The organism is Streptomyces sp. Edi4 (genome assembly GCF_040253615.1).
Taxonomy (GTDB): Bacteria; Actinomycetota; Actinomycetes; order Streptomycetales; family Streptomycetaceae; genus Streptomyces.
The window spans coordinates 1,142,998-1,256,119 of the sequence record NZ_JBEJGY010000004.1 but is presented as its reverse complement, the minus strand read 5'-3'; the positions used below and the strand labels follow the sequence as shown (position 1 = coordinate 1,256,119).

The 113,122-nt window shown below is 72.0% G+C and carries 104 protein-coding genes and 1 riboswitch (2 of these 105 running past the window's edge); of the genes, 57 read left to right on the top strand and 47 right to left on the bottom strand.

From position 1 onward, the window contains the following. The 9 genes from ABR738_RS07720 to ABR738_RS07680 all read left to right on the top strand — a co-directional run. On the top strand, positions 1 to 635 hold the 3' end of the coding sequence (locus ABR738_RS07720) for a sugar phosphate nucleotidyltransferase (protein ID WP_350229231.1). Its footprint begins 1,861 nt before the window's first position; only the last 635 of its 2,496 coding nucleotides appear in the window; the start codon falls outside the window, past its left edge; its stop codon occupies positions 633 to 635. 97 nt (positions 636 to 732) lie between these two features. Next, complete coding sequence (locus ABR738_RS07715; protein WP_350229230.1) at positions 733 to 1,656, top strand: DUF881 domain-containing protein; 924 nt, start codon at positions 733 to 735, stop codon at positions 1,654 to 1,656. Beyond that, positions 1,653 to 1,985 carry a small basic family protein gene (locus ABR738_RS07710; protein WP_003970459.1) on the top strand — a complete coding sequence of 111 codons (333 nt, stop codon included), beginning with the start codon at positions 1,653 to 1,655 and terminating at the stop codon, positions 1,983 to 1,985. Before ABR738_RS07715 ends, ABR738_RS07710 begins: the two co-directional genes overlap by 4 nt. 5 nt (positions 1,986 to 1,990) lie before the next feature. Further along, positions 1,991 to 2,800: a DUF881 domain-containing protein gene (locus ABR738_RS07705; RefSeq protein WP_350229229.1), complete on the top strand. Its 810-nt coding sequence runs from the start codon at positions 1,991 to 1,993 to the stop codon at positions 2,798 to 2,800. A gap of 82 nt (positions 2,801 to 2,882) precedes the next feature. Beyond that, positions 2,883 to 3,827: a double zinc ribbon and FHA domain-containing protein gene (locus ABR738_RS07700; RefSeq protein WP_350234473.1), complete on the top strand. Its 945-nt coding sequence runs from the start codon at positions 2,883 to 2,885 to the stop codon at positions 3,825 to 3,827. Between the two features lie 20 nt (positions 3,828 to 3,847). Continuing rightward, entirely contained in the window at positions 3,848 to 4,591 is a 744-nt protein-coding gene (gene ftsR, locus ABR738_RS07695; protein ID WP_350229228.1) for a transcriptional regulator FtsR, read from the top strand. 53 nt (positions 4,592 to 4,644) lie between these two features. Next, on the top strand, positions 4,645 to 5,118 hold the full coding sequence (locus ABR738_RS07690) for a bifunctional nuclease family protein (RefSeq protein ID WP_006123076.1): 474 nt from the start codon (positions 4,645 to 4,647) through the stop codon (positions 5,116 to 5,118). 222 nt (positions 5,119 to 5,340) lie between these two features. After that, positions 5,341 to 5,928, top strand: a complete 588-nt coding sequence (locus ABR738_RS07685) for a MerR family transcriptional regulator (RefSeq protein WP_350234472.1) — start codon at positions 5,341 to 5,343, stop codon at positions 5,926 to 5,928. A gap of 90 nt (positions 5,929 to 6,018) precedes the next feature. Further along, on the top strand, positions 6,019 to 7,623 hold the full coding sequence (locus tag ABR738_RS07680) for a DNA polymerase IV (RefSeq protein ID WP_350229227.1): 1,605 nt from the start codon (positions 6,019 to 6,021) through the stop codon (positions 7,621 to 7,623). On the opposite strand, the gene ABR738_RS07675 is transcribed toward ABR738_RS07680, so the two are convergent. Beyond that, positions 7,533 to 7,916 carry a PRC-barrel domain-containing protein gene (locus ABR738_RS07675; protein ID WP_350229226.1) on the bottom strand — a complete coding sequence of 128 codons (384 nt, stop codon included), beginning with the start codon at positions 7,914 to 7,916 and terminating at the stop codon, positions 7,533 to 7,535. The two genes, ABR738_RS07680 and ABR738_RS07675, sit on opposite strands and share 91 nt — an antisense overlap. Positions 7,917 to 8,052: 136 nt before the next feature. Continuing rightward, positions 8,053 to 8,160: riboswitch (glycine riboswitch) on the top strand. A gap of 194 nt (positions 8,161 to 8,354) precedes the next feature. Between ABR738_RS07675 and gcvP the strand changes: the two genes are divergently transcribed. After that, positions 8,355 to 11,240, top strand: a complete 2,886-nt coding sequence (gene gcvP, locus ABR738_RS07670; protein ID WP_350229225.1) for an aminomethyl-transferring glycine dehydrogenase — start codon at positions 8,355 to 8,357, stop codon at positions 11,238 to 11,240. A 118-nt stretch (positions 11,241 to 11,358) separates the two neighbouring features. Here the strand turns inward: gcvP and ABR738_RS07665 are convergent, their stop codons facing one another. Then, positions 11,359 to 11,565: a DUF5999 family protein gene (locus ABR738_RS07665; protein ID WP_275901355.1), complete on the bottom strand. Its 207-nt coding sequence runs from the start codon at positions 11,563 to 11,565 to the stop codon at positions 11,359 to 11,361. Between the two features lie 330 nt (positions 11,566 to 11,895). After that, positions 11,896 to 12,483, bottom strand: a complete 588-nt coding sequence (locus ABR738_RS07660) for a hypothetical protein (RefSeq protein WP_350229224.1) — start codon at positions 12,481 to 12,483, stop codon at positions 11,896 to 11,898. A 490-nt stretch (positions 12,484 to 12,973) separates the two neighbouring features. On the opposite strand from ABR738_RS07660, the gene ABR738_RS07655 reads away from it, so the two are divergent. Continuing rightward, a complete protein-coding gene (locus ABR738_RS07655; RefSeq protein WP_350229223.1) occupies positions 12,974 to 14,503 on the top strand; it encodes a glutamate-cysteine ligase family protein in 1,530 nt (509 codons plus the stop codon). Here ABR738_RS07655 and ABR738_RS07650 read toward each other — a convergent pair. Beyond that, positions 14,485 to 15,729, bottom strand: a complete 1,245-nt coding sequence (locus ABR738_RS07650; protein WP_350229222.1) for a substrate-binding domain-containing protein — start codon at positions 15,727 to 15,729, stop codon at positions 14,485 to 14,487. The genes ABR738_RS07655 and ABR738_RS07650 overlap by 19 nt on opposite strands. 183 nt (positions 15,730 to 15,912) lie before the next feature. On the opposite strand from ABR738_RS07650, the gene ABR738_RS07645 reads away from it, so the two are divergent. Then, positions 15,913 to 16,695 carry a CPBP family intramembrane glutamic endopeptidase gene (locus ABR738_RS07645; RefSeq protein WP_350234471.1) on the top strand — a complete coding sequence of 261 codons (783 nt, stop codon included), beginning with the start codon at positions 15,913 to 15,915 and terminating at the stop codon, positions 16,693 to 16,695. Between the two features lie 67 nt (positions 16,696 to 16,762). On the opposite strand, the gene ABR738_RS07640 is transcribed toward ABR738_RS07645, so the two are convergent. Together ABR738_RS07640 and ABR738_RS07635 are read right to left on the bottom strand one after the other, a co-directional pair. Then, positions 16,763 to 17,578: a PhzF family phenazine biosynthesis protein gene (locus tag ABR738_RS07640; RefSeq protein ID WP_350229221.1), complete on the bottom strand. Its 816-nt coding sequence runs from the start codon at positions 17,576 to 17,578 to the stop codon at positions 16,763 to 16,765. A gap of 177 nt (positions 17,579 to 17,755) precedes the next feature. Beyond that, a complete protein-coding gene (locus tag ABR738_RS07635; protein WP_350229220.1) occupies positions 17,756 to 18,004 on the bottom strand; it encodes an SCO4226 family nickel-binding protein in 249 nt (82 codons plus the stop codon). 192 nt (positions 18,005 to 18,196) lie between these two features. Between ABR738_RS07635 and ABR738_RS07630 the strand changes: the two genes are divergently transcribed. The 3 genes from ABR738_RS07630 to ABR738_RS07620 all read left to right on the top strand — a co-directional run bounded on the left by ABR738_RS07630 (position 18,197) and on the right by ABR738_RS07620 (position 19,797). Beyond that, complete coding sequence (locus tag ABR738_RS07630) at positions 18,197 to 18,352, top strand: hypothetical protein (protein ID WP_350229219.1); 156 nt, start codon at positions 18,197 to 18,199, stop codon at positions 18,350 to 18,352. Positions 18,353 to 18,979: 627 nt separating this feature from the next. Next, positions 18,980 to 19,174 (top strand): hypothetical protein, encoded by a 195-nt coding sequence (locus ABR738_RS07625; RefSeq protein WP_350229218.1) that lies wholly within the window; start codon positions 18,980 to 18,982, stop codon positions 19,172 to 19,174. Between the two features lie 158 nt (positions 19,175 to 19,332). Next, positions 19,333 to 19,797, top strand: a complete 465-nt coding sequence (locus ABR738_RS07620; protein ID WP_350229217.1) for a hypothetical protein — start codon at positions 19,333 to 19,335, stop codon at positions 19,795 to 19,797. A gap of 1,115 nt (positions 19,798 to 20,912) precedes the next feature. Here the strand turns inward: ABR738_RS07620 and ABR738_RS07615 are convergent. Together ABR738_RS07615 and ABR738_RS07610 are read right to left on the bottom strand one after the other, a co-directional pair. Beyond that, on the bottom strand, positions 20,913 to 23,003 hold the full coding sequence (locus ABR738_RS07615; RefSeq protein ID WP_350229216.1) for a hypothetical protein: 2,091 nt from the start codon (positions 23,001 to 23,003) through the stop codon (positions 20,913 to 20,915). A 442-nt stretch (positions 23,004 to 23,445) separates the two neighbouring features. Then, positions 23,446 to 23,736, bottom strand: a complete 291-nt coding sequence (locus tag ABR738_RS07610; RefSeq protein WP_350229215.1) for a barstar family protein — start codon at positions 23,734 to 23,736, stop codon at positions 23,446 to 23,448. A gap of 191 nt (positions 23,737 to 23,927) precedes the next feature. On the opposite strand from ABR738_RS07610, the gene ABR738_RS07605 reads away from it, so the two are divergent. Further along, the gene (locus ABR738_RS07605; protein ID WP_350229214.1) at positions 23,928 to 24,533 is read left to right on the top strand and encodes a PadR family transcriptional regulator; all 606 of its coding nucleotides are present in this window, start codon (positions 23,928 to 23,930) and stop codon (positions 24,531 to 24,533) included. A gap of 103 nt (positions 24,534 to 24,636) precedes the next feature. Here ABR738_RS07605 and ABR738_RS07600 read toward each other — a convergent pair whose 3' ends face one another. Then, positions 24,637 to 25,065, bottom strand: coding sequence for a type II toxin-antitoxin system Rv0910 family toxin (locus ABR738_RS07600; protein WP_350229213.1), 429 nt, complete (start codon positions 25,063 to 25,065; stop codon positions 24,637 to 24,639). A 143-nt stretch (positions 25,066 to 25,208) separates the two neighbouring features. Next, the gene (locus ABR738_RS07595; protein ID WP_350229212.1) at positions 25,209 to 25,400 is read right to left on the bottom strand and encodes a hypothetical protein; all 192 of its coding nucleotides are present in this window, start codon (positions 25,398 to 25,400) and stop codon (positions 25,209 to 25,211) included. 256 nt (positions 25,401 to 25,656) lie between these two features. Here ABR738_RS07595 and ABR738_RS07590 point away from each other — a divergent pair, with 256 nt between their 5' ends. From ABR738_RS07590 to ABR738_RS07580, 3 genes are all read left to right on the top strand, one after another. Beyond that, entirely contained in the window at positions 25,657 to 26,175 is a 519-nt protein-coding gene (locus tag ABR738_RS07590) for a peptidase (protein WP_502964048.1), read from the top strand. A 134-nt stretch (positions 26,176 to 26,309) separates the two neighbouring features. Beyond that, a complete protein-coding gene (locus tag ABR738_RS07585) occupies positions 26,310 to 27,293 on the top strand; it encodes an EamA family transporter (protein ID WP_350229211.1) in 984 nt (327 codons plus the stop codon). 190 nt (positions 27,294 to 27,483) lie between these two features. Further along, the gene (locus ABR738_RS07580) at positions 27,484 to 28,500 is read left to right on the top strand and encodes a DMT family transporter (RefSeq protein WP_350234469.1); all 1,017 of its coding nucleotides are present in this window, start codon (positions 27,484 to 27,486) and stop codon (positions 28,498 to 28,500) included. Positions 28,501 to 28,539: 39 nt separating this feature from the next. Here the strand turns inward: ABR738_RS07580 and ABR738_RS07575 are convergent, their stop codons facing one another. Next, positions 28,540 to 29,211 (bottom strand): pyridoxamine 5'-phosphate oxidase family protein, encoded by a 672-nt coding sequence (locus ABR738_RS07575; protein WP_350229210.1) that lies wholly within the window; start codon positions 29,209 to 29,211, stop codon positions 28,540 to 28,542. Between the two features lie 35 nt (positions 29,212 to 29,246). Here ABR738_RS07575 and ABR738_RS07570 point away from each other — a divergent pair, with 35 nt between their 5' ends. After that, positions 29,247 to 30,587, top strand: coding sequence for an aminotransferase class I/II-fold pyridoxal phosphate-dependent enzyme (locus tag ABR738_RS07570; RefSeq protein WP_350229209.1), 1,341 nt, complete (start codon positions 29,247 to 29,249; stop codon positions 30,585 to 30,587). Here the strand turns inward: ABR738_RS07570 and ABR738_RS07565 are convergent. Further along, positions 30,581 to 31,600, bottom strand: a complete 1,020-nt coding sequence (locus ABR738_RS07565) for a DMT family transporter (RefSeq protein WP_502964047.1) — start codon at positions 31,598 to 31,600, stop codon at positions 30,581 to 30,583. The genes ABR738_RS07570 and ABR738_RS07565 overlap by 7 nt on opposite strands. A gap of 26 nt (positions 31,601 to 31,626) precedes the next feature. Between ABR738_RS07565 and ABR738_RS07560 the strand changes: the two genes are divergently transcribed. Beyond that, complete coding sequence (locus ABR738_RS07560) at positions 31,627 to 32,529, top strand: LysR family transcriptional regulator (protein WP_350229208.1); 903 nt, start codon at positions 31,627 to 31,629, stop codon at positions 32,527 to 32,529. Between the two features lie 15 nt (positions 32,530 to 32,544). Here ABR738_RS07560 and ABR738_RS07555 read toward each other — a convergent pair whose 3' ends face one another. Further along, complete coding sequence (locus tag ABR738_RS07555) at positions 32,545 to 33,021, bottom strand: pyridoxamine 5'-phosphate oxidase family protein (protein WP_350229207.1); 477 nt, start codon at positions 33,019 to 33,021, stop codon at positions 32,545 to 32,547. A 114-nt stretch (positions 33,022 to 33,135) separates the two neighbouring features. Here ABR738_RS07555 and ABR738_RS07550 point away from each other — a divergent pair, with 114 nt between their 5' ends. Further along, entirely contained in the window at positions 33,136 to 33,786 is a 651-nt protein-coding gene (locus ABR738_RS07550) for a cysteine hydrolase family protein (protein WP_350229206.1), read from the top strand. Here ABR738_RS07550 and ABR738_RS07545 read toward each other — a convergent pair. The 4 genes from ABR738_RS07545 to ABR738_RS07530 all read right to left on the bottom strand — a co-directional run bounded on the left by ABR738_RS07545 (position 33,773) and on the right by ABR738_RS07530 (position 36,981). Then, positions 33,773 to 34,237: a Rieske (2Fe-2S) protein gene (locus ABR738_RS07545; protein ID WP_350229205.1), complete on the bottom strand. Its 465-nt coding sequence runs from the start codon at positions 34,235 to 34,237 to the stop codon at positions 33,773 to 33,775. The two genes, ABR738_RS07550 and ABR738_RS07545, sit on opposite strands and share 14 nt — an antisense overlap. A gap of 162 nt (positions 34,238 to 34,399) precedes the next feature. Continuing rightward, positions 34,400 to 35,167, bottom strand: a complete 768-nt coding sequence (locus ABR738_RS07540; protein WP_350229204.1) for an FAD:protein FMN transferase — start codon at positions 35,165 to 35,167, stop codon at positions 34,400 to 34,402. Beyond that, positions 35,160 to 35,603: an FMN-binding protein gene (locus ABR738_RS07535; RefSeq protein WP_350229203.1), complete on the bottom strand. Its 444-nt coding sequence runs from the start codon at positions 35,601 to 35,603 to the stop codon at positions 35,160 to 35,162. Before ABR738_RS07535 ends, ABR738_RS07540 begins: the two co-directional genes overlap by 8 nt. 13 nt (positions 35,604 to 35,616) lie before the next feature. Then, on the bottom strand, positions 35,617 to 36,981 hold the full coding sequence (locus ABR738_RS07530; protein WP_350234467.1) for a ferredoxin reductase family protein: 1,365 nt from the start codon (positions 36,979 to 36,981) through the stop codon (positions 35,617 to 35,619). Between the two features lie 170 nt (positions 36,982 to 37,151). Here ABR738_RS07530 and ABR738_RS07525 point away from each other — a divergent pair, with 170 nt between their 5' ends. Beyond that, positions 37,152 to 37,886, top strand: a complete 735-nt coding sequence (locus tag ABR738_RS07525; RefSeq protein ID WP_350229202.1) for a response regulator transcription factor — start codon at positions 37,152 to 37,154, stop codon at positions 37,884 to 37,886. Next, a complete protein-coding gene (locus tag ABR738_RS07520) occupies positions 37,883 to 39,307 on the top strand; it encodes a sensor histidine kinase (RefSeq protein WP_350229201.1) in 1,425 nt (474 codons plus the stop codon). The genes ABR738_RS07525 and ABR738_RS07520 overlap by 4 nt, the downstream gene beginning before the upstream one ends. Positions 39,308 to 39,330: 23 nt before the next feature. Here ABR738_RS07520 and ABR738_RS07515 read toward each other — a convergent pair whose 3' ends face one another. Beyond that, positions 39,331 to 41,364 carry an ABC transporter ATP-binding protein gene (locus ABR738_RS07515; RefSeq protein ID WP_350229200.1) on the bottom strand — a complete coding sequence of 678 codons (2,034 nt, stop codon included), beginning with the start codon at positions 41,362 to 41,364 and terminating at the stop codon, positions 39,331 to 39,333. Positions 41,365 to 41,924: 560 nt separating this feature from the next. Here ABR738_RS07515 and ABR738_RS07510 point away from each other — a divergent pair. The 6 genes from ABR738_RS07510 to ABR738_RS07485 all read left to right on the top strand — a co-directional run bounded on the left by ABR738_RS07510 (position 41,925) and on the right by ABR738_RS07485 (position 46,491). Beyond that, complete coding sequence (locus ABR738_RS07510) at positions 41,925 to 42,839, top strand: HipA family kinase (protein WP_350229199.1); 915 nt, start codon at positions 41,925 to 41,927, stop codon at positions 42,837 to 42,839. Further along, positions 42,836 to 43,219, top strand: a complete 384-nt coding sequence (locus ABR738_RS07505) for a DUF3037 domain-containing protein (RefSeq protein ID WP_350229198.1) — start codon at positions 42,836 to 42,838, stop codon at positions 43,217 to 43,219. Before ABR738_RS07510 ends, ABR738_RS07505 begins: the two co-directional genes overlap by 4 nt. Positions 43,220 to 43,379: 160 nt before the next feature. After that, the gene (gene fabG / locus ABR738_RS07500) at positions 43,380 to 44,141 is read left to right on the top strand and encodes a 3-oxoacyl-ACP reductase FabG (protein ID WP_350229197.1); all 762 of its coding nucleotides are present in this window, start codon (positions 43,380 to 43,382) and stop codon (positions 44,139 to 44,141) included. Between the two features lie 17 nt (positions 44,142 to 44,158). Further along, positions 44,159 to 44,920, top strand: a complete 762-nt coding sequence (locus ABR738_RS07495; protein ID WP_350229196.1) for an SDR family oxidoreductase — start codon at positions 44,159 to 44,161, stop codon at positions 44,918 to 44,920. 139 nt (positions 44,921 to 45,059) lie between these two features. Continuing rightward, the gene (locus ABR738_RS07490; RefSeq protein WP_350229195.1) at positions 45,060 to 45,743 is read left to right on the top strand and encodes a uracil-DNA glycosylase; all 684 of its coding nucleotides are present in this window, start codon (positions 45,060 to 45,062) and stop codon (positions 45,741 to 45,743) included. 283 nt (positions 45,744 to 46,026) lie between these two features. Next, positions 46,027 to 46,491, top strand: coding sequence for a hypothetical protein (locus ABR738_RS07485; RefSeq protein ID WP_502964209.1), 465 nt, complete (start codon positions 46,027 to 46,029; stop codon positions 46,489 to 46,491). A gap of 77 nt (positions 46,492 to 46,568) precedes the next feature. Here the strand turns inward: ABR738_RS07485 and ABR738_RS07480 are convergent, their stop codons facing one another. Then, positions 46,569 to 47,015, bottom strand: a complete 447-nt coding sequence (locus ABR738_RS07480) for a hypothetical protein (RefSeq protein ID WP_350229193.1) — start codon at positions 47,013 to 47,015, stop codon at positions 46,569 to 46,571. A gap of 225 nt (positions 47,016 to 47,240) precedes the next feature. Further along, a complete protein-coding gene (locus ABR738_RS07475; RefSeq protein WP_350229192.1) occupies positions 47,241 to 47,768 on the bottom strand; it encodes a DinB family protein in 528 nt (175 codons plus the stop codon). A gap of 151 nt (positions 47,769 to 47,919) precedes the next feature. Between ABR738_RS07475 and ABR738_RS07470 the strand changes: the two genes are divergently transcribed. Then, positions 47,920 to 48,825, top strand: a complete 906-nt coding sequence (locus ABR738_RS07470) for a Gfo/Idh/MocA family protein (RefSeq protein WP_350229191.1) — start codon at positions 47,920 to 47,922, stop codon at positions 48,823 to 48,825. Here ABR738_RS07470 and lnt read toward each other — a convergent pair. Together lnt and ABR738_RS07460 are read right to left on the bottom strand one after the other, a co-directional pair. Beyond that, positions 48,749 to 50,320 (bottom strand): apolipoprotein N-acyltransferase, encoded by a 1,572-nt coding sequence (gene lnt, locus ABR738_RS07465; protein WP_350229190.1) that lies wholly within the window; start codon positions 50,318 to 50,320, stop codon positions 48,749 to 48,751. The two genes, ABR738_RS07470 and lnt, sit on opposite strands and share 77 nt — an antisense overlap. Before the next feature lie 114 nt (positions 50,321 to 50,434). Then, positions 50,435 to 50,914 (bottom strand): nuclear transport factor 2 family protein, encoded by a 480-nt coding sequence (locus tag ABR738_RS07460; RefSeq protein WP_350229189.1) that lies wholly within the window; start codon positions 50,912 to 50,914, stop codon positions 50,435 to 50,437. An 83-nt stretch (positions 50,915 to 50,997) separates the two neighbouring features. On the opposite strand from ABR738_RS07460, the gene ABR738_RS07455 reads away from it, so the two are divergent. Next, positions 50,998 to 51,783, top strand: a complete 786-nt coding sequence (locus ABR738_RS07455) for a crotonase/enoyl-CoA hydratase family protein (RefSeq protein WP_350229188.1) — start codon at positions 50,998 to 51,000, stop codon at positions 51,781 to 51,783. 99 nt (positions 51,784 to 51,882) lie between these two features. Here ABR738_RS07455 and ABR738_RS07450 read toward each other — a convergent pair whose 3' ends face one another. The 4 genes from ABR738_RS07450 to ABR738_RS07435 all read right to left on the bottom strand — a co-directional run bounded on the left by ABR738_RS07450 (position 51,883) and on the right by ABR738_RS07435 (position 54,405). Continuing rightward, the gene (locus ABR738_RS07450; RefSeq protein WP_350229187.1) at positions 51,883 to 52,974 is read right to left on the bottom strand and encodes an IS630 family transposase; all 1,092 of its coding nucleotides are present in this window, start codon (positions 52,972 to 52,974) and stop codon (positions 51,883 to 51,885) included. A gap of 43 nt (positions 52,975 to 53,017) precedes the next feature. Continuing rightward, positions 53,018 to 53,818 (bottom strand): GNAT family N-acetyltransferase, encoded by an 801-nt coding sequence (locus tag ABR738_RS07445; protein WP_350229186.1) that lies wholly within the window; start codon positions 53,816 to 53,818, stop codon positions 53,018 to 53,020. 52 nt (positions 53,819 to 53,870) lie between these two features. Then, the gene (locus tag ABR738_RS07440; RefSeq protein WP_350229185.1) at positions 53,871 to 54,071 is read right to left on the bottom strand and encodes a hypothetical protein; all 201 of its coding nucleotides are present in this window, start codon (positions 54,069 to 54,071) and stop codon (positions 53,871 to 53,873) included. Between the two features lie 157 nt (positions 54,072 to 54,228). Further along, complete coding sequence (locus ABR738_RS07435) at positions 54,229 to 54,405, bottom strand: hypothetical protein (RefSeq protein ID WP_350229184.1); 177 nt, start codon at positions 54,403 to 54,405, stop codon at positions 54,229 to 54,231. Between the two features lie 219 nt (positions 54,406 to 54,624). On the opposite strand from ABR738_RS07435, the gene ABR738_RS07430 reads away from it, so the two are divergent. Next, entirely contained in the window at positions 54,625 to 55,002 is a 378-nt protein-coding gene (locus tag ABR738_RS07430) for a hypothetical protein (protein ID WP_350229183.1), read from the top strand. Positions 55,003 to 55,031: 29 nt separating this feature from the next. Here the strand turns inward: ABR738_RS07430 and ABR738_RS07425 are convergent, their stop codons facing one another. Together ABR738_RS07425 and ABR738_RS07420 are read right to left on the bottom strand one after the other, a co-directional pair. After that, the gene (locus ABR738_RS07425; protein ID WP_350229182.1) at positions 55,032 to 55,904 is read right to left on the bottom strand and encodes an undecaprenyl-diphosphate phosphatase; all 873 of its coding nucleotides are present in this window, start codon (positions 55,902 to 55,904) and stop codon (positions 55,032 to 55,034) included. Between the two features lie 547 nt (positions 55,905 to 56,451). After that, the gene (locus tag ABR738_RS07420) at positions 56,452 to 57,165 is read right to left on the bottom strand and encodes a TVP38/TMEM64 family protein (RefSeq protein WP_350229181.1); all 714 of its coding nucleotides are present in this window, start codon (positions 57,163 to 57,165) and stop codon (positions 56,452 to 56,454) included. A gap of 432 nt (positions 57,166 to 57,597) precedes the next feature. On the opposite strand from ABR738_RS07420, the gene tuf reads away from it, so the two are divergent. From tuf to ABR738_RS07405, 3 genes are all read left to right on the top strand, one after another. After that, entirely contained in the window at positions 57,598 to 58,782 is a 1,185-nt protein-coding gene (gene tuf, locus ABR738_RS07415) for an elongation factor Tu (protein WP_350229180.1), read from the top strand. 68 nt (positions 58,783 to 58,850) lie between these two features. Beyond that, a complete protein-coding gene (locus ABR738_RS07410) occupies positions 58,851 to 59,690 on the top strand; it encodes a patatin-like phospholipase family protein (protein WP_350229179.1) in 840 nt (279 codons plus the stop codon). 118 nt (positions 59,691 to 59,808) lie between these two features. Continuing rightward, positions 59,809 to 60,600, top strand: a complete 792-nt coding sequence (locus ABR738_RS07405; protein WP_350234466.1) for a spermidine synthase — start codon at positions 59,809 to 59,811, stop codon at positions 60,598 to 60,600. Here ABR738_RS07405 and ABR738_RS07400 read toward each other — a convergent pair. Continuing rightward, complete coding sequence (locus ABR738_RS07400) at positions 60,562 to 61,866, bottom strand: MFS transporter (RefSeq protein ID WP_350229178.1); 1,305 nt, start codon at positions 61,864 to 61,866, stop codon at positions 60,562 to 60,564. The genes ABR738_RS07405 and ABR738_RS07400 overlap by 39 nt on opposite strands. A 59-nt stretch (positions 61,867 to 61,925) precedes the next feature. Continuing rightward, positions 61,926 to 62,957, bottom strand: coding sequence for a DUF8017 domain-containing protein (locus tag ABR738_RS07395; protein WP_350229177.1), 1,032 nt, complete (start codon positions 62,955 to 62,957; stop codon positions 61,926 to 61,928). 110 nt (positions 62,958 to 63,067) lie between these two features. Between ABR738_RS07395 and ABR738_RS07390 the strand changes: the two genes are divergently transcribed. From ABR738_RS07390 to ABR738_RS07380, 3 genes are all read left to right on the top strand, one after another. Next, positions 63,068 to 63,505 (top strand): DUF4442 domain-containing protein, encoded by a 438-nt coding sequence (locus ABR738_RS07390; RefSeq protein ID WP_350234465.1) that lies wholly within the window; start codon positions 63,068 to 63,070, stop codon positions 63,503 to 63,505. 247 nt (positions 63,506 to 63,752) lie between these two features. Continuing rightward, positions 63,753 to 66,251, top strand: coding sequence for a beta-glucosidase family protein (locus tag ABR738_RS07385; RefSeq protein ID WP_350229176.1), 2,499 nt, complete (start codon positions 63,753 to 63,755; stop codon positions 66,249 to 66,251). A gap of 74 nt (positions 66,252 to 66,325) precedes the next feature. Continuing rightward, positions 66,326 to 66,973, top strand: coding sequence for a DedA family protein (locus tag ABR738_RS07380; protein WP_350229175.1), 648 nt, complete (start codon positions 66,326 to 66,328; stop codon positions 66,971 to 66,973). Positions 66,974 to 67,007: 34 nt separating this feature from the next. Here the strand turns inward: ABR738_RS07380 and ABR738_RS07375 are convergent, their stop codons facing one another. Next, complete coding sequence (locus ABR738_RS07375) at positions 67,008 to 67,463, bottom strand: SRPBCC family protein (RefSeq protein WP_350229174.1); 456 nt, start codon at positions 67,461 to 67,463, stop codon at positions 67,008 to 67,010. A 148-nt stretch (positions 67,464 to 67,611) separates the two neighbouring features. Between ABR738_RS07375 and ABR738_RS07370 the strand changes: the two genes are divergently transcribed. The 7 genes from ABR738_RS07370 to fxsT all read left to right on the top strand — a co-directional run bounded on the left by ABR738_RS07370 (position 67,612) and on the right by fxsT (position 78,270). Beyond that, the gene (locus ABR738_RS07370; protein ID WP_350229173.1) at positions 67,612 to 68,142 is read left to right on the top strand and encodes a gamma carbonic anhydrase family protein; all 531 of its coding nucleotides are present in this window, start codon (positions 67,612 to 67,614) and stop codon (positions 68,140 to 68,142) included. 70 nt (positions 68,143 to 68,212) lie between these two features. Beyond that, positions 68,213 to 68,956 carry an acyltransferase gene (locus ABR738_RS07365; protein ID WP_350229172.1) on the top strand — a complete coding sequence of 248 codons (744 nt, stop codon included), beginning with the start codon at positions 68,213 to 68,215 and terminating at the stop codon, positions 68,954 to 68,956. A 123-nt stretch (positions 68,957 to 69,079) separates the two neighbouring features. Further along, positions 69,080 to 69,652, top strand: coding sequence for a helix-turn-helix domain-containing protein (locus ABR738_RS07360; RefSeq protein WP_350229171.1), 573 nt, complete (start codon positions 69,080 to 69,082; stop codon positions 69,650 to 69,652). 468 nt (positions 69,653 to 70,120) lie between these two features. Then, complete coding sequence (locus tag ABR738_RS07355; RefSeq protein WP_350229170.1) at positions 70,121 to 70,312, top strand: hypothetical protein; 192 nt, start codon at positions 70,121 to 70,123, stop codon at positions 70,310 to 70,312. 20 nt (positions 70,313 to 70,332) lie between these two features. Further along, a complete protein-coding gene (locus ABR738_RS07350; RefSeq protein ID WP_350229169.1) occupies positions 70,333 to 72,762 on the top strand; it encodes an FxsB family cyclophane-forming radical SAM/SPASM peptide maturase in 2,430 nt (809 codons plus the stop codon). 194 nt (positions 72,763 to 72,956) lie between these two features. Further along, the gene (locus ABR738_RS07345; protein WP_350229168.1) at positions 72,957 to 74,303 is read left to right on the top strand and encodes a TIR-like protein FxsC; all 1,347 of its coding nucleotides are present in this window, start codon (positions 72,957 to 72,959) and stop codon (positions 74,301 to 74,303) included. After that, positions 74,296 to 78,270, top strand: coding sequence for an FxSxx-COOH system tetratricopeptide repeat protein (gene fxsT, locus ABR738_RS07340; protein ID WP_350229167.1), 3,975 nt, complete (start codon positions 74,296 to 74,298; stop codon positions 78,268 to 78,270). Before ABR738_RS07345 ends, fxsT begins: the two co-directional genes overlap by 8 nt. Before the next feature lie 46 nt (positions 78,271 to 78,316). Here the strand turns inward: fxsT and ABR738_RS07335 are convergent, their stop codons facing one another. Next, a complete protein-coding gene (locus ABR738_RS07335) occupies positions 78,317 to 79,180 on the bottom strand; it encodes an alpha/beta fold hydrolase (RefSeq protein ID WP_350229166.1) in 864 nt (287 codons plus the stop codon). A 98-nt stretch (positions 79,181 to 79,278) separates the two neighbouring features. Then, positions 79,279 to 79,686 carry a CoA-binding protein gene (locus tag ABR738_RS07330; protein ID WP_350234464.1) on the bottom strand — a complete coding sequence of 136 codons (408 nt, stop codon included), beginning with the start codon at positions 79,684 to 79,686 and terminating at the stop codon, positions 79,279 to 79,281. A 147-nt stretch (positions 79,687 to 79,833) separates the two neighbouring features. On the opposite strand from ABR738_RS07330, the gene ABR738_RS07325 reads away from it, so the two are divergent. From ABR738_RS07325 to ABR738_RS07315, 3 genes are all read left to right on the top strand, one after another. Beyond that, positions 79,834 to 80,460 (top strand): YigZ family protein, encoded by a 627-nt coding sequence (locus ABR738_RS07325; RefSeq protein ID WP_350229165.1) that lies wholly within the window; start codon positions 79,834 to 79,836, stop codon positions 80,458 to 80,460. A gap of 221 nt (positions 80,461 to 80,681) precedes the next feature. After that, entirely contained in the window at positions 80,682 to 81,836 is a 1,155-nt protein-coding gene (locus ABR738_RS07320) for an exonuclease SbcCD subunit D (protein WP_350229164.1), read from the top strand. Beyond that, positions 81,833 to 84,850, top strand: coding sequence for an AAA family ATPase (locus tag ABR738_RS07315; protein WP_350229163.1), 3,018 nt, complete (start codon positions 81,833 to 81,835; stop codon positions 84,848 to 84,850). The genes ABR738_RS07320 and ABR738_RS07315 overlap by 4 nt, the downstream gene beginning before the upstream one ends. Positions 84,851 to 84,884: 34 nt before the next feature. Here the strand turns inward: ABR738_RS07315 and ABR738_RS07310 are convergent, their stop codons facing one another. The 4 genes from ABR738_RS07310 to ABR738_RS07295 all read right to left on the bottom strand — a co-directional run bounded on the left by ABR738_RS07310 (position 84,885) and on the right by ABR738_RS07295 (position 90,626). Beyond that, positions 84,885 to 85,679, bottom strand: a complete 795-nt coding sequence (locus ABR738_RS07310) for a hypothetical protein (protein ID WP_350229162.1) — start codon at positions 85,677 to 85,679, stop codon at positions 84,885 to 84,887. A 211-nt stretch (positions 85,680 to 85,890) separates the two neighbouring features. Next, a complete protein-coding gene (locus ABR738_RS07305) occupies positions 85,891 to 87,567 on the bottom strand; it encodes a DUF885 domain-containing protein (RefSeq protein WP_350229161.1) in 1,677 nt (558 codons plus the stop codon). An 83-nt stretch (positions 87,568 to 87,650) separates the two neighbouring features. Beyond that, positions 87,651 to 89,090, bottom strand: coding sequence for a GNAT family N-acetyltransferase (locus ABR738_RS07300; RefSeq protein ID WP_350229160.1), 1,440 nt, complete (start codon positions 89,088 to 89,090; stop codon positions 87,651 to 87,653). 666 nt (positions 89,091 to 89,756) lie between these two features. Beyond that, positions 89,757 to 90,626, bottom strand: a complete 870-nt coding sequence (locus tag ABR738_RS07295) for an alpha/beta fold hydrolase (protein ID WP_350229159.1) — start codon at positions 90,624 to 90,626, stop codon at positions 89,757 to 89,759. A gap of 383 nt (positions 90,627 to 91,009) precedes the next feature. On the opposite strand from ABR738_RS07295, the gene ABR738_RS07290 reads away from it, so the two are divergent. Continuing rightward, positions 91,010 to 91,774 (top strand): GntR family transcriptional regulator, encoded by a 765-nt coding sequence (locus tag ABR738_RS07290; RefSeq protein ID WP_350229158.1) that lies wholly within the window; start codon positions 91,010 to 91,012, stop codon positions 91,772 to 91,774. A gap of 83 nt (positions 91,775 to 91,857) precedes the next feature. Here the strand turns inward: ABR738_RS07290 and ABR738_RS07285 are convergent, their stop codons facing one another. Further along, on the bottom strand, positions 91,858 to 93,015 hold the full coding sequence (locus tag ABR738_RS07285; protein ID WP_350229157.1) for an ROK family transcriptional regulator: 1,158 nt from the start codon (positions 93,013 to 93,015) through the stop codon (positions 91,858 to 91,860). 253 nt (positions 93,016 to 93,268) lie between these two features. On the opposite strand from ABR738_RS07285, the gene ABR738_RS07280 reads away from it, so the two are divergent. Beyond that, positions 93,269 to 93,703, top strand: a complete 435-nt coding sequence (locus tag ABR738_RS07280) for a hypothetical protein (protein WP_350229156.1) — start codon at positions 93,269 to 93,271, stop codon at positions 93,701 to 93,703. Here ABR738_RS07280 and mug read toward each other — a convergent pair. From mug to ABR738_RS07260, 4 genes are all read right to left on the bottom strand, one after another. Further along, positions 93,700 to 94,305: a G/U mismatch-specific DNA glycosylase gene (mug, locus tag ABR738_RS07275; RefSeq protein ID WP_350234463.1), complete on the bottom strand. Its 606-nt coding sequence runs from the start codon at positions 94,303 to 94,305 to the stop codon at positions 93,700 to 93,702. The genes ABR738_RS07280 and mug overlap by 4 nt on opposite strands. Positions 94,306 to 94,318: 13 nt before the next feature. Continuing rightward, positions 94,319 to 95,761 (bottom strand): adenylosuccinate lyase, encoded by a 1,443-nt coding sequence (gene purB / locus ABR738_RS07270; RefSeq protein WP_350229155.1) that lies wholly within the window; start codon positions 95,759 to 95,761, stop codon positions 94,319 to 94,321. A 451-nt stretch (positions 95,762 to 96,212) separates the two neighbouring features. After that, a complete protein-coding gene (locus ABR738_RS07265; protein ID WP_350229154.1) occupies positions 96,213 to 96,992 on the bottom strand; it encodes a class I SAM-dependent methyltransferase in 780 nt (259 codons plus the stop codon). Between the two features lie 139 nt (positions 96,993 to 97,131). Then, positions 97,132 to 98,028: a helix-turn-helix domain-containing protein gene (locus ABR738_RS07260; protein ID WP_350229153.1), complete on the bottom strand. Its 897-nt coding sequence runs from the start codon at positions 98,026 to 98,028 to the stop codon at positions 97,132 to 97,134. Positions 98,029 to 98,166: 138 nt separating this feature from the next. On the opposite strand from ABR738_RS07260, the gene ABR738_RS07255 reads away from it, so the two are divergent. Further along, the gene (locus tag ABR738_RS07255) at positions 98,167 to 99,132 is read left to right on the top strand and encodes an MBL fold metallo-hydrolase (RefSeq protein WP_350229152.1); all 966 of its coding nucleotides are present in this window, start codon (positions 98,167 to 98,169) and stop codon (positions 99,130 to 99,132) included. Between the two features lie 54 nt (positions 99,133 to 99,186). Continuing rightward, a complete protein-coding gene (locus tag ABR738_RS07250) occupies positions 99,187 to 100,779 on the top strand; it encodes a carboxylesterase/lipase family protein (RefSeq protein ID WP_350229151.1) in 1,593 nt (530 codons plus the stop codon). Here the strand turns inward: ABR738_RS07250 and ABR738_RS07245 are convergent. Next, positions 100,776 to 101,669 (bottom strand): helix-turn-helix domain-containing protein, encoded by an 894-nt coding sequence (locus ABR738_RS07245; protein WP_350229150.1) that lies wholly within the window; start codon positions 101,667 to 101,669, stop codon positions 100,776 to 100,778. The two genes, ABR738_RS07250 and ABR738_RS07245, sit on opposite strands and share 4 nt — an antisense overlap. Before the next feature lie 125 nt (positions 101,670 to 101,794). On the opposite strand from ABR738_RS07245, the gene ABR738_RS07240 reads away from it, so the two are divergent. The 4 genes from ABR738_RS07240 to ABR738_RS07225 all read left to right on the top strand — a co-directional run bounded on the left by ABR738_RS07240 (position 101,795) and on the right by ABR738_RS07225 (position 107,761). Further along, positions 101,795 to 103,180 carry an MFS transporter gene (locus ABR738_RS07240; RefSeq protein ID WP_350229149.1) on the top strand — a complete coding sequence of 462 codons (1,386 nt, stop codon included), beginning with the start codon at positions 101,795 to 101,797 and terminating at the stop codon, positions 103,178 to 103,180. Between the two features lie 658 nt (positions 103,181 to 103,838). After that, on the top strand, positions 103,839 to 104,492 hold the full coding sequence (locus tag ABR738_RS07235; protein ID WP_350229148.1) for a hypothetical protein: 654 nt from the start codon (positions 103,839 to 103,841) through the stop codon (positions 104,490 to 104,492). Positions 104,493 to 104,810: 318 nt separating this feature from the next. Next, on the top strand, positions 104,811 to 106,463 hold the full coding sequence (locus ABR738_RS07230; RefSeq protein ID WP_350229147.1) for a flavin monoamine oxidase family protein: 1,653 nt from the start codon (positions 104,811 to 104,813) through the stop codon (positions 106,461 to 106,463). Between the two features lie 83 nt (positions 106,464 to 106,546). Continuing rightward, positions 106,547 to 107,761, top strand: a complete 1,215-nt coding sequence (locus ABR738_RS07225; protein WP_350229146.1) for a metal-dependent hydrolase family protein — start codon at positions 106,547 to 106,549, stop codon at positions 107,759 to 107,761. A 105-nt stretch (positions 107,762 to 107,866) separates the two neighbouring features. Here ABR738_RS07225 and ABR738_RS07220 read toward each other — a convergent pair whose 3' ends face one another. From ABR738_RS07220 to ABR738_RS07205, 4 genes are all read right to left on the bottom strand, one after another. Further along, positions 107,867 to 108,784: an SAM-dependent methyltransferase gene (locus ABR738_RS07220; protein WP_350229145.1), complete on the bottom strand. Its 918-nt coding sequence runs from the start codon at positions 108,782 to 108,784 to the stop codon at positions 107,867 to 107,869. Between the two features lie 71 nt (positions 108,785 to 108,855). Next, positions 108,856 to 109,521: a hypothetical protein gene (locus ABR738_RS07215; RefSeq protein WP_350229144.1), complete on the bottom strand. Its 666-nt coding sequence runs from the start codon at positions 109,519 to 109,521 to the stop codon at positions 108,856 to 108,858. 63 nt (positions 109,522 to 109,584) lie between these two features. Continuing rightward, the gene (locus ABR738_RS07210) at positions 109,585 to 112,692 is read right to left on the bottom strand and encodes a non-ribosomal peptide synthetase (protein ID WP_350229143.1); all 3,108 of its coding nucleotides are present in this window, start codon (positions 112,690 to 112,692) and stop codon (positions 109,585 to 109,587) included. A 169-nt stretch (positions 112,693 to 112,861) separates the two neighbouring features. Beyond that, positions 112,862 to 113,122, bottom strand: partial view of a zinc-dependent alcohol dehydrogenase family protein gene (locus ABR738_RS07205; protein WP_350229142.1) — the final stretch only. 732 nt of this gene lie beyond the right edge of the window; 261 of the gene's 993 nt are visible here — the last part of the coding sequence; its start codon lies off the right edge, out of view — the gene reads right to left on this strand; its stop codon occupies positions 112,862 to 112,864.

Here is a 113,122-nt window from a genome sequence, read left to right as displayed (position 1 = left end):
TCGGTGAGCGCCTTTCGCTCGTGGACGAGCGAGGCCGCATCGTGGAGGACGACCGGGCCCTGCTGGTGATGCTGGACCTGGTCGCGGCCGAGCGGCGCAGCGGCCGGGTCGCGCTCCCTGTCACGACCACCAGGATCGCCGAGCAGGTCGCTGCGTACCACGGCACCCAGGTCGACTGGACGACGACGTCGCCCGATGATCTGACCCGGGTCGGCCGCGAGGAGGCCACCATTTTCGGTGGCGATGGCCGCGGCGGGTTCATCGTGCCCGAGTTCAGCAGCGTCTTCGACGGAGCGGCCGCGTTCGTGCGGCTCCTCGGTCTTGTCGCGCGCACCCAGCTCACGCTCAGCCAGATCGACGCGCGCATCCCGCAGGCCCACGTGTTGCGGCGGGACATCCCGACGCCGTGGGCGGTCAAGGGCATGGTGATGCGCCGGGTCGTGGAGGCGGCCGCCGGCCGGTCCGTGGACACGACCGACGGCGTGCGGGTCGTGGAGGCCGACGGGCGCTGGGTGATGGTGCTGCCCGACCCGGCCGAGGCCGTCACCCATCTGTGGGCCGAGGGGCCGGACGACGTGTCGGCTCAGGCACTGCTCGACGAATGGGCCGCCGTGGTCGACAGCGCAGGTCACTGACGCCGTGATGGAGTGCCGGGCCGGCCTGGGAGGTGCGGCCCGGCACACCGGTGGGGCCATTCGGCGGTAGCGGCGCCGACATGCGACGATGTGCGGCATGCCGCAGCAGCCCCCCGTTCGGAGCACGTCGTCTCCGCCCCCGCGCCCCGACGCGTCGATGTCGCTGCTGACCAATGTCATGGACCACGCGCTGGACGACGGGTACGCCGAGGCGACCGCCCGTCGTGAGGCGGAGGGCGGGGCAGGTCTGCCGCGTACCCTGCGGGCCAAACTCGCGCTCGCGGGCGGCCTCGTGCTGGCCGCCCTCGTGGTGACGGTCGGGGCCGCGCAGGCCCGCGTCACCGCCCCGGTCGTGGCAAAGGAGCGCCAGGAGCTGATCGACCGCGTCGATTCGGAGACCAGGGCGGCCGACAAGCTCCAGGACGACGTGGACGGGCTGCGCACCGAGGTCGGGGACCGCCAGCGCAAGGCGTTGGAGAAGCACGGCGGCGACCAGGGTGAGCTCGTGGCGCTCCTTTCCGGTGCGACCGAGGTGCACGGCCCGGGAGTGAAGCTGGTCGTCGACGACGCCAAGGAGACCGCTCAGGGCGACGGAAGCCGCCCACGTGAGAGCACGACGTTCGCGGACACGGGCCGGGTCCGGGACCGCGACATGCAGCGCGTGGTCAACGGCCTCTGGCAGGCCGGCGCGGAGGCGATCGCCATCAATGGGCAGCGTCTGACATCGTTTTCGGCGATCCGGGCGGCGGGCGACGCCATACTGGTCGACAACAGGCCGCTGGTGCCGCCGTACACGGTGCTCGCCGTGGGGGACGGGAAACAGCTCGGCACGGCCTTCCAGGACGGCGCGGACGGCCAGTACTTGCACCTGCTGGAGCAGAATTACGGGATCAGGGCGAGCATCGCGGCCCAGTCCGACGTGCGGCTCCCCGCGGCGCCGAGCCTGACCGTACGTACAGCACAGCCATTGGCCACAGGCGCCGCTCCGGGCGCGGCCGACACAGGGAAGGGCACATCGTGATCGCCGTACTTGGCCTCGTCGTGGGCGTGGTGGTCGGACTTCTGGTCCGGCCCGAGGTGCCCGCGGTGGTCGAGCCGTATCTGCCGATCGCCGTGGTCGCGGCACTCGACGCGGTCTTCGGCGGACTCCGCGCCATGCTCGACGGCATCTTTGTCGACAAGGTCTTCGTGGTCTCCTTCCTGTCGAACGTGGTGGTCGCGGCCCTCATCGTCTTCCTCGGCGACAAGCTGGGCGTCGGCGCGCAGCTCTCGACCGGCGTGGTCGTGGTGCTGGGCATCCGGATCTTCTCCAACGCCGCCGCCATCCGCCGTCACGTCTTCAGGGCCTGAGGCCGATGAGCGAGGTGCACAACACCGGGCAGGGTGAAGGCGACGAGCAGCGGCCCCCTGCCGCCCCGGGCGAACCCGGCACGGACCAGCCGGCCCTGACGGGGCGCCAGCGGCTCGCCGCAGGCTTGTGGCCGCCCAGGGTCAGCCGCGCGCAGCTCATCGTGGCGCTGCTCCTGTTCGTCCTGGGGCTCGGGCTTGCCATCCAGGTCCGCTCGAACAGCGACAACAGCGCGCTGCGCGGGGCCCGTCAGGAGGATCTGGTGCGCATCCTGGATGAACTCGATTCCCGTACCAAGCGTCTTGAGGATGAGAAGCAGCGCCTGGACGGCCAACGTACGGAGCTGGAGACGAGTTCCAATCAGGCGGCGGAGGCGCGCAAGCAGACCGTGGAGAAGGAGCGGCAGCTCGGCATCCTGGCCGGTACGGTCGCGGCGCAAGGTCCTGGCATCACGTTGACGATCGGTGACCCCAAGGGCGCCGTCGAGGCCGACAAGATGCTTGACACGGTGCAGGAACTGCGTGCGGCGGGGGCGGAGGCGATCCAGGTCAACGATGTCCGTGTGGTGGCCAGTACGTACTTTTCGGACGAGGGCGGCGGCATCGGGGTGGACGGCAAGAAGGTGAGCGCGCCGTACGTCTTCAAGGTGATCGGCAGGCCGCAGGATCTGGAGCCGGCGCTCAACATCCCCGGCGGAGTGGTGCAGACTCTGGAGAAGGAGCAGGCCACCGCCACCGTAGCCCGCTCGGAGAAGATCGTCGTGAACGCCTTGCGGGTCGCGAAGCGGCCTGACTACGCTCAGTCGTCCCCGCACTGATGGGGACGGGGGTGGCAGCCGTCGCACAAGCGCAGGCGGTTGCGGGGGGTCGCCGCTCTGTAACAGTGGTACGTGGTGGAAACTGTTTGGCGGATACGGACGTTGTGAGGATGTCCGGGTCGGCAGGTGTGTTGATTCTGGGTTCGTCCTGCCCCACGGGCGGGTCTATTTCGGTCAAGGGGAATCGCCCGTGAAGTTGTTTGCGAAGTTGTTCGGCAAGAGCGCACGCCAGGACGGCGGCAGCGCCGCCAGGCACCGTGCTCAGCGCCCCGAAGGGACGGAGGAGCGGGGCGGCGAGCGCCCGCTGTTCCGTGATGAGGTGGGCGGTTCCGGGGGTGACATTCCGGGCGCGTCGTCTGTTGACCCGGCGGGCGCGGGGCGCATAGGTTTCGGGGAACCGTCAACCTCAGGTACGGGTGGAGGGTTTGGCTCCGACCCGTATGCCACCAGTGCCCACGCGGTGCCGCCGCGGCAGGAGGATCCGTCGATGTCGGGCTTGCCTGTTTGTACGAGGTGTGGGCACAGCAACCCCGCAGCCAGCCGTTTCTGCTCCAACTGCGGCGCCCCGCTGCGCCCCGGTGTGGTTCCGGAGCGCGCTTCGGAGACCACCTCGACCATCTCCATCTCGGGTCTCGAGGCGTACGACGCCGAGGTGACCGGCCAGACGCAGCTGCCCTCGCTCTCCCCGGAGGCCCAGGCCGCCGTGGACGCGCTGCCGCTGGGTTCGGCGCTCCTGGTGGTGCGCCGGGGGCCCAACTCGGGAAGCCGATTCCTGCTCGACGGCGAGCTGACCACGGCCGGCCGTCACCCGCAGAGCGACATCTTCCTGGACGACGTGACGGTCTCCCGCCGCCACGTGGAGTTCCGGCGGGGTCCCGACGGGCGCTTCACGGTCTCCGACGTCGGAAGCCTCAACGGCACGTACGTGAACCGCGAGCGGATCGACGCCGTCGACCTGGCCAATGGCGACGAGGTCCAGATCGGGAAGTACCGGCTGGTCTTCTACGCGAGCCAGCGCGCTCTCTGAGATCCAGCCAGGGAAGGTCCATGCTGCATACACCGACGGGCGGTGCCGGTTCCGGCACCGCCGCCGAGGGCGGCCGGCTGATGAGCATCGGCGGCGTGCTCAATCAGTTGCGCGAGGAATTTCCCGAGGTGACGATCTCGAAGATCCGTTTTCTGGAGTCCGAGGGCCTGGTGGAGCCCCGGCGTACGCCGTCGGGGTACCGCAAGTTCACCGCCGGTGACGTGGAGCGGCTGGCTCAGGTGCTCCGGATGCAGCGCGACCACTATCTGCCGCTCAAGGTCATCCGCGAGCACCTGGACGCGCTCAGCAGGGGCGAGCAGCCCTCGCTGCCCGCTCCTGGCGGTTCCCGGGAGCTGCCGGGCTCCTGGGGCGAGCCCGACCCCGAACGGCCCACCGCCGCCCGGGTGGGCCGCGCGGAGCTCATGGCGGCCGCCGAGGTCAGCGAGGCGGAGCTGGCCGAGTGGGAGTCGTACGGCCTGGTCACGCCTGGTCCCGAGGGCGGCTTCGACGCGGAGTCGGTGAACGTGGCGCGCCTGGTGGCGGACCTCGGGCGCTTCGGTTTGGAACCGCGTCATCTGCGCGCCATGAAGGCGGCGGCGGATCGTGAGGCGGGTCTGGTCGAGCAGGTCGTGGCGCCCCTGCGCCTGCACCGCAATCCGCAGACCAGGGCCCATGCGGAGGCCACCACCAAGGAGCTCGCCGCGCTCTCCGTACGCCTGCACGCGGCACTCGTGCAGACCGCCCTGGGTGTCCGGCTTCACTGATCTTGTGGGTGCCCGACTACCCAAACCTGCCGAGCACGTCCTAGGGTTGCTGTGTGAACGAGCTCGACGTCGTGGGTGTCCGGGTGGAAATGCCCTCCAACCAACCGATCGTGCTCCTGCGTGAAGTGGGAGGCGATCGGTACCTCCCCATCTGGATCGGTCCAGGGGAGGCGACCGCGATCGCCTTCGCCCAGCAGGGGATGGCGCCGGCGCGGCCGCTGACGCACGACCTTTTCAAGGACGTGCTGGAGGCCGTTGGCCAGGAGCTGACCGAGGTCCGCATCACGGACCTGCGCGAAGGCGTCTTCTACGCGGAGCTGGTCTTCGCCAGTGGGGTGGAGGTGAGCGCCAGGCCGTCCGACGCCATAGCGCTGGCCCTGCGTACCGGAACGCCGATCTACGGCAGTGACGGCGTCTTGGACGACGCCGGTATCGCCATTCCGGACGAGCAGGAGGACGAGGTGGAGAAGTTCCGCGAATTCCTCGACCAGATCTCGCCGGAGGACTTCGGCACCAACAGCCAGTGAGCACCGGGCACAGGTGATCCGGCGGCCCTGTCAGTGATGCCGCGCGCGGCGTGTGCCGGTGGAGTTTCGGCGCATTCGAGAAGCTTTTCCCGCGAGCGGGACACGGGAAACCACTCTCAGGGTGATTATCACTCGGCGTGCCGAGTGTGGCGATCGTTGACGCACCCCGGGTGACTGCCTACCGTCGAGTGGGCAGGTCAAGGACGGAGGGTCGGCGTGAGAATGAGCGGCGACGGTACGGCAGGGGGCGCTCCCGGACGAAGTCCAGGAGAGACCGGGCCGTACCCGCTTCACGGCGGTGCGGCCGATCCGGCCACCGACACCATCGGCTACCGGGGACCCACCGCCTGCGCGGCGGCGGGCATCACCTACCGCCAGCTCGACTACTGGGCCCGTACCGGCCTGGTCGAACCCAGTGTGCGTCCGGCCCACGGCTCGGGCACCCAGCGTCTCTACAGCTTCCGTGACGTCGTCGTCCTGAAGATCGTCAAACGTTTCCTCGACACCGGTGTCGCCCTCCAGAACATCCGCGCCGCCGTCCAGCATCTGCGGGCGCGCGGAGATCGCGATCTTGAGCGGATGACGCTGATGAGCGACGGGGCCACGGTCTATGAGTGTTCATCGCCCGACGAGGTCGTGACCTTGCTCCAGGGTGGTCAGGGGATCTTCGGGATCGCCGTGGGCGTGGTGTGGCGGGACGTCGAGTCGGCCCTTTCGCAGCTGCACGGTGAGCGCGTGGACACCGGCGAGACGCTGGTCGGGCACAACCCGGCCGACGAGCTGGCCAGGCGCCGCAATCGCGCCGTCTGACGCCTCTTCGGGGCCGGGCGGGCAGCGCCGGCCCCGGATCCGTCGGTGCCGCGGGGCCGATTGTCAGTGGCGTACGGCAGCATCAGTGATGTGAGAGCCGCGCCGACCATCCTGCATCTGGACATGGATGCCTTCTTCGCCGCAGCGGAGCAGGCATCCAAGCCCAGCCTGCGCGGAAAGCCGGTCGTCGTGGGCGGGCTCGGGCCGCGCGGGGTGGTCTCCACGGCGTCGTACGAGGCGCGCGTGTTCGGGGTGCGCTCGGCGATGCCCATGGCCCAGGCCCGGCGCCTGTGTCCGAACGCGGCGTATCTGGTGCCGCGCTTCCAGCTCTACCGCACGATCAGCGAGCAGGTGATGGAGCTGCTGCGGCGGCTGTCGCCGCTGGTCGAGCCGCTGAGCCTGGACGAGGCCTTCGTGGACCTGGAGGCGGGCGGGGTGGCCCATGACGCGGCGGGGGCGCGCGAGGCCGGTGAGCGGCTGCGGAGGGACATCAGGGCGGTCACCGGGCTCAGCGGGTCTGTCGGGCTCGCCGGATCCAAGATGCTGGCCAAGATCGCCTCCGAGGAGGCCAAGCCGGACGGGCTGTTCCTGATCGAGCCCGGCACCGAGCGCGCCCTTCTCGCCCCGATGCCGGTGCGCACCCTGCCGGGCGTGGGCCCGGCCACCGCCGAGCATCTGCGCCGTGCGGGGATGACCACGGTGGCCGACCTGTCCGAGGCGGGCGAGGACGAGCTCGTACGGCTGCTCGGGAAGGCGCACGGAGCCTCCGTGCACCGGATGGCATCCGGCTACGACGACCGGCCGGTGGTGGCCGAGCGGGACGCGAAATCGGTGTCGGTGGAGGACACCTTCGACGTGGACCTGCACGACCGGGTGCGGATCACGACCGAGGTGGGTCGGCTCGCGGAGCGGTGCGTGGGCCGGCTGCGGGCCTCGGGCCACTCCGGGCGCACCATCGTGCTCAAGGTCAGACGTTTCGACTTCTCGACGCTGACGAGGTCCGAGACGCTGCGCGGGCCGACGGACGACCTCGCGGTGGTGCGGGAGGCGGCCGGGCGGCTGCTCGACTCGGTGGACACCACGGGCGGGGTGCGGCTGCTCGGGGTGGGGGTGACCGGCCTCGCCGACTTCACGCAGGAGGACCTTTTCGCGCAGGCGGCGGGGGAGCGGGCGGCGCACGAGCAGCCCGAGCGGGAGGAGGCGGCGGCCGCCGCCGAGACGGAGACCGTGGAGGACCCGGCCCAGCGCCGCTGGCTGGCCGGGCACGACGTGCGGCACAGCGAGTACGGGCCGGGCTGGGTGCAGGGCAGCGGTGTGGGGCGCGTCACCGTGCGCTTCGAGACGCCCACGTCACGGGCGCCGGGGCGGGTGCGGACGTTCAGGGTGGACGATCCCGGGCTCACACCCGGGGAGCCGCTGGCCCTTGTGGAGCCGGCGGAGACCTCGCAGCACCCCCCGGACGCGCCGGCTCTCCCCGGCCCCGACGGGCGGGCCGAGGACGGGCCCGGGCCCGAGGCGGGGTCCCGGCCCGAGGGCGGCCCTCGGCCCGAGGGCCAGTCCCGGCGCGAAGACGGGCTCCGGCCCGAGGACCGGGGCGGAAGGGCTCAGATGTCGCCTCCCGCGAGCCGGCCGAAGTCGCGGTCGGAGGGCGGCGGGCCGGGATCGGGGGAGGGGGCGGAGATGTCCAGACCGTAGTGGTGGTAGAGCTGGAGCTCCTGCTCCGGGGAGAGGTGGCGGCCCACGCCGAAGTCAGGCGCTTCCTTGATCAGGCTGCGCTCGAAGGGGACGTGCAGCGCCTCGTCGACCAGGGTGCTGGGGTCCAGGGGGACGAAGGCGTCCCGGCTGAACAGGCCGGTGCGCACGGCGGCCCACTCCGGTGCGCCCGTCGCGTCATCGAGGTAGACCTCGTCCACCGTTCCGATCTTGCGTCCATTGCGGTCGTACGCCTTGCGGCCGATCAGGCTGCGCGGATCGATATCGGTCTGCACGGTCCCTCCAACTGGTCGCAACCGGTGACAACTGCTCCATAAGCACTACAAAAGTGCACATCGCGAGGGTTGGCCACTCGAGGCAGTTGAACAAAGAATCGGCTCGGAGTGCGCTGGTAGGCTGGCGAACGGCTGCTGACCCCGTGCGGGAGAGCCCTCCGGCGTACTCGACGAGTCACCCGGCGGGCGCCGAAGGAGCAAATCCTCCCCGGAATCTCTCAGGCCCACGGACCGCACGGACGAGGTCACTCTGGAAAGCAGGACGGGGAACGCGCGGGCACCACTGCCCGGGCACATCCTTTCCTCACCGACGGTGAAAACCGGGTCGCCCCCGTGCGTCCCGGTGAAGCTCTCAGGTTGAGATGACAGAGGGGGAGGCCGTCCGGGTACCCGCGCCGTGGTACCCCTCGCAGGTCGTGCGACCAGGAGGCCTCCGTAATGACCGCCAACCGCATTCCGCTCAGCCAGCTGGAACGTGGCATTCCGTTCGAGCAGCGCCACATCGGGCCCGACGCCGAGGCCCAGGCCAAGATGCTCGCGCAGGTCGGATACGGCTCGCTCGACGAGCTGACCGCCGCCGCCGTCCCCGACGTCATCAAGAGCGCGGAGGCGCTGGGCCTGCCCGAGGCGCGGACCGAGGCCGAAGTGCTCGCCGAGCTGCGCCGGCTCGCCGATCGCAACCAGGTGCTCGCGCCCATGATCGGCCTCGGCTACTACGGCACCTTCACGCCGCCGGTCATCCTGCGCAATGTGATGGAGAACCCCGCCTGGTACACGGCGTACACGCCCTACCAGCCGGAGATCTCGCAGGGCCGCCTCGAGGCGCTGCTCAACTTCCAGACCATGGTCGCCGAGCTGACCGGCCTGCCGACCTCCGGCGCCTCGCTGCTCGACGAGGGCACCGCGGCGGCCGAAGCCCTCGCCCTGTCGCGGCGCGTCGGCAAGGTCAAGGGCGGTGTCTTCCTCATCGACGCCGACACCCTGCCGCAGACGATCGCCGTGATCCAGACGCGCGCGGAGCCCACCGGGGTCGAGGTCGTCGTCGCGGACCTGAGCGAGGGCATCCCCGCCGAGATCGCCGAGCGCGGTGTCTTCGGTGTGCTGCTCCAGTACCCCGGCGCCTCCGGCCAGGTCCGCGACCTCAAGCCGGTCATCGACGCCGCCCACGAGCTGGGCGCGATCGTCACCGTCGCCGCCGACCTGCTCGCGCTCACCCTGCTCGCCTCGCCCGGCTCCCTCGGCGCGGACATCGCCGTCGGCGCCACCCAGCGCTTCGGCGTTCCGATGGGCTTCGGCGGCCCGCACGCCGGATTCATGGCGGTCCAGGAGAAGTTCGCCCGCAGCCTGCCCGGCCGTCTCGTCGGCGTCTCCGTCGACGCCGACGGCAACAAGGCCTACCGCCTTGCCTTGCAGACCCGCGAGCAGCACATCCGCCGCGAGAAGGCGACCAGCAACATCTGCACCGCGCAGGTGCTGCTCGCCGTCATGGCGGGGATGTACGCCGTCTACCACGGCCCGGACGGTCTGCGCCAGATCGCCCGGCGCACCCACCGCTACGCCGTGCTGCTGGCCGAGGGCCTGCGGGCCGCCGGCGTCGACGTCGTCCACGAGGCCTACTTCGACACCCTCACCGTGCGCGTGCCCGGCCGGGCCGCCAAGGCCGTCGCCGCCGCCCGCGAAGGCGGGGTCAACCTCCACCAGGTCGACGCGGACACCGTCTCCCTCTCCTGTGACGAGACCACCACGCGGGCCCAACTGGCCGCCGTCTGGGGCGCGTTCGGGACCGGCGCCGATGTGGACGCGCTGGACGCCACGGCCGCGGACACCCTGCCGGACGCCTTGCTGCGCACCGATGAGTTCCTGACCCACCCGGTCTTCCACCAGCACCGCTCCGAGACCGCGATGCTGCGGTACCTGCGCAGGCTCGCCGACCGCGACTACGCGCTCGACCGCGGCATGATCCCGCTCGGCTCCTGCACCATGAAGCTGAACGCGACGACCGAGATGGAGCCGGTGACCTGGCCCGAGTTCGGGCAGATCCACCCCTTCGCGCCGGTCGAGCAGGCCGCCGGCTACCTCACGCTCATCCGCGAGCTCGAGGAGCGCCTGGCCGAGGTCACCGGGTACGACGCGGTGTCCATCCAGCCCAACGCCGGCTCCCAGGGCGAGCTCGCCGGCCTGCTCGCGGTGCGCGCCTACCACCGCGCCAACGGCGACACCCAGCGCACCGTCTGCCTCATCCCCTCCTCCGCCCACGGCACCAACGCCGCGAGCGCCGTGATGGCCGGCATGAAGGTCGTCGTCGTCAAGACCGCCGACGACGGCGAGGTCGACGCCGCCGACCTGCGCGCCAAGATCGAGCAGTACCGCGACGAGTTGTCGGTGCTGATGATCACCTACCCGTCCACGCACGGCGTGTTCGAGGAGCACGTCGCCGACATCTGTGCCCAGGTCCACGAGGCCGGCGGCCAGGTGTATGTGGACGGCGCGAACCTCAACGCGCTGGTGGGCCTCGCCAAGCCGGGCAAGTTCGGCGGCGACGTCTCACACCTCAACCTGCACAAGACGTTCTGCATCCCGCACGGCGGCGGCGGCCCCGGCGTCGGCCCGGTCGGCGTGCGCGCCCACCTCGCGCCCTACCTGCCCAACCACCCGCTCCAGCCGGCGGCAGGACCGGCCACCGGCGTCGGCCCGATCTCGGCTGCCCCCTGGGGTTCGGCCGGCATCCTGCCGATCTCGTGGGCGTACGTCCGTCTCATGGGTGGCGAAGGGCTCAAGCGGGCGACCCAGGTCGCCGTGCTCGCCGCGAACTACATCGCCAAGCGCCTGGAGCCGCACTACCCGGTGCTCTACACGGGTCCGGCCGGTCTCGTCGCGCATGAGTGCATCGTGGACCTGCGGCCGCTGTCCAAGGCGACCGGGGTCAGCGTCGACGACATCGCCAAGCGCCTGATCGACTACGGCTTCCACGCGCCGACCATGTCGTTCCCGGTGGCCGGCACGCTCATGATCGAGCCCACCGAGTCCGAGGACCTGGGCGAGATCGACCGGTTCTGCGACACGATGATCGCGATCCGGGGCGAGATCGAGAAGGTCGCCTCCGGCGTCTGGCCCGCCGATGACAACCCGCTGGCCAACGCACCGCACACCGCGGCCGCGCTCGGCGGTGAGTGGAACCACTCCTACAGCCGCGAGGAGGCCGTCTTCCCCGCCGGGGTGTCGGCCGCCGACAAGTACTGGCCGCCGGTGCGCCGTATCGACGGCGCCTTCGGCGACCGCAACCTGGTCTGCTCCTGCCCGCCGCTCGACGAGTACGACCACTGATCGCACCCATGCGTAAGGGCCGGTTCGGGGCGTTCTCCCCGGGCCGGCCCTTGGGTGTCCGTACCGGACGGGGCCGCGGCGCGACCGGTCGGTACGGGTACTGCTGGTGCGCGGCGCGCTAAGCCGCCGTGGCCACCTGCTCCGCCGTCAGCGGCCGGTGCGGGGCGATGATCTGCCCGTCCGGCAACAGCTCACCGGTGTCCTCGAAGAGCAGGACGCCGTTGCACAGCAGGCTCCAGCCCTGTTCCGGGTGGTGTGCCACGGGCTGCGCGGCTTCCCGGTCGGCGGAGAAGGCTGTGGGACAGGCTGGCTTGTGCTGGCACATGGATGCGTTCTTTCGCTGCGTCGTGGTGAGTGTGCTGCGGCTCGGTGCGTTGTTCATGGCCGCCCCCCGGTAGTAAGTCGGTAGGTCCGATCCCAGTGTTGCCCCACGGGAGTCAATCCGCAGGGATTTCGCGGCAGCGCTTACTTATGCTCAAGGACGTATCACCCGTGCGGACGGTTCAGCTCAACTGGCCTGTCTTTTCGGGTGGTTCGGCCTGACCCGACGGGACTAGCCCGTATGGCGCAGGAGCGCGTACGCAGCATAGACACACGAAGCCCCGCGACCACACCGGTCGCGGGGCACATTTTTTCGCGCGCGGTCAAACGGGCGTCAGGCGGGCTGCCCGAGCAGGGGAGCGGGGGCCAGGCGCAGGGTCAGGACCGGCAGGAGTTCGCTGACGCGCCGCGGGCGGTGGGAGCAGATGCCGGGCGGGGCGGGCGCGAGCGGCACCAGAAGATCGTGCGGCGCGGGCGCTCCCGAGGCACCGTCGGCGCCGGTGTCGCCGTGCAGCCACAGGGTGAGCATGTACAGCTCGGGCACCGAGAGGAGTCTGGGCTGGAAGGGCGTGGCGAGGAGTTCGGCCTGGCGCAGGGCGCGCTGGGTCGAGGCGATGTAGGGGCCTTCGAAGAAGTGCGAGAACGTCCAGCCGTCCGGCGTGAGGCGGGTGTCGGCGGCGGCGACGGGATGGTCGCGGTCGCTGATCAGGAAGCGCCATCCGGCGAGGCGGCTGCGCGCCGTCCGGCCGCCCGAGGTGATCCCGTCCAGCACGTGGAGGGGGAGGGGCAGTTCGGGGGTGAGCGGACCGGGGGCGGAGCGAAGGGCCGGGGTACGGGCCTCGCGGACGGCGGTGGGGGAACCGAGTGCCGCGAGGACGCTGCGCAGGGCGGGCGCGGGGGCCGGGGGGACATGCAGCGGCATGGTGGGTCGCCTCTCACTTCGGAGACACGGTGATGCGTGGGCGGTGCGGACGGCGGTGTGTGCGGTGCGGGGTCAGAGGGGGGGCCGGCGAACGGGGGGCCGGAGCGCCGCCTCTCTGCCTCGTTTGCAGAGTTTATACGACACGTGTTCACACAGTGTTTCGGCTAGCTGTCGGCGATATTGCCGGCAAGTCGGTTCCCGGTCCTTCTGGGTGGTGGATTAACCCGGGGAAATGCCCTCCCCGGTTCTCCAACCTGGAAAGGTGCCCCGCCGGGGGTCGGCCGAAACTCGTCGGTGTTTTTCACCAGGGCCAAGAAGGCGGTAACTGCACGTTGCCGTATGCCTGATGAATGTGCCGCAGGCTGTGGCATCCGACACTACTCTCCCGGCGCTCGGCGCGCAGGCGTTATGGATCAGTCCCCCTGGGCATTATCGACCGTGACGCGCGCGGCCGGTGCTGTCGGCCGCCCATTCGAGGAGGGACCCTTAGATGGGGGAGAAGGTCGTGGCAGGCGGATTCGACCTGTCCGATCGGCACCGCTACCGGGAGAAGCTGCGGCAGTGCCTCGAGGGACTGGGGTTGCTGCTGGACCAGAAGCGGTTCGACCGCCCCAGGAACCTGATGGGGCTGGAGATCGAACTGAATCTCGCGGGTCCCGACGGTATGCCGCGCATGATGAATGCCGAAGTGCTCGAGCGCATCGCGAGCCGGGATTTCCAGACCGAGCTCGGAATGTTCAATCTGGAAGTGAACATAGCTCCGCACCGGCTCGGTGGCCGCGTATTCGATCAGCTCGCGGAGGAGCTGCGCACCGGGCTCGGGTATGCCGACCGCAAGGCCGCCGAGGTCGACGCAGGCATCATCATGATCGGAATTCTGCCGACCCTGGACCAGGACGACCTGGTATCGGCGAACCTTTCCGACGTCGACCGCTACGCCCTGCTCAACGATCAGATAGTGGCCGCGCGCGGAGAGGATTTCACCCTCGACATCCAAGGCGTGGAACGGCTCGTCTGCACCTCCGCCTCGATCACCCCCGAAGCCGCTTGCACCTCCGTGCAGTTGCATCTGCAGGTGACGCCGGCGCGGTTCGCCGCGGTGTGGAACGCGGCGCAGGCGGTCACGGCCGTGCAGATCGCGGTCGGCGCCAACGCGCCCTTCCTGTTCGGGCGCGAGCTGTGGCGGGAGTCCCGGCCGCCGCTGTTCGAGCAGGCCACCGACACCAGGCCGGCCGAACTGCGCGCTCAGGGCGTGCGCCCGCGCACCTGGTTCGGGGAGCGCTGGGTGAATTCCGCGTACGAACTCTTCGAGGAGAACCTGCGGTTCTTCCCGCCGCTGCTGCCCATCTGCGACGAGGAGGAACCGCTGCGCGTCATCGCCGACGGCGGGGTGCCGCAGCTGAAGGAGCTGGTGCTGCACAACGGCACGATCTACCGCTGGAACCGGCCGGTGTACGGGATCGCCGACGGCGTGCCACACCTCAGGGTGGAGAACCGCGTGCTGCCGGCCGGGCCCACCGTCAGCGATGTCCTTGCCAACGCGGCGTTCTACTACGGTCTGGTGCGGGCGCTCGCGGAGGACAGCCGGCCCGTGTGGACCCGGCTTCCCTTCGCGTCGGCGGCCTCGAACTTCGACGCCGCCTGCCGTTACGGCATCGACGCCGAGCTGCTGTGGCCGGCGCCGAGGCGGGGCGGCGGTGTCACCCGGGTGCCCGCGATCAAGCTCGTACGCGAGGAACTGCTGCCGCTCGCCGCCGCCGGGCTCGACGCGTGGGGCGTGGCGCCGGCGGACCGCGACCACTACCTCGGCATCATCGAGGAACGGTGCAGGCGGCGCGTCAACGGCGCGTCCTGGCAGGTCGACACCTACCACGAGGCGCTGGCGGCGGGGCTCGGCAGGGAGGCGGCCCTCGCCGCCACCACCCGCCGCTACCGCGAACTGATGCTCGCGGGCGAGCCGGTGCACACCTGGCCGACGGGCTGTCCGGACCTTCAGGGCCCTCAGGCGCGGCGAGGCTGACCTTCCACCGGGCGCCGGAGAGGGGCACGCCGGGTGCGGTCGCCCGCGCCCGGCGCCCGCGTGGCCATCGGACCCGGGGTGTCCGCCACCGTCGACGGGCGGGCGCCGCGCACGGTGCTCGCCCACAGGCCGAGCGCGTCCTGGAGGTCCTGGGCCGACGGCGGCTGCGCGCTCGCGCTCGCGTACGGCTGCGGGGAGTTCGCTTTGGCCGCGGCCGCGAGCGGACCGTCCAGCGGCGCGCCGGGCGTACGGAAGCCCTGTGCGGCCAGGACGCGCGTGGACTCGGGATCGCCGAGGAGCGTCATGAAACGCATCGCGGCCCGGCTCTCGTCGGTGCTCATCCGGGTCTCGCGGACCATGGCGTAGGGATAGTCCAGCTGCGGCGCGCCGTCCGTCGGATAGAAGAGGCGCAGCGCCCGGTCCCCGCCGTGCGCGACGTTGTACGCGAACGCCGCCTGCTCGGAGAGAACCAGCGCCCGGGTGTCCCCGGAGCCGCCCTTGCCGAGGGCCCGCACGGCCTGGGCGTCACCCGTGAAGACCCGTCGCGAGAGCAGTCCGGCGAGGGCGGCCGCCCGGGCGCCGCCGCCTCGGCCCGCGCTCGCCGCCGACTTGCCGACGCAGCTCAGGGCGAGCAGCCCGGAGGCGCTGCGCGTGGGGTCGGCCATGCCGAGGCGCGGCGCGGCGTCCCGTGCGGTGGCCGTGGCCAGCTCGGCCCAGCCGTAGGTCTTCGCCGGCCAGCCGAGCGAGACCGCGGCAGCGGGCACCGCCGCGAGGGCGACCGGTGAGGTGGCGATGTGTCCGGCGGTGAGCACGTTCGCCGAGGCGTCCTTGGCCCGGTCCACCCAGAGCGAGGCGTCGGGGATCCACACCGAGAAGTCGGGTCTGGCGGGGGAGGCGAACGAAGCGGCGACCTCGAAGGAGTCGCGGGCGCTCACCCGTACGTCCATGCAGGAGCCGTCCGAGGTGATCCTCTCCCTGCGGGCCCGGTCGGCGACGGCCCGGACGGCGGGCGCCACATCGGGCGACGCGACCAGATCGAGCCGCACGGCGGTCGCCTCGCAGGAGCGGCGCAAGGACAGCAGCCCGCGCTCGACGGCGACGGCCGTGCCCGCCGCGACGGCCAGCACGAGAGCGAGGGCGAGCGCGACCGTGCGCGCCGGCGTGGCCACCCGGGCGGCCCCGCCGCTCGCCCCCGTGGCGTCGTCGGGCAAGCTGTGACGTCCCATGGCGGTGGTGCCCCTCCTTGAATGGTGAACAAGGAACAGGGGACGGTCGCCATCGCGATGGCGACCGTCCCCGGCCTGTCGCGCGCGATCTTCAGCTTGTCCTTCGAGACCCTAGCGGGGCGGCGGTGGGGATGGACCGGGATTCATCAACTGGAGGCAGGTGTGCAGGTGGAGGCCGAGCGGGTGGCTGATTCCCTTCCCGAGGAGGGGTGTTCACCGAAAATCCTGCGGTCCGAGACCGTTCTCGTCCTGGCGCTCTCGCTCGGCGCGAGTGGGGTGTCGGCCCTGATCAGCTTTGTCGGCTCGCTGACCAAACCTGGCGGTCTCGCGCACCAGGCGGCACACCTCAACACCTCCTACGCACCCGGGCGCCCCTGGCTCGATCTCGCCTGGCAGCTCTTCGGCATCACGACGGCGCTCGTGCCGGTCGCGCTCGTGGCGCATCTCCTGGTGCGGGAGCGGGCCGGCGGGCTGCGGGTGCTGGGCTTCGACCGGACCCGGCCGTGGCCGGACCTCGGCCGTGGCGTGCTCATCGCCGCCGGGATCGGCAGCGCGGGACTCGCCTTCTACCTGGTGGCGCGGGCGGCCGGCGGCAATCTGACCGTCGTGCCCGAGTCGCTGCCCGATGTGTGGTGGAAGTACCCCGTACTGATTCTGTCGGCGCTCCAGAATTCCGTACTCGAAGAAGTGATCGTGGTCGGGTATCTGCTGCGCAGACTCGGCCAGTTGGGGTGGTCGCCGTCCGCCGCGCTCGCCGCGAGTGCCGTGCTGCGCGGCTCGTACCACCTCTATCAGGGGGTCGGCGGCCTCCTCGGCAACATGGTGATGGGCGTGGTGTTCGTCCTGCTCTACCGGCGCTGGCGGCGGGTGGGTCCGCTCGTGGTGGCGCACGCGCTGCTCGACATCGGGGCCTTCGTCGGGTACGCGCTGCTCGCGGGCAAGGTGAGCTGGCTGCCCACGATGTGAGGGGGCGGGGCAACGGTAAGGGGCGTACGGCTATTGCGTACGCCCCTTACGCCGTTGTGGCGCGACCTTATGGTGCCGTCAGGAGTTCGCCGTCAAGGACGGTGACCGCGTGCCCGGTCAGCAGGGTGCGGGCACCGCGCACCTCGGTGCGGACGAGGCCCGAGCGCGGCGACGCCTGAAGGCCGGTCAGCGAGGTACGGCCCAGGCGCGTCGACCAGAACGGGGCGAGCGCGGTGTGGGCGCTGCCTGTCACGGGGTCCTCGTCGATGCCCACGTTGGGGAAGAAGCAGCGCGAGACGAAGTCGTAGCCGGCGGCGGGATCTTCGGCGGCGGCCGTGGCGATGATGCCTCGCGCGGAGTGCCGGCCCAGGGCGCGCGGGTCGGGCGCGAGGGCGCGTACGGCCCCCTCGTCGGGCAGCTCGACCACGAGGTCGCCGATGTCGGGGGACGTGTCGTGGACCGAGACGACCGCGGCGCCCAGCGCCTCGGCGAGGCCGTCGGGAACCGGCTCCTCTGTCAGCGGGGAGGTGGGGAAGTCGAGCGTGATCGCGCCGTCGTCGGCGGCGGTGGCCGTGAGGATGCCGCAGCGTGCCGCGAAACGGACGGTTGTCGTCAGGGCCTCGGTGGAGCGCAGGACGTGTGCGGTGGCCAAAGTGGCGTGTCCGCACATGTCGACCTCGGTGGCCGGGGTGAACCAGCGCAGTGCCCAGTCCGCGTCGCCGCCGGGCGGCAGGGGGTGGGCGAAGGCGGTCTCGGCGTGGTTGACCTCGCGGGCCACGTCCTGGAGCCAGCTGTCCGACGGAAAGGCGTCCAGGAGGAGGACCCCTGCGGGGTTTCCGGCGAAGGGCCGGGCGGTGAAGGCGTCGACGATTCGGATACGCATGGCCGCACCGTACGGGGCCGGGACCGGCCCGGGCCAAGGCCAATGCGCGATGACTGGCCCGGTCGCGAGGGACCTTTTGCCCGGGCGGGCCCGCCCGGCGGCTCGCGGTGGCGCGCCGCGCGGGTGGAGCGGCGGGCGCGGCAACGGGCGGCGTCCGGGCCTCCCAGGGCCGGGGTGTCAGACCATCAGGGGGATCGGGTGGACTTCGTCCGCCGGGTGGCCCGCGCGTTCGTGGACGCGCCGCACCGCGTCGGCCGACGGTGCCTGAGACAGGCAGTACACCGTGCCCGACGCCGGATCCGCCCACGCCTTCTCGAAGTGGACGCCTTCCTCGTTCTCGGTGGCCAGGTCGACCCGGTGTGCCCGCGCCAGCTGGTCGGCCGTGATGCCCGTCATTTTGTGGTGGACGTCCATGAACCGGGACATGGCGTCGCACCCCCTTCCGCGCTCCCCGGGGGCGTCCGCTCCCGCTCCGCTCCCTCCAGCCTGCGCCCGGACGGGCCATTGTCCTGCGGCACGGAGCGATGTATGGCGGCCTGAACCACGGCCGGATCTGATGCCCTCGCGCCGCGGCCAGTGGTGGATGCACCGGGTTCCATGGGTCTCGCCGGAGGCGTCATGGATGCGACGGACGTGCTCGATGAGCTGTCCGTCGCGCTGTCGCCGGGCGGGCTACGGGTGCCCGATCCGAGCAGGCGCCACTGCGTGGGCGCCCAGGTCCTTCGCGGCGTGAGCGACTGGACGGCCGGAGGTCTGGACTTTACGGACGGCTGACTCACACAGCCGCCCGATCCCCGCCCGCGCCGCCAACAACGCGGCGAAGGTCGCCTCCAACGCCTCCAACGCCTCCAACGCCGCCAACCAGGCTGCCGCGGCGGCAGCGGGCGCGGCCGAGGCAGCCGCGCGCGCCGGGAACGCCGCCGCGGCCGCGGCGAAGGACGCCATCAAGGCATCGGACGCGCGCAAGGCCGCCGACCAGGCCCGCGCCGCGGCCAAGGGTGCCAACGCGGCATCCAGGGCGTCCGGCGAGGCGGCCATCGCCGCCGACAAGGCGGGTGAAGCCGCCACGGCCGCCGCCGGCGCGGGCGGCAACGCCGACGCCGCCGCATCCGCCGCTGAAGAGGCCGGCGCCTTCGCCGACCAGGCCGGCGCCAGTTCCGCCGAGACCCGGGCCGCCGCCGCGTCCGCACGCCTCCATGCCAAGGAAGCGACCCGCGCGGCCAACAGAGCCGCCACGCGAGTCCGCGGCCGCCGCACGTGAGTCCCGCAACGCGGCCGACTCCGCGGCCAAGCACGCGGAGGCCGCGGCCACGGCCGCCGACGAGGCAGCCGTCCACGCGGGCGAGGCCGGCACCCGCCGCCAAGGAGTCCGGCAAGCACGCCAAGGCGGCCCAGACCGCCATGGACAAGGCCACGGACGCCGTGGCCCAGGCGAAGACGACCCACGCACTCGCCGGAATGGTCCCGGGAGCCGGTGAGGTCGCCGACCTGGCCAACACCGGTTGGTACGGCCTTGAGGGCGGCACCCTGAACGCCTCCCTCTCAGCTGCTGCCGCAGTGCCTGGCCTCGGGTGGGGCGCCACCGGAACCAAGTAGGGCAAGAACCTTTACCGCGGTGTCGAAGCGTTCATGAAGGCCGACTGGGCCGGGACCGGAAGCGTTGCCCTCTGGAAGGCCGCCGGGAACAAGACATCGTAGAAACGGCCATGAAGCATTGGGGGGCCCACAAAGCAGAGTTCCCGAACTCAGGCGGGGTGGTGTACAAGAAGAAATCGAATACACTCACCGCCTACGACAAGGATGGCAACCCCAACACGCTGTACCGCCCGACGAAGAAGTCACCCGAGAATCCCAGAGGATTCCAAGAAGATAACCTTGAGGAACACCTCAGGGGGGCAGGGAAGCGAGCTTTGGCCAGGGACAACGGGAAGGGAGAATCTGTCTTGAACGCGGAAGAAGTAGACAAGAGCGAGACGGTCTGCCGGGTCTGCGGCTACTCGGACGGAGATCTCTACCGCGATGGCGGAGGGTGGCCGACCGGCCTCATCTGCGCATGCTGCGGAGGGCAGTCAGGAATTCAGGACGCCACTCTCCAAGGCGTGCGGGAATTCCGAGGATACTGGCTTGGCCTGGGAGCCCCCTGGGACTCGCCAAGTGAGAAGGCGGAGCGCTGGGACTTGCTGGAACAGATCTCCAACATCGAGCCCTCGTGGCGCTGATCATCAAAGGCTTCACTGATCGGTAAGCGCAGGGGGGGAACTTGACCCGATAAGTCCCACCATGCGGAGGTCCGCGTTCCCGCGGCAGGTGCCATGGGGGCGCGGACCTCTGGCGTAGGGCCGCATGCCAGTTGTCGCCCCGCGATCATCTGGAGCGCACCGGACTCTCAGAAGCTGTCGTCCTTCCGGGCGTAATCGCTGCGTTTCCACTGGACGAGAACAGAGCCGGTGACCCGGCGGAAGTCGTGGCCTGCCGGGTTGTTCCTTGCCGGGAGGTCATGGATGTGACCTGCTCGCCTTCGGTGCGTTCTGGCGTCCGCATCGGACCGATCAGGTAGCGACCGGCAAGTATCCCGGGGACGGCCGGCCCAGCACGCCAACGCCCCGGGTTCTTCCCAATGCGCCATCCACACGGACGCACGCCCCGTTTTTTCAGGCTGGACACAGCCTTCCGCTCCTGGCGCGCACGGGAGACCGCGCTGCCCCGGCCGGGGCAGCTCAACCTGCGCGGTCTGCGACCGTTGGTGCGGGCCGGTGACGCGTACTCAGGCGGGGCGAAACCCTTGGGGTTTGCCCCGCTGCCACGCGGCAAATCCTAGCCCGGACAGCGCTACCGCCCGTGTTCCTCCGCCTCCAGAGCGGCCCTCACCGCCACGCAAGCCCGGCCCGGCCGGCATCGCACCGCCATCACGACCCTGCGAAGTCCGCAGAGGACCGCTGCCGCCAGGACGCAGCCAGCACCTACGCAGGACGTGCTCGCAACGTTGCAGGCAGAAGGCATTCCGCCGGCGTCGGTCGAACTCCGACGAGACGAAACGGCCAGCGGTCAAAGTTCAGTGAGAACGGTCGAACTTTGCTGAGACAGGTCACGGGTGTCCCGTCGCGCATGATCTGGCCCCACGGATCGGCTGTGATCAGCGGTGACCAGATCGGTTGAGACGTTCAACTGCCGGAAAGCTGAGGTGAACTGGTCCCCGAGTGACAAGGGCGAGCGTTATCTCGGATGATCTGGTCTGGCTGAGGAGAGGCAGTGGCGAGCCCACGCGTTGTGGAGAGGCCTCGCCGGTAACGACCGGCGAGGCCCTCCGTCGAGACCGGGCGGCACGCCCCCCTGGTCAGTGGCGGAAGAGGAGGACCGTGCGTCCGTAGGGGGCCGCGGTGTCGCCCGGGATGCCGTGGAGGTTGGCCAGGGCGGGGCTGTCGGCGCTGCTGACGTTGGGGACCTCGGTGAAGGGGCTCCAGCTCCCGTCGCCCTTGTCGTCGCGCATGGACCAGTACAGCTGCTCGGAATCGGCCTTTGCGCGTACCACGCAGATCGGCCGGCCGAAGTTGACACCAAGGGCCGGGCCGGACACAGCGGTGCCGGGCAGTTGCACCGGGTCGCTCCAGAAGGCTGAACCGTCGTACTGGGACGCCCAGATCTGGTTGCTCTTGCTGCGCCAGACGCACAGAGGGTTGCCGCCCTGCCCTGTCATCAGCGCGGGGTCGGGGGCGGCACCCGGGCCGGAGACACGCTGCCTGTCGCTCCACCTGGTGCCGTCGAACACCCCGAACCGCACCTGGTCACTGATGGTCGTGACGGCGCAGCACAGATTCGGGCCGCGGTTGACCAGGGCGGGTGCCCCACGGACTGTCCCAGCGGCGACCCCGCCGAACGAGACGACCTCGGGCGCGGTCCAGGTCGTGCCCTGGAGCTTGCTCAGATACAACGTGAAGTCGTCCTGAGTGAAGGCGCAGTACAGGACGTTGTTGAACCAGGCCAGGGCGGGCCGATGCTGTGTCTTGCCTGCCGGTCCCCGGGTGAACGGGCCCCATGTGGTCCCGTCAAAGCGGGCGTGCCACAGGTCGCCGGGGCCGTCGCCGAAGGACTGAACCACGCAGTCGATCCCGGTGAGGGTGGGATTGGAGGTCAGGGCGGGTGCGCGGCTCATCGCACCGCTGGGGAGTGGAACGGTCGCGGACCAAGCGGGCCCTTCGGGCTTGCCGGGTGTCCCGGGAAGGCTGGGCAGAGTGATCGTGTGGGGGCGGGTGCTCAGGACGCTGGTGCCCTTGGCGACGAGCAAGTAGTGGCCCTCACCCTTTTTGCCGTTGAAGTCCCAGCTCACGATGGCGGAGGAATCGTTGGGCGTGGCCCAAGCCTTGAGGGCGGCGCGGTCGAAGACCATGGTCCGCTCGGCGACGTAGTCGTCCGGGTTGGCGAAGATGTTCATGAAGCCCATCCACGCCAGGACGAGCATGTTGGCGATCTCGACGTAATCGATCAGGTCGTGGTAATCCGGGACAGGGAAGTGTCCGCCCAAATCTTTGAGCTTCTGCGCCATGAGCAGGAGGAGTTCGGAGACCTTGTTCAAGGTCTTGTGCATTTCGTCGAACCACTCCGGCGGGCTCTGGTCCCGCTCCCAGCACACGACGGTGGCGGTCATGAACGCGTCGGCGGTCCCGCTGAACAGGTACGTGCCGCCGTCGATGTTGTGGATCTCGTCCTTGTCGACGTCGCCGTAGGCGCGGGTGACGTTCTTGTGCCTGACCCCGGTGTCGGAGGAGGAGGCCGTCGAGAAGTAGATCTCGTCGCTGCCGCTCCACTCGGAGGACTCGCGATAGCACTTGAAGTGCTTCAGTTCCAGCAGCACGCTGTCCAGGGCGCCCGCCGTCTCCGGCCCGCCTTCGCCTGTCGCCGGTGCCGGCTCACGGTGGTCGGAGGCGGTCACGAAGGTGACGCCGTACCCGTACTCGCCCAGCGCCGCCACGAACTCGGGGCCGTCGGACACAGTCCCATCCCGCGGACGATCGAGGTCCACTACATTCAGGTTCGGCTGCGTCCCGAACTCTTCGCGGAGCGCGGGGACATCCTCGACCAGGTCCGCGAACTCGTATCCGTCTTCGACCTTCCGCTCGGTGAGCGTGGCCGGGAACACCGACGCCGTGGCGCGGGCGGTGTGCTCCTGCCCGTACACGCGGCCGAACTCGCGGATCTCCTCTTCGGACAGCCCCGTGCGCAGGAACGCCAGCATGCCCTCCTCGAGCTCCGTCGGCTCCAGGCCCGCGTCCAGGCGGGCAGCCGCGCGCAGCATGACCCCGTACAGCAGGTTCGACCCCCGCGGCGGCGCTGTACGCCCGCCGGCCCGGGCCGAGGGTCCGCCCCTCAGTTGCGCGCGCAACCGCTCCAGACGCGCTGCTTGCGAAACCTCGACATGCTCGGCGGACATGCAGCCTCCAACGATGACCGGACAATGACGCGCCCGAAAGGCGCGTCACCCATCCCACCGGTCGGACACTCTGCGCGACAGATCGTTTACAGCCGACAATCCGCGCCATGCCCCGACCAGAGTTCCCGGATCTCGATGAATCCCCGTCATCCTCGCCTCACGGGCCGGCCATCGCGTGTGCGCTCGACCGCCTTGCCCGGCCCGCCGAACGGGCCGTAGGAAGCGGGGAACACATCGCGCAGCCTCGTCGTCCAGAAACGAGAAGCATCATGCACAGCCCTTGAACAATCAGGCGAACCGGGACATCTGAGTCGGCAAGTACGTCGGGCCAGGTCACTTGAGACGGAGACCAGGTCGGCAGAGAGGGGGCAACGGGCTGTCCCGTCTCACCGGAGTTTGACCCGTCTCATCGAAGTTCGACCGTTCGCCGCTGGACTCCGTATCAGGTGAAACGCACGGTCAGCCTCTCGTCCGGCGCGTTCGGCTCGTCTTCCTCGGCAGCTCGGACCAGGACGGATGCGATCGCCTCGAACGCTTCATCGCCCATCCGGCCACGGCTGACTTCGGCGTTCTCCCAGACGATCTCGACCGGGCGCTCGACGTCCCTGCTCAGCCGGTCCCAAAGGGCGTCCAGGTTGCGCCCGTAGTACGGACCGAAGTCCAGAGGCCCAGCAAGAACCTGGTGCAGGTCCGCCGGGCTTTCGACGAGTGCCCCGTCAATGACGACCCGCAAGGTCCTCCACCTCTCCAACCAGCCGAGCGACCCCACGAAGCCCCCCACCCCCGCAGGCATCGCGCTCCGAAGCCTAACAGTCAAACTTCGCTGAGACGGGACACGGGCCGCCGGTGAAGGGGGTTGCTCAACGAATGTCGCCGATATATCGTTGAGGCATCGCGACAGTTCAACGATGGAAGGAACGAACCATGCGTTCACATGGACACGGACAGCAAGGGCCCGGCCATCGCGGTCGGGGTGACTTCGAGGGCCGGCGCGCCGCCTTCGGGCCCTTCGGTCCCGGCTTCGGCGGGGGGCCGTGGGGTGGCGGGCCGTTCGGGCCCGGCCGTGGCGGCCGGGGCGGGCCCCGGGGCAGGGCGCGGCGCGGCGACGTCCGCGCGTCGATCCTGGCTCTCCTCAAGGACCGGCCGATGCACGGCTACGAGATGATCCAGGAGATCGGCGAGCGCAGCGGCGGGGCCTGGAAGCCCAGCCCGGGCTCGGTCTACCCCACGCTCCAGCTCCTGGAGGACGAGGGCCTGATCACCAGCCGGAGCGAGGGCGGCAAGAAGCTGTTCACGCTCACCGACACCGGGCGGACCGAGGCCGAATCGGGGGCGGACGCACCCTGGGAGGACGCCGGGCGCGGAGTCGACTGGGAGGCCATGCACGAGATCCGGCAGGCCGGCTTCGGTCTGATGGAGGCGTTCGGTCAAGTCTGGAAGACGGGCTCGGCCGGTCAGCGCGAGAAGGCGCTCGCCGTCATCAACGACGCCCGCAAGAGGCTCTACCTGATCCTGGCCGACGAGGACTGAACCTCCGTCACGACGAAGCCCCGCCGCCAACGGCTGCGGGGCTTCGGCCTGTTCGGGCGCGAGCGGGGCTCTCGCCTGTCCGGGCGCGCGGGGCGCGGGGTGCTCAGGCGCACAGCCCCGCGAGCCTACGCAGCGACTCGGTGAGCGCGGCGGTCGCCGAGTCCTTCAGCTTGCCCGCCATGAGCGAGACCGCCGCGCCGGTGAACTCGCCGTCGATGCGCACCGTGGTGGCCGCGCCGTCCGGGACGACGGAGTACCGGTTGGTGACGTTCACGCCCATCGGGCCCTTGCCCTGGACGCCGAACACCCGGCCCGGCTCGAACGCGTCCACCGTCCACGCCACCTCGGCGGGAAAGCCCATCAGCTTCATGTTCTCCATGTAGGTCGCGCCGAGCTCCAGCCGTTCGGGGCCGCCGGTGGGGAAGCTGGTGTGCGTGGCGTTCCACTCTCCGTACGAGGAGAAGTCCGTGAGCTGCGCCCACACCTTCTCGGCCGGAGCGTCGATACGTGCCTCCGCGCTGACCTGGGCCATGCGACCACTCCTTCATAGGGCTTCACAGGACTTCACAGGACTTCACAGGACTTCATAGGACTTCATAGGACGGGGAACGTGTCGCGGAACGTAGCGGCAGGGGGGTGAACATTCAATACTGATGAACCGTCAGATCGGTGAGGTCAGATCCGCGAGGTCTCCAGCGCCCAGATCTCGGCGGAGTCGAACAGGTCGCAGGCGCGCGGCCGCGCCGACTCGTCGTGGCAGTGGAAGGCGGCCCAGAACAGATCACCCGGCAGCGCCTCACGCGGCGCGTACACCCGGTACACGTACTGCATCCCGTCCTCGGCAAGGAGGGCGACCATCCAGCACATCGGCGCTCCCTCGGCGGTGGTGGGGACGGCTGTGTCATGCGGGAAGGACGAGATTCGGCGGTGGCGCGGTTGCGTCGGGGGCGCTGCGCCCCGGCCGGTCCCGCACACGGCGGCCGTGGGTTGCCCCTGAGGGGGAGATTTACGAGATCTCCTCCGTAAGGAGGAGAACCCGGTCATCCGTGCCCACCTTCTGTCGGAGGCGCGAATGCTCCCCCACGGGGATGTTCCGCGCCCCGGCGCCTGATGAGGTGGAGGAGTGCACAGCCCGATTCCCCCAGCGCCCCACCAGGCAGCTTCCCCCGCAGACATCGAAGGCCGGCTCACCGCGGAGCTCGCCTCAGCGGTCGCGGGTGCCCGCAGGCGTGCGCTGCGCGACGGTGACCGGCAGCTGGACACCGCGCATCTGCTGCACTCGCTGATGGAGAGCGATCCCGATGTACGGGCGGCCTTCGAAGGCGGGCCCCAAGTCGCGCGCGTGCTGGGGTACTTGGTGCAGCGCAGCATTGGTTATGGGCTGCGCTGGCAGGGATCGGTGGAGGATTCGGGAGCGGTGCCGCTCATCACGCAGCCCGGCTGGTCGCCCAGCGCGCTCGCGGCCCTCGGCCACGCGTCGCGTCGCGCCGGGGCCAGGGGCGACGACCGGGCCGACGGGCGCGACCTGCTGGCGGCGCTCGCCGCGGACCCCGGGTGCCGGGCGGTCGAAGTCCTGGACCACGCGGGGGTGGAGGCCGCCTGGCTCACCACCCGCCTGGACGGCCCGAGCCGGCGGCCCTGAGGCACCCCGCCGAACGCTCCGGGACCGACCGCGGGCTCCCTCGGTCCGAGCCTCGTACCGGACCCCGCGCGGGGGTGCGTCTCGACAGGCGTCATGAGGATGACGGTCCTGACCCGGGCTGCCATGATGTGCCGATGCACGCGTCTCAGGGGAGAAGCGCCGGCCTGGGGCTCGCCCTGGGGTCGGCCTTCGCATTCGGTGGTTCCGGTGTGGCGGCCAAGCCGCTCATCGAAGCGGGGCTCGACCCGCTGCACGTGGTGTGGCTGCGGGTGACCGGGGCCGCACTGGTGATGCTCCCGGTGGCCTGGCGCCACCGCGCCCTGGTGCTGCGCAGACCCGCCCTGCTCGCCGGATTCGGACTGCTGGCCGTCGCCGGGGTCCAGGCCTGCTACTTCGCCTCGCTCTCCCGCATACCCGTGGGCGTGGCCCTGCTCGTCGAATACCTCGCGCCCGCGCTCGTCCTCGGCTGGGTCCGGTTCGTGCAGCGCAGGCCCGTGACCCGGGCCGCCGCCGTCGGTGTGGTGCTCGCCGCCGCAGGCCTCGCGGGCGTCGTGGAGATCTGGTCCGGGCTGAGCTTCGACGCGCTCGGACTGCTGCTCGCCCTCGGCGCCGCGTGCTGCCAGGTCGGCTACTTCGTCCTGTCCGACCAGGGCGGCGCGGACGAGGAGGCGCCCGACCCCATCGGCGTCATCGCCTACGGCCTGCTCGTCGGCTCCCTCCTTCTGACCGTCCTCGCCCGGCCCTGGGGCATGAAGTGGTCCGTGCTGGGCGCCGACGCCGACATGAACGGCACCCCGGTTCCCGCCGCGCTGCTGCTGGTCTGGATCGTGCTGATCGCGACCGTGCTGGCGTACGTCACCGGCGTCATCTCCGTGCGCAGGCTCTCCCCGCAGGTGGCCGGTGTCGTCGCCTGTCTTGAGGCGGTGATCGCGACCGTCTTCGCCTGGGTCCTGCTCGGCGAGCACCTGGGCACGCCGCAGATCGCCGGTGGCGCGGTGGTGCTGTGCGGCGCCTTCATCGCCCAGTCCTCGACCCCCAGGGCGCCCTCGGGGCCGATCGCGTGCGGCGGGCCGGCCGGCGCCGAAGGGGAGTTGTCGGCCGGGCGCTCCGCCGCCTAGGGTGGCGATCATGCCGATGACCGTACTTCCGCCTCCCGCCGCGTAACGCGGGCGGCCGCACCTCCTGACGAAGACCCTGCTGGGGCTGTCGCCCAGCGGCTCGTCGCTGCCCGCGCACCTGATGCCGCGACCAGCCAGCCGTCTTCCTCGTCGGAGTACGTACGTGTCGAACTCGTCGACGGGTCCCGCCATGGGCCCCTCCACCCCGCTGCCCGTCGGGCGCGGGCTCCTCTACCTCGCCTTCGCCGGATTCGCCTGGGGCACGGCGGGCGCCGCCGCGGCCCTGGTCTTCGGCGCCAGCGACCTCGGACCGCTCGCCCTGTCCTTCTGGCGCTGCGCGGGAGGTCTTGTCCTGCTGCTCGGCGCGACGGCCCTGCGCCGGCGCCCCGCACGCCCCGGCGTGTCCGCCGCGCCCGCACGTCCCGGCGTGTCCGCCGCTGCCCTATCCGCCGCACCCGCGACCCCGCGCGAGCCCCGACGCCGTCGGCTCCTGCGTGTCCTCGGCAGCGGCATCGGCCTGATGATCTTCCAGAGCGCCTACTTCGCGGCGGTCGAGGCGACCGGTCTCGCCGTCGCGACCGTCGTGACGCTCGGCGCGGGCCCCGTCCTCATCGCGCTCGGCGCCCGCCTCGTCCTGGGCGAGCGGATCGGGGGGCCCGGCGTCGCGGCCGTCGCCGGGGCGCTCGCCGGGCTTGCCGTGCTGTGGGTGGGCAACGGCGGCGGCACGGTCAGGCCCGCCGGGGTCCTCCTCGCCCTGGTGTCGGCCGCGGGATACGCCGCCATCACCCTGCTGACCAGGTGGCTCGGCCGCGAGGGCGGCGCGGGGGACCCGACGGCGACCACGGCGTGGGCCTTCGCCGTGTCCGCGCTCTGCCTGCTGCCGTTCGCGGCCGGGGAGGGCCTGCTGCCGCACACCGGGGAGCCGGTGCGCGTCGTCGTCCTGCTTGTGTACGTGGCCGCCGTGCCGACCGCGCTCGCGTACGCCCTCTACTTCGCGGGAGCCGCCGTCGTCCGTTCCGCGACCGTCTCGGTGATCATGCTCCTGGAGCCGGTCAGCGCGGCCGTGATCGCCGTGTCGGTGCTCGGCGAACACGTCACCGCGGCCACGGCGGCGGGCACCGCGCTGCTGCTCCTCGCGGTGATCGGGCTGGCGGCGGCCGAGACGAGGCAGGCGGCGAGGGACCGCCGCGAGACGGTGGCGCTGTGAGGGGCGCCGGGCGGGCGGGCCCGGGGTGAACCAGGGGACTCAGCGCGCGGTGAGGTAACCGGGCACGGCCACCGCGGGGTCGAGGCCGTCCGCCGGGACGGGCGCGCCGTAGGCCGGGGCGAACGGCAGCACTCCGGCCCAGTACGGCAGCCCCAGGTCCTCGGCGTCGTCGTTCGGGCCGCCGGCGCGCACCTTGGCCGAGACCTCGTTCAGGTCGAGCCTGATCACCGCCGTCGCGGCCAGTTCCTTCGCGTTCGGCGGGCGCGTGTCGCTCGAGCGCCCCGGCACGACGTGGTCCACCAGCGCGTTGAGCGCGGTCAGCCGTTCCTGCGGGTCGGTGACCTCGTGGGCGGTGCCATGCACCACGACCGAGCGGAAGTTGATCGAGTGGTGCATGGCGGACCGGGCGAGTACCAGCCCGTCGACATGCGTGACCGTCAGGCAGACCTCCAGGCCGGGGCCGGCCTGGCCCGCCGCGCGCAGCGGGCGCGAGCCGGTGGAGCCGTGTATGTAGAGCCGTTCCCCGACCCGGCCGAAGAGCGTGGGCAGTACGACGGGCGCGCCGTCACGGACGAACCCCAGGTGGCAGACGTACGCCTCGTCGAGGATGCCGTGCACGAGGGCGCGGTCGTAGGAGGTCCGGTCCCGGTAGCGGGCCGGTACGGTGCGGTCCGTGGACGCGTAGGGCGCTGTGGTCGGGCTGTCCGCCATGGCGTTCTCCATTGCACTAGTGCATAATGTTGTTTGTGCTAGGAGAATATCGGATCACAGGACGTCGCGCATCGGAGATTGCCGAGAGCGTGGAACTCGCGGTGGGCGCCGGTGAGCTCGAACCGGGTCAACTGCTGCCTCCGCTGCGGGAGTTGGCGACCGAACTCGGCGTCAATCCCAATACCGTCGCGGCCGCCTACCGGCTGCTGCGCGACCGGGGAGTGATCGAGACGGCGGGCCGGCGCGGCAGCCGGGTGAGGCCGAGGCCCGCGAGCAGCGCCCGCGACCTGATCCGGGTGCATGTGCCCGACGGCGTACGCGACGTCGCCGACGGCAACCCGGACCCGGCGCTGCTGCCGCCGCTCGGTGACGCGCTGGCCGCCGCCGCCCGCGACAACGCGCGACAGCCGGGCCGCTATCTGTACGGGCAGGAGCCCGTGGTCGAGGATCTGGCCCGCCTCGCTCGCGCCGCCTTCGACGAGGGCGGCGTGCCGGACGGGCCGATCGGCGTGCTCTCGGGTTCGCTCGACGCCATCGAGCGCGTGCTCACCGCGCACCTCAAACCCGGTGACGCGGTGGCGATCGAGGACCCCGGCTGGGGCGCGATGCTCGATCTCGTCCCCGCGCTCGGACTGCGGCCCGAACCCATGCCGCTCGACGACGAGGGCCCCCTGCCCCAAGGGCTCGAACGTGCCGTCGCGGCGGGCGCGCGGGCGGTGGTGATCACCTGCCGTGCCCAGAATCCGACCGGCGCGGCCGTGAGCGCGGCCCGCGCCCGGGCCCTGCGCGAGGTGCTGGCCGCCCACCCCGGCGTACTGCTCATCGAGGACGACCACGGCCACGGCATGGTGGATCTGCCCCTGCACCCGGTCGCCCCCGCGACCGGACACTGGGCGTTCGTGCGCTCCGTGGCCAAGGCCTACGGTCCCGATCTGCGGCTCGCGCTGCTCACCGGGGACGCCGTCACCCTGGACCGGGTGCGCGGCCGCCAGCGGCTGGGGCCCGGCTGGGTCAGCCGGCTGCTCCAGGGGGCCCTCGTCGATCTGTGGACGTCGGGCGCCGTCGATCCGGAGCGGGTCGCGCGCTCGTACCGCGAACGCCGTGAGGGCTTGCTGCGGGCGCTGCGCGAGCGCGGGGTCGCGGCGCGCGGCCGCAGCGGCTTCGTGGTGTGGGTGCCGGTGCCCGACGAGACGGGGGCGGTGGCCAGGCTGCTGCACGCCGGCTGGGCGGTGGCTCCCGGGGCCCGCTTCCGCATGGCGTCCGAGCCCGGGGTGCGGCTCACCGTGTCCCGTCTGGAGCCCGAGGACATCGGGCCCCTCGCCGACGCCGTCGCCGCCGCGATCGGGCCGGGTTCGGGCCCCCGTTCCCGCTACTGAGCCCCTCGCCGCGCGCGCGGCCGGCTCTGGGTCAGGGCCGCGCCCGCCAGGACGACGGCCGCGCCGACGGGGGTGTTCCAGCTGAGGTGTTCACCGAGGACCGCGACGCCCGCGGCGGTGGCGATCACCGGGATGAAGTAGGTGACCATCTGCGCCGTGGTCGGACCGACTTCGGTGACCAGGTCGTACTGGAGGAGCACCGCGAGCCCCGTGCCGAGCGCGCCGAGGGCCGCGACCGCGAGCAGCGGCACGAGCGGGAAGGACCTCGGGAGGCCCGCGAACAGCGGGGTGACCAGGGCGAGTTGGAGCGTGGCGAGACCGAGCTGGGGTCCCGTCAGGGACAGGCTGGAGTATCCGCTGCCCGCCAGGGTGCGGCGCACATAGATCCAGCCGACCGGGTAGCAGAGCGAGGCGAGCAGCGCCATCGCCGTGCCGCGCGCGTCCAGACCGCTGAAGCCCTGCCAGGCGCCGAGGACCGTGAGCACCCCGAGGAAGCCGAGGCCGAGGCCCGCGACCCGGCGGCGGGTCGGACGGTCCTCGGAGAGCGCGACCAGGGAAAGGGCCATGCCCCACAGGGGCGAGGTGGCGTTGCAGATGCCGGCCAGGGTCGAGGGGATCGTGAGCTCCGCGTACGCGAACAGGGAGAAGGGCGCGGCGTTCAGGAACAGCGCCGCCACCGTCAGATGCAGCCAGGTCCGGCGCCCGCGCGGCAGCCGTTCGCGCTTGACGGCCATCACCGCGGCGAGCACCAGGGTGCCGAAGAGGAGCCGGCCGAAGGTGACCTGGAACGGCGCGTAGCCCTGGGTGCCGACCTTGATCAGGAGAAAGCTGAAGCCCCAGATCAGCGAGAGCGCGGCGAACCGCACGCGCCAGTCAAGCGCGGCGCCAGGCCCCGGCGCCGAGGCCGGGGCGTGGTGTGGGGCGAGGGAAGCGGAAGAGGGGCGAGGCGGCGTGGCGGTGCTCATGACGACCACGATGAGGCCCGGGACCGCGTAGTACAAGCGAAATTTCATCGCGATGATCGGTTAGCATCGCTTACATGTTGAATCTGGAGCGCCTGCGCACCCTCGACGCGGTGGCCCGGCACGGCTCGGTGGGCGGCGCCGCCGACACCCTGCACGTGACCACGTCGGCCGTCTCCCAGCAACTCGCCAAGCTGGAGCGCGAGGCGGGCCAGCCGCTGCTCGCGAAGAACGGGCGCGGGGTGCGCCTCACCGACGCCGGCCGGCTGCTGGCCGAGCACGCCGCCCGTATCCTCTCGCAAGTGCAGGTGGCGCAGGCCGAGTTGGAGGAGCAGCGCGGCCGGGTCGTCGGCGAGCTCAGGATCGCCGGCTTCGCCACCGCCGCCCGTGGCCTCTTTCCCGCCGCCCTCGCCGCGCTGCGCGCCGCACACCCCGATCTCGCCGTCCGCTCCGAGGAGCAGGAGGCCGAGGAGTCGGTGGGGGGCGTGCTCCTGGGCGACCTCGACCTCGCGCTCGTCCTTGACTGGTACAACAAGCCGCTCCCGCTGCCCCCCGGGCTCGCCAAGCGGGCGGTCCTCGACGACCTCGCGGACGTCGCCGTACCCGCGAACCATCCGCTCGCCGGGCGCGACGCGGTGGGCCTCGAAGAGTTCGCCGAGGACGAGTGGATCACCTGGCCCGAGGGCGAGTTCTGCTACGAGTGGCTGATGTTCACGCTGCGCGGCAAGGGCATCGAGCCGAGAGTCGCGCATGTGGCCCGCGAACACGCGACGCAACTCGCCCTGGTGGAAGCCGGGTTGGGGGTCAGTGTCGCGCCGCGTCTGGGCCGGGGCCCCGTGCCCGACGGGGTGCGCGTGGTGCCCGTACGGGACGCCATGAGCCGGCATGTGTACGCGGTCTGGCGCGCCGACGCCGACCGCAGGCCCTCGATCAGGGCGGCGGTGGACGCGCTGGTCGCGGCGGGGGAGCGGCTGACCTGACCCCGCGCGCCCGGGCTACCGCCGGAACGCGCCCCCCAGCTTGCGGAAGTCCCAGGACACGATGGTGTCCGGGGTCAGGCGCAGCCAGGCGTGCCGCCCGTCGTGGACCATCTCCTCAAGGCCGAAGTTCTTCGCCGCGAACAGCCGCTCCACTTCGGTGAGTTCGGGGCACGGGAGACCGGTGCGTGGTGCCTCGCCGACCGGGACGACGCTGCCGCTCAGCTCCACGCCGCGCAGCTCCCCGTACTCCGTGCCGTCGTCCACCACGACCGCCACGCGCGGGTCCTTGCCGAGCTGCGCCCAGCGGCGGCTGCGCGTGATCGAGTACAGCCAGAGCGAGCCGCCCTGCCAGACGTACCAGAGCGGCGCGACATGGGGCCTGCCGTCGGGCGAGACGGTGGCGACCCGGCAGGTGCGCGTCTCGGCGAGGAAGCCGTCGCGCTCCTCGTCTGTCATCATGATCCGGCGACCCCTGCGCTGTGCGGCGGTCACGACGCCTCCCCTTGCGCGCGCCCAAGGGCGCTGCCCTTCAGGCTTCCTGACGACACGTCAGAAATGATGACGCGCCCTTCCCCCCTCGCGCAAGGGCCGTTAGCCTCCCGCGCCATGGCGACGAAGGAACTCCTCGCACGGCTTCTCGCTCCCGCCTCCACGGCCCTGCTGACCGTCGAGTGCCAGCAGGGCGTGGTCGGCCCGGACAGCGCGCTGCCCGAACTCGCGGCGCACGCACGGCAGTCGGGGGCGCTCAAGCAGGTGGCGCGGCTCGTCGCGGGCGCGCACGAGGCGGGCGTCCAAGTGCTGCACGCGGTGGCCGAGCGGCGCCCGGACGGGCGGGGGTCCGGCCGCAACGCCCCCCTCTTCCGCGCCGCCGAACGACTGCCCGTGCAGCAGTACGCCGGCTCCCGCGCGGTGCGCGTCGCCGAGCCGGTCGAGGTCGCGGACGAGGACATCGTCGTACACCGGCTGCACGGTCTGTCGCCCGTGTCCGGCACGGAGGTGGACGCCCTGCTGCGCAATCTCGGCTGCCGCACCCTGATCGTGGCGGGCGTCTCGGCGAACGTGGCGATCCCCAACGCGGTCTTCGACGCCGTCAACCTCGGCTACACGGCCGTGGTCCCCGCCGACGCGATCGCGGGGGTGCCCGCCGACTACACCCCCGCGATGATCCGGCACACCCTGGCCCTGGTCGCCGCGGTGACCACCACCGACGACATCCTGGGCTGCTTCCGGGCGGCGGGCCGCGTCACGCCAGCCTGATCGAGTCCCCCTCCACCGAGATCGCGGCGGCGGGCAGCGGGGACGGCGCGGGGCCGGCCTTCACGCTGCCGTCCGCCACGCCGAACTTGCTTCCGTGGCAAGGGCAGTTGATGGTGCCGTCGGACACGGACGACACGGCGCAGCCCTGGTGCGTGCACTTCGCCGAGAACGCCTTGAACTGTCCGGCGCTCGGCTGGGTGACCACGACCCCCTCCTTGGCGAAGATCTTCCCGCCGCCCGGGGGGATGTCGGCCGTCTTGCCAAGGACGCTCCCGCTGCCGCCCGCCTGGCCGCCGCCGTCCCCGGCGGGTTTGGCCCCGCTGTCCTTGGCCGCGCCGTCCGAGCCGCCGCACGCCGTGAGCACGGCGGCGAGCCCGGCGGCTCCGGCGCAGGCGATGACGGTGCGGCGCGCCGGTACCTGCCCGGGTACGGACTGCGATGGGGTGCTCATGCTGACTGTCCTCTCGACGTACGACGCGTGACTGCGACGGGGAGTACGGGAGAGGGGCGCGGGGCGTTCAGCGCGGGGGTGACGTTCCCGGCGGCCCGGCCGGCCGGGGGGCCGGCCTCGGACGCCGGCCGGACCGGGGCCGGCGGCCATCCGCGCCGTGCCTCATGACCCGTACCTCGCGAAACCCGAGGTCTGCCACCGCTCGCCGTCGGGCAGGACCGCGAGGGCTTCGTACCCGTCCAGGCCCTCCAGCCACTCCCGGGCCCCGCGCCCCCGGGCGAAGGCGGCCGTGGCGTAGGTGTCGGTCGAGGTCAGGCTGGGGCCGACGACGGTGAGGGAGGCGAGCGCGGTGACGGGGACGCCCCGGTGCGGATCGACGATGTGGGCGCCGCGTTCGGCCGTTCCGGAGGTGGCCACAGCCAGGTCGTGGTGGGCGGTCACGACGGTGGCGAGTGCGCCGGGCCGCAACGGGTGGGCGACGCCGACGCGCCACGGCGCGCCGGGAGCCGCCCGGCCGCTGATGGCGAGGTCGCCGCCGCCGTTGACGCAGGTGTGGCGCGCCCCCGCCGCGCGCAGCAGCCGGGCCGCCGCCTCGGTGGCCCATCCTTTGACGAGTCCGCACGGGTCGAGGGAGCCGGCGGGCGACACGCTGAAGTAGCCGTCGCTCTCGCGCTCCGCACGCGCGCACAGGGCCAGCACCTCATGGACCTCGGGCGGGCAGTCATCGAGGGCCGTCTCGCCCCGGCCGAGCCGGCTGATGTGGCTGTCGGCCCGGTAGGGGGAGAACACGGCGTCCACCCGGTGGAGCCGGCGTACGGCTTCGGCCAGCGCCCGCCGGATGGCCGGGGTCGGGCGGTCCCTGATGTCGAAGGAGAACACGGTGCCCATCACGTGCTCGACATGGCGCAGCCCGGCCGGGGTGTCAGGCATGGGCCTGGTCCAGGGCGCTCTGCAAGGACTGGATGTATCCCTGGCTGGTGTAGCTCGCGCCCGAGACGGCGTCGATGGCCGCGCTCTGGGCGCCGATCGCCTCCTGGGTCAGGCGCGGCAGCGCGTAGGCGGCGATGCGCCGGTCGCGGCCGTTGCCGTCCGGCGCCCGCAGCACGTCGACGGCGGTGATCCTTCCCTTGTTGAGGGTGACGGCGACCTGCACGGCCCCGTACTCGGTGTCGACGGGATCCCCGGTGAAGGTGCCCGTCCCGGTGGGCGCTCCCGCCGTCGCGCCGGGCGGGCCGGGCGCCGCGGCCACGGCACGCGACGGCGTGCGCGCCAGAGCGCCGACGGGGGCGCTCTGGTGGGGTTTGAGGGCGAGCAGCGTGACGATCAGGGCGCTGGTCCCGGTGGCGGCGACGATGGCGCGGCGCATGGCGTGGTCCTCCTCAGAACGCGAACGACTCGTGGTGGATGCGACGGGCCGGCACACCGGCCTCGCGCAGGGCGCCGGTCGCCGCCCGCGTCATGGCGGGCGGCCCGCACACATAGACGTCGTGCGCGGCGAGGCCCGGGACCAGGGCGCTCAGCGTCCGGGCGGTCAGCGGCGACGCCCAGCCGGCCGGCTCGTCCACCACGTAATGGACGACCGCCCGCCGTTGGGCGGCTATCGCGTCGATCTCGGCGCGCAGGGCGAGATCGTCGGCGCGCCGGGCCCGGTAGATGAGGGTCACCTCGCCCGGCAGCGTCTCGAACAGGGCCCGCAGCGGCGTGATGCCGACGCCCCCGGCGAGCAGCAGCACCCTCGGCGCGGTGCGACGGCTCGCGGTGAAACTCCCGTACGGGCCCTCCGCCCACACCCGGGTGCCGGGCGCGAGCCGGGCGAGGGCGGCGCTGTGACCCCCGGCGCTCTTCACGGTGATGCGCAGCTGCCGGGGGTGCGCGGGGGCCGAGAGCGAGTAGGGACTCGCGGTCCACCACAGCCCCGGGGCAAGGAAGCGCCAGCGCAGGAACTGGCCCGGCCGGGCGCCCAGTTCGTCCAGGTGCTCACCCGTGAGGTGGACGGAGACCACGCCCGGGGCCTCGGGAACGACGGCGGTGACCCGCATCCGGTGGCGCAGCCCGCGCCGCACCGGAACCGCGAACCGGTACCAGGCCAGGAGGGCTGCGACGCCGAGGAACAGCGCGTACCAGGCCAGCTGGGCGGAGCGGTTGGCCACGAAGTCCGCCCCGTTGGACAACTGGTGGCCAAAGGCGAGGAAGACGGCCAGATAGGTGGCGAAATGGAGGTAGTGCCAGGTCTCGTAGCTCATCCGGCGCCGGGCGGCACGCGCCGAGAGGATCCCGGTGGCCACGAACAGCAGGAAGCCGACGGTGCCCTTGAGCAGGTCGGGGTAGCTCAGGACGAGCGAGGAGGTCTGGCTGACCACATCGGTGTGCGAGGCCAGCGCGTACCCCCAGATGATGAGCAGGGTGTGGGCGAGGATCAGCGACACCGTCCAGCGCCCGCCCAGCGCGTGCCAGCGGGCCAGCCGGTCGGTGCCGACCGTGTGGTCCAGCAGCGGCACACGCGCCATGAGGGCGAGCAGCACCGCGCAGGCGTAGCCGGCCAGCAGACCCGTGATGCGGCCCGCGCCGGTGAGCCAGCCCGCCGGGCCCACCACCGCGTTCGTGTCGCTCCACCACAGCGCGAGCACCCCGGCGGCGCCGGCCCCGATCAGGGCCACCACCGCCAGGGGCAGCGCGCCCCGGCGGGCGCGCCGGTGATCGGTCCGGTGGCTCGTGCGCGCGGAGCCGGTGATCGCGGTCGTCATCCGCACCTCCCAGTCGGGCCCGTCGGGGCGGGCGGCGGCCAGCCTCACAGCCCAACCTCTGTGGATCCTCTGAATCGGCCCTCAAAAGCGCTGTTCAGCGGCGATTCAGAGGAAACTCAGAGAAACCGGCGGCCCGGCGCCGGCCCGCGCTGGGAGATGCTGGAGACACCATGGACCCATCGCGCACCCCATCCCCGCTGCACCGCCCCGACGGCCAGCCCGTACGGATCCTCGTCGTCGACGACGAACCCGATGTCACCGACGTGCTGGCGGCCGTCGTGGCCGGCGAGGGCTGGCAGGTACGCACCGCCGCCGACGGCATGAGCGCGCTCGCCGCCGCCCGTGACTTCCGGCCCGACGCGGTGATCCTCGACTGGATGCTGCCCGACCTCGACGGGCTGCGCGTCCTCAGCGCCCTGCGCCGCGAGGCACCCCGGGTGTGCGTGCTGTTCCTGACCGCCCGCGACGCCGTCGAGGACCGCGTCGCCGGCATCACGGCGGGCGGCGACGACTACGTCACCAAGCCCTACAGCATCGAAGAGGTGCTGGCCCGCCTGCGCGGCCTGCTCAGGCGGGCGGGCATGAGCGCCGAGCCCAGCACCCACCAGCTCACCGTCGGCGAGCTCGTCATGGACGAGGACGCGCGGGAGGTCCAACGGGCAGGCGTCCCGGTGGAGCTGTCCCGTACGGAGTTCGAACTGCTCCGCTTCCTGATGCGCAACCCGCGCCGCGTGCTCTCCAAGGACCAGATCCTCGACCGGGTCTGGGCCTACGACTTCGGCGGCCGCGCCCACATCGTCGAGCTCTACATCAGCTACCTGCGCAAGAAGATCGACTCCGGACGCACGCCGATGATCCACACCGTGCGGGGTGTCGGCTACGTCCTCAAGCCGGACACCCCATGAGGCGGCTGCCGCCGCGCACCCTGCGCGGCCAGCTCACCGCCGGCCTCGTCGTCCTGCTCGCGCTCGCCTGTCTCGCCGTCGGCGTCACCACCGCGCTCGCCCTGCGCGGGTTCCTGCGGGGCCGTCTGGACGAACAACTCACCGCCTCCGGCGGCCGGTTCGCGGCGAGCCTGGAACACGAGGCCACCCCCGACGCCGACAATCGGCCCGACACCCGGGGGCAGGCCGACGCCACCTTCGGCGCCAGGCTCCTGAACGGCCACGTCACCCAGGCCGGGATCGTCGACAACGCCACCGACCGATCGCTGCCCCTCACCGCCAAGGACCGCCGCGCCCTGGCCGCCGTCGCGCCGGACGGCCACGGACACAGCCTGCGGCTGTCCGCCATCGGCGCCTACCGCGTCATGGCGTTCCGGGGCGACGACCAGGACGTCCTCATCACGGGCCTGCCCCTGCACCCCGTCGAGGAGACGGTCCACCGTCTCGAAGCGGTCGAGGCCGCGCTCTTCGGCGGCGCGCTCCTGGTGACGGGCGTCGCGGCGGCCCTGTGGGTACGCGTCCGGCTGCGCCCCCTGCAACGGGTCACCGCACGCGCCGCCGAGGTCGCCGGACTGCCGCTGGCCAGCGGCGACATCGCGATGCCCGCGCCGCTCGCGGACACCGACCCGGACACCGAGGTCGGCCAGGTCGCCAGCGCGCTGAACCACATGCTCGGCCACGTCGAGGACGCCCTGGTACGTCGGCAGGCGGGCGAGCAGCGGCTGCGCAACTTCGCCGCCGACGCCAGCCACGAACTGCGCACCCCCGTCGCCAACATCCGGGGCCACGCCGAACTCGCCCTGCGCCACCACGGTCCCCTGCCCCACGAGGTCCGCCACGCCCTGGAGCGCATCGACGGGGAATCACTGCGCATGACCCGCCTCGTGGACGATCTGCTGCTCCTGGCCCGCCTCGACGCGGGCCGCCCCCTGGAACAGGAACAGGTGGATCTGACGCTCCTGATCCTGACGGCCGTGGACGACGCGCGCGCCACCGGCGCGGGCCACCGCTGGCTCCTGGACCTGCCCGAGGACCCGGTCGTCCTCACCGGCGACGCCCACCGCCTCCAGCAGGCCATCGGCAACCTCCTCGCCAACGCCCGCACCCACACGCCGCCCGGCACCTCGGTCACCCTCACCCTCACGGCCGGCCCCGAGGAGGTCTCGCTCACCGTCGCCGACGACGGACCCGGCATCCCCGAGGCCCTGTTGGGGGAGGTCTTCGGCCGCTTCGTCCGCGCCGACCACGCCCGCTCCCGCACCACCGGCAGCACGGGCCTCGGCCTCGCCATCGTCCACGCCGTCACCACGGCCCATGGCGGCACCGTCACCGTCACCAGCCGCCCCGGCCGCACCGCCTTCCGCATGACCCTCCCCAGATGAACAGGCGGCCCATGTCTTCTTCGTCATGACGGGGCGGCTTCCTCGGTGTTCGCGGGCGCCGTCGGGCGGGGGATGTCGCCCGTCGTGGTCGGCCGGTACTGGGCGGCCTGGAGTTCGTACAGGCCCCGGAAGACTCCGGGGGCCCGGTCGGAGAGGAGTTCGGTGAAGGTGCCGCTTTCGACGACGCGTCCGTGGTCTAGGACGTGGATGAGGTCGGCGGTGCGCACCGAGCCGAGGCGGTGGGTGATGAGGATGACGGTCTGGCCCTCGTCGGCGAGGCTGCGGAACTCGTCGAACAGCTTCTGCTCCGCCTTGGCGTCCAGGGCGGAGGTCGGCTCGTCGACGATCAGGACCTCTCCGCCGCGGAAGTGCGCGCGGCCGATGCCGAGGCGCTGCCATTCGCCGCCGGACGGGTTGTGTCCGCCTTTGTAGCCCCGGGCCAGGAGGGTCTTCCAGCCGTTGGGCAGTTGGGCGACGACCTTTTCGGCGCCCGCGTATCGGGCCGCGCGGTCGCGGCGCTCGGGGGTGGCGGGGATGTCGGAGCGGCCGATGCAGATGTTGACCTCGGCGGTGAAGGGCCAGCGGTAGAAGTCCTGGCTGACCATGGCGATACGGGAGATGAGCTCGTGGCGGTCGGCGGCGCGGGTGTCGACGTCGTCCCACAGGATGCGCCCGGCGTCGGGCTGGTAGAGCCCCGCGAGGAGCTTCACCAGCGTCGACTTGCCTGAGCCGTTCTCACCGCACAGCGCGACGATCTTCCCGGTGGGAATGGTCAGATCGACGCTGTCGAGCGCTCGCTTGCCCTGCCCCGTCCCCGAAGGGTCCGTTCCCGAGGAGTTCTCCTTGCCGGGGTAGGTGAACACCACGTTCTCGAAGCGGATCTCGCGCGGCTTTTCGGGCAACGCCTGCCCGCCGACGGGGATGGCCCGCGCGGTCGCCTCCGCGCACAGTTCATGCAGGTCGGCGACGAACAGGCTCTCCTCGTGGCAGTAGTTGATCTGTAGGACGAGGTTGGAGAGGCTGGCGGACCCGGCGCGGATCGCCAAAATCGCCGTACCGCCGACGGACAGCGGCATCGTCCCGTTCCACAGCAGCCAGCCGAGCGTGGCATAGGCGGCGCCGGTGGCAAGGCCCGTCCAGCCGGCGGCGATCAGCCCGGTGCGCGCCGCGAGATGGGCCAGCCGGTGCTGCTCGGCCTCCTGGTCCATCGACATCTGACGGAAGTGGTGCAGGAGATACGGGCCGACGTGGTGGACGCGGATCTCGGCGGCGGCCTCGTTGGACATGAGCAGGCGGCTGATCAGCTGCCCGGCCCGCGAGTGCTGGACCCAGGTCTGGAACGAGGCGTAACGGCGCCGGGCCACGGTCAGGGCCGCCCACGAACTGGGCACCGTCATCGCGACCAGCAGGACGATCAGCAGCGGGTGCAGGACGGCCAGTACGCCGGCGGCTGCGACCAGGGACATGAGGCCGGAGACGATGTTCTGCACGTACTTCACCAGACGCCGCGCGGAGCCCGCCCCGTAGGAGGCGCTGTCCAGGAGGCGGTGGAACTCGTCGTCCTCGATCGCCGCCAGCTCGACCGCCGCGGTGTGCTGGAGGTACTGCTCGGTCGCCACCCGCTCGACCTTCGGCTCCAAGCGCCCGGTTCCCGCGGTGGAAGCCGCCCGCAGCACCGCCCCCACCCCGGCGGTGGCGGCGGCCACGATGATCGCACCGCTCGCCGAGGTGAGACGCTGCGCCGTGGTGCCGCCGGTGAGGAGGTGCGCGAGGGCCTGGTTGACGGCGATGAGACAGATGGCCTGGCAGATACCTCGGCCGATCTCGGCTCCGGCGACCAGACGCAGCGCCTGCCGGTCGGCCTGCCAGGCGAGCTTGACCGTGAGCGCGATCAGCCGGGGGAGCCGCACGAGCATGGCCCGCAGGTCGAGTTCGAGGAACGCTTCGTCGTGCTTGTTCCAGCCCAGGTCGTACCGGAGCGACCCGCCGAACAGAGCCTCCTCGGACGAGGACAGCACGGCTTGTCCCGCCGCCTTGGACCGCCGCGTGAACCTCACCGGCGCGCCTCCTCGGTACGGGGGGCGCCGGGCAGCTCTTCGAGGTGGACGGGGGTTGTGGTGATGCTGTCGCTCATGGTCCCGGGTCCTTTAACTGGGCAGCGGCGAGGTCGATTTGACGGTAGCGCCGACGGTGGACGCGGCGTGGGTGATCGCCCGCGTGACGCCCTCAGGAGTGAGACGCGGGCCAACGACTTGCTCGGCGCACGCGATCGACAAGCGCACCCGGCCGCATTCGGATCTGCGGATGCGGAACGAATTCGACACGGGCCGGTGTGTGCCATTGGCCATGCATGCACAGCCAGGAGCCGCTCATCTGCGCCTCGCTGATGCCGGACGCCGGAGAGTCCGTCGTGACCTTGGCGTGGTGGCTCGGCGCCCATCCCTGGCGATCACCCTCGGTTACGATGCTTGCTTCATGCCCGAGGCGGGGAGCGAGGGGCGTACTGCCCCAGACTGCCCCGGATTCCCCCCTGGGATGTCGAGGGGTGATTCCTCTGGTGGGCCTCGCTGGAACGGGCCGTTGACTGCAAGGCTGAAGAGATGGATGGCCTGGGAAAATGTTGAATGAGGTCGTTGCGACCCGCTATGTAACGCCACTGCGTGAGGGTGGCTCGCTCCCCGGCATTGTCGAGGCCGACGACTGCGGAACGTACGTCATGAAGTTCACCGGGGCCGGGCAGGGGCGTAAGACGTTGGTGGCCGAGGTCATCTGCGGGGAGCTCGCCCGGCGGCTCGGGCTGCGGGTTCCGGAGCTCGTGGCCATGCAGCTGGACCCGGTCATCGGGCTGTCCGAGCCCGATCAGGAGGTGCAGGAGCTCCTGAAGGCCAGCGGTGGGCTCAACCTCGGCATGGACTACCTGCCCGGCTCGCTCGGTTTCGATCCGCTCGCCTATCAGGTGGACGCGGCCGAGGCCGGCCGGGTCGTCTGGTTCGACGCGCTGATCAACAACGTCGACCGCTCGTGGCGCAACCCCAACATGCTGGTGTGGCACGGCGATCTGTGGCTCATCGACCATGGCGCCACCATGATCTGGCACCACAACTGGCCGGGAGCCGCCGCCTCCGCTGCCAAGCCCTACAACGCCTCCGACCACGCGCTCGCGCCCTTCGGCCCGGACATCGCCGCCGCCGCGGCCGCCCTCGCGCCTTTGGTCACCGAGGAGTTGCTGAGCGAGGTCACGGACCTGGTGCCCGACGAGTGGCTGGTCGACGAGCCCGGATTCGAGACCACCGCCGCACTGCGCCGCGCCTATGCCGAGCCGCTGCTGACCCGCGCCGCGAGCATCCACGAGCGGATCACCCTCGGCGCCCCCACCGCCACCAGGCCCTCGCGGGCGCCGGGCTGGCTCACCGAGCCCAGCAAACCGTGGCCGCATCCCACCAAGCACAGCGACAAGAGCCCCACGAGCTCCGACAAGAGCCCCGCGAACCCCGACAACACCGTGAACCCCGAGAAGGACGCCGACCGTTGAGCAAGCGCGATGTCTTCGAGTACGCGCTGCTGCGCGTGGTGCCGCGCGTCGAGCGCGGCGAATGTTTCAACGCGGGCGTGCTCGTCTATTGCCGCGCCCACTCCTACGTCGCGGCGCGCACCCATCTGGACGAGGCCAAGCTGAGGGCGCTCGACCCGGCCGCGGACGTGGTGGGCGTACGGGCCGCGCTGCGCGCCGTCGAGGGGGTCTGCGGAGGCGGTGACGAGGCCGGGCAGGCGGCGGGTGACGACGCGGGCCGGCGCTTCCGCTGGCTGATCGCGCCGCGCTCCACGGTCGTCCAGCCGGGCCCGGTGCACACCGGCCTCACCACCGATCCGGCGGCCGAGACCGAGCGGCTGCTCGACCTCCTGGTGCGCTGATCACCACGCCGGACACCACCCTTTCGCGGGTGTGACATGCGCCGAGGGGCCCGGGGGCCGTTGACACCGCGTGCCAGGGCTTCTAGCGTCTCGTCTGCTGAAGCTACTAAGCGGTTGCTCAGTGACTGAGGGCCGCGGATCCCAGGGCGAGGAGAACAGCATGTCCACCACCGAGCAGCGTGTCGCCATCGTGACCGGGGCGGCGCGGGGCATTGGCGCCGCGACCGCCGTCCGGCTGGCCGCCGAGGGCCGGGCCGTCGCCGTACTCGACCTCGACGAGGCGGCCTGCAAGGACACCGTCGACACGATCACCTCGGCAGGCGGCCGGGCCGTCGCGGTCGGCTGCGACGTGTCCGACAGCGCCCAGGTGGAGGCCGCCGTCGCCCGCGTCGCGGCCGAACTCGGCGCGCCGACCATCCTCGTCAACAACGCCGGGGTGCTCCGCGACAACCTCCTCTTCAAGATGAGCGAGTCGGACTGGGACACCGTGATGAACGTGCACCTCAAGGGCGCGTTCCTGATGGCGAAGGCCTGCCAGAAGCACATGGTGGACGCCAAGTGGGGCCGCATCGTGTCGCTGTCCTCGTCCTCCGCCCTCGGCAACCGGGGACAGGCCAACTACTCCGCCGTCAAGGCCGGCCTCCAGGGCTTCACCAAGACCCTCGCCAAGGAGCTCGGCAAGTTCGGCATCACCGCCAACGCGGTCGCCCCGGGCTTCATCGTCACCGAGATGACCGCGCAGACCGCCGCCCGGGTCGGGATGGGCTTCGAGGAGTTCCAGGCCGCGGCCGCCACCCAGATCCCCGTCCAGCGCGTCGGCCACCCGGCCGACATCGCCAACGCCATCGCCTTCTTCACGGGCGACGACGCGGGCTTCGTCTCCGGCCAGGTCATGTACGTGGCCGGCGGCCCGCTCAACTAAGGCCAGGTGCGCGCGACATGACTGAACTTCCCGAACTCTCCGGCAACGTGGCCCTGATCACCGGGGCCAGCCGGGGCATCGGCTACGGCGTCGCCGAGGCGCTGGTCGCCCGTGGCGACCGCGTCTGCATCACCGGGCGCGGCGAGGACGCCCTCAAGGAGGCCGTCGACAGGCTCGGCCCCGACCGGGTCATCGCGGTGGCCGGCAAGGCCGCCGACGAGGCCCACCAGGCCGCCGCCGTCGAGCGCACCATGGAGGCGTTCGGCCGGGTGGACTTCCTGGTCAACAACGCCGGCACCAATCCCGTCTTCGGCCCGATGGCCGAGCTGGACCTGAACGTGGCGCGCAAGGTGTACGAGACGAACGTGATCTCCGCACTCGGCTTCGCCCAACGGACCTGGGCGGCCTGGCAGAAGGAGAACGGCGGGGCGATCGTCAACATCGCCTCCATCGCCGGCGTCTCCGCCTCGCCCTTCATCGGCGCGTACGGCATGAGCAAGGCGGCCATGATCAACCTGACGCTGCAACTGGCGCACGAGTTCGCGCCCGCCGTACGCGTCAACGCGGTCGCCCCGGCGGTGGTCAAGACGAAGTTCGCCCAGGCGCTCTACGAGGGCCGTGAGGCGGAGGCGGCCGCCGCCTACCCCATGGGCCGGCTGGGCGTGCCATCCGACATCGGGGGCGCCGCCGCGTTCCTCACCTCCGAGCAGTCGGCCTGGGTCACAGGACAGACCCTGCTCGTGGACGGCGGGCTCTTCCTGAACGCCGGAACGCACTGAGTCACACCCCGCGAGCGCGCGCCCGCCCCGTCCCCGGTCACCGCCAAAGACGGGGCGGGCCGCGTTGTCAGTGGCGGCGGGTAGGTTCTGAACCGCGCACTGAGGGTGTGCGACCGAATGTCCCACGGAGGTTGTTGACGTGACCGATATCGCCATGCTGCCCGAGTCCTGGCAGGGCGTCCTCGGCGAGGAGCTGGACAAGCCCTACTTCAAGGAGCTCACCGCCTTCGTCGAGGAGGAGCGGGAGAAGGGGCCTGTCTTCCCGCCCCGCGAGGAGGTCTTCGCCGCCCTGGACGCGACGCCGTACGACCGGGTGAAGGTCCTGGTCCTCGGTCAGGACCCGTACCACGGCGAGGGGCAGGGGCACGGCCTGTGCTTCTCGGTGCGCCCGGGCGTCAGGACACCGCCGTCGCTGCGCAACATCTACAAGGAGATGCGCGACGAGCTCGGTCTGGACATCCCGGACAACGGCTATCTGATGCCCTGGGCGCAGCAGGGCGTGCTGCTGCTCAACGCGGTCCTCACCGTGCGCTCGGGCGAGGCCAACTCGCACAAGGGCAAGGGCTGGGAGAAGTTCACCGACGCGGTGATCCGCGCGGTCGCCGCGCGGCCCGACCCCGCCGTCTTCGTGCTGTGGGGCAACTACGCGCAGAAGAAGCTCCCGCTCATCGACGAGGAGCGGCACGTCGTGGTCAAGGGCGCGCACCCCTCGCCGCTCTCGGCCAAAAAGTTCTTCGGCTCGCACCCCTTCACGCAGATCAACGAGGCGGTCGCGGCGCAGGGCCACGCGCCCATCGACTGGCGCATCCCGAACCTGGGCTGAGTCACCCTACGGGGCGGGCCGGCCGGGGCGCCGGGTCGGCGGGTGACGGTGTCGGAGCCGGCGCGCGGTGGCGCCGAACCCGGGCGACGTGGTGGCGGCGGGCCTGGGCGTGCCACGGCGTACGGACCCGGGCGCGTGACGGCGTCGGTGGCCCGGGTGCGCGGCGGCGTCCGGCTGACAGGCCGGCGCCCCCGCCCGAGCCTGAGGCCGATTGTCAGTGGCGGCGGCTAGCGTCGAAGCCGTTCGACTTACGTGACGACCGGCGGAGACAGCGGTGACGGACATGCGGGACGCCCCGGGGGACATCGTGATGACCCGGATCGGGCAAGTGACGATGCTGCTGCACGGCGGGGACCGCGAGGAGGCGCGCAACCGCTTCGGGGCCCTGTGGTCGGAGATCGGCGAGGACGGCGACGCGCTGCACCGCTGCACCCTGGCCCACTACATGGCGGACGCCCAGGACGACGCGCGGGACGAACTGGCATGGGACCTGCGGGCGTTGGCGGCCGCCGATACCCTGAGCCGGGATCGCCGCACGGCGCGCCACGCCTCGCTCGCGGTGCGCGCCTTCTACCCCTCGCTGCATCTCAGCCTCGCCGCCGACTATCTGAAGCTGCGCCGCCCCGAGGACGCCCGGCTCCACCTCGGCCGGGCCCACGCCGCCCTGGACGCACTGTCCGGCGACGCCTATGGCAACGACATCCGCGAGGCGTTGCGCCGCCTCGAACGAGAGCTGGACGCCGTGTGAGCAGCCGTCCCCCACACGCATCTGGCGCCCTGCCCGCGCACAGCTGCCGCCGGGGCCCACGTTTCACTGACGTGGCGTCAATTCCCGTATGTCTCACGGCAGATGCGTGCCTCCGGACTGTCGGCTCGCCACCCGCCGTAGCCCTGGCCGAGCGCGCAGACGTCGCCGAGCGCGGGCATCGCGGGGTAGGTCCTGGGGTGTCGTGTCCTGGGGGCTGCGGGCCGGGGCGCGGGCTGCTCGGCGCGATGACGCGGGACCTGACGAACCGCCCTGGGCGGGCCCGTCCCGGACAGCGGGGGCGGGGCGGGGGCCGGGGAGTCGGTGGGATCCACCGCCTCCAGGGCCTCGCGGGCCGGTGGCTGCACGACCTGCGGGAGCGGGTGGCTCCGCTGGCGGGCGGGGGGTGCGGGCGGCGGGGAGTGCGGGGGCCCCGCCTCGACGGAGACACAGCCCGTGACGCAGCCGCAGACGGCCAGGGCCGTCACGGACATCAGGAGCCGCAGCGCGTTGCTGGTTCGGTGCATCGGACAACTCTCCTGGCCCCGGCGGGCTTTGGGCGAGCCGGCGACGCCACAATGGCCCGCACGAGTGACACCCGGCGCACCCACTGGAGTGGCCGGGCCCTCCCGCCCGCGAGCCATCCGCGTCCGGAGCGCCCCGCACTCCGCCGCCAGGGCCCCGCGCCCTGCGGCACCCGCACTCCGCGGCCAGGGCCCCCGCCACCCGCACGGCCGGGTCGCCCGGGTCCTTCAGGCTCCCGTGGCGCCGTCGATCGCCTCACGGAGCAGGTCCGCGTGGCCGTTGTGGCGGGCGTACTCCTCGATCATGTGGGTGTAGATCCAGCGCAGATTGAAATGCCGCCCGTTGCGCGCCGTGCCGGTGCTGAGTTCGTCGAGGCCGCGTCCGGCCGCCCGCGCCCGCGCGTCGGCGACCTCGGCGCGCCAGGTGGCGAGGGCTTCGGCGAAGGTGTCGTCCGGGCCGAAGTGGAAGTCGCCGTCCGGGTCCTCGTCGGTCTCGTACACCCCCTCGTCCGTGCCGCCCGCGAAGACCGTGACGAACCACCAGCGTTCCACCTCGGCCAGGTGCCGCAGCAGCCCGAGGAGCGTGAGTTCGGAGGTCGGTACGGAGGTGCGCTTGAGCTCGTCGTCGGTGAGCCCGGAACACTTCTCCACCAGCGTCTGGCGGTGGTAGTCGAGCCAGCCGTCGAGCATGGCCCGCTCGGAGGCGTCAAGGGCGGGTTCCGCGCGTTGGGCCGACGGTACTTCGGAGGTCGTCATCGGGTCATCCTGTCCGCCGACGGCGCTCGGGGCCAGTGGATATCCGCGCCGGGCGCCGGCCCCGCCCGCGCCCCACGATCGGCCGCCGTTCCCGCGCACGTATGCTGACCAGGCAACGGAGCAGGACACCACTCGGCGACAGGGAGACCCCGTGAAGGTCGGATGCATCGGACTCGGGGACATCGCGCAGAAGGCCTATCTGCCCGTGCTGACGTCCCTCGCCGACACGGAACTGCACGTGCAGACCCGTTCCCCGGCGACCCTCGCCAAGGTGGCCGGCGCCTACCGCATCCCCGCCGCGCGGGCCCACGCCGACCTCGACTCGCTGCTCGCCCAGGGTCTGGACGCCGCGTTCGTGCACGCGCCGACCGCTGTGCACCCGGAGATCGTCACGCGGCTGCTCGAAGCCGGCGTACCGACGTATGTCGACAAGCCTCTCGCCTACGAACTGGCCGACTCCGAGCGGCTTGTGGAGCTCGCCGAAGAGCGCGGCGTCAGTCTCACGGTGGGTTTCAACCGACGGCTCGCCCCCGGCTACGCGCAGTGCGCCGACCACCCGCGCGATCTGATCCTCATGCAGAAGAACCGGGTGGGGCTGCCCGAGGACCCGCGCACGCTGGTGCTCGACGACTTCATCCACGTCGTGGACACGCTGCGCTTCCTCGCGCCGGGACCCGTCGAGCACACCGTCGTGCGGGCCCGGATCCGCGCGGGCCTGATGGAGCACGTGGTCCTCCAGCTCTCCGGCGACGGGTTCACCGCGATCGGCACCATGAACCGGCTGAACGGCTCCACCGAGGAGATCCTCGAGGTCTCCGGGCAGGACACCAAGCGCCAGGTGCTCAACCTCGCCGACGTGGTGGACCACAAGGGGCAGCCGACCCTGCGCCGGCGCGGCGACTGGGTGCCGGTAGCCCGCCAGCGCGGCATCGAGCAGTGCGTGCTCACCTTCCTCGACGCGGTACGGGCCCACACGACGCTCAGCGCCCGGGACGCGCTGGCGACTCATGAGCTGTGCGAGCGGATCGTGCGGGAGTCCCTTGAGCAGGCCTCCTGAGCGCACGCGCCCCCTCGGCCGCGCAGAACACGGCGAGCACCGCCAGCGCGCAGTACACCGCCCAGGCACCGAGGCGCACATAGGGCGTGGTGCCGGTGGTGAGGGGGATGTCGTACACCTGGGAGGCGCCGGCCGATGTGCCGAGCCAGTGGCCGACACGGCCGCCGTCGGCGTCGTAGACGGCGCTGATGCCGGTCAGGGTGGCATGGACCATCGGGCGGCCCGTCTCGGCCGCCCGCAGGGCGGCGAGGGAGGCGTGCTGGGCGGGCGCCCAGGTGCCCTGGAAGGACGAGGTTGAGGACTGCGCGATGAGCAACTGGGCTCCGTCGCGCACCAGATGACGGCTCATGTCGGGAAACGCGGACTCGAAGCACACCAGCGGCCCCACCCGCACCTTGGAGGGCAGGGTCATCACGACGGGCTCCGTACCGCGCCGCCGGTCCTCACCCGCCGCCTTGCCGACCGAGGTCGCCCAGCCGAGCAGTGAGCGGGCCGGAATGTACTCGCCGAACGGCACCAGACGCATCTTGTCGTAGCGCTGGCCGGTGGGGCCCTGGGGCCCCACGAGCACCGAACTCTTGAAGATGCCCGGCTGATCGGACCTGCGCGCGTCCACATTCACCAGGATGTCCGCGCCCACCTCCTGGGAGAGCCTGGCGATCCGCGCGGCCAGATCGGGACGGGCGGCCAGGTCCTGCCCCACACTGCTCTCGCCCCACACGACGAGATCCACCCGCTGCCCCGCGAGGGCCCGGGTCAGGGCCTCGCCACGGGCGAACCGGGCGTCGGCTTTCTCGATCACACCCGGCTGTACGACGGCGACCCTGAGCCTGCCTTCCGGCCTGGGGTGCGGGGCCCACATCCACACCGCGCCCGTGACGAGCGCGCACACCACCAGGGCCGACACCATCGCGGTACGCACATGGGGGAGGGCCACCACCAGGGCGACGGCTGTATTCACCGCCACCACGAGCAGGCTCACCAGCCACACCCCGCCCACCGACATCAGCCGCAGCGCGGGCGTCACCTGCCACTGGCTCGCGCCGAGCAGCCCCCACGGCCCGCCGAGCCCCTGCCAGGAGCGGACGAGCTCCACCATCAGCCAGCCCGAGGGCACCACCGCCACCGCCACCAGGGCGCGCACCACCGAGGGCCTGCCTCCCAGCGTCGCGCGGACCAGGACCCCCCAGGGCGCCCACAGCAGTCCGAGCAGCCCCGCGAGGACCACGATGAAGACATTGAGGCTCGGCAGCAGCCAGTGATGCACGGCGAGCATGAACCCGGTGCCGCCGAGCCATCCGTCCAGCGCGGCCCGCCGGACGCCGACGGCGCCACGGACGAGCAGCAGCAACGGTACGAGGGCGACATAGGCGAACCACCACAGCGCGGGCGCGGGGAACGCGAGTGCGGGCAGCGCGCCGGCGAGCAGGGCAGCGCCGCCGCGCCACCAGGCCGAGTCCAGACGGGGACCGTGCCGGCCGACCGCGAACCGCATACCGCGCCTCCTTGCCGACCCCCGTGATCCGTTGTGTCGTCCTCCCGCCAGTGTGGGGGAGAACGGCGGCCGCGCACAGGTGGGCGCGGCGGCCCCGCGCGCTCCGCCTCCCCCTTACGCCCCGCCGAACGCACCCGAGGTCCGCCGCCACTTCTCATGCACGGTCACGGCCCGCAGCCGCCAGCCCCCCTCGGTGCGGACCAGCGAGAACGCGTAACGCCCGCCGGCCTCGAAGTCGGGCGCGGGCGGCGCGGCGCCGTCCTTCGCGCCGCGACACATCGGGTTGAGGTAGTCGGCGCGCAGCTCGGCCCGGTCGCCCGGGTAGCCGCCGAGATCCTGAAGGGTGAGCCGCCGGTTGGTGATCAGGTGCTGGCGGACGGGGAAGAGCCGCAGCGTCTCACCGAGCCAGCGCGCCACCTCCTCGGCCGGCCCCTCGATGCCGCCCGCCGCGCGGTAGTCGGCGCGGCCGTCGGCGGCGAACAGGGCGCGGTAGGCGGTCCAGTCCCCGTCGTCGACGGCCGCGGCGTATCCGGTGATGAGTTCGTCGATGGCCAGCCGGTCCAAGAGGGTCCCGAGATCCACACGCTGCGTCATCGGGTCAGTCTCCGCCTCCCGGCCGACAACTCCAAGGGCTCCGCGCTTGTGGCTTGTTGGCGCGCCGTGTTAACCGTGGCGTCATGACGGACACGAGCGCTCCGGCGGTACGCAGCGAACGGCACGGACCGGTCACGACGGTGGTGCTGTCGCGCCCCGGCGCGCGCAACGCGGTGGACGGCCCCACCGCGCGGGCGCTCGCCGACGCCTTCCGCGCCTTCGAGGCGGATGAGCACGCGGCGGTCGCGGTGCTGTGGGGCGAGGGCGGTACGTTCTGCGCGGGCGCCGACCTCAAGGCGATGGGCACCGAACGCGCCAACACGGTGTCCGAGGACGGCGACGGCCCGATGGGCCCGACCCGGCTGCGGCTGTCCAAGCCGGTGATCGCGGCCGTCGCCGGGCACGCGGTGGCGGGCGGGCTCGAACTCGCGCTCTGGTGCGATCTGCGGGTGGTGGAGCAGGACGCCGTGTTCGGGGTCTTCTGCCGGCGCTGGGGCGTCCCGCTGATCGACGGCGGCACGGTGCGGCTGCCCCGCCTCATCGGGGCGGGCCGCGCCATGGACCTGATCCTCACCGGGCGCCCGGTGGACGCGGCGGAGGCCCACGCCATCGGCCTCGCCACCCGCGTCGTACCCACCGGCACGGCACGCGCGGCGGCGCAGCGGCTGGCCGAGGAGATCGCCGCCTTCCCCCAGACGTGTCTGCGCCACGATCGGATGGCGCTGCTCGAACAGGAGGGCCTGAGCGAGCGGGAAGCACTCCTCGGTGAGGTGCGCCACGGCTTTCACGCGCTGCGGGACGCGGCCGATGGGGCGGCGCGGTTCGCGGCGGGCGCCGGGCGCCACGGGGCGTTCGACGAGCCGGCCTGAACGGGCCGGCTCGCGCGGGCCGGCCCCGGGCGCGCGGGCACGCCGGCTCCGGCGGACGGCGGGGCCGACCCGAGCCGGACGGGACTTTGAACACACGACCTAGTGTTCTGAGTCGGGAATTCTGTTCAGATAACTGGCGAGGCGTTCGAGGATCTCGTCCGCGGTCTTCGTCCAGACGTAGGGCTTCGGGTCGGTGTTCCAGGCGGAGATCCAGTTGCGGATGTCCTTCTCCAGGGCCTGGACGGACCGGTGGACGCCTCGCCGTATCTGCTTGTTGGTCAGTTCGGCGAACCATCGCTCGACGAGGTTCAGCCAGGACGAGCCGGTCGGTGTGAAGTGCAGTTGGAACCGGGGATGGGCCAGCAGCCACTTCTTGATCGCGGGGGTCTTGTGGGTGGCGTAGTTGTCGCAGATGAGGTGGATATCCAGGTCGGCGGGTACCTCCTTGTCGAGCTTGATCAGGAACTTTTTGAACTCCTCGGCCCGATGTCTGCGGTGCGGGGAACCGGTCACTTTGCCGGTGGCGACCTCAAGCGCGGCGAACAGGGTGGTGGTGCCGGCGCGGACGTAGTCGTGGGTCGCCCGCTCGGGAACCCCGGGCATCATCGGCAACACGGGCTGGGACCGGTCCAGCGCCTGGATCTGCGACTTCTCATCCACGCAGAACACCAGGGCCCGCTCGGGCGGGTCCAGATACAGGCCGACGACATCGTGGACCTTGTCGACGAAGTACGGATCGGTCGACAGCTTGAAGGTCTCCGAGCGGTGCGGCTGCAGGCCGAACGCCCGCCAGATCCGTGACACCGACGACTGCGACAGGCCCATCTCCTTCGCCATCGACCGCGTCGACCAGTGCGTCGCGTTCTTGGGAGTGGATTCCAGCGTCCTGGTGACCACCGCGGCGACCTGTTCGTCCGTCACGGTCCTGGGACCGCCTGGACGTGGCATGTCACCCAGACCGGCGATCCGGTACTGCACGAACCGGGCCCGCCAGCGGCCCACCGCATGAGGCGTCGAACCCAACTGCTCCGCAACGTCCTTGTTCGACGCACCGGTTGCACAGCCCAGGATGATCCGACATCGCAAGGCCCACGCCTGCGGCGTGGAACGACGCCGCACCCATTCCTCGAGTGCGGCCCGTTCCGCATCCGACAGTGTCAACTCGGCCTTCGGCCGCCCCGTCCGCGCCATAGAGCAAGCCTATACATCTGAACAGAATTCCCGACTCAGAACACTAGGGGCGCAGGAGGTACGGCGTCGTGACCGTCAGCGGGGTGAAGCCGAGGCGCCGCAGGATCGGGCGGCTCTGGTCGGAGGCGTCGACCTGGAGGTAGCGGTAGCCGCGCTCGGCGGCGATACGGGCGCGATGGGCGACCAGGGCGCGGTAGATGCCCTTGCCGCGCCACTCGGGCCGGGTGCCGCCGCCCCACAGACTGGCGAACTCGGTGCCGGTGTGGAAGTCCATGCGGGCCGCGCTCACGGGCAGGTCCCCGGCCATGGCCACGACCGCGGCGATGGTGTCGGGGGCCTCGGCGAGCTGGGTGAGCAGCCGTTCCCTGAGGGAGGAGGAGTCACCGCCGAAAGCGGCGTCGCGGACGGCCGTCATCAGGTCCACGCCCGCCGCGTCCGTCACGGGGCGCAGTGTGATGCCCGGGGGCGGCGTCACGTCGAGGGCGAGGTCGGCGACGTGGGCGACCATGACGGTCTCCTCGGGCTCCGCCTCGAAACCGGCCGTCAACAGACGCCGGCCCAGGTCGGCGGGCCGGTCGTGGGCGTACAGCTTCCACTCGCACTCGACCCCCAGGGACGCGAAGTGGCGTACCTGCGCGGCTATTTCGGCGTCCGCGTCGGCCGCAGTCAGGTCCGACCAGATGATGCCGTTCCACGCGGGGGCGGGGCCCACCTGCCGTACGACGCGGCCGACGCGCTCGACCCGGGTGCTGCGCCCGTCGGGCCCGGCGTTCTGCCGCAACTGCCGGTCGAAGACGGCGAGCAGGTCGTCGCCAGGGGCGCTGTTCAGGGAGTCGGTGTGCATCCGGCCACTCCAGCACCGGGGGTACGGCCGCGGCAACCGGATTGCGCGCGGCTCAGGCCTGGGCGCGTGCGGGGGTGACCGTGGCGGGGAGTGGGGCGCCGTCGCCCACGGCCGCCGCCCACTCGGTGAGCAGCCGCTCGTACTCCTCGGCCGGCCACTGTCCGTCCGCGCCGTCGACGAGCGCGCGGATGGCGTCGTTGGCGGCATCCGCGTCGGGCGGCGTGGTGCCGGGCCGGTCGGGGGAGTAAGACATGCGACCAGGCTACGGGCCGGGCTGCGGCTTCGGAGGCGCGTTTGTGTCAAAGCGCAGGTGACAGGGGTCCCGGGTGGTCAAGATCACAGCCTTTGGGGGGTTTGGGGGGTCGGGATCAGGCCGCGCCGGCTCATGATCGAGCCGTTCGTGCGCGAGGTCAGGCTGCCTGCGCCGCGTCGCTCCTCACCGCTGCGGCCCACTCGATCAGGAGCCGCCGGTAGCGCTCCTCCTCATCGGGCGAGAGGCGCCCGTCGGACTGCTCCCACAGCGAGCGGATCTCCGTGTTCACCACGTCGGCAGGGCGAAAGCAGCGGCGGTCGAAAGTCGGGGGCATGAGCCCAAGCCTACGGCCACGAGGTGACCCAGCGCCACGGAGTGGGAACTCTCAGCCAGCAAATGTGCGTTGAGCCAGGTGAAAGCCAGGTGAAGGGGCGCAGGGAAAGGGGGGTTGGGGGCATGATCCGGACAGACCGTGGGCGGGGTGGCTCAACTGGGCGGCGCGTGCGAGGCGTTGCCGAGTGCTGGGGCGGCGGGCGCCGCCTATCCTCGCGGCATGGAGCAGAGCGAGGTTCTCAAGCGCGTGATCGGCATCCTCACCGAGGCGGGGGACTACCGCCGCCGCATCGAGGAGAACGGCGAACGGGGCGGCCGGGACACCGAGATCGGCATCGTCACCGCCCTGCTCAACGAGACGATGCCGCGCGTCGAGATCCCGGCCGAGGCCACCCCGCAGGAGATGGCGACGCTCATGGCGCGCGAGGTGGGTGGCGCGATCCGCCAGCTTGTGGGCGCCTTCAGCCTGGCGTTCGTGGCCCTCGCCGAGGTCCACGACTCGGGCCGGCAGGAGGTGTCGTCGGCCGATGTGCTCCAGGACCTGGCGCTGCGCGCGGAGGAGCTGAAGGGGGACGGGCCGGGCCCCGCGGCCGGCTGAGGCCCAACCGCCGTGATCGGGCGGCCCGTTCAGAGCCCGCCGCCCGCGTCCGGCTCGAGCAGTCCGGCGCCGATGAGGGCGAACAGGGCGACGCCCAGCACGATGCGGTAGAGCACGAACGGCATGAAGCTCTTGCTGGAGATGAAGGACATGAACCACGCGATGACCGCGTAACCCACTGCGAAGGCGATGACCGCCGCGAACAGGGTGGGAAGCATCGGAGCCTGCCCGGGCCCGCCCGCGTCCTTCAACTCGAAGACGCCCGAGGCGAGGACGGCCGGGACGGCGAGCAGAAAGGAGTAACGCGCCGCCGCCTCACGGGTGTAGCCCATCAGGAGACCGCCGCTGATGGTGGCGCCGGAGCGGGAGACGCCGGGGATGAGCGCCATGGCCTGGCACACTCCGTAGGTCAGGCCGTCGCGGGTGCTGAGCTCATTCAGCGACTTGCGTTCCCTGGCCGCGCGGTGGCGCCCGCCGGACTCGTCACGCGCCGCGAGACGGTCGGCGACGCCCAGCACGACACCCATCACCACGAGCGTGGTCGCGATCACCCGCAGATCGCGGAAGGAGGTGGCGATCTGGTCCTTCAGGACGAGGCCCAGCACCCCGATCGGAATCGAGCCCACGATGACGAGCCAGCCCATGCGCGCGTCGCTGTCACCGCGCAGCGAACGGTTGGTGAGCGAGCGGAACCAGGTGGAGACGATGCGCGCGATGTCCGCGCGGAAGTAGATGAGCACGGCCGTCTCCGTGCCGATCTGGGTGATGGCGGTGAACGCGGCACCCGGGTCGTGCCAGCCGGCGAACGCGGCGGTCAGGCGCAGATGGGCGCTGGAGGAGATGGGCAGGAACTCCGTAAGACCCTGGACGAGCCCGAGTATGAACGATTCGAACCAAGACATGGGTTGCTGCGCCATCCAAGAGGGGTCGGGGCGAGAGCCGGCCGGGCACCACCGGGCCGGCCGGGGCGCCCGCGTGGCCGCACGGCCGCGCCGGTGATCTCGCGCGGATCGAGGGGCACGGTAGCGACGGCGGGTGAACGCGCGGTTGCCGTGCGGCTGCGTCTTGGGGGAAGGGGGGGTGCGGGGTGCGCGCGTGGGCACCACGTCCGCCGGGACGACCCGGGCCTCACGTCCCCGAAGGGGTGACCTGGCCGCCACTCCTGCGAGGTAACCCGGACGCCGCGCCGCGACGTAACTCGGCCGCCGCTCCGGCGACGTAACCCCGGGCGCCACGTCTGCTGGGGCGAGCCCGGGCCCCCTCCTGCGAGGCCGCCGCGGACATCACACCCGAGGCGTCACCACTCCGACATCGCCCGACGTCACCGCGCCCGACGTCACCGCGCCCGGCGTCATCGCGCCACCGCGGCCGGCGCCACCGCGCTCCGTGTCACCGCGCCCGATGTCACCGCGCTCCGTGTCACCGCGCCCGATGTCACCGTGCCCCGCGTCACTGCGTCCCGCGCCGCCGCAGCCCGTGCCGTTTGCGCCAGGCGACGGCCGCGGCGGCCACGCCGCTCAGGACGATGAAGCCCATCGCGATGACAAACGCGGGCGAGGTCGGTGACGACGCGCTGCTGCCCGCGATCACGTACGCCAGAGTGTTGGGCACCGAGCCCAGCCCGGTCGCCAGCAGGAAGGGCGTCCACCCCATGCGTGAGACGGCCGCGCAGTAGTTGGCGGCGGCGAACGGGACTCCGGGGAAAAGGCGGATCGCCATCATCGAACGGAACCCGTGCCGCGACAGCTGACCGTCCGCCGCCGTCAGCCAGCGTCCGCGCAGCAGTGGGCGCAGCGCGTCCTGTCCGAGCACCCGGACCAGGCCGAAGGAGATGCCCGCGCCGAGCACCGTGCCCGCGAGCGCGCAGACGAGTCCGGCCTGGGTGGCGAAGAGGGCGCCGGCGGCCAGGTTGAGGAGAGGGCGGGGCACGAACGCGGCGGTGCACAGCCCGTACGCCACCGCGAAGAGCGCCATCGCGCCCGCCCCGCCCACGTGCGGCGGCCAGCCGTCGGCGAGCAGCCGCTGCGGCTGGAGGACGAGCACGGCGGACCCGGCGGCCGCGAGCACCAGCACGAGCAGCGCGAACCGCGACCAGGGCGAGAGCAGGGCTCTGCCGCAGCGGACGGCGAGGCCGGACAGGGGTCGGGCAGCGGGCTCGAACATCCGGGGAGAGTAACCGACCCGGGCGCCCGCTCGCCGTAAGCGACGTTCCATACCGCCGCCCGCCCGCCGTAAGTGACGTTCCATGCCGCCGCCCGCCGCCCGGCATCTCGTGCTCACCGCCTCCAGACGGAAACCTGGTTTGCCGGCCTCCGCGCCCCAACTCCCTGTGGGGAAAACCATTCGACGCGGCGCCGCCCACCAGGGATGATCGGCGACATGTCCAGGTACGCCTTCCTCGCAGTGCCGTCCGCGATCGCGGACGCGCCGAAGGCTGCCGTCCTCACGGCCACCGACGCCGTCGCGTCCGCAGCGCCCCACGGCTGCGCCCGAAGCTGACCCTTCCCGGACATTCCGGCGGACCCCGCACGGGGAGGGTCGGCCGGACCCAGGGGTCCCAGCTCAGCTCCGCGACCACGCGAGGGACACTCAGCCATGCCCAAGACGGCATACGTACGCACCAAGCCCCACCTCAACATCGGCACCATGGGCCATGTCGACCACGGCAAGACGACCCTGACCGCCGCCATCACCAAAGTCCTCGCCGAGCGGGACGGCGCCACCCGGTTCGTCCCGTCCGACCGCATCGACCGGGCCCCGGAGGAGGCCGCCCGCGGCATCACCATCAACCTCGCGCACGTCGAGTACGAGACCGACACCCGTCACTACGCGCACGTCGACATGCCGGGCCACGCCGACTACGTCAAGAACATGGTCACGGGCGCCGCCCAGCTCGACGGGGCGATCCTCGTCGTATCGGCGCTCGACGGCGTCATGCCGCAGACCGCCGAGCACGTCCTGCTCGCCCGCCAAGTGGGCGTCAACCACATCGTGGTGGCGCTCAACAAGGCGGACGCCGTCGACGACGGCGAGGACGCGGCACTGACCGACCTCGTCGAGCTCGAGGTGCGCGACCTGCTCTCGGCCCACGGTTACGGCGGCGACGCCGTGCCCGTCGTGCGCGTCTCCGGCCTCAAGGCGCTTGCGGGCGAGCAGCGGTGGACGGAGGCGATCGGCGCGCTGCTCGACGCCGTTGACACCTACGTGCCGCTGCCCGAGCGCTATGTGGACGCGCCGTTCCTGCTGCCGGTCGAGAACGTGCTCACCATCACCGGGCGCGGCACCGTCGTGATCGGCGCCGTCGAACGCGGCACGGTGCGGGTCGGAGACCGGGTCCATGTCCTGGGTGCCGACGTGGAGTCGGTGGTCACCGGCCTTGAGACATTCGGCAAACCGATGGACCGCGCGCAGGCGGGCGACAACGTCGCGCTGCTCCTGCGCGGGGTGCCACGCGACGCGGTGCGCAGGGGGCACGTGGCCGCCGAGCCCGGCAGCGTCATACCGAGCCGCAGGTTCACCGCCCAGGTGTACGTCCTGTCCACCCGCGAGGGCGGCCGCTCCACGCCCATCGCCACCGGCTACCGCCCGCAGTTCTACCTGCGCACCGCGGACGTGGCCGGCGACGTGGACCTCGGCGAACTCGCCGTCGCGCGGCCCGGTGAGACGGTCACCATGACGGTGGAGCTCGACCGTGACACCCCGCTGGAGCCGGGGCTCGGCTTCGCCATCCGCGAGGGCGGCCGAACCGTCGGCGCCGGGACGGTCGCCACGGTCCTGTGACCGTCCGGTCCGCCCGCCACCAACACCCTGGTGGCGGCGGGCCGTTGGCGGCACGGCACACTGTGATCATGGATGACACGGCGCTGGTACTCGGTTCGGGCGGGCTCACCGGCGTGGGCTGGGAGATCGGCATCCTGCACGGCCTCGCCGAAGCGGGCGTGGACGTGACCGACGCCGCTCTGGTGATCGGGAGCTCGGCGGGCTCCGTCGTCGGCGTGAACATCGGGGCGCGCCCCGGCGGTCTCGGGGAGCTGTACGAGCGCCAACTGGCAAGCCCGCGCGGGGAGACCGGCGCAAGCCTCGGTCCGGGCAGGATCTTCCGTTACGCGCGGGCGCTGCTCACCTCTCGTACTCCCGAGGCCTACGGCGTGAAGCTCGGCCGGATGGCCCTCGCCGCGCCCGCCCCGGCCGAGTCCGAGCGGCGCGCGGTCATCGCCGAGCGGCTGCTCTCGCACGAGTGGCCCGAGCGGGCCCTGAGGATCACGTCGGTCGCCGTGGACACCGGCGAGCTGAGGGTCTTCGACCGGGACAGCGGCGTACCGCTCGTCGACGCGGTCGCGGCGAGCTGCGCCGTGCCGCTGGTGTGGCCGCCCGTCACCATCGAGGGGCGCCGCTGGATGGACGGCGGCCTGCACTCCACGGCCAACGCCCAGCTGGCCGCCGGCTGCCGCCGCGTGGTGATCATCGCCCCCAGCCCGCAGGGCGGCGGGCCGCTCGAGTCGCCGGCCGCGCAGGCGGCCCGGCTCACCGCCGAGGGCGCCCGGGTGGTGCTCATCACCCCCGACGCCGCCGCGAAGAAGGCCTTCGGGCGCGGCACCCTCGACCCGGCGCGGCGTGCTCCCGCGGCAAGGGCGGGTCTGGCCCAGGCGCCCGCGCACGCCGACGCGGTCAAGGCGCTGTGGGGGTGAGGCCGCGGCCCGTCGCCCCCGGCTGGTTCGGGGGGCGCACAATGGGACGGTGAACGACGACCCGCGCGCCGAGCCGATACCCGTCGTCCGGGAGGTCGACGGCGGCACCGCCAAGCTGATGCCCGACATCGACCGCGAGCGCGCCTGGCTGCTGACGGTGGACGGCGCCCCGCAGTCGTACGTGGATCTCGACGACCCCACGTACATCGAGTTCGAGTACCTGCGCCGCCTCGCGCACGTCGTGGACTGCGCGGCGAGCGAGGGCGAGCCGCTGGACGTGCTGCACCTCGGCGGCGGCGCGCTCACGCTGCCCCGCTATGTCGCCGCGACCAGGCCCGGCTCGCGCCAGGACGTGGTGGACGCCGACCGCGCGCTGGTCCGGCTCGTCCGCGAACACCTGCCCCTTCCGCCACGGTCCGGGATCACGCTGCACGCGATGGACGCGAGAGAGTGGGCCGGGCGCGCGCCGGCCGCCTCGGTGGACCTGCTCGTCGCGGACGTCTTCACCGGCTCGCGGGTGCCGGGGCACCTCACCTCACTCGCGTACGCGAGGGAGGCCGAGCGGGTCCTGCGGCCCGGCGGTCTGTACGCCGCCAACCTCGCCGACGGCGCGCCGTTCGCCTTCCTGCGCTCCCAACTCGCTACGTTCCAGGCGGTGTTCGCGGACGTCGCGTTGATCGCCGAGCCGTCGGTGCTGCGCGGGCGCCGCTTCGGCAACGCGGTGCTGCTCGCCTCGGCGCGCCCCCTGGATGTGGCGGCGCTGGCCCGGCGCACGGCGGGGGACGCCTTCCCGGCCAGAGTCGAGCACGGTGCGTCACTGCGCCGCTTCGTCGGGGATGCCCAGCCGGTCACCGACGCGGACGCGCGGCCCTCACCCGAGCCGCCCGACGGCGCCTTCAGCGTCGGCTGAGCCGAGCGGCGCGCCGGCCGTCACCGTGGTGGTGCGGCGGGTCAGACGGCGTACGTCCGGCACGCACAGGACGGCGGCGGTGAGCAGCGCGACCAGCGCGGAGCAGCCCCACAGCGCGGGCGTGCGGCCCACCGCGTCCTGGGCGGGGCCGGCCAGCGCGGTGGCCAGGGGCACCATGGCGATCGAGCCGAGCCAGTCGTAGGCGGAGACGCGGGACAGCTTCTCCTCCGGGATCTCCTGGCTGAGCGCGGTCATCCACGAGACGCCGAAGACCTCGACCGAGACACCGGTCAGGAGCATGACGCCGGCGAGCGCCGCCACAGGCAGCGGCACCGCGAGCGCGGCCGAGGGCAGGGCCAGCGGGAAGACGCACAGGCTGCCCGCGAGCAGCAGTCGGCGCGGCTTCCAGCGCGTCATCAGGAAGGCGCCGCCCAGCGTGCCGGCGCCGAACGCCGCGAGCGCGAATCCCCACGGCCCGGGTCCGCCCAGCTCGTCCCGCGCCACCAGCGGTCCGTACACCGCCTCGGCCGCCGCGACCACGGCGTTGACCACCGCGAACTGCACCACGATCGACCAGAGCCAGGGCCGGCCGGCGAACTCGCGCCAGCCCTCGCGCAGGTCGGAGACCATCCCGCCGCCCGCCGCGCGCGCCGGGATGTGGCTCACGTCGAGGAAGGCCCGCAGCGCGCCCGCCACGGCGAAGGCCGCCGCGTCGATCGCGAGCACCCAGCCCGCGCCGAGGACCGCGATGAGGGCGCCGCCGAGAGCGGCACCGCCGATGCCCGCGCCATGCATCGCCATCCGGTAGAACGCGAACGCCCGCCCGGCGTCCTCGCCGCGCACGGTGGACATGAGCATGCCCTCGGAAGCGGGCCCGAAGAAGGCCTGGCCCACCCCGCCGAGCGCGGACAGGGCCATCATCTGCCACAGCCGGGGCTCTCCCGCGAGGACGAGCAGTGCGAAGGCGCCCTGCGAAAGGAAGTTGAGGGCGTTGGCGGCGACCATCACCCGGTGCCGCGGCAGCCGGTCCGCCAGCGCGCCGCCCACCAGGAGGAACAGCACGAGCGGCACGGTACGGGCCGCCGCGACCAGACCCACGTCGCCGCCGCTCCCGCCGGATTCGAGGACCGCGAACGCGGCCGCGATCAGAGCCCCTTGGCTGCCCAGGTTGGTGACGACCGCCGCCGCGGTCAGCAAGGTGTAGTTGCGGCCGCCCCAGGAGGGGCGGCCCGGACGCGAGGGAAGGACGGCGGAAGCGGAAGTCACTTAGGGACTATCGCCTCCGCCGCCCCGTGCGGCCAAACGGTTTGCTGCCAGGAGGCGCCTCAGGAGGAGGCGGGTACCAGGCGGATGGTGCTGAGGATCTTCTGGATGGTGTCCTCGGAGACCGCGTCGGGCACACCGGTGTTGGCGATGAGGCTCCAGGCCGCGAGGTCGCCCTTGGGGGTCTTGAAGCCGAACAGCACGGACTGGCCGTCGGTGGAGCACTTGTCCGTCTTCTTGACGCCCGTCGTCTTGGCGCGGACCACGCTGCCCTGAAGACCGGACTTGGTCGTGTAGGGGACCGGCTTCTCCGAAGTGATGTGGTCCTTGTCCGGCTGGGTGTAGGCGAAGTACAGCCAGTCGTCCGCCTGCTCGGCCGCGTCGTCGGTCGACTTGGCGCCGTTGGCGCCCTTGGTGCCGACGCTGGCGAGCGCGGTGTTCTCGTCGCGGCCGCTGTCGCTCTTGCTCGTGCACCACTTGGACTTGTAGTAGGCGGGCGCGGACATCATCATGCCGCCGAACCCGTTGGGGTCCGCCTTGTCGGACCAGCCGACGCTCATGCCCGAACTCGCGACCTCCCAGTCCGGCGGCACGTCGAAGGCGTCACCCCGGCTGGGGTTCACGACGACCTTCCAGCCCGCGATGACCGGCTTGACGTCGTTGCCCGCGCCGCGCGGGTTGGGCGCGGCGGAGGACGGCGCCGCCGGGCCGGAGGGCGAAGGCGACTTCTTGTCCTTGCCGTCGGCCTGGCTGGTGCTCTTGCCGTCGTCCTTGAGGACCACCACGCCGGTCACGGCCGCGGCGACGACCACGGCGGCGGCCGCCACGATGGCGATGACGGTGGTCTTCTTCTTGTCGTTCTTCTGCGGCGGCTGCGGGGACCCGGGCGGACCGCCCACGGGGTACTGCGGCACCGTCGGCTGCTGGTAGGGGTTGGGCGTCTGATAACCCTGCGGCGGATACCCGCGCTGCGCGGGCTGCTGTCCCGGCTGCTGGTAGGGATTCGGTTGCTGGTACCCCGGCTGCTGGTACGGGTTCTGATTCGGATCCCGCGGGTTCTGCTCGCCCCCGGGCGGCTGCTGTCCTGGCCACATGGCCAGTAACCATAGAGGGGCGGTACGACACCTGCCACGGCCGCCCCCGGCGGGGGATGGCCAACGGTCGCTACCCATGGGTAACATCGGGCCCCATGAGCGCTGATCAGATGTCCGTGGGCGAGATGCTCGCCGCCACCGTCCCCATGGCGAGGACCCTCAACCTGGAATTCCTCGAGACCACCCCCGAGCGTGCCGTGGTGCGCCTGCCGGACCAGCCCGACTACCACAACCACGTCGGCGGCCCGCACGCCGGAGCGATGTTCACGCTCGCCGAGTCCGCGAGCGGCGCCATCGTCATCGCCGCCTTCGGCGACCAGATGAGCCGTGCGGTGCCGCTGGCCGTCAAGGCGGAAATCGGCTACAAGAAACTCGCCATGGGCGTCGTCACCGCGACCGCCACGCTGGGCCGCCCGATCGCCGACGTGGTGGCCGACCTCGACGCGGGACAGCGCCCCGAGTTCCCGGTCCACATCGAGATCCAGCGCGCGGACGGTGCCGTCACCGGCGAGATGACCGTTGTGTGGACCCTGCGCCCCAACTCCTGACCATCGGCGCACGGCTCGATCCCCAAGGCGTCCCGGCCACCGCCGGGGCGCCTTCGGCGTTCCGCGCCGGGGACCGATCGCCCGGGCGCCGTTCTTGCGCCGGACGGTCCTAGCTTGCGCGGCCCTCGTGGCGCCTGACGGTGGGTCAACTGGGTCGTGAAGCATAGTGCGTTCACCCAGTGAACACAGACCGCCGGTCGTGCCGCGGCCCTCCACGGCGTGCCCGCGCACAAAGGAGTGACGGTCCATGTCCGACCCGGTTTCCCGAAGGTCAGCACTGCGTCTGCTCGGCGGCGCCGTCACGGTCGCGACCGCCGCGACCGGCACCCTGGCCGCCCCCGCGCCCGCCGTCGCGCTCCCCGGGGCCCGGACCGCGCCCGACGCCTCGCCCCGGGTCGAGACGCTGATCGGCCGCCTCACCCTGGACGAGAAGATCTCCCTCCTGCACGGCGCCGGTGACCCCCACGGCCTCGGCCAGGCCGGCTACCTGCCGGGCGTGCCCCGCCTCGCGATCCCCCCGCTCCGGCTGGCCGACGGCCCCGCGGGCGTCCGCGTCAAGGCGCACGCCACCGCCCTGCCGGCGCCGGTGATGCTCGCCGCCGCCTTCGACCCCGCGCTCGCCCGCGCGTACGGCGAAGTGCTCGGCCGCGAGGGACGCGCGCTCGGCCAGGACGTCATCCTCGCGCCCATGGTCAACCTCATCAGGACCCCTTATGCCGGGCGGAACTTCGAGACGTTCTCCGAGGACCCCCTGCTCAGCGCGGACCTGGTGGCCGAGGAGATCCGGGGCATCCAGAGCCAGGGATTGATCGCCACCGTCAAGCACTTCGCCCTGAACAACCAGGAACAGGACCGCACGTCCATCGATGTGCGGATCGCCGAACAGCCGCTCCACGAAATGGAGCTGCGCGGCTTCGAGGCGGCCGTCACCGCCGGTACGGGCGCCGTGATGGGCGCGTACAACAAGGTCAACGGGGCCTGGGCCTGCGAGAACAAGCCACTTCTGAACGACATCCTGCGCGACGCCTGGGGCTTCGACGGCCTGGTGATGACCGACTGGTTCGCCGCGCACAGCACCGCCGCCTCACTCAGCGCAGGACTCGATCTGGAGATGCCGAGCGGCACCTACTTCGGGGGCGCGCTGCGGCGTGCCATCAGCGCGGGCAGCGTCACCGAAGCGCTCGTCGACCGTGCCGTACGCCGTGTGCTCGGCGTCATGGAACGTTTCTCGCTGCTCGACGGGCAGCCGCCCGCCCGGCCCGGACGCGACCCAGAGGCCGGGGCGGATGTCGCGCTCAAGGTCGCCAAGGCGGGCGCGACCCTGCTGCACAACCGCGCGGCCACCCTGCCGCTCACCGGCGCCGCCGCCCGCGCCATCGCGGTGATCGGCCCCACCGCGATCTACCCGTTCATCGGCGGCGGCGGCAGCGCGCACGTCGTGCCCGACCGCGCGCGGACCCCGCTGGAGGCCCTCACCGCCCGGGCCGGACAAGGCGCCGACATCGGTTACGCGATGGGGGAGGACCTGTACGGCAAGCCCCTGCCCGCCACATCGCCGGGCGCCGACTTCGAGGGCCTGCGCGTCGCCGCCGGCGCCACCTGGACCTTTGAGGGCACCCTCGATGTCACCGAGCCCGACGAGTGGACCTTCGTCATCCACTACTCGGGCGAGCGCCCCACAGTGGTCCTGGACGGCACCGATCTCTTCCCGCCCGCCCCCGGTCTCCTCGAACTCTTCGGCGGGGGACTCGTGGGCGCCGCACCCGACGGCCTCCAGGTCCGCCGGGGCACCCTCCGGCTCACCGCCGGGAAGCACCGGCTCACCATCACGGCCAAGGGCGGCGCCGCGGGCCAGCTCTTCCGGCTGCGCCGCACCACCGGGGCCACCCGCGCCGGTGACGTCGCCGACGCGGTGCGCGTGGCCCGCGCGGCCGCGAGCGTCGTGCTGTTCGCGTACGAGGACGCCACCGAGGGCGCCGACCGGGCCGGCCTCGCCCTGCCCGGCCACCAGAACGAGCTGATCGCGGCGGTCACCGCCGCCAACGCGCGGACCACGGTGGTGCTCAACACCTCGTCGAGCACGACCATGCCGTGGCTGGCGAGCGCGGGCGCCGTGCTCCAGATGTATTACCCGGGCCAGGAGGGCGCCGAGGCCACTGCCGCAGTCCTGTTCGGGGACTGCGACCCCGGCGGCCGGCTCACCCAGACCTTCCCCGCGTCCGACGAGCACCACCCGGTGGCCGGCGACCGGCGGCGCTACCCAGGCGTGGACGGCACCCAGGAGTACTCCGAGGGCATCCACCTCGGATACCGCTGGTACGACGCCGAAGGTGTGACCCCGCTCTTCCCCTTCGGGCACGGCCTCTCCTACACGACCTTCGCCTACTCGGGCCTGAGCGTGCGGCCCGACGGCGACGGGCTCGCGGTCACCTTCACCGTCCGCAACACCGGGCGCCGCGCGGGCGTCACGGTGGCCCAGGTCTATGTCGGCCCCTCGCCCGACCTGCGCCTGGCTCAGGCCCGGCGCGCCCTGGCCGGCTACCGCCGCCTCGAACTGGAGCCGGGCGCCGCCCAGCGGGTGACCGTCCGCGTCACGGCCCGCTCGCTCTCCTCCTGGGACCCGGGCCGGCACGGCTGGGTGCTCGGCACCGGAACACGCGAGGTGAGCGTGGGTGTCTCCGCGCGCGAGACGCGCCTGGCCGGTCGTGGCAAGGTCCGATCGGGCGCGGCCGGCCCCAGGCCCTGACCGGGTAGGCTTCCCGGCGTGCGCCAGGGGGGCGCACGCCGGGTTTTGGCCCGGCGCGAGCGGGAGGAAGCGCGTTGCACATCCAGGAGTGGCTGGAGCACATCCCCGCCGTCAGTGTCTATCTCCTGGTGGCGCTCGTCATCGGTGTCGAAAGCCTCGGCATCCCGCTGCCCGGCGAGATCGTCCTGGTCAGCGCGGCGCTGCTGGCCTCGCAGCAGGGACACATCGACCCGGTGGTGCTCGGGGCCTGTGCGACGGCCGGCGCCGTGATCGGTGACTCGATCGGCTATGCCATCGGCCGCAAGGGCGGCAGGCCGCTCATCGCCTGGCTCGGGGAGAAGTTCCCCAAGCACTTCAGCGAGGGCCATGTCGCCATGGCGGAACGGTCCTTCCAGAAGTGGGGCATGTGGGCCGTGTTCTTCGGCCGCTTCATCGCCCTCCTGCGGATCTTCGCGGGACCGCTCGCGGGCGTCCTGCACATGCCGTACTGGAAGTTCCTCATCGCCAACCTGCTCGGCGGCATCTGCTGGGCCGGCGGCACGACCGCCGTCATCTACTACCTCGGCATCGTCGCCGAGTCCTGGCTGAAGAACTTCTCCTACCTGGGCCTGGTGGCGGCCCTGCTCATCGGGGTCGCCTCGATGCTGGTCGTCAAGAACCGGGCGAAGAAGTCCATGGCGCAGGCGGAGGCCGCGCACGAGAACGTGTCGGCCGGGGACTGAGCGGACCATCGCGGCGGGGGCCCGGCGCGGAGCCTCACGCGGGGCCGGTTCCGGGGCCGGTCCGCAGCAGCATTCTCATGGCGCGGCCGAACACGAGGCGGCCCGCCACCGCGATCAACGGATCGAGGGCGCGCGGCACTGCGCGTACCCGAAGCTCCTCACGCCAGACCACATACGCCCCAGGCCCCGCCGCCCCCACCTCGATCTCTGCCCAGCCCGTGATCGCACGGCCCCGCTTCTCCAGCCGGCACCGGCCCGGGGCACCCGGGACCGGCGGCTGCCAGCGGGTGACCTCCATCGGGTCCTCGAAACCAAGCCGCCCCGGACCGGTGCGGGCCACGAAGAGCGTGCCCGAGCCCGTGGGCGGCGCGGTGCGCACGACGATCCGCGTCAACGGGACGCCCTCGCCGTGCCGTTCCCAGTCGGTGAGCCGCCGCCACGCCTCGGCGGGGGCGAGCGGGGTACGGCGGTCGATCTGGAAGAGTGCCATCGCGCGATGGTATGCGGCCAGGGCGCGCGCGGGCCGCAGGCCGTCCGCCGTGCCCCGCACCCGGCCCGGGCGGGCCCCGGCCACGCGGGCCCCGACCCGGTCGCCCAGCGTGAGGGCGGCGCGATGCAATCCGTACAAGGAGTGGCGCATGGCAGAGCAGGCGTTGGTCAGGGCCGTGGGCGGCAAGTCGCCCGAGATCGCCCCGACCGCATTCACCGCACCCACATCGGTGGTGCTCGGCGAGGTGACCCTGGCCGAGGGGGCGAGCGTCTGGTACCACGCGGTGCTGCGGGCCGACTGCGGGCCCATCGTCGTCGGCGCCGGGAGCAACATCCAGGACAACTGCACCGTGCATGTGGACCCGGGCTTCCCGGTCACGGTCGGCGCGCGGGTCACCGTCGGGCACAACACGGTCCTGCACGGCTGCACCGTGGAGGACGACGTCCTGGTCGGCATGGGCGCCACCGTCCTCAACGGGGCCCGGATCGGGGCGGGTTCGCTGGTCGCCGCGCACGCGCTGGTGCCGCAGGGCATGAACGTACCGCCGGGCTCGCTGGTCGCGGGCGTACCGGCGAAGGTGCGGCGCGCGCTGAGCGACGAGGAGCGCGAGGGGATCAAGGTCAACGCCCTGATGTATGTCGGCCTCGCCGAGGACCACCGCGCGGCGCACGCCGGCTGATCCCGCGCTGAGCGGAAGATCACAGGTGTCGGCGGTGAGCGACCGGGGCGGCGGTGAGTACCGTGAGCGGGTGCCCAAGAACAGAAACACGTTCTCATCGCTGACCGCCTGGCGGCGCGAGATCGCCTCCCGCGCGGTCCACGGCGGTTGGGGCCTGATCAAGGAGGCGGGCGCGGTCACCGCCGAGCACCCGGGCCGGCTGCGCTTTCGCAGGATCGGACCCGGGACCCGCCTCGCCTTTCCGCAGGGCACGGTGTTCGGCGAGCCCTGGATCGAACTGGGCGACCACTGCGTCATCGGCGAGCAGGTCACCCTGACCGCCGGCATGATGCCGGGGCTCGACCTCGGCGCCGAGCCGATCCTGACCCTGGGCAACGGGGTCGTGCTCGGGCGGGGCAGCCATGTCATAGCCGACACGACCGTCTCCATCGGCTCGGACACCTACTGCGGCCCGTACGTCTACATCACCTCCACCAACCACAGCTACGACGACCCGCACCAGCCCGTGGGCAAGCAGTGGCCGCGCATGGAGCCCGTGGAGATCGGCCCCGGCTGCTGGCTCGGCACGGGCGCGGTGGTGCTGCCCGGCGCCCGGCTCGGCCGCAACGTGGTCGTGGCCGCGGGCGCGGTCGTACGCGGTGAGGTGCCCGACCACGCGGTGGTGGCGGGCGCGCCCGCCAGGATCGTGCGCACCTGGGACGAGCGCGACGGCTGGCAGCCGCCGCTGCGGACCCCCGCGCCGGTGCCCATCCCGGAAGGCGTCACGCCCGAACAGCTCCTGGCCGTCGCGGAGTTGACCGCCGAAGAGGCCTGAGGGGCGGGCGGCACCAGGAGTGGTCGTCGCGGGACGGCGGCCGCACCGGAGCGTGGTGCAATATATTGGACTCCGTCATCGCGGTACTGGACGGCCTTCCCGGGCCCACCCCTTGGACGGAATGTGTCGGACCTCGAACTGCTGACCCAGTCACTGGCCCGCAGCGTCAAGCGCTGGCGCACCGAGCGCGGCTTCACGCTGGACGCGCTCGCGGCCCGCGCCGGAGTCAGCCGCGGCATGCTCATCCAGATCGAGCAGGCCAGGACCAACCCCAGCGTGGGCACCGTGGTCAAGATCGGTGACGCGCTCGGCGTGAGCATCACCACCCTGCTCGACTACGAGAGCGGCCCCACCGTGCGCGTCGTCCCGCCCGAACAGGCCGTCCGGCTCTGGTCGAGCGAGCGGGGCAGCCACAGTGTGCTGCTCGCCGGTACCGAGGCGCCCGGCCCGCTCGAATTGTGGCACTGGCACCTGGAGCCCGGCGACGCCAGCCCCTCCGACCCCCACCCGGGCGGCACCATCGAGCTCATCCATGTCACGCGCGGCACGCTCACCCTGCGGGTGGACGGCGTCGACCACCGCATCCCGGCCGGGCATTCGGCCTCGTTCGAGGCCAACACGGCGCACACCTACGGCAATGAGGGCCCCGAGCCGGTCGAGATGACGATGGCGGTATCGGTCCCCTATGAACGCTGAACGCTGAACGGGTGAGCGGCGTACGCGAAAAGGCAGGCGGGGCGCGCCCGGTGACCATCCACGTACGCACTTCGTCCGGTTCACCCGCACGTTTGGGATGATTTCCCGCCCGTATCTGGTAATCGGCCCCGCTCCTGGTGGAGGGTGACTATCGTCGCTCCCGCGGCTGGGGGTGCGGAGCGAGCCGCTTCCCTTTGTTTCCCTCTGTGCCGAAACCACTCATGCGGGTGGTTTGGGCGCCGACGCCGAACCCGGGCACGGGTCGGGGCCGTTGGGCTGTCCCAGGGGGCGGCCGTGGCCGGACCGGTCGCCCGTGGCGCGTGAGCGCCCACGGGCGCGGCGCCCGGTCGCGTCGCGCGACGCCCCCCAGGCCCACACCGTCCCACGAGCCGCGTTTCGCGCAGCGACCCCACAGCACCCGCTGAGCACCCGTTGCGCGAACGGTGCTCCCATCCGAAAGGCGCTCACGTGGAAGCTCTCGTCTCGGCGGCCCAACGGCCCGGCCCCGCCCCGCACCGGCCCGCCGGCCGGCGGCTGCCGCTGACGCGGCGGGCCGCGGCGCAGAGCGCCGGCCTCGCCCCCGCGAGCCTGACCCGGGTGCTGACGACCGGCGCCGCCCCCGGGGTGCCCGGCGTCTCGGCCTTCCAGTCGGCACTCTGACGAGCGGACCGACACTCTCCATGGACCGGGACCGGCCGACCCAGCCCGCTCTGTCGCAGTTCGTCCTGAAAGTGCACAGCCGCTGCGACCTGGCGTGTGATCACTGCTACGTCTACGAACACGCGGACACGAGCTGGCGCGGACGGCCCATGGCCGTCTCCGCCGCCATCCTCACCCGGGTGGCGGACCGCATCGCCGAGCACGCCCGGCGCCACCGGCTCGCCACCGTCCACGTCGTTCTGCACGGCGGCGAACCACTGCTCGCCGGCCCCGACCGGCTGCGGCGGGCCGCCGAGGAGCTGCGGCGGGCCCTGCGCGGGGTGAGCGCGCTCGATCTGCGCATGCACACCAACGGGGTCCTCCTGGATGAGAAGTTCTGCGAGCTGTTCCTCGAACTCGGTGTCAGGATCGGGGTGTCGCTCGACGGCGACAAGGTCTCCAACGACCGCCACCGCCGCTACGCCGACGGCCGCAGCAGCCATGACAAGGTCATCCGCGCCGTCCAGCTGCTCAGCCGCCCGCGCTACCGCCCCCTGTTCGCGGGCCTGCTGTGCACCATCGACATCGAGAACGACCCGGTCGCGGTGTACGACGCGCTCGTCGAACTCGCCCCGCCCCAAATCGACTTCCTGCTGCCGCACGCCACCTGGGACACCCCGCCGCCCCGCCCCCGGGGCGCCGCCACCCCGTACGCCGACTGGCTGGACGCCGTCTACCGGCGCTGGGACGCGGCGGGACGCACCGTCCCGGTCCGCGTCTTCGACTCCGTACTGCGCACCCTGCGGGGCGAGAGCAGCCTCACCGAATCGCTCGGGCTCGCCCCCGCCGACCTCGTGGTGATCGAGACCGACGGCACCTTCGAACAGGCCGACAGCCTCAAGACGTCCTACGACGGCGCCCCGGCCACCGGCATGGACGTCTTCACGCACTCGCTCGACGACGTCCTGCGCCACCCCGGCATGCTCGCCCGCCAGCAGGGCATCGAGCAGTTGTGCGCGCAGTGCCGGGCGTGCCCCGTCGTGGCCTCCTGCGGCGGCGGCCTCTACGCCCACCGCTACCGCACCCGAAACGGCTTCGACAACCCGTCCGTGTTCTGCCCCGACCTCCTCGCGCTCATCACCACCATCAGGGACCGCGAGGCGGCCGTGCCCGCGCCGCCGCGCGCCCCCGCCGCGGAACTAACCATGTCGCGGGGCGACTTCGACGACCTCGCCGCCGGTTTCGGTGGCGCGGACACCATCGCGCGGCTGGCCGCCGCCCAGCTGGAGATCAACCAGGAACTGCTCGCCGCCGTCAGCGGCCGCGTCGCGCTCTCCGACCGCGAGGGCGCGGCGGCCTGGGAGCTCCTGACCGATCTGGACGCCGAGGTGCCCGCCGCGCTCGACACGGTCCTCGCCCACCCCTACACCCGGCCGTGGGCGCTGAGCGTGCTCGAGGGCCGAGCGGCGCCGGCCCAGGGTCTCGCCGAGATCGCGGCGGCCACCGTGCTGCGCGCCAGACTCGACCGCGGCGTGCGCCTCGCCCCGCGCGACGGCGTGCTGCGCCTGCCGGGACTGGGCAGCGTCCACCTCGGCGAAGGGGCGGACCTGGCCGAAGTGAGCGCGGGACCCGAGGGGTTCACGGTGTGCGCCGGTGCCCGGCGGCTCGACATCGGCTGGCACGAGGGCCTGGACGGTCCCGTCCCGCACTGGCAGCCCGTACGCCTCTTCGAGGGGCAGGGCTGGAGCGTCGCCATCGAGGACACCGACCCGCTGCGGGACTGCCACAGGTGGCCCGTCGCCCGGCGGACGGCGGCCGACGAGGCCAAGCGGTGGGCCGACGACCTCGCAGGCGCCTGGGCGCTCATCCGGCGCGAACTGCCCGCCTACGCCGACGGCGTGGCCGCGGGCCTGCGTCTGATCACCCCCCTGCACGCGCCGGACGGCAGCAATGTCAGCGCCGCCTGCAAGGAGGCGTGGGGCGCGATCGGCGCGGCCAGGCCCTCATCGCCCGACCAGCTGGCCCTGCTCATCGTGCACGAGTTCCAGCATGTGAAGCTCGCCGCCGTTCTCGACGCCGTCGACCTGTACGACCCGGCGGACCGCGCCCTGTACTACGCCCCCTGGCGCCCCGACCCGCGCCCCCTGGCGGGCCTGTTGCAGGGGACGTACGCGCACATCGCGGTAACCGACTTCTGGCGAGTGCGCCGCGTGCGGGCGGCCGGGGCGGCCGAACGCGTCGCCGCCGAGGCCGAGTTCGCCCGTTGGCGTGTGCAGACGGCGCGGGCGGTCGAGGAGCTGCTTGGCTCCGGCTCCCTCAGCGACCTGGGGCGGGAGTTCGTCACGAGCATGGGCGAGACCGTGGGGGGCTGGCTGGACGAGCCCGTCACGGCGGCGGCGCGCGCGGCCGCCGACCGGTCCGCGCGGCGCCACCGCGCCGAGTGGACGGCCCGCCTCGAAGGAACGAGCTGAGTGAATTCCCGCGCGAATCGCGGGAATTCACCCACCTTTTGATTGATCGACTCGCGGTGCGGCGCATGATTTCGGTCATGATCTGATCGAAGTTCCGCGCGGCGCCGCCCTACTGGGTTTGTTCGTTCTGTTCCGCCGGAGAATCTTCCGTTCCTACACTGAGGACCCATCCACTTGGACCGGGGGAGACAGTGGTGCACGGATCAGTGGGGGCCGGTGACGACGGGCAGAAGCCCTACTTCTTCCTCAGCTACGCGCACACGCCCAAGAGCGACCCCAAGGACAAGGACCCCAACCTCTGGGTCCAGCGCTTCTTCCGGGACCTCTGCGCGCATGTGATGCAGCTGACGCCCCTTCCGGCCGGCAGCGCCGGCTTCATGGACCAGCAGATGCAGCCGGGAGAGGGGTGGCAGGAACGGCTCTCGGAGGCGCTGGCCTTCTGCAAGGTGTTCGTTCCGCTGTATTCACCGAGGTATTTCCTCAGCGAGCAGTGCGGCCGCGAATGGTTCGCCTTCTCCAGCCGGGCCGCCGCACAGAACACCCGTAACAGCTACAACAACAGCAACCCGGTGACCGGCGTCGTGCCCGCGCTGTGGGTTCCGGTGCCCGCCAGGCAACTGCCCCAGCCCGCCGAACGGCTCCAGTTCAACCACGCCACCTTCGGCGAGGAGTACGCCGACGAGGGCTTCTACGGCCTCATCAAGCTCAACTACCTGCGCGACCAGTACGAGCGCGCCGTCTACCGGCTCGCCAAACGCATCGTGAACGTGGCCCAGCAGTCCGAGCTGCAACCCGGCGACCCGCATCTGGATTACGCCAAGGTGCCGCCCGCCTTCGGTCCCACCGGCGGACCCGCACGCGACATGGAGGTCTCCGTCCTCGCCTGCTCCCGCTCGACCCTGCCCGCCGGGCGCGGCCCGGACTGCTACGGAAGCGAGGCCCTGGACTGGAACCCCTACCATCCGGTCTCCTCACGCCCCCTCGCCGACCACACCGTCGACGTCGTACGCAATCTGAACTACGCCGTGCACCTCAGCGACTTCGAGGCCGAGCCGCAGCGGTTGCTGGCCTCCGCGTCCCCCGGTCCCGGGCTGCTGCTGCTGGATCGCTGGGCCCTCGACGCGCGGCGCAGACGCGAGCTGGTGGAGCGGCTGTGCGCGACCCGCAGGCCCTGGATCAGCGTCATGATCCCCGGCAACGCGGCCGACCCCCAGGAGCACGCCCGCGCCGACGACCTGGCGCGGGAGACCGACGCCGTGCTGGCCCCCCGGGCGGACGAGAGCGACGGGCACCGCACGCCGAGCGCGGGACTGCCCAGCCTGGAAGCCTTCAGCAAGGCGATTCCCGGTGCCGTGAAGGCGGCGGTCAGACACTTCGAGGCCAACGCGCCGACCTATCCACCGCCCGGCAGCGGCGGGCCCATGCCCCGCGTGCTGCCGGGCGGGATCGGCTACGGCGTCAACGCCTTCGGCGGCCGAGGTCACAGCGCGGACCAGGACAAGAATCACGCTGATAAGGCGGAGGGCTCATCAGATGACTGAGAACCGCAACGGGACCGTCGTCACGTTCTACTCGTACAAGGGCGGCACCGGACGGACCATGGCGCTCGCCAACTGCGCGTGGATCCTGGCGGCCAACGGATACCGGGTCCTCGCCGTCGACTGGGACCTGGAGGCACCCGGCCTGCACCGGTTCTTCCACCCCTTCCTCGACCTCGCCGACCTGGAGGCGACCCCGGGCCTGATCAACCTGATCACCGACTACCAGGACGAGGCCAGGCGCCCCGCCGACCGCGCCCCGGACTGGCACCGCGAGTACGCCCGGGTGCGCCCCCACGCCACCTCCCTCAACTGGAACTTCCCCCAGGGCGGCAGCCTGGACTTCCTCTCGGCGGGCCGCCGCAACCGCGACTACCCCTCCATCGTCGGAAAGTTGGACTGGGACGACTTCCACGAGCGGTTCGGCGGCGGCCAGTTCTTCGACGCCATGCGCGAGGACATGCAGCGCCACTACGACTACACCCTCATCGACAGCCGCACCGGCCTCAGCGACATCGCCGACATCTGCACCGTGCAGATGCCCGAAGTCCTCGTCGTCTGCTTCACGTTGAGCGACCAGAGCATCGACGGCGCCTCCGCGGTGGCCCGCGACATCGAGGAGCGCTACCACGACCGGCGCATCCGCATCCTGCCCGTCCCCATGCGCATCGACGACGGCGAGAAGGAGAAAGCGGACGCCGGGCGGGCCCTGGCCCGCGAGAGCTTCCCGGGCTTCCCGAGCGGCCTGGGCGCCGACGAACTCGGCAACTACTGGGGCACGGTCGAGGTTCCCTACCGGCCCTTCTACGCCTACGAGGAGATCCTGGCCACCTTCGGCGACGCGCCCAACGTCAGCAGCTCCATGCTCAGCGCCTGTGAACGGCTCACCTCCGTCCTGACCGGCGGCATGGTCAACTCGCTGCCCCCGATGGACGAGGCCGACCGGCTCACCCACGTCGCCGCCTACACCCGGCGCAGGCCCATGCCCGCGTCCAACCTGGTCCTGACCCATGTCGCCGAGGACCAGATGTGGGCGGACTGGCTGGTCCACGTGCTGACCACGGCCGGCTTCCACGCCGTGCCCGTCGACATCCGCACGGCCCAATCGGCAGCGGTGGAGGCCGAGTTCAGCGCGGGCGTCGGCTACCGGGTCATCCCGGTGGTCTCACAGGCCTACCTCAACGCCGAGCGCGCCCGGGCCCTGTGGGAGAGCGGCGCCGGGCTCGACCCGGGGGGCGGACGGCGCCAGATCCTGCCCGTCCGCGTCGGCGACGTACGCCTCAGCCCGCCGCTCAGCAGCCGTGGCGTCGTCGATCTCGTACGCCTGGACGAGAACGACGCGGCGGGCGCCCTGCTCCAGGCGTTCGACCGGGCCGACGCCGCCACCTCGCTCGCGGCCGGGCCCGCCGGACCGCGCTATCCCGGCAGCGTGCCCAAGATCTGGAACGTACGCCCCCGGCACGCCTGGTTCACCGGCCGCACCTCCGTCCTCGAGCGGCTGCGGGACCAGCTGCGCGGCGACGGCCGCTCCGCCCAGCGCTTCCCGCAGGTCCTCTACGGCCTCGGCGGCGTCGGCAAGACCCAGGTGGCCCGCGAATACGCCCACCGCTTCCGCGCCGACTACGACCTGGTGTGGTGGATCGAGGCCGAGCAGCCCGACCGGGTCGTCTCCTCGCTCGCCGAGCTGGCCCAGGAGATGGACCTCAGGGCCGGCGACGTGGTGGCCGAGGCGGCCGCCGCCGCGTTGCAGGCCCTGCGGCGCGGCGCCCCCTACTCGCGCTGGCTGCTGATCTTCGACAACGTCGAAGACCTGGACCGGGCCATCAAGCTGCTCCCCGACGACATCGAGCCCATCTCCGGCGAGACCTACGGCCACATCCTGGCGACCTGCCGCAACAAGCCGGCCTCGACGCAGGTGGAGGCCATGGAGGTGGAGGTCTTCACCCGGCCCGAGAGCATCGAGCACCTGTGCCGCCGGGTGACCAAGCTGCCGGTCGCCGACGCCGACCGGGTGGCCGACGCGGTCGGCGACCTGCCGCTGGCCGTGGAGGTCGCGGCGGCCTGGCTCGCCGAGACGGCGACACCGGTCGACGCCTATGTGGATCAGCTCAGGGAACAGAGCACCAAGGTGCTCTCGCTCGGCAAGCCCGAGGACTACTCGGAGCAGATCGGCGCGACCTGGAACATCTCCATCAGCCGGCTGCGCGACGAGTCCAAGGCGGCGGTACGCCTGCTCGAACTCTGCTCGTTCTTCTCCGCCGAACCGATCTCGATGCGGCTCATCGGCAGCGACTCGATGTTCGAGTCCCTGCTGCCCTACGACCCGGACCTGCGCGAACGCTACATGCTCGGCAAGGTCATCCAGACCCTGAACCGTTTCGCGCTCGCCAAGGTCGACCCGGCGGACAGCAGCATCCAGGTGCACCGCCTGGTCCAGGCGGCGGTGCGGGCCGGGCTCAGCGACGAGGAGGCCGACACCGCCAAGCACGAGGTGCACCGCATCCTCGCCGAGGCCCGCCCCGTCGAGGGCGTCGACCGCGACAACCCCGTCAACGACCCCAAGAGCTGGCCCAGTTTCGAACTGATCTGGCCGCACCTGAGCGCGTCCGGCATCGCCGACTGCGACGAGGAGAAGGTCCGCCAGCTCATGGTCGACCGCATCCGCTATCTGCTCAAGCGCGGTGAACTGGAGAGCGCCCGGGTGCTGGGCACCCAGCTCAACAAGGTCTGGACCCGCGAGCTGGGCGAGAACGACCTCCAGACCCTCAACATCCGCTTCGAGCTGGCCAACGCCCTGCGCGCCCAGGGCAAGTACCAGGAGGCACGGGCGATGGACGAGGACACCCTCGCCCGTCAGATCAGCGTCCTGCACAGGGACCACCCGGGCGACGACCACCCCAGCATCCTCATCACCACCGGAAGCCTCGCGGCCGATCTGCGCGCCCTCGGCAGGTTCGACGAAGCGCTCACCCGTGACCTGCGGATCTACCACGGGCTGCGGCAGATCTTCGGCGAGAACCACCCGCGCACCCTGATCGCCGCGAACAACCTCGCCATCGACTACCGGCTCAGCGGCGACAGCGAGGCGGCCCGCCGCCTCGACGAGGAGACCGTGGAGCGGCGCAGCGCCCTGCTCGGCGACGACCACCCCTTCACCCTCACCACCAAGGGCCACCTCGCGCGCGACCTGCGCGAGAGCGGCGACTACACGGCCTCGGTACAGCTGCTGCGGGAAGTGGTGGCCGCCTTCGAGCGGGTGCTGAACGCCGACGTGCCCGAGGCGCTGCGCACCGCCAAGAGCCTCGCGGTCTCGCTGCGCAAGGCGGGCCATCCGCACGAGGCGAAACGGCTGACCGAGGAAACGTACAACCGCTACCGCGGCCGGTACGGCACCAAGGCGCCCGACGCCCTCGCCTGCCTCCTCAACCTGGCCGCCGACTTCTCCGCGACCAGGGACCGCCAGACCGCGCTCGACCTGGCCCTCCAGGCCCTGGAGGGCTACCGGAGCACCCTGGGCGAGGAGCACCCCTTCACGCTGGCCTGCCGCAACAACGTCCACATCTACCAGCGCGGGCTGGGCGCCGCGGAGGAGGCGGCGCGGGGCGGCGAGGACGTGCGGGCCGCCCTTGAGGAAGTCCTGGGCCCGCGCCACCCGTTCACGCTGTGCGCGGCGATCAACCTCGCCAACGCCTACGGCGACATGGGCCGCCCCGACCTAGCCGAACGCTGGGAAAGGACCGCGCTGAAGGGCCTGTTGGAGCGGTTCGGCCCCACCCACCCCGACGTGCTCGCCTGTCGGTCCAACCTCGCGATCACCCTGCGGGCGGCCGGACGCGAGGAGGAGGCCCAGCGGCTGCGCGCCTCCATCCTGGAGCCGTCCGCCAAGCAACTGGGTGTGGACCATCCCATCGCCGAGGCGGCGCGCGCCTGGCGCCGGATCAACCGGGACCTGGAGCCCCAGCCGGTGTGAGTGACGCGGGGAGCGCGGGGCCGGTGGGCCACGCACTCCCCGCCGTTCACCAGGTGGCCCAGCCGAGGACGCGGGTGAGCACGCGCAGCGCCCCGAAGTGGGCCGCGCCGCGCTCCACGACCAGCTCGGCGCCGGGGATCCGCTCGGCCAGCCAGCGCGTGTGCTGCACGGGCGCGAACACGTCCTGCTCGCCGTGCCACAGCAGCACCGGCGCGCTGATGTCCTCGGGACGGAACTCCCAGCCCGTGCTGAACGCCATCACGTCGTCGATCCACCCGTCGGCCGAACTGCGCAGCGCCTCCTGGAAGTTGCGCTCCAGCATGACCCGGATGCCCGCGTCGGCGACGATGCCGCGGTCCGGCTCGGGCAGCCCGCGCCGCATGTCGTCGACCGAACGCCTCGGATCGGCGCGGATGGTGATCGAGCGCATCTCGAGCGCGGTCGCCAACTGCCCTTGTCCGGCAGCAGCGTTGACGTACTCGCGCACGTTGGACTCGGTCATCCCCTCGAACCAGTCGAGCCCCTGCGCGTCGCGCGGCGCGATCCCCACCAGGGCCGCCGCCCGCGCGGTGCGGTCCGGGAGCAGCGCGGCGCAGGCCAGCGCGTGCGGCGCGCCGCCGGAGCGCCCCACCACGGCGAACTCGTCGATGCCCAGCGCGTCCGCGATCGCCTCGACGTCGGCCGCCGCGTCCGCCACGCGGCGCCCCGGCAGCCTGCCGGAGTCGCCGTACCCCGGCCGGTCGAACGTGATGAGCCGCACCCCGAGGCGGTAGAGCACCGCGCCGCGCGGGGCCGGGCCGAGCCTGCTGCCCGGAGTGCCGTGCAGCAGGAAGACCGGTCTCCCCCGAGGGTTTCCATACTTCTCGACTGCTAAGGTGCGCCCGTCCCTGGTACGAATCAGCTCCCCCAACTGGTGCCTCCCCGTAGGTCTGGTTGGCGCCAGTATGAGCGCGAGCGATTCAGGGGTACAGGGCCGCACTCGTCGAATGCGCGCTCCGTCGCGCCGCCTCAGCCCAATCGTGGGATCTCGATCGCCGGGCAGCGGTCCATGACCATGTCGAGGCCTGCGGCGCGGGTGCGCGCGCAGGCCTCCTCGTCGATGACGCCGAGCTGGAACCAGACCGCCCTCGCGCCGATGGCCACTGCCTGGTCGGCCACGGCGCCCGCAAGGCCGCTGTTGACGAACACGTCCACCACGTCGACGGGAAAGGGGATCTCTGCCGGCGTGGCGTAGCCCCGCTCGCCGTGGACGCTCTCCGCCCTGGGGTGGACCGGGACGATCCGCTTGCCGAAACGTTGCAGGACGCGGGCCACGCCGTAGGCGGCCCGGTCCTGGTTGGCGGAGAGGCCGACCACGGCCCAGGTGTCGCCGGTGGCGGTGAGGATCTTGGCGATGGTCGCCCGGTCGGCGTGCACGGGGATCACGGGGGGTCTCCTGGAGCGGTGTCGCGGGGTGCTGGGCGGCCATGGTCGCACCGCCGCCGCGCCCGCGGGGAGCCGGGCCCCGCCCCACGCCGGGGGTGGCCGGGGGAGCATCCGCCCAGCGGCGCATAGGGTGGGCGGATGCCCGAGCAGTACCGCACCATCGCCCGCGAGGGTGTCCACGAGAGCGAGATCAACAGATCGCGTTTCCTGTGCGCGCTCGCGCCCGCCGCGACCGAAGCACAGGCGCAGGCGTTCATCGCCCGCGTCCGCAAGGAGCACCCCGCCGCGAGCCACCACTGCTTCGCGTACGTGATCGGCGCCGACGCGTCCGTGCAGAAAGCGAGCGACGACGGCGAACCGGGCGGCACCGCGGGGGTGCCCATGCTCCAGATGCTCACCCGGCGCGAGGTGCGCTACGTCGTCGCCGTGGTCACCCGGTACTACGGCGGGGTCAAGCTCGGCGCGGGCGGACTGATCAGGGCGTACGGAGGAGTGGTCGGCGAAGCCCTGGACGAGCTCGGCACGGTCGTGCGCCGGCGCTTTCGTCTTGCCACCGTCACGGTCGACCACCAGCGCGCGGGCAAACTGGAGAACGACCTGAGGGCGACCGGCCGGGCCGTGCGCGAGGTGCGGTACGCGGAGGCCGTGACCATCGGGATCGGGCTGCCCGAGGCCGATGTCGAGGGCTTCCGGAACTGGCTCGCCGACGCCACCGCCGGCACCGCGACGCTGGAGCTCGGCGGCGAGGCGTACGGGGAGGGCTGAACCGCCCGTGATCCAGGCCGTGGTCAGCCCGTGATCCAGGCGGTGGTCCGGGCCGTGATCACCCCTTTGGCCACGACACCCCGGTGGGCGATGTCAGACTGAGGGCCGTGAGGGGCCAGGTACCGGCGAGCGCCGGCGTGGCCCGTGGGACGGCGGGTCCGGTGACGGGCCGGTGGGGCACCGGAGAGGATGACGGGAAGCATGCGGGTCGGAGCGGCGTCTTGAGGATTCTCCATACCTCGGACTGGCACTTGGGGCGGTCCTTCCACCGGGTCGACCTGCTCGGCGCACAGGCCGCGTTCCTCGACCATCTGGTGGCGACCGTGCGCGACCGGGACGTGGACGTGGTCCTGGTGGCGGGCGACGTCTACGACCGCGCGGTGCCGCCGCTGGCCGCCGTCGACCTCTTCGACCGGGCCCTGCACACCCTGGCCGACGCCGGGGTGGCGACCGTGATGATCTCCGGCAACCACGACTCGGCGCGCCGGCTCGGCGTGGGCGCGGGGCTGATCCGGCGGGCCGGCATCCATCTGCGCACCGACCCGGCGCACTGCGGCACCCCGGTCATGATCGACGACGTGGCCTTCTACGGGCTGCCCTATCTGGAGCCCGCCCTGGTCCGCGACGAGCTGGCCGCGCCGAAGGGCGGTCACGAAGCGGTGCTGAGCGCGGCCATGGAACGGGTGCGCTCCGACCTCGCGGGCCGTCCCGCGGACACCCGCTCGGTCGTCCTGGCCCACGCCTTCGTGGCCGGGGGCGAGCCGAGCGACAGCGAGCGAGACATCACCGTGGGCGGCGTCGCCGCCGTGCCGGCGGGCGTCTTCCACGGCGTGGACTACGTGGCGCTCGGCCACCTCCACGGCAGCCAGGTCATCACCGAGCGGATCCGCTACTCGGGCTCGCCGCTCGCCTACTCCTTCTCCGAGGCCACCCACCGCAAGTCCATGTGGCTCGTGGACCTCGCCGCCGACGGGGACCTGAGCGCCGAACGGATCGACTGCCCGGTGCCCCGGCCGCTCGCCCGGATCCGGGGCCGCCTCGACGCGCTCCTCGAAGACCCGGCCCTGGCCCGGCACGAGCAGGCCTGGGTGGAGGCCACGCTGACCGACGCGGTGCGCCCCGCCGACGCCATGGCCAAGATCGCCGCCCGCTTCCCGCACACCCTGAGCCTGGCCTTCGACCCCGAGCGCGCCGACGGCGACCCGCGTGCCTCCTACGCGCGGCGCCTCAGCGGCCGCAGCGACCAGCAGATCGCGGAGGACTTCGTGGCGCACGTGCGCGGCGGCAGCGGCCCCGACGAGCGCGAACGGACCGTGCTGCGCGGGGTGTTCGACGCCGTACGGGTCGACGACACAGTGCGCGAGGTGGCCCGGTGAGGCTGCACCGCCTGCGCGTCACGGCCTTCGGCCCCTTCGCGACGAGCCAGGACATCGACTTCGACGCGCTGTCCGGAGCGGGCCTCTTCCTGCTGCACGGGCAGACCGGCGCGGGCAAGACCTCGGTGCTCGACGCGGTCTGCTTCGCCCTGTACGGGGCGGTGCCGGGGGCCCGGCAGAGCCCGGGCACCGTGCTGCGCAGCGACCATGCCGCGCCTGACGTCTTCACCGAGGTCCTGCTCGAACTGACCGTCGGGGGACGGCGGTTGGAGGTCACCCGCCGCCCCCAGCAGGACCGCCCCAAGAAGCGCGGCAGCGGCTTCACCACCGAGAAGGCGCAGACCTGGCTGCGCGAGTACGACCCGGACGAACGCGCCTGGCGCGCCCTCAGCCGCTCGCACCAGGAGGTCGGCGAAGAGCTCGGGCAGCTCATCGGGATGAGCCGGGAGCAGTTCTGCCAGGTCGTCCTGTTGCCGCAGGGCGAGTTCGCCAAGTTCCTCAGGTCCGACGCGGAAGCGCGCGGCAGACTCCTCGGCAGGCTCTTCGACACCCGTAGGTTCGCCGCCGTCGAGGACCGCCTCGCCGAGCTGCGCAAGGCCGCCGAACGCCAGGTCAAGGAGGGCGACGAGCGGCTGCTCGCCCATCTCCAGCGGATGGCGCAGGCCGCCGGTGACAGCGCCGACACGCGCGCCTGGCCGGTGCCCGCCGCGCGGCCGGGCGACCCCGGTCTCGCCTCGTCGGTCCTTGAGTGGGCAGCCGTCGCGCGGGCCGGCGCCGCCGAACGCCTCGACATCGCCTCGGCCGGCGTGGACGCCGCCGAGGCCCGGCACGCCGCCGCCCGGGGCGCCGCCGAGCAGGCACGCGGGCTCGCCGCCCTCCAGGAACGCCACGCCCAAGCCCGCGCCGAAGCCGACGAGTTGGCCTCCCGCCGCCCCGAACAGGAGGAGCTGCGAAGCCGTCTCGACAGGGCCCGCAAGGCGGATCTCGTCTCGCCCGCCCTCCAATGGTGGGAGCAGGCGCGGCGCGACCATGACGCGGCCACCGCCCGCCGCGACCGCACCCGCGCACGCCTGCACCCCGACCTCGCAGAGGCGGGCGCCGGCCAGCTCGCCGCCCTGGAGCGCAGGATGCGCCAGGACCTCGGCGCCCTGGAGTCCGCCCGCAGGGCCGAGCACCGCAGCGCGCAGATCCAGGAGGAGCGCACCCGCCTCGACCGGCGCTCCCGCGCCGACGAGGACGTCCTGAGCGACGCCGCCGGATGGCTGGCGGGCTGGGAGGCCACCCGGCTCGGCCACCAGAGGCGTATCGACGCCGCCCACGAGGCCGCCGCCCGCGCCGAACACCTCGCCGGCCGGCTCGAACCCGCCGGGCGCCGCCTCCGGGCCGCCCGCTCCCGCGACGCGTTGCGCGACCGGCTCGAGGCGGCGCGCCTTCGCCACGCCGAGACCCGCGAGGCCGCCGGCGACGCCCACGAGCACTGGCTGGCGCTGCGCGAGGAGCGGCTGCGCGGGATCGCGGCGGAGCTCGCGGCGGGGCTGCGCCCGGGGGAGCCCTGCACGGTGTGCGGCTCGGCCGACCATCCCGCGCCCGCACGCCCCGGCGCCGGCCAGGTGGACCGCGCCGCCGAGGACGCCGCGCGGCGCGCCCACCAGGACGCCGACGCCGCCCGCGCCGAGGCCGAGGCCGCGCTCACCCTCGTACGGGAGGAGTTCGCCGCCGCGCAGGCCGAGGCGGGAAGCGCGAGCGTCGATGAACTGGCCCGCGAGGAGAGCGAGTTGCGGCGCGAGCACGGTGAGGCGCGGGACGTGGCCGGCGGGCTCCACGAGGCCCGGCTCGCGCTCGCGGCGGCGGAACGGGAGTACGAGCAGCGCCTGACCGCCCAGCGCGCGGCGCAGCAGAACATCGCCGCCCACACCGCGAGCCGCGAGGCCCTGGACCGCGAACAGGCCGCGCTGGAGCAGGACTTGATCCAGGCCCGGGCGGGCGCCGCCAGCGTCGCGGAGCAGGCGGAGCTGCTGGAACACCGGGCGGACATCCTCGCCGACGCGGTGGAGGCGGTCCGCGCCGTCGAGGACAGCGCCGAGCGGCTGAAGGAAGCCGACGGACGGCTCTCGGACGCGGCGTTCCGGGCCGGGTTCGACACCCCGGCCGCGGCGTCGGCGGCCCTCATCGACGAACGCGCGCGCCGCGACGTCCAGCACCGCATCGACGCCTGGGAGCACCAGTACGCCACGGTCACCGCGCGCCTGGCCGAACCGGGGACCGCCGAGGCCGGCCGGGCCGCGCCCGCCCGCGCGGATGAGGCCGCCGCCGAGGAGGCCGAAGCCGGACGCGCCCTGCGCGACGCCGCCTCGGCGCTCGCGGCGGCCCGCGCCCGCCGCGCGGAACTGCGCTCGCTGAGCGATCTCGCCGCCGAGGAGACCCGGAGGCTCGGCCCGCTGCGCGTGGAGTACGAGCGGGTGGCGCGCCTGGCCGGCCTCACCGCCGGCACATCGGCGGACAACGAGCGCAAGATGCGCCTGGAGTCCTATGTGCTGGCCGCCCGCCTCGAACAGGTGGCGGCCGCCGCGACCGCCAGGCTCCAGCGCATGTCGGGCGGCCGCTACACCCTGGTCCACTCCGACGCCAGGGGAGGCCGGGGGCGTTCGGGCCTCGGTCTGCATGTGGTGGACGCCTGGACGGGCCGCGAGCGTGACACGGCGACGCTGTCGGGCGGCGAGACGTTCTTCGCCTCCCTCGCCCTCGCCCTCGGTCTCGCGGACGTCGTCACCGACGAGGCCGGCGGCACCCGCCTGGACACCCTCTTCATCGACGAGGGCTTCGGCAGCCTCGACGACCAGACCCTGGACGAGGTCCTTGACGTACTGGACTCGCTGCGCGAACGCGACCGCAGCGTGGGCATCGTCAGCCACGTCGCCGACCTGCGCCGCCGCATCCCGGTCCAGCTGGAAGTGGTCAAGGGGCGGACGGGGTCGTCGGTGCGGGTGAGGGGGGCGGAGGGGGGCCGGGGATAGCGGCCCACCGAGATCCGCCCCGCGTGCCAGGGCCTCAGCCGGTCAGGATTCCCGTGAAACCGCCGGCCGGGACGGTGTTGTCGGTGGCGGGGACAGTGACCTGGACGGGCTTGCCCGGACCGGAGAGCACGGTCGTCACCGTCGCCTGGCTACCGCCGAGATCCATGGACGTACGGGTCTGCACAAGCCGGCCCTGCTGGTCGACCCACGCGTCCGCGTAGACCGGCAGATCGCCGCCGATGAGGTCACGGGCCTTGGCCATCTTCTCCCGGGTCTCCTTGGCCATGCGCAGCGTGAGCGTGTCGTGGTCGAGCACGCCCCGGAAGTGCACGGTGTGCGTGCCCGCCACTTCTTCCTCGCCCCGCTGGGACACGTGACGCATCGCGGATATCTGCCGCAGGACGTACTGGGGATCGTTGAGCGGGGCGCGCAGGGCGTAATGGGCTTCCGCGGCGTCGCGGGCAGTCACCGCCCAGGTGTCCGCGTCCACCGGCGCGGCCCCCCGTACGTAGGCCTGTCGGCCGGCGAAGACCTCGTCGAGGTGGCTGATGCCGCCCTCGGGGAAGTCGACGGCGAGGGCCGCCTTGTCTGCGGCGAAGTCGATGCCGCCGATGACCGTGATGGTGGCGTCCACGCCACCGCCCGAGATCTCGATCTTCTGGTCCAGCTGGGCGGGGCCCCTGCTGGTGGCCGCCACGGCGGCCCGCACGGCGGAGCCCCGGTCGAACGTGGGCTCGGACGCCGCGTCGGCGCCGGCCGTGGTTCCGGCCGTCGAACAGCCGGCGCACAGCATCAGTGCGGCGGCTGTCAGGGGCAGGGAGCGACGCATGGGTTCTCCGGGTCTCGCGCGGGAGTGTTGTTCCGGGCCGCGTCACCCACCGGTCATGCCTGCCTCGAACATGGAACGAGGCTCTGACGACAGGGGTCGCGGCAGGGCCTCGAAAACTGACTTTACCGCGACTTTGGAAACTCACGTCGCGCGGCCGGGGGCAGCACGCCATACGGGGGCGGCTCGTTGAACGGGCCGCCCCCGGGGCGGTTCAGAGCTTGGAGAGTTCGTCCACCAGGTCGTCGAGGCCGAGCGAACCCTGTGAGAGGGCCGCCATGTGCCAGGCCTTCGGGTCGAAGGCGTCGCCGTGGCGGGCCCGGGCGTTCTCGCGGCCGAGCAGCCAGGCGCGCTCACCCAGCTTGTAGCCGATGGCCTGACCAGGCATCGACAGGTAGCGGATCAGCTCGCTCTGGACGAAGTCGGCGGGCCGGCTGCTGTGCGAGCCGAAGAACTCATGGGCCAGCTCCGGCGTCCAGCGCTCGCCCGGGTGGAACGGCGAGTCCGCCGGGATCTCCAGATCCAAGTGCATGCCGATGTCGATGATGACCCGGCAGGCGCGCATCATCTGGGCGTCCAGGTAACCGAGGCGGCGCTCGGGGTCGGTGAGGAAGCCGAGCTCGTCCATCAAACGCTCGGCGTACAGCGCCCAGCCCTCGGCGTTGGCGCTGACGTGTCCGACGGTCGCCTGGTAGCGCGAGAGCTGGTCGGCGACGTGCACCCACTGCGCGATCTGGAGGTGGTGGCCCGGCACGCCCTCGTGGTACCAGGTCGAGACCAGGTCGTACACGGGGAACCGGGTCTCGCCCATCGTGGGCAGCCAGGTACGGCCCGGGCGCGAGAAGTCCTCCGAGGGGCCCGTGTAGTACGGGGCCGCGGCGCCACCGGGCGGCGCGATGCGCGACTCCACCTTCCGCACCCGCTCGGCGAGTTCGAAGTGTGTGCCGTCGAGCGCTTCGATCGCCTCGTCCATCAGGGACTGCAACCAGTCGCGGACCTCCTCGACGCCCTCGATGTGGGTGCCGTGCTCGTCGAGGTGGGCCAGCGCCTCCCAAGGACCGGCGCCGGGCAGGATCTTGGCGGCCTCGGTCTTCATCTCGCCGAGCAGCCGGTGGTACTCCGACCAGCCGTAGGCGTACGCCTCGTCCAGGTCGAGCGCGGTGCCGTTGTAATACTGCGACCAGCGCTGGTAGCGCTCGCGGCCCACGGTGTCGCCCGCGCCCTCGATGGCCGGCGCGTACACATCGCGCAGCCAGTCGCGCAGGGCGCCGAGCGCGGCGGAGGCCTCGGCCGCGGAGGCGTCGAGGCTTTCGCGCAGGGACTTCGGGCCGGGCGCGGCCAGGGTCTCGAAGAAACCGGTGTCGATCCATTCGCCGAGCTGGCCGATGAAGGTGGCGGTGGCGCGCGGGCCACCGAACAGCTTGCGTTCCAGGCCGAGTTCGAGTGAGGCGCGATAACCCTCGATGGCGGCGGACACGGCGCGAAGGCGTGCGTCCAGGGCGCGCCAGTCCTCATCGGTCTCCGTCGGCGTCATCGAGAACGCCATCCGGATGTCGTGCACGGGCGAGCTGAGGTTGCTGATCCTGCGCAGGCCCTCGTCCGCCTCGTGGACGGCGAGTTCGGAGGTCAGCCGCTCGCGCAGCAGCCGGCCGCAGCGGCGCTCGGCGTCGCTGTCGGCGCCGGGGCGCCGCTCGGCCTCGTCGAGAAGGGCGAGCGTCGTGCGCGCCAGGTCGGCCAGGGCCGACTGTCCTGCGGGGGAGAAGTCGGGAAGGAGGGCGTGGCTCGCCCTGACGCCCAGGTAGCTCCCGGTGATCGGGTCGAGTTCGATGAGTGCGTCGACATAGGCGTCGGCGACCTGGCGGGGCAGCGCGCTGCTGGAGGAGACTGACATGCGGACATCCTCTCCGAGCGAGGGCTCCGCGTCACCACCTATTGTGCTGCGAGCACCTGTCGGACCGTAGCGACGCGCTCCGGTCAGCGCCGTTCGACGTGCCCGGGCAGCGCGGACGCGCCGGGGGACGCCGGTTCGCCGAGGCGGGCCGTGACCACCACGGTGCCCTCCTCGATCTGGTAGTCGAGGGGGAGCCCCAGCCCGCGCATGGCCGCGACCATCCCGGTGTTGGACGCCTGCGTGATGGCGTAGACGCTGTCGCAGCGGGCCTCGGCGGCGAGGACGGTCAGACGGCGGAGCAGCAGCGAGCCGATGCCCCGGCGCTGCCAGGAGTCCTCGACGAGCAGGGCGACTTCGGTCTCGTCGCCGTCCCACAGCAGATGACCGAGGGCGACGAGGCGCCCGGAGGCGGTCTGCACGGCGAGGGTGCGCCCGTAGCGGGGGCTGAGGAGGTGGCCGAGGTAACGGTCGGCGTCGGCGACGGGGCCGTGGTAGCGCAGGCTCAGGGTGCGCGGGGAGCAGCGCTCGTGCATGTCCTTGGCGGCCGCGAGATCACCGGGCCCGGCCCGCCGCACCGTGATCTCGTTGCCCTCCGGCAGGGTCAGCACATCCTCGCCGCGCGGCACGCGCGGACCGAGCCGGGCGTCCAGTTCGACCAGGGCGCGGGCCCGCGCGAACTCCGTGGGGGTGAACGGCAGATGGGGCCGCTCGATGGTGATGGTCCCGCCGCCCGGGTCGCGCAGCCGCATGCTGGTCTTCTCCAGTACGCCCTCGACGGGGGCCGGCTCGCCCTGGGCGCGGCCGGTCAGGGAGACCGAGGGCCGGGAGTGGATGGTGCAGCGGCCCAGCAACTGCCGGAGCGCCAGCGGGAGTTCGGCGGCGTCGAGGGCGGTGCGGGTGGCGAGGCCGAGGATCCGGGTCGGGGCGTCCACGAGGTCGTGGGCGTCGGCCCGCTCGGTCCAGGTGTCCGCGCCGCCGGCCGCGGCGACGGCCCGGGACAGCGCGGCGGCCGACAGCTGGGCCGGCGCGCGCAGCAGGAACTCGTCGACCGTGCCGTCGGCGAGCGGATGCGTCTGGAGGGTGAGGATGTCCACCCGGTGTCCGGCGAGCGCGGCGCACAGCACGGCGAGGCTGCCCGGCTCGTCGCGCACCGTGGTGCGCATCCGCCACAGGGCCGTCCCGCGCGCCTCGCCGCCGGCGCCCGCGATGCCGTGGGCCGTGGCGCCGCCGGTATCACTGGCATCACCGGTGTCGTCGGTGACCGTGCTCGGCGGTGCGTGGCTGTGGCGCCGTGCCCACCAGGTGTGGAACGCGGCCGTCGCGACCAGGGCGGCGGCCGAGGCGACCAGCAGGAAGGACCCGTCGGGGCCGTGCGCGACCAGGTTGGCGAGTGCGTCGGCGACGGCCACGGCCGTGAAGACCGCGGCGAGTTCGACGAGGTCGCGGCGCCACGCGTGACGGCGGGTCCGGGTGTGGCGCACGGGGGTGGTGTCTGCGGGAGGGGTGGCCTGCTTATTCGTCATGGCACCACTGTGGCCGAGCGGTGTTGCGTGATCACGAACGGTTTGTGACCGACGGGTTAAGTGCGCTTCTGATGCTCTTTTGGCTGTTTTCCACCGAGCGTGGCGTGGACTGACCGCGTCCGGTGGCGGGTCGTGTTCGGCGGGGCATTCGAGCGGCGAGGGCGGGGCGTGGCCGGCCAGGGGCCGGGCGGCGAGGGGCCGGGCGGTGCGTCGTCCGGGGCGGGTCCGGGCGCGTCCGGGCCTGTCCGGTGGCGCGTCCGCGGTGCGTCCGGCGGTGTGTCGGCGGTGTGGTCCGGTGGTGCGACCGGCGCGGGTTGGGCATGCGCCGGGCCTGGCACCGCGTACGGGCACAGCCCCGCGCCAGCGGTGTGTCGGCGGTGTGGTCCGGTGGTGCGACCGGCGCGGGTTGGCCATGCGCCGGGCCTGGTACCGCGTACGGGCACAGCCCCGCGCCAGCGGTGTGTCGGCGGTGTGGTCCGGTGGTACGTCCGGCGCGGGTTGGCCATGCGCCGGGCCTGGTACCGCGTACGGGCACAGCCCTGCTCCAAGCCCGGCCCCGCTCCAAGCCCGGCCCCGCGTTGAGCCGCGCCGGAGTCCCGCCGGGTCGGGTCGGGCCGAGGCCGGGCCGGGCGGAGGCCGGGGCGCGACGGCGCGCCCGTACGCGGCTCAGGCGCCCAGGGCCACGGCCCCCAGGGGCGCGCCGACCGGGCGGCTCCCGTCGAGTACGACGCGGGTGACGAGCGCCGGGTCGTCGTTCATGGGCACGTGGCCGCAGCCCGGCAGCCGGACGAGGCGCGCCCCGGGGATCGCGGCCTTGGCGCGCACGCCCTGGCGGCGCGGTAGCAGCCGGTCCTTGGTGCCCCAGGCCACGGTCACGGGCACGCCGGGCACATCGGCGCTCACGCGGACGTCCTGCCCGGCGGCAAGCGTCCGCGCGAAGCCCGACGCGTTGCGCAGCGCCAGCGTCTCGGCGACGACGGCCTCCGGTGAACGCCTGCCAGGGCGGGTGTAGATGGTGCTGGTCAAGGCCGTGCGGCCGGCCACCGTGCGGGACATCCGCTCGATGAGCGGCAGCGGCAGCGCGCTCGCGACCCGGTGCATGGTCCGCAGCATGGTGAACGCGTACCGCCGTTCCGCGGGCGTCCAGAAACCCGCGGGTGAGAGCACCGTCACCGACCGTACGAGCCCGGCGCGCGCGAGTTCGAGGGCGAGCAGGCCGCCCAGCGAGTTCCCCGCGACGTGCGGGCGGTCCAGGCTCAGAGCCTCGCAGAGCGCGCCGAGGACCGGGACGACGGTGGCGAGGTCGTAGGCCACGCCGTCCGGCAGGCCCGGTGAGGCGCCGAACCCGGGCAGGTCCACCGCGATCACGTCGCGGTCGGCGGCCAGCAGGGCGAAGACGGGGTCCCAGGCCTGAAGGTGGTGGCCGATGCCGTGCAGCAGCAGAAGCGGCTCGCCCGAGCCCTGGCGGCGGTAGGCGACCGAGGTGGAGCGGGGGCCGAGCGGCGTGTCGATCATGAAGGAGACCTCTGCGGTCATGTGCTGCTCCCTGTCCTGGGATCCGCGCTCAGACGGTATGTCAGCAACAACTACCGCCCGGTAGCCGGGAGTTCAAGAGACATACCGGACGGCATGGCACGTCCCGCCGGTCCCGGGTCATGGAGCCCGGGTCGCGGTTCGCGGGCCTCGGGACCTGGGTCCCGGGTCGTCCCCGCGCGTACTCGCCGGACCGCCGGTCCTCACAGGGGTGAGAACGTCGTGTGAACGCTCCCCGACAGCCCTCGTGTGCGCTCCGTAATGGAACGAGGATTGGTCTTGACCAAGGGAGTGGGTCGCCCTATGGTCGCAGAGTTAGTGCAGGAACCTTTAATAAACAAGGGCACGGAAAGCCGCCGCGGACACGGCGATTGCGGAGGATCAGGGTGGGGACCACGCAGCTGGAATCGGTGCCGGAACCGAAGTACTGGCACCTCAAGACGGTACTCAGCGAGGCGCTGGACTCGGACTTCGCGGTGGGCGAGATCCTGCCCAACGAGCGTGATCTGGCCGCCCGGTTCGGGGTGGCCCGCGCCACGCTGCGTCAGGCGCTCGAGCAGCTGGAACTCGAAGGCCGGCTCCAGCGCCGCCGGGGCGTCGGAACCACCGTCGCCCCGCCGCGCACCGCCGTCCCGGTCGCCACCGCGCGGCACGACTGGCCGGGCGCGCCCGGGGACGACTGGCAGACCGCCGACGCCACGGCCGCCGCGCCGCCCGCCGCGGTGGCCCGGCTGCTCGGCACACAGGACGGCGAGCAGACGCACGTGGTCCGCCGGATCCGGGTGACCCACGGGCAGGCCGTCGCGGCCGAGCTCCTGTACGTCCCGGTCGGCTCGGTGCCCGAGCTCTCCGCCATCGACGCTCCTCCCGGGCCCGCCCGTGGCCGCGCCGTCCTGCGCGAACTGCGACGCCTCGAGCTGGAGGGCCAGGACCGCGCGGTGGAACTGGGCTCCGCCCGCGCCGACGACGCCAAGGAACTCGACCGGCTTCCCGGCGCGCCCGTCCTCGTCGTGACCACCCGCTACTTCGCGGACGGCCGCACCCTGGCCGTCTCGGTCGCCACCTACCGAGCCGACACCTGCCGCCTCACCTTCGGCGACTCGGGCGATCTGGAGATCAGCCACACCGACGAGCAGCGCCAGGCCTCCTGACTCACCGCAGCCCACCGCCGCCCCCGCGAACGAACACGGCCCGCGCCTTGCGAAGGCGCGGGCCGTGATGCCTTCCGTTCGGCTCAGCGCCGGGCCGTCACCGTGCCCTCGACGGCGAACAGCTCCTCTTCCACATGGTCGAGCGCGAGCCGCAGCGCACCCGTGGCCACCGCCGCCTCACCCAGCATCGACAGCACCACACGGGGCGGCCGAAGACAGTAGCGCGCCAACTCCACGCGCAGCGGCTGCAGTACGCCCTCGATGCCGGCCGCCCAGCCGCCCACAACCACCAGTTCCGGATCGAGGGCGAGCACCAGGGCGGCCACGTCGTGCACCAGGCGCTGAAGAAACCGCTCCACCGCGGCCCCCGCCCGCGCGTCGCCCTGCCGGGCCAGCGCGAACACCCCGGCGACCGCCTGCTCGTCCAGCGGGTGCAGGGGCTCGTCCGTGGTCGAGAGCAGTTTCTCGGGGGTCACGTCGCGGCCGAGCAGATGCAGCGCGCCGATCTCGCCCGCCGCTCCGCCGAAGCCCCGGTGCAGCCGGCCGCCGATCAGTGAACCGGCCCCCGGGCTCAGACCGGCCATGACGAAGACCATGTCGTCGGAGTCGACGGCCGCGCCCTTCCAGTGCTCGGCCACCGCCGCCGCGTTGGCGTCGTTCTCCACCAGGACCGGGCAGCGGAACGAGCGCCGCAGCCGCTCGCCGAGCGGCAGGCCCGTCCACTCGGGAAGGGCGGTGCCGAGCCGCACCGTGCCGTCGGCCTCGACGATGCCCGGGCTGCCGACGCCGACCGCCCGCAAGGAGCTGCGCGCCACCCTGGCCCGGCGCAGCACATCGGCCACGGTCACCCGGACCCGCTCAAGGCGCTCGTCGGCGGAGGCCGACTCGGGCACTTCGCGCGAGCCCGCGCCGAAGATCCGCCCGTCGAGGCCGGACAGCAGCGCGGCGACCCGGTGCGGGCCGATCTCTATGCCGAGCAGATGACCCGCCTCGGCCCGGAACCGGAAACGCCGCGCGGGACGCCCCTGACGCCGGGCCTCGCCCTCCTCGGGCGCCGACTCGACGACGAGCCCGGCCTCCATCAGGCCGTCGACCACGCCCTCGACCGTCGGCCGGGACAGACCGGTGATCCGGGTCAGATCGGTCAGTGTGGGAGATTCCGCGCCCCGCAGGGCATGCAGCACCACCGCGGAATTGATCCGCCGCAGCAGAGAGGGATCCCCGCCGGTCAGCCGCCCCAACGTGTGTCCTCCCAGCTCGTGCGCGTGTCTGCCGGATCGTACTCGCTGGTCAGGCGTACGGCGAGCGGCGGCCCGTAACGGAGGCGCATCGGCCCGGGCCGCAGGCTCTCATCGGCTCGGGCCGCACAGGCTCATCGGTCCGGGCCGCACAGGCTCATCGGTCCGGGCCGCACAGGCGCGTCGGCCAGGACCGGGCGGGCTCCGGTCGCCTGACGCACCGCCAATTGTCAGTGCCGGGCGGTTTACTGACGACATGACCACCGCCGCGTACCTCCAGCACATCGACCGGCTGCGCTCCCGGGCGTTCCCCTCGGAGCGGGATCGTTGCGGTTCGGACGTGAGCGGACCCGGATATCACAGTGCCTGTCTGAGCGCCGACGAGGAGGAGTGGGAGGACCTGGCGGAACGGCTTGAGCGGCGCGCGCAGTGCGTCGCCGACCACGACGCCCTGATAGCGGAGCTCACGCGGCGCTGGCGGGAGCCGAGGTGGATCAGCCTGTGGAGCGCGCAGGCGCGGCTCGTCGCGGGCGAGGACATACCGGAGCCCTGGGCGGAGTTCGCGGTCGGGTTCGAGTTCCTGCACCTGTGGCACGTGGACGGCAGATGGATCGCGGTGGGGCTCGATCTGGAGGAGGGGGGCCCGGGATGGGACCTGAGCGTCACCGTGACGGAGACGGCGCCGCCCTAGCCCGGCGGCCCCGCAGCCCGGGCGTCCAGTCCGGCGCCCCGGTCGGAGCGGCCGCGCTGGGCGTCCGGTCCCTGCGCCGCGTGGCGCAGGCGGGCGTACTCCTCGGCCATGGTCTCCAGCGTCCAATGGGCGTTCAGACCACTGGGGTTGGGCAGGGCCCACACCCGGGTCGCGCCGATCGTGTGCTCCTGCGGGCCGATGCGGGCCTTGCGGTCGCCGAAGGCCGTGCGGTACGCGGTCACGCCGACCACGGCCAGCCAGGCGGGCCGCAGCCGCTCCACCTTCGCCGTCAGCAGCCGCCCGCCCTCGCGGAACTCCTCGGCGCCGATCTCATCGGCGCGCGCCGTGGCGCGGGATACCACGTTGGTGATGCCGAGACCGTACGCGAGGAGTTCGTCCTGTTCGGAGGGCTTCAACTGCCGCGGCGTGAAACCGGACCGATGCAGCACCGGCCAGAAGCGGTTGCCCGGGCGGGCGAAGTGGTGGCCCGTGGCGCCCGACATCAGACCGGGATTGATGCCGCAGAACAGCACGGACAGGCCGCCCGCGATCACGTCGGGGATGACGCTGTCGCGAGCGGCCTGGAGTTCCTGGGGAGTCAGCACGGGAGAACGATCACAGGATCGAGCCCGGCGCGTAACCGGCGGCCTCGGGGTGCTGCTTGACGATCTCCTCGATGCGGGAGACGAGCGCGGCCACCTGGTCGCCCGCAGCGCCGGTGAAGGACAGCTTGTCGGCCATCAGCTCGTCGAGTCCGGCGCGGTCGAGCGGCATCCGCTCGTCGGCGGCCAGCTTGTCGAGGAGTTCGTTGCGCTCGGCGCCCTGCTCGCGCATCGCCAGGGCGGAGGCGACCGCGTGCTCCTTGATGACCTCGTGCGCGGCCTCACGGCCGACCCCGGCGCGGACGGCGGCCATCAAGACCTTCGTCGTGGCCAGGAACGGCAGGTAACGGTCCAGTTCGCGGGCCACGACGGCCGGGAACGCGCCGAACTCGTCGAGCACCGTGAGGAACGTCTCCAGCAGGCCGTCGAAGGCGAAGAACGCGTCGGGCAGCGCGACCCGGCGGACCACGGAGCACGAGACGTCGCCCTCGTTCCACTGGTCGCCCGCCAGCTCGCCGGTCATCGAGGCGTAGCCGCGCAGGATGACCATGAGGCCGTTGACGCGCTCGCAGGAGCGGGTGTTCATCTTGTGCGGCATGGCGGACGAGCCGACCTGGCCGGGCTTGAAGCCCTCGGTGACCAGCTCGTGCCCCGCCATCAGCCGGATGGTCTTGGCGACCGAGGACGGCGCGGCGGCCAGCTGCACGAGCGCGGTCACCACGTCGTAGTCCAGCGAGCGCGGGTAGACCTGGCCGACCGAGGTGAAGGCCTGCGCGAAGCCGAGGTGGCCGGCGATGCGCTGCTCCAGATCGGCGAGCTTGGAGGCGTCGCCGCCCAGCAGGTCCAGCATGTCCTGCGCGGTGCCGACGGGGCCCTTGATGCCGCGCAGCGGATACCGCGCGAGCAGGTCCTCGAGCCGGCCGTACGCCACAAGGAGCTCGTCGGCGGCGGTCGCGAACCGCTTGCCCAGGGTGGTGGCCTGCGCGGCCACGTTGTGCGAGCGCCCCGCCATGACCAGCTCGGCGTACTCGCCGGACAGCTTGCCGAGGCGGGCCAGGACCGCCACCGTGCGGTCCCGCATCAGTTCCAGGGAGAGCCGGATCTGCAACTGCTCGACGTTCTCGGTCAGGTCGCGCGAGGTCATGCCCTTGTGGACCTGCTCGTGCCCGGCGAGCGCGTTGAACTCCTCGATGCGGGCCTTCACGTCGTGCCGGGTGACCTTCTCGCGCTCGGCGATCGAGGCGAGGTCGACCTGGTCGAGCACGCGCTCGTAGTCGGCGAGCGCTGCCTCGGGCACCTCGATCCCCAGGTCCTTCTGGGCGCGCAGCACAGCCAGCCACAGCTGGCGCTCCAGCTTGACCTTCTGCTCGGGGGACCAGAGGACGGCGAGCTCCGCGGAGGCGTAGCGGCCGGCCAGAACGTTCGGGATGCGAGGCTTCGCAGACACAGCAGTCACGTGGCCAGAGTTTACTGTCTGTCCGGGGGGCCTCCGCACTCCCCGTAAAATCCCGGAACCACCCAGATGCCCCGGCCCCCGACCCGCGCCGCCCGACCGGTGTGTGAGACGGGCGTGAGACTACGCGCGAAGGCTCAGCCTGTGCTTCATCCGTTTCGGTGTACGGGCAGGCCAGACGCAGGCGCAGGTTCCTGAACCGCCGGTCCGGGCTGTCCGGCGCGCCGGGGCGGCCCATCCTGGTCTGCCTCATGACGCCCGGCATCCGCGACGAGGCGATCTTCCACACCCAGCACGCCGACGAAGGCGATCGGCGGGATTGCGAACGCCGAACCAAGAAAGAGCCGGGAGCCCATCTGAACCAGGCCACCCCTCGGCACGCGGGAGGCGGAAATGCCTTCTCCGCCCGACGATGAGGCCGGGCCCGACGCTTCAGAGATCACGCTCCCGTGCCTCACCCGACGCGCTGTCCGACACGCAGGACGCTCAGATAGCGACGTGCCGCTCGGTCGCCCATCCGCGTGCGGATGCGCTCGGCGATGGCATCAAGCAGCGGCTCGCGCACCTCGTGGTCGAGCCTCCGGTACATCGACAATGAGCGAAGGTGATCCGCGAAGCCGTCCCCGTCAAACCACTGGACGGCTGGGTACCAACGCACGATCGGTGGGCCGAACAATCTGCCGCAATCGCCGACAAGGCCCCACCCCTCGGCGGTGGAGCGCACGTCGTCTTCGAGTGGCGGATGACCCCAGTCAGGGTTCCCGGGACAGAACCGCTCATGGAGATCGGCGGTCTCGGCATACACCTCCGGCTCTCCCGGTTCTCGGACGACGACGTGGCCGAGCAGTGCCATCCACCCTCCGGGACGCAGCGCGTCGTGCGCTCGCTGCCAGCCGATCGACGGGTCGACCCAGTGCCATGACGACGCGGCCACGAGGACATCGAAGCGTCGACCGCGGTCGTTCCACTCCTCAAACGTCGACGTCTCGACTTCCACGGTGCGAAAGGAGGCCATCCGTTGGCGAGCAAGTGCGGCCATGGCCGCGCCGGGCTCGATGGCAGTCACCGAGTATCCGAGCGCTGCCAGCGAGCGCGTCGCCTGACCGGTTCCGCAGCCCACCTCCAGTACCGACGACCGTTCGTTCATGGCGGCGAGGGCGACGAGGTCCGCGAACAGCTCGTCGGCGTAGCCCGGCCGGACCCGGTCGTAGAGCTCCGGCACCGCGTTGAACACCCGACCCAGGTCGGGTGGACTCGGACGCGCCTTTGGGTCACCAGTCATGAGCGCACAAGCTACGAGGCTCGTCCATAAAGGTGCCACTGGCTTGCCGACAGCCGCTGCCGTTCTCACGGCTAAGCCGAGGTGCGCCGGCTCATTGGTGTGTCGCCTCTGCCCGCGCGCGGGGTTCGCTGCCGCTTGCGCGGCCCAGGAGTGCGAGGGCCCTTTCGGAAGGGGAGCCTGCGGGGGCTGTGCACACGATGAGCACCTGTTCCGGTGAGCGGGCGATCGACAGCGTCTGCTGTGTCACTGTCACCGTGCCGACGACGGGATGGCGCAGCTCGTAGGACGCGGCGTCGCAGGGTGCCACGCGGTGGTCTGCCCACAGGGCGGCGAACTCCGGGCTTTTCAGGGTCAGTTCGCCGATCAGCTCCGCGAGCAGCGGGTCCTCTGGGTGCCTGCCGACGGCGACGCGCAGGTTGCCGACCACCGCGCGCGCCTTCCGCTTCCAGTTGGCGTACAGCTCTCGGCAGTGCGGGTCCAGGAACAGCATCCGGCTCATGTTCGTACGTCGTACCGGGTCCTCCGGGTCATCCGGGTCCAGAAAGTCCAGGTGACCGGCGAGGAGGGCGTGCCCGAGGGGGTTCCAGGCCAATACGTCGGTACGGCGGCCGAGCACCATCGCCGGGACACCGCCGACGGCGCGCAGGAGGTCGCGGGTTGCGTCCGTAAGGGTCTCGGGCCGGGGGCGGCGTGGTCTTGGCACATGGCGGGCGGCGCCGGCGAGCCGCTCCAGATGCTCGCGTTCGTGGGGGTCGAGCAGGAGAGCGCGGGCGATCGCGTCAAGGACCTCCCCCGAGGCCCCGCGGGACTGGCCCTGTTCCAGCCGCGCGTAGTACGAGACGCTGACGCCCGCCAACTGCGCCACTTCCTCGCGCCGCAGGCCGGACACCCGCCTTCGGGGCCCGAGGTCGCGCAGGCCGACGTCCTCGGGCCGCAGCCGCGCCCGTCGGGCTTGGAGGAAGGCGCCGAGTGGGCCTGGTGCGTTCATCGCCCCAGTATCGGGTGGGCGGCCCGGCCCAGCCACACCCTGCGAGGGGTGGGACAGAAGGGGAGTGGTGCGCGTCCGTCCACCTGTCCAAGCTCATTCCCGACCGGCGACGTACCCCCAGGCCCAAGGACGGACCACATGGATCAACACCCCGAACAGGTCACCCAACACGTCACCCAACAGGTCCCCCCACACGCCACCCAACAGGTCACCCTCGGCGACGTGACCGTCACCCGTGTCAAAGAGTTCTACGGCTCGGCCGAGATGGACCCGGGCACGTTCTTCCCGGACAGCCCCGACGGCTCCTGGACCGAGCACCGTGACTGGCTGGTGCCCGACTTCTGGAACCCGCGGACGGACGAGTGCCAGACGGCGATCCAGTCCTGGCTGCTGCGCAGCGAGGGGCGCACCATTGTGGTGGACACCGGCGTGGGCAACCACAAGGACCGGCCCTACGCGCCGGTGTGGAGCCGCCTGGACACGGACTACCTCGGCAACCTGGCGGCCGCCGGGGTGCGGCCGGAGGACGTGGACATCGTGGTCAACACCCACCTGCACATCGATCATGTCGGCTGGAACACCCGCCTCGACGGCCGGACCTGGGTGCCGACGTTCCCCAACGCCACGTATCTGATGCCCCGGCGGGACTTCGAGTTCTGGGACCCCGCCAACGGGAACAAGAGCGTGCTGGGCCGCGGGAACCAGAACGTCTTCGAGGACAGCGTCACGCCGGTCCACCGGGAGGGACTGACCCAGCTGTGGGACGGGTCGTACCGGATCGACAAGAACCTGCGTCTCGATCTCGCTCCCGGGCACACCCCGGGCTCGTCCGTGCTCACGCTTGAATCCGGCGCCGATCAGGCCCTGTTCGTCGGGGATCTGGTGCACACCGCGCTTCAGATCGCGGAGCCGGAGACCAACTCCTGCTTCTGCGAGGACCCGGTGCGGTCCCGCGCCACCCGGCATGAACTGCTCGGCCGCGCCTGCGAGAGCAACGCTCTCGTCTTCCCGGCCCACTTCGGCGGCCACGGCGCCGCCGAGATCGTGCGGAACGGCTCGAAGTTCGCGATCAAGGAGTGGGCGGGCTTCTCCCGCATCTCCTGATGCCCTGCCTTCCCGGCCCCTGCCTTCCCGGCCCTTTCCACGGAGGAAGCTCCCGTGCCCCGACACACAGATCCGATCGTCGAGACCCCTTCGGGAGCCGTGCGCGGTGTCCGCGACGGATCCGGTGAGCGCTACCGCGCCCTCCCGTACGCCGCGGCACCGACCGGCGCCGGCCGTTTCGCCCCGCCCTCGCCGCACCGGGGCTGGACGGGTGTCCGCGACGCCACCCGCCCCTCACCCACCGCGCCCCAGCCCCACCGTGATTTCGGCCGGCTCGACATGACCCCCTACTTCGGCCCGGGCTGGGTGCCCGGAGAGGAATACCTGACCGTCGACGTCCACACGCCCGCCGCCAGCACCGGCACCGCTTTCGGCACCGGCACCGCCACCGGCGTCGGCGGACACCCCGTCATGGTTTTCGTGCACGGCGGTGGATTCGTCACCGGCTCGAATCGCGCGGCGCTCTACGACGGCAGCGCGTTCGCCCGCGACGGCGTCGTCCTGGTGACGGTGAACTACCGGCTCGGCATCCCAGGTTTCCTGGACGTGGCGGGCGCTCCGCCCAATCGCGGACTGCTCGACGTTCTGGCCGCACTCCGTTGGATACGCGACACCATCCCGGTCTTCGGCGGCGACCCCGAGAACGTCACGGTTTTCGGCCAGTCCGCCGGCGCCACGCTCGTCGGCGGGCTGCTCGCCACACCACAGGCCAAGGGTCTGTTCCGGCGGGCCATCATCCAGAGCGGCAGCGGCACCGGCGCGTTCACCCCGGAGCAAGCGCGAAAGGTCACCGCGGCGGCGGCCGCCGCACTGGGCCTCGAAGCGACCGCCGAGGCATTCGCCCCGATCCCCGACGAGCGCTTCCTGGCCGTCCTGCCCGCACTGGCCGGTCTCGACCTGCGTACCGACACCGCCACCGACCCGCTGGCCGGACTCAGCCCGTTCAGCCTCGTCCTGCCGGTCCAGCCCGCGGACGCACTGGCCGGCGGCCCGGCCGGCGCCATCGACCTGCTCATCGGCACCAACATCCACGAGGGGCACCTCTATCTCGCACCGCACGGAAACCTGGACTCCACCACACAGGCCGACGTGCTCGCAGTCGCCAGCCGCACGCATGCGGACCCGAGGGACGTCATCGCCGCACACCGCGCGGCACGGCCGGACGCGACACCGGGGGAGCTGCGCTCGGCCCTGCTCGGTCAGGTCCTGTTCGAGGCGGGCACGACGCGCATGGCGCAGGCCCACGCGCGGATCTCGGGCGGCCGCACGTACCGCTATTCGTTCGGATACCGCTCCACGGCCCTGGACGGGCGTCTCGGCGCCGCCCACACCGTTGAACTGCCCTTCGTGTTCGACCTCGCCGACCAGCCCTGGCTGCACGGAGACGCCGGCCTGCTCGGCCCCGACCCCGCCCCGGCCGGACTGGCGGCCCAAGTACACGGCGCCTGGGCCGAGTTCGCCCGCACCGGCGACCCCGGATGGGCTCCGTACGACCCGGAGCGACCCTCGGTGGAATTCCTCGACGGAGGCAGGAGCGGGCCGACGAGTCAGTCTCCGAGCCAGGGTCAACCGCCCAACGGGCGCCCACAGTTCGGGGAGTCCGGCCGAGGCCGCGCCACTGCTTCAGGCGGGCGACGCAACGCCTAACGGTGTTGCGCTCCTCCGGGCGGGGAGACGGGCGCCGTCTCGCCGGAACCGATGGAAGGCCCGGAGGCGGCGAGGTCGAGGAGCGTCATCTTGTCGTGGTCCGGGCTGCCGGGCGGCGCCATGTAGATGATGAGGCGCTGGCCTTGTGCGCGGTTGAGGGACAGCCCTTCGTGCGAGAGCGTCATCGTGCCGACCTCGGGGTGCCGGAGCGTCTTCTTGCCGTCGCCGATCGTGTGCACCTCGTACCGGTCCCAGAGCCGGTTGAAGTCGGGGCTCTTGACGATGAGTTCACCTACGAGTGCGGCGAGATCCGGGGCGTCCGGATCGGTGCCGGCGATCGCCCGCAACTGGGCGACGCACCCCTTGGCCTTCTGCTCCCAGTCCGCCCACAGCTCGCGGGCAGCCGGATGCAGGAAGATGTACCGGACGGTGTTGCGCTGTCGCTCCGGCCAGTCGGCGATGCCATGGAGCAGCCGCAGCCCGCCGGGGTTGGCCGCCAGCAGGTCGTTGGTGCGGCTCACGACGTACGCCGGGTTGGGCCGAAGCGTCTCAAGCAGCTGCGTGACGGTCGGACGGACCCGGCGCGACGGCAGGGGACGGGGCTCGGGCGCACGCCGCGCCGCCCGCGCCGCCAGCTCGTGCAGGAAGCCGCTCTCCTCGGGGTTGAGGCGGAGCGCGTCGGCCAGCGCCTCGACCACGGCGGGGCTCGGACGGGTCTCCTTGCCGCGTTCCAGACGTACGTAGTAGTCGATGCTCACACCGGCCAGCGCCGCCACTTCCTCCCGGCGCAGACCCGGCGTGCGGCGCGTGCCGGTTGTGGCGGGGAGCCCGACGTCTGCCGGGCGTACGTCCCCACGGCGGGCGCGCAGAAACTTCCCGAACTCGGTCATGGCGTCATTCTGCCAGCGTGTGATCAACGGGCCGGCCGGGAGCCTGGCCCTGTCACACCCCCCTATGGCGCGCCCCGGAAGATCACGGTTTGCCTCGCTCGCGCGCGCCTCACCAGTCTGGACGGATGACCACGCTTGAACCAGCCCGCGCGTCACAGGATGCCCGGCAACGCACGGCCGCTCCGAAGCTGATCCTGGCGGCCACGTTCATGGGCATCTTTCTGCTCAACCTCAACACCATGGCGATGAACGTGGCGCTGCCCGGGATCGGGCGGACCTTCGGCGGCAGCACGGCGGGACTGCAATGGATCGTGGACGCCTACACGCTGATGTTCGCCGCACTGCTGCTCTCCGCGGGCACGCTCTCCGACCGCGTCGGGGCGAGCCGCGCGTTCGGCGCCGGCGTCGCGGTCTTCACGGTCGCCTCGGCGGCCTGCGGACTGGCGCCGGGACTGAGCGCGCTGATCGTCGCCCGCCTGGTCCAGGGGAGCGCGGCGGCGATCATGCTGCCCGCCTCGCTCGCCCTCGTCCGCCAGGCCTTCCCTGACGCGGCCGAACGGGCACGGGCCATCGCGCTGTGGACCGCCTGCGGAGCCGTCGCGGTCGCCGCGGGCCCGGTGGCCGGCGGGGTGCTGTCCACCACTCTGAGCTGGCGGGCGATCTTCGTCTTCAACCTGCCCGTCGGCATCGCCACCCTCGCGGTGTTGAGCCGCGTGGAACGCTCGCCGCGCCGTGCCGCGCCGCTCGATCCGTACGGCCAGCTCACGGCGATCGTCGCGCTCGCGGCGCTCACCTTCGCGGTGATCGATGGAGGGGAGAACGGCTTCGGTGAGCCCGTCGTGCTGGGCTGCCTGGGGCTCGCCGCCGTGGCGACGACGGCGTTCATCATGATCGAGGCACATACCGCCGCGCCGGTGGTCCCGCTCGACCTCTTCCGTTCGCGCACGGTGACGGTTTCGGTCGCGATCGGTTTCGTCGCCAATGCCGCGTTCTATGGGCTGGTGTTTGTGCTGAGCCTGTTCTTTCAGGACGTTCTGCGCCTGTCCGCCATGGCCGCGGGGCTGATGTTCCTACCGATGATGGCCGTGATCGCCGGAGCCAACCTGGCCTCGGCCAGGGCCGCGGCACGCTTTGGGCCGCGGATGCCGATCGCCGTGGGGCAGGCGATCTTCGCCCTTGCGATGTTCGGCCTGCTCTGGGTCGACGAGGGCACCAGCAGACCGGTGATCGCGGCGATGCTCGTCCCGGTCGGCTTCGGCCTGGGTTTCTTCGTACCTTCCCTGACCGCCGTCCTGCTGAACGACATCGCCGCGGAGCGGGCCGGAATGGCCGCCGGGATCCTGAACTCCTTCCGGCAGACGGGCGGCGCGCTCGCCGTGGCGGTCTTCGGAGCCTTGGTCGCGGACCGGGGCGAGTTCATCGGTGGCCTGCGGGTCGCCCTGTGCGTCGCGGCGGTGATGCTGATGGCCACCACGGCCGCGGCCCTCATGCTGCCGCGCGACCGTGGCTGAGGGGACGGTGACGGGGGTGTCCGGCGCGCACCGGCCGGGCAGCTGGATGGTCCTCGCGCTGGATGGTCCTCACGTCCAACGGGTTTCCCGCACCGTGAGCGCCTGGTCGCAGTGGAGCGCCCGGCCCGGTGAGGCCGAGGACGAGGACGAGGACGAGACTGAGACCCCCTCGAACAGCGTGGCTATGCCTCGTAAAAGAGCCGGAAGAAAACCCGTCGGCGCAGCACTTGCTGCTTTAACCGGTGCAAATCCGGCTCTCCTGTGGAGGCAGGGGGACGGGAGGTGGACAGAGAGGGAGAAGGCTTCGGCTGTGATGCCGGTGCCCTGTACGTTCCGGACACCGGCCACCTGCTTGGCGGCCGCCGGGGCGGACCCGTGACGCGGCTGACGTCGCGGGAATTCTCGCAGGCCAGAGGTGGCGGCCCGGCGCTGTCAGGCGGAGCGGGACCGATCACGGCGAGCGATGCGCCGGCCGCGTGATGGGCGAACACATGTGCCTGGCAAGGCTCTGCTGGGTACCTTCGTGCTTGCGCGAGTCGAACGTCTCAACGACCGCATCGCGAGCGTGGACACATCGGCCACTTCGGCGTTGTCCGCAGAGCCCTCAGCCGCGCTTCTGACGCCGGTCGCAGCGTTTCCTGACTGAAGGAGGCTCCCTGTGCCTGCAACCGAGTTCATCGACACCGTGGGGATCAACATTCCCGACCACCTCGCCGCCAACGAGTTCCTGTCTCTGGCCCGGGAGGGGATGATCGAGGAGAAGCATCTACAGAGCTTCGCGCTTGCCGAATTCCAGTCGCAGGAGGCCGAATTCACTGCCTACGGCCTGCTGCTGTCCCGGTATCCGCACGAAGTGCCCGGCGGGTTCTTCTCCTTTGTGGCACACGAGTTGATGCAGGCACGCCACCGGATGGTGTCCGGACTCGCGCCCGCGCTGGGCATGTCGCCCGACGAGATGCGCCGGGCGCCCCGGCTGGAACCGGTACGCCGGTTCACCGAGTTCATCTCCTGGGTGGCCCTGCACGCGGGGGCGGCGGAGGCAGCCCTGCTGGCACGCACCGACTTCACTCTGTGGTGCAACTCCTGCGCGGTCCTGGCCGACGTACTGCGCGAGGCGGAACACGTCCCTGAGGCCGCGGTGGAGTACATCAACGCCTACCGGGAGAACCCGCCGGAGGTGGCGGACGGTGTGCTCCAGGTCATCGAGTACGGCCGGGCGCACCACGAACCGGACGAGTGGATCACCCGCAGCGCGGTGCGGATGGAACCGGCGCTGCGGTCCTGGTGGCGGGCGGTAGCCACGGCCGGCTGAGTCCAACACCCGCCGGGGCCAGCCGCGCGCGACGGGCTGGGAGCGCGTGGTGGACGGCCCGCCAAAGCGCCCGGCCGGGCCGTCACAGAGGACACACGGCGCCCCCGCCGCGCCCCGGGCGCCACGCGTCTCGCTGAAATGACGCTGCACCATGGGCGACTCGCGGAAGAAGCCGCCCCCGCACGCAGCTGGAAATCGCCCACCTTCCCCGTATGGAGCCTGGAGCCGGCCGTGAACGCGAACACACCCCCTCCCGCGAGTGACTTACAGGTCGACTTTCCGTTCGACTATGCCGCCCATGTCGGCGGAGGCCGGCGCATGGGGCGGCTGCCTGAGGCCGCCACCGGAGCGCGCATCGCCGTCATCGGGGCCGGCGGGAGTGGACTGGCCGCCGCCTACGAGCTGATGCGGGCCGGCTGCCAACCCGTGGTGTACGAGGCCGAGCGAAGCGAGGACGGACCGGGAGGGCGGCGCCTGGGCGGGCGCATGTACAGCCGACGCCTTCGAGAGGCGGACAGCGCTGTCGTGGAGTTGGGCTGTCTGCGCTTTCCTGAAAGCGCCCGGCTGCTGCGCCAGTACGCCTATACGTTCGGCGTCCGGCTGGAGCCATTCCGCGACAACTACGCTGCCCCCACCACCCCCTTGACCGTGTTGGACGTCGACGGCCGACAGTACGCCGCCGGGAAGATCGAGGACCTTTACGACAGGTGCGACGGCTTCCGGGAGGCGCACGCGCGCTGGCAGCAGGCGCTGGCCCGGATCGGCTTCTTCCAGATCCAGCGGGATGTCGCCGCGCGCGACCTTGCCGCGGTGCGCCGCCGCTGGCGCGAGGTGCTGGTCCGCTTCGAGCCGTGGTCCTTCTACCGTTTCCTGCGCGCCCCGGACGGTGCGGGCCTGACCCACGACCAGGCACGGCTGCTGGGCACCGCCGGAGTAGGGCCCGCCGTCTGGGACTCCTTCTTCGGCCTCAGCCTGCTGGAGATCCTGCGCCTGTTGCTGTGCACCGAGGGAAGCTCCCTGCTGTATGCGCCTGAAGGCATCAGCCGGCTCGCGGAGGGCTTCTGGTCCCACCGCACCACCGATCCCCATGGACGGACGTGCAGTGTCGAGGCGGTCAATGAGGGAGCACCGCGCCCTGCCGTGCGCGCCCTGGACATCGAGCCGGATGCCGCCCACGGCGTCGTGGTGCACAGCGAGGACGGGCGCAGCGAGCGGTTCGCGGCCGCCGTGTTCACCCCACAGCTGCGGCTTGTGGAGACCGGCGTCGAGGTACGCTCCACCGTCGCTCACACGCCCGTGCTCGGCCCCCGGCTGTGGCGGGCCGTGCGCCGCCTGCACTATTGGCAGTCCTCCAAAACCGCCCTGGTGGTCGACGACCTGTTCTGGGACAAGACCTCCATGGACGGGGTCACGCTCACCGACCGGTTGCCGCGCGCCGCCTACACCGTCGACTACGGGCCCGCGCGGGGACCCGGGGGCCGACGTGGCGTGCTGGATCTCAGCTTCACCTGGGCACAGGACGCCATGAAGATCAGCCCGTCCACTCCGGAGGAGCGGGTCGCCCTCTTCGTCCGCGACCTCGCGGACATCCACCCAGAGGTGGCGGACGAGCTGCGCGCGCACGCCCGCACGGGGGAGGCGGTGACAGTGTCCTGGGAGAACGAGCGGCACTTCCGAGGCCTGAGCCGCTGGTCCTGCCCGGGCGACCATCCCTATCAGCGCGACCTGTTCGCCCATTTCATGAAGGACTTCGCCGGTACACCTGCCGTACCCGGCGAACCGCCGAACGCCCTCTACCTCGCGGGCGACGACACCTCCTGGTCTCCGGGCTGGCTCAACCACGCCCTCGCCTCGGGCCTGAACGCCGCCTGGGGCATCCTGCGCCAACTCGGCGCGCAGCCCGAGCCGGGCAACCCCGGGCCCGGCGACGTGTGGAACGACCCCCACTACACACCGCTCACCACGGCCTGACCCCGCACCGGGTCCCGCGCGCCCGGGTGCGGAAGGGCATCCCGCCGCATGCGCCCCACACCACCGTCACCCCGGAGGTATCCGTGCCCGCATCCGCCGCTCGAGACCTTCTGCTGCGACCCGACCGCGTGTGGGACGCGGTGGCGGACACGCCCGTCGACGGTCTGTCCGTCCTCGTACGCGAAGGCCGGATCGCGGCAGTCGCCCACGACCTTCCTCCCAGCCCTGGCGCGGACATCGTCGACATGCCCGGCTGCACGCTCCTGCCCGGCTTCATCGACTGCCACGTCCACCTGCTCGACGAGAACGCGGAGACCGCGCCCTCCGCCTACCAGACCCTCACCGCCGTCCCTGTCCTGCGCGCCCTGCTGCGAAGCGGCTTCACCACCGTCCGCGATCTCGGCAGTGCCCACCTGCCCCTCAACGTGTCACTACGCACAGCCGTGAAGGACGGCCTGATCGAAGGTCCGCGCATCATCGCGGCCCCCAACATCCTCTCCCCGCGCGGCGGCCACGCGGACAAGCAACCAGACCTCGCCCAGCGCTACGGACTTCAGATCGGCACCCTGGCCGAAGGAGTCGAGGAATTGCGCCGTGCGGTACGCGAGCAGGCGCGCGCCGGAGCCGACTGGATCAAATTCGCGGGCGGCGGCGGATTCTCCTCACCCGTGGACAGCCCCACCAGCGCCGCCTACTCACGCGTGGAGACGCACATCATCGTCGCCACCGCCGACGACCTGGGGTTGCCGTGTGCGACCCACGCCTTCACCGACCGCGCCATTCAGCGCGCCGTCGCCGCAGGAGTGCGCAGCGTGGAACACGGCTGCTTCGCCACCGCACCGACCTACCGGGCCATGGAACAAGCCGGCACCTTTCTGGTGCCGACCCACTACGCCCAGACCTACTTCCTCGACCGGCTCGACGACGACGGCTTCTGGAACAGCTCCATGGCCACCACCCGCCAGAACTACCGCACACACGCCGAATCCCTGCGCGAAGGACTCCTGAGGCCGGCCCGCACCCGGGTCAGAACGGCCTTCGGTACCGACGCCGGAATGTTCCCCCACGCCCAGAACTGGCGGGAATTCCCCACCATGCTGGCCCACGGCTACACCGCCCTGCGCGCCCTGCGGGCCGCGACCCGCACTGCGGCAGACCTCCTCAACCGCCCCGACCTGGGCCTCATCGCCCCGGGCGCCACGGCAGACCTGGTCGCCCTTGAGGGCGACCCTTTCCAGGACATCATCGCCACCAGCCGCCCCCGGTACGTACTCCAGGAGGGCCGCCTCGTCACATGAGGCGGCCCTCCCAAAGGAAGCGGGGAGACCACATCGCGCGGCCACCAGCACGTGGGCACGGAGCGCCCCCACTGCGCGAGAGGCGTAGGCACCTATGCGGCGGCCCTACGCCTCTCGGCGCTCAGCGATGATGCTGCGCACTGACGCCTCGTTCCGGAGCAGTGCGATGGCGAGGTCCACGGCCATGGCGCGGATCGCTTCGAGGGGCATACTCGCCTCCGTCGGAAAGTGGAAGTCGATGTTGCTCTTCAGCTCCAGGACCCAGCGTGCCGCCTCCTCAGGAGAGGGCAGAACGCGCTGGTCGCGAACGCGGAACCCGCTGTTCTCCAGTACGTCCATGACGTAGCGAAGTGACTTGCGGTGTCCCAGTGCCAGATGGTCGGTGTCTGGGGGCAGGGGCGGTTCCGAGGCCAGGAACGCCTCGCGGTAGAGCGTCTCCGAGATGACGAGGAGGCCGCCCGGCTCCATGCGCCGGGCCAGCGCCTCGGTCGCGGTTTCGTACACTTCCGGCGGAAAGTGTGTGATGGCGCCTCGGGCAAGCACCAGATCGTAGGGCTCTTGGTCCGGTAGCTGTGCGATGTCGGCGGCGTCGCACAGATACAGGTGGATGCGTTCTGCCTCGTGTATGTCACGCACGAGGTCCGCACAGTGGGCGAGTTGCTCCGGGCTGATGTTGATGCCGTCCAGACGCGGGCAGTCGGGGAAGACATGTGCGAGATGCCGCAGCGTCGCTCCCCATCCGCACCCGACATCGAGGACGCGCCGCGGGGCCGGGTGTCCCGGTTCGAGGAGCCCGGCCAGGCCCAGTTGCTGCTCCAGGTGCCTCGATCCGGCCTCGTCCAGTGACACGGGGCGGGGGGAGTCCGGGTGGTCGTAGACGCCCCACTGGAAGTGCAACTGGTCGCCGAGGACGTTCCGCCAGTCATCCGGGGAGTCCTTGTAGGCACGGATGACGTGATCGCGGAACGAGTCACCGCGATGGCTCGGGAGTACTTCATACCTCTGATCGTCGCCGCCGGTCATGGACTTCCTTCCTTTCCGGAGTAGTTCTGCGGTACACGGCAGTTCTGCCTGCCCTGCCACCGGACAGGAGGTCAGGCCGGGGGAGCGGCCGCCGTCTTCCAGACGTCCAGCAGAGCGTCCGAGATGCGATGGGCGTGGAAAAGCACCTCGTCAGGGTCTGCGCCGCGGTCGAGACCGTCCTGCACCACCGCCAGGGCGAGTTCTTTGAGCGCGTCGTCACCGGCGTCGTCGTAGTAGTCGATGAACGCTCGGGTCTGCGGGAGGTCCGACTCGCGCAGACGTCGTGCGACGGCGCAGGCGCCGGAGTAATAGACCTGCATGTCGGTGTGGGCTGCCAGGGCGGCCGCTGCCTGGCTCGCGGACGTCGCGATCCAGGAGAGGGCACTGTGGAAGGCGTACGATCCCGAGTTCACCGGCCGCGTCAAGCCGGCCTCATCCATCCCCAGCGCCTGGCCCACCCGGTACAGCTTGGGCGTCGCGTTGTGAACGACACGTCCCAGGGTCAGCCACAGTTCGGCGGCCTGCCCGTGGGGAGAGCGGGCGAGCAGGTTTCCGTACGCGGCGAGTTCCACCGGGTGCGCCTGATACTCCAGGGCGACCAGGCGCCGCAGCGGTTCCAGGGCGCTGGGACCTGTCACTGGTGCCAGTGTGAGAGGGCTGCCGGGGGCTTGTCCGGCGAGCCCCTGCTGGACGACGTCGGCCAGGGCCGTGGCATCACCGTGGTCTTGCGTGCTCATGGGATTCCCTTCTGCTGTGGTGGACGCGAACGTCCCGGGCGGGCCATGTGTTGGGCAAGTGGTTCAGGTCGTTGTGGCGGTTTCCGGCGGCGGCAGGTACCCGCTCTCCCGGAGGTGGCCGAGATACAGGTCGATCAGCCGGTCGTCGACAGGCGGGCATGTCAGGCCGGCGTCCGCTGTCACACGGGCGGCGTTGTCGCGGCTGAAGCGGGGAAAGGTGCCGGCAAGGTGCGTCTGGACGAGGGCGGTGCCCGTGCCGGCTGCGGATTCGGCGAACAGGGGGATGTAGGGCGCCATCGGATGCCGGGGATCCTCGCTCGTCGCCTCCATGACCACGTCCACCCACTCCCGCAGTCCGACCGTCCGAACGCGGTAGGACATCGCCCGGAGACGGTCAACCAGGAGGGACAGCCGCGCCTCGTGGGGATTGGTGAGGTGGTAGACGCGGCCGTCGTGCCTCTCGTGGGTGATCACGCGGGTGATGATGTCGGCCGTGTGGTCGACGGGGACGAAGTTCAGTGGCAGCGCCATGTCCGGAGCCACGCCGCTCTGCGCGATCGTGCGAAACAGCGCGCACATCATGGTTTCGGTGTTCCAGATGCCCCGGTCCTGGGTGCCTGTGATCTCGTAGGGCCGGTGGATCGACGCGGGCAGACCCTGGTGTGCCGCCTCCGCCACCAGCTGCTCGGCGACCCACTTGGTCTCCGTGTAGCCGAGTGCGAGCCGGTCGGGGTGCGCGAGCGGGGTGCGCTCGGTCACGTGGGGGACCCCGGCGGGACCGAAGCCCGCGATGACAGCCATGGTGGAGACATGGTGGAGAGGCTTGAGCCGGTGCGCGGCCGCCAGTTCTATGACGGTGCGGGTGCCGCCGACGTTGGCCGGGGCCAGGGCCTGGTAGGGGTAGGCGAAGTTGACCTGCGCGGCACAGTGCACGATGTGGTCACAGTCCCGGGCCATCCGTGTCCAGGCACTCCGGTCCACACCGAACCGCTCGGCTGTCAGGTCACCCGGTATCACGGTGATCCGGTCGCCGATGTGGTGTGGATCCAGCCCGTAGCGCAGCATCCGGGCCGCGACACGGGCGGCGCCGCGTTCCTCGTCCGGAGAGCGGGTGAGGCAGTAGACATGTGCCACGCCGGCACGCAGCAGCCGGCACAGGAGATGAACGCCGAGGAAGCCGGTGGCGCCGGTGAGCAACACGGTTCGCGGGCAACCTGTTGCGGGGGGCGGGCCGGTCATGGACGCCGGTTGCCGCAGGCGCGCCTCGGCGTAGAAATCCGTGCTGGTATGTGGCGCCCGCGTAAGCCCCCGCTCGGCGAGTTCACGTGATCGCCCGGCGAACGCTCCGAGTGTCGGATTGCTCAGCAGCGCGCGGATGAGTACCCCGCCCTGCGCTTGGTCGATGCCGAACGAGCGGCACGTGGCCGCCGCCACGTGCGTCGCCATCAATGAGGTGCCGCCCAGGGCGAAGAAGTCGTCGTCCCGTCGAGCGGTGTCCGTACCGAGCACCGAACACCAGATCCGTCCCACGGCGATTTCGTGCGCGTCCTGCGGCGTCCGGGCCTCCCGGGCATCGAGGCGTGGCCGGGCAAGCCGGGCCAGGAGGCGGGCATGGTCAGCCTTGCCGCTCACGGTCAGCGGCAGGTCGCGGGCACACACGATCCTGTTGGGCACCATATGGGCGGGCAGACGGTCGCGAACGTGGTCGTGCAGGTGTGGGACGAGAGCCGCGGTGTCCGTGTGCGGGGAGCAGACCACGGCCGCGCCAAGATGCTGTCCCGGCCCTTCGCCCAGTACGTCGACGGCGGCCTGCCGCACATCCGGATGAGTGGACAGTACGGCCTCGATCTCGTCCAACTCCACCCGGAAACTCCGGAGTTTGACCTGCCGGTCCCTGCGTCCCAGGAATTCCAGCACCCCGTCGGGTCGCCGTCGCACCATGTCACCCGTCCGGTACAGACGGCCCCGCACGTCGTTCCCGAAGCGGTCGGGCACAAAGCGCCGCGCGGTCTGTTCCGGGTCATTGAGGTAGCCGATCGCCACGCCGTCCCCACCGAGCCAGAGTTCCCCCTCCTCTCCCGCGGCGGCCAGGCCACCGTCCTGCCGGACCACATACCCCGTGGTGGCGGCGACCTCGGTACCGATGGGCACGAGTTCCGCGTGCTCCGGCAGTTCACGGACCGTGTAGGAGGTGCTGATGACGCTGTTCTCCGTCGGTCCATAGCCGTTGACGAGGGTGCCCGGCGGCCCCTGGGCCAGTACGGCGCGGACCGCTTTGGGGCTGATGGAGTCGCCGCCCACCATCAGACACCGCAGGCCGGAGAACATGTGGGGCGCCGCGTACGCGTGTGTGTGAAACAGGCCGGCGCTCAGCCACAGAGTGGTGATGCCATCGTGTTGGAGGCGCCGTGCCAGTTCCCGGGTGTCGAGCAGGTCGTCGGGGTCCGGCAGAACCAGACACGCTCCGTTGAGCAAGGTGCAGAACAGCTCGTAACACGAGACGTCGAACGACGGGTTCGCCGTAGCGAGCAGGCGGTCGCCGGGCCCGGGAACCGCCGGGTGATCCGCCGTCACGAACCGGACCAGTCCGCGGTGACTGCACAGCACCCCCTTCGGCGCGCCCGTCGAGCCCGAGGTGTATATGACGTAGGCGGCATCTGACGCCGTGCGCGCCGGGGTGCGGAACGGCAACTCCGGCGGTGTTTCCTCTCCTATCAGGTCAGGGGTGACGACATGGACGAGTTCAGGAGCCGGAGGGACGGCGACACCCGGCGCGGTCACGAAGTGGGCGACCTGCGCGTCCCGGACCACGCAGGCCAGCCGCCTTGGGGGCGTGTGAGTATCGAGGGGGAGGTAGACGCCACCGGCCTCCAGGACGGCGAGCGCTGTTACCACCAACTGCGGGGAGCGCTCAAGCAGTACGGCGACGATGTCGCCCTCACCCAGGCCGCGGTCGCGCAGTCGAGCCGCGGCCCGTCGCACCCGGCCGCGCAGTTCCCGGTACGTCCAGCGGCCGCCCCTCCACCGCAGGGCATCGCTCTCGGGAGATCGCTCGGCCTGCGCGGAGAACAGGTCGCACAGCAGGGCGTGACGGGGGTAGCCAGAGCTGGTGGCGTCACATGCGGGGGTGGACCGCGAGACGCCCTTCGGTGTCTGTGCCGTCGGCGGCATGGTCGGATCCTTTCGCGTACGGCTGACAGGCGAAGCACGGCCGGCTGCGAGGGGGCGAGGTCGGTGGCGAACGCGCCGCGTTGCTCCATCGCCGTGAGTCGCGCCGTCGGTATTGGCGCGGCCCGAAGGCGGGGAGCGGCTGTCCCGGGGCGGCGCCCTGTCTCGATGCTCAGCCCACCAGCAGGATCTTGCCGCCGCCCGATCCGCTTTCGGCCCGGCGCACAGCCTCTTTGATGTCCGCGAGGTCATAGCGGGCCGCGACAGGCGCGTTCAGTTGACGGGACGTCAGTTGCTCGGTCACGGTGCGGGTCAGGTCGGCGATCTGCTCCGGGAGCATGCCCTTGAGCCGTTCGGGCAGCCAGAAGCCGTCGAGAGTGATGCCACGGAAGACGAGTGCGTCCGGTGGGACGGGGATGGGGGAGCCTGACAG

Excerpts from the sequence above, each read along its gene's own strand:
- ABR738_RS07350 (WP_350229169.1), top strand. The coding sequence starts at position 70,333 with ATGGACCGGGACCGGCCGACCCAGCCCGCTCTGTCGCAGTTCGTCCTG.
- ABR738_RS07220 (WP_350229145.1), bottom strand. The coding sequence starts at position 108,784 with ATGACCGGCGGCGACGATCAGAGGTATGAAGTACTCCCGAGCCATCGC.
- ABR738_RS07595 (WP_350229212.1), bottom strand. The coding sequence starts at position 25,400 with ATGTGCTGGATGGTCGCCCTCCTTGCCGAGGACGGGATGCAGTACGTG.
- ABR738_RS07685 (WP_350234472.1), top strand. The coding sequence starts at position 5,341 with ATGAGCGGCGACGGTACGGCAGGGGGCGCTCCCGGACGAAGTCCAGGA.
- ABR738_RS07375 (WP_350229174.1), bottom strand. The coding sequence starts at position 67,463 with ATGGCACTCTTCCAGATCGACCGCCGTACCCCGCTCGCCCCCGCCGAG.
- lnt (WP_350229190.1), bottom strand. The coding sequence starts at position 50,320 with ATGCGGTTCGCGGTCGGCCGGCACGGTCCCCGTCTGGACTCGGCCTGG.
- ABR738_RS07630 (WP_350229219.1), top strand. The coding sequence starts at position 18,197 with ATGGATGCGACGGACGTGCTCGATGAGCTGTCCGTCGCGCTGTCGCCG.
- ABR738_RS07640 (WP_350229221.1), bottom strand. The coding sequence starts at position 17,578 with ATGCGTATCCGAATCGTCGACGCCTTCACCGCCCGGCCCTTCGCCGGA.
- ABR738_RS07295 (WP_350229159.1), bottom strand. The coding sequence starts at position 90,626 with ATGACCGCAGAGGTCTCCTTCATGATCGACACGCCGCTCGGCCCCCGC.
- ABR738_RS07405 (WP_350234466.1), top strand. The coding sequence starts at position 59,809 with ATGCCCGACATCGACCGCGAGCGCGCCTGGCTGCTGACGGTGGACGGC.
- ABR738_RS07280 (WP_350229156.1), top strand. The coding sequence starts at position 93,269 with ATGACCACCGCCGCGTACCTCCAGCACATCGACCGGCTGCGCTCCCGG.
- ABR738_RS07635 (WP_350229220.1), bottom strand. The coding sequence starts at position 18,004 with ATGTCCCGGTTCATGGACGTCCACCACAAAATGACGGGCATCACGGCC.
- ABR738_RS07575 (WP_350229210.1), bottom strand. The coding sequence starts at position 29,211 with ATGGCGGACAGCCCGACCACAGCGCCCTACGCGTCCACGGACCGCACC.
- ABR738_RS07390 (WP_350234465.1), top strand. The coding sequence starts at position 63,068 with ATGTCCGTGGGCGAGATGCTCGCCGCCACCGTCCCCATGGCGAGGACC.
- ABR738_RS07395 (WP_350229177.1), bottom strand. The coding sequence starts at position 62,957 with ATGTGGCCAGGACAGCAGCCGCCCGGGGGCGAGCAGAACCCGCGGGAT.
- ABR738_RS07600 (WP_350229213.1), bottom strand. The coding sequence starts at position 25,065 with ATGGCCCAGGTCAGCGCGGAGGCACGTATCGACGCTCCGGCCGAGAAG.
- ABR738_RS07520 (WP_350229201.1), top strand. The coding sequence starts at position 37,883 with ATGAGGCGGCTGCCGCCGCGCACCCTGCGCGGCCAGCTCACCGCCGGC.
- ABR738_RS07585 (WP_350229211.1), top strand. The coding sequence starts at position 26,310 with ATGCACGCGTCTCAGGGGAGAAGCGCCGGCCTGGGGCTCGCCCTGGGG.
- ABR738_RS07435 (WP_350229184.1), bottom strand. The coding sequence starts at position 54,405 with ATGCCCCCGACTTTCGACCGCCGCTGCTTTCGCCCTGCCGACGTGGTG.
- ABR738_RS07545 (WP_350229205.1), bottom strand. The coding sequence starts at position 34,237 with ATGAGCACCCCATCGCAGTCCGTACCCGGGCAGGTACCGGCGCGCCGC.
- ABR738_RS07240 (WP_350229149.1), top strand. The coding sequence starts at position 101,795 with ATGACCACGCTTGAACCAGCCCGCGCGTCACAGGATGCCCGGCAACGC.
- ABR738_RS07385 (WP_350229176.1), top strand. The coding sequence starts at position 63,753 with ATGTCCGACCCGGTTTCCCGAAGGTCAGCACTGCGTCTGCTCGGCGGC.
- ABR738_RS07325 (WP_350229165.1), top strand. The coding sequence starts at position 79,834 with ATGCCCGAGCAGTACCGCACCATCGCCCGCGAGGGTGTCCACGAGAGC.
- ABR738_RS07260 (WP_350229153.1), bottom strand. The coding sequence starts at position 98,028 with ATGAACGCACCAGGCCCACTCGGCGCCTTCCTCCAAGCCCGACGGGCG.
- ABR738_RS07230 (WP_350229147.1), top strand. The coding sequence starts at position 104,811 with ATGGGGCGGCTGCCTGAGGCCGCCACCGGAGCGCGCATCGCCGTCATC.
- ABR738_RS07665 (WP_275901355.1), bottom strand. The coding sequence starts at position 11,565 with ATGTGCCAGCACAAGCCAGCCTGTCCCACAGCCTTCTCCGCCGACCGG.
- ABR738_RS07440 (WP_350229185.1), bottom strand. The coding sequence starts at position 54,071 with ATGTCTTACTCCCCCGACCGGCCCGGCACCACGCCGCCCGACGCGGAT.
- ABR738_RS07530 (WP_350234467.1), bottom strand. The coding sequence starts at position 36,981 with ATGACGACCGCGATCACCGGCTCCGCGCGCACGAGCCACCGGACCGAT.
- ABR738_RS07550 (WP_350229206.1), top strand. The coding sequence starts at position 33,136 with ATGGCGACGAAGGAACTCCTCGCACGGCTTCTCGCTCCCGCCTCCACG.
- ABR738_RS07425 (WP_350229182.1), bottom strand. The coding sequence starts at position 55,904 with ATGTCTTGGTTCGAATCGTTCATACTCGGGCTCGTCCAGGGTCTTACG.
- ftsR (WP_350229228.1), top strand. The coding sequence starts at position 3,848 with ATGCTGCATACACCGACGGGCGGTGCCGGTTCCGGCACCGCCGCCGAG.
- ABR738_RS07460 (WP_350229189.1), bottom strand. The coding sequence starts at position 50,914 with ATGACGCAGCGTGTGGATCTCGGGACCCTCTTGGACCGGCTGGCCATC.
- ABR738_RS07455 (WP_350229188.1), top strand. The coding sequence starts at position 50,998 with ATGACGGACACGAGCGCTCCGGCGGTACGCAGCGAACGGCACGGACCG.
- ABR738_RS07605 (WP_350229214.1), top strand. The coding sequence starts at position 23,928 with ATGCGTTCACATGGACACGGACAGCAAGGGCCCGGCCATCGCGGTCGG.
- fxsT (WP_350229167.1), top strand. The coding sequence starts at position 74,296 with ATGACTGAGAACCGCAACGGGACCGTCGTCACGTTCTACTCGTACAAG.
- ABR738_RS07445 (WP_350229186.1), bottom strand. The coding sequence starts at position 53,818 with ATGCACACCGACTCCCTGAACAGCGCCCCTGGCGACGACCTGCTCGCC.
- ABR738_RS07210 (WP_350229143.1), bottom strand. The coding sequence starts at position 112,692 with ATGCCGCCGACGGCACAGACACCGAAGGGCGTCTCGCGGTCCACCCCC.
- ABR738_RS07450 (WP_350229187.1), bottom strand. The coding sequence starts at position 52,974 with ATGGCGCGGACGGGGCGGCCGAAGGCCGAGTTGACACTGTCGGATGCG.
- ABR738_RS07655 (WP_350229223.1), top strand. The coding sequence starts at position 12,974 with ATGGGGGAGAAGGTCGTGGCAGGCGGATTCGACCTGTCCGATCGGCAC.
- tuf (WP_350229180.1), top strand. The coding sequence starts at position 57,598 with ATGCCCAAGACGGCATACGTACGCACCAAGCCCCACCTCAACATCGGC.
- ABR738_RS07420 (WP_350229181.1), bottom strand. The coding sequence starts at position 57,165 with ATGTTCGAGCCCGCTGCCCGACCCCTGTCCGGCCTCGCCGTCCGCTGC.
- ABR738_RS07625 (WP_350229218.1), top strand. The coding sequence starts at position 18,980 with ATGGACAAGGCCACGGACGCCGTGGCCCAGGCGAAGACGACCCACGCA.
- ABR738_RS07540 (WP_350229204.1), bottom strand. The coding sequence starts at position 35,167 with ATGCCTGACACCCCGGCCGGGCTGCGCCATGTCGAGCACGTGATGGGC.
- ABR738_RS07245 (WP_350229150.1), bottom strand. The coding sequence starts at position 101,669 with ATGACCGAGTTCGGGAAGTTTCTGCGCGCCCGCCGTGGGGACGTACGC.
- ABR738_RS07525 (WP_350229202.1), top strand. The coding sequence starts at position 37,152 with ATGGACCCATCGCGCACCCCATCCCCGCTGCACCGCCCCGACGGCCAG.
- ABR738_RS07255 (WP_350229152.1), top strand. The coding sequence starts at position 98,167 with ATGGATCAACACCCCGAACAGGTCACCCAACACGTCACCCAACAGGTC.
- ABR738_RS07510 (WP_350229199.1), top strand. The coding sequence starts at position 41,925 with ATGTTGAATGAGGTCGTTGCGACCCGCTATGTAACGCCACTGCGTGAG.
- ABR738_RS07475 (WP_350229192.1), bottom strand. The coding sequence starts at position 47,768 with ATGACGACCTCCGAAGTACCGTCGGCCCAACGCGCGGAACCCGCCCTT.
- ABR738_RS07650 (WP_350229222.1), bottom strand. The coding sequence starts at position 15,729 with ATGGGACGTCACAGCTTGCCCGACGACGCCACGGGGGCGAGCGGCGGG.
- ABR738_RS07215 (WP_350229144.1), bottom strand. The coding sequence starts at position 109,521 with ATGAGCACGCAAGACCACGGTGATGCCACGGCCCTGGCCGACGTCGTC.
- ABR738_RS07480 (WP_350229193.1), bottom strand. The coding sequence starts at position 47,015 with ATGCACCGAACCAGCAACGCGCTGCGGCTCCTGATGTCCGTGACGGCC.
- ABR738_RS07310 (WP_350229162.1), bottom strand. The coding sequence starts at position 85,679 with ATGCGTCGCTCCCTGCCCCTGACAGCCGCCGCACTGATGCTGTGCGCC.
- ABR738_RS07430 (WP_350229183.1), top strand. The coding sequence starts at position 54,625 with ATGGAGCAGAGCGAGGTTCTCAAGCGCGTGATCGGCATCCTCACCGAG.
- fabG (WP_350229197.1), top strand. The coding sequence starts at position 43,380 with ATGTCCACCACCGAGCAGCGTGTCGCCATCGTGACCGGGGCGGCGCGG.
- ABR738_RS07485 (WP_502964209.1), top strand. The coding sequence starts at position 46,027 with ATGCGGGACGCCCCGGGGGACATCGTGATGACCCGGATCGGGCAAGTG.
- ABR738_RS07705 (WP_350229229.1), top strand. The coding sequence starts at position 1,991 with ATGAGCGAGGTGCACAACACCGGGCAGGGTGAAGGCGACGAGCAGCGG.
- ABR738_RS07565 (WP_502964047.1), bottom strand. The coding sequence starts at position 31,600 with ATGAAATTTCGCTTGTACTACGCGGTCCCGGGCCTCATCGTGGTCGTC.
- ABR738_RS07300 (WP_350229160.1), bottom strand. The coding sequence starts at position 89,090 with ATGACGAATAAGCAGGCCACCCCTCCCGCAGACACCACCCCCGTGCGC.
- ABR738_RS07305 (WP_350229161.1), bottom strand. The coding sequence starts at position 87,567 with ATGTCAGTCTCCTCCAGCAGCGCGCTGCCCCGCCAGGTCGCCGACGCC.
- ABR738_RS07370 (WP_350229173.1), top strand. The coding sequence starts at position 67,612 with ATGGCAGAGCAGGCGTTGGTCAGGGCCGTGGGCGGCAAGTCGCCCGAG.
- ABR738_RS07410 (WP_350229179.1), top strand. The coding sequence starts at position 58,851 with ATGGATGACACGGCGCTGGTACTCGGTTCGGGCGGGCTCACCGGCGTG.
- ABR738_RS07560 (WP_350229208.1), top strand. The coding sequence starts at position 31,627 with ATGTTGAATCTGGAGCGCCTGCGCACCCTCGACGCGGTGGCCCGGCAC.
- ABR738_RS07580 (WP_350234469.1), top strand. The coding sequence starts at position 27,484 with ATGGGCCCCTCCACCCCGCTGCCCGTCGGGCGCGGGCTCCTCTACCTC.
- ABR738_RS07660 (WP_350229224.1), bottom strand. The coding sequence starts at position 12,483 with ATGCCGCTGCATGTCCCCCCGGCCCCCGCGCCCGCCCTGCGCAGCGTC.
- ABR738_RS07615 (WP_350229216.1), bottom strand. The coding sequence starts at position 23,003 with ATGTCCGCCGAGCATGTCGAGGTTTCGCAAGCAGCGCGTCTGGAGCGG.
- ABR738_RS07715 (WP_350229230.1), top strand. The coding sequence starts at position 733 with ATGCCGCAGCAGCCCCCCGTTCGGAGCACGTCGTCTCCGCCCCCGCGC.
- ABR738_RS07535 (WP_350229203.1), bottom strand. The coding sequence starts at position 35,603 with ATGCGCCGCGCCATCGTCGCCGCCACCGGGACCAGCGCCCTGATCGTC.
- ABR738_RS07495 (WP_350229196.1), top strand. The coding sequence starts at position 44,159 with ATGACTGAACTTCCCGAACTCTCCGGCAACGTGGCCCTGATCACCGGG.
- gcvP (WP_350229225.1), top strand. The coding sequence starts at position 8,355 with ATGACCGCCAACCGCATTCCGCTCAGCCAGCTGGAACGTGGCATTCCG.